Genomic DNA, 114,990 nt, shown 5'->3' with positions numbered 1-114,990 from the left:
CCTCGTCGGCGGAGCGCAGGTCGAGCAGGAGCCGGGCCCGGGAGGCGACGACGACCGGCGAGTTCGGGTAGACGTCCAGCTGCCCGACGGCGGTGTGCAGCGCGCCGGGGAACCGGTCGGCCAGCTCGCGGGCGTAGGCGACCAGCAGGGCCGCGCCGTAGAGGGCGTCGCGCCGGTCCGCCATCACGGTCGCGCCGGAGTGCGCCTGGTCGCCGTGCACGGTGATCTCGTACTTGCGGGCCGCCCAGCTCGCCGTGACCAGGCCGATCCGCGTACCGGCCTGCTCCAGCAGCCGGCCCTGCTCGATGTGGATCTCGGCGCAGAACGCGGCCTCTGGGCCGTCGTCCTCGCCGAGGAAGCCGGTCGGGGCGAGCGCCTCGGCGACGGAGACCCCGTCCCGGTCGCGGACGGCCAGCGCGGTCTCCAGCGGCATCTTCCCGGTGTAGACCGAGCTGCCCATCATCGACGGGACGAACCGGGAGCCCTCCTCGTTGAACCAGTTCACCACGGCGAGGTTGAACCGGGGCTCGGCGTCCTCGCGCCGCCACTCCTCGGCGATGCGGAACACCGCGTGCGCGCCGGCCAGCACCCCGTAGGCGCCGTCGTAGCGGCCCGCGGTGGGCTGGGAGTCCATGTGCGAGCCGACCACCACGTAGGGGGCGCCGGGAACCCGTTCCACCAGCCCGAACTGGTTGCCGATCCGGTCGTAGGCCACCCGCAGGCCGCGCGACTCCAGCAGGCCGGCGAACCAGCGCCGCTGCGCGATGTCGGGCCCGGTCGCGGCCTGCCGGTCGACGCCGCCGTCGGGCGTGGCCCCGAACGAGCTCATCGCGGCGAAGTCGGCGAGGAACGCGGCGTCCGCCTCGGCGCGCTGCGGGGTGTCCATGGGTGTCCTCCTCGGAAGGGTCGGCTGACGGGAGGCCGGGGCGCCGTTCCGGGACCGGCCGGCGCGGGCGCGGCGGCCCCTACCAGCCTCTCCGCAGCGGCGCCGGGACCGCAATCGGCATTCGCACACCGTTCGCGGACCCGCATGTGCACACGCACACCGGGGCCCCTGGCGGTCCGCGCCGCGCGTCGGCGAGACTGGGCCGGTGAGCGTCCCCCCGATCATCGCCGAAACCGCCTGGACCGGCGGTTTCTACCAGCTCTACGTGGAGCCCGAGGGCCCCGTCGGCGAGGGGCGGCTGCAGCGGCTGCTGACCGCTCTCTGGGCGTCCGCCCCGGTCGATGGGTGCTTCGCCGAGCCCTACGGGGCGGATCGCGCCCTGCGGGAGGCGCCGTGCACGGTGCGGGAGCTGCGGAAGGCCCGGCGGCTGGTCGGGACCGTCCTGCTGCCCGGAGGGCGGCGGGTCCCGTGCGGGTGCGCACTGGCCGGCGGGGAGGACGGCCCTCCCCTGCTCGACCTGTACTTCCCGCTGAGCGCGCTGCACCGGGCCGACCCGCGGGTCGGCGGGTTCCCGTTCGATTCGCGGAGCGGGGCCGAGTCGCTGGAGTGGCGCGCGCCGCTGGACGCCTGGCTGGCCGGGGTCGCGCGCGGGGCGCTCGGCGAGGCCGGTCCGGGGCTCGCGATGATCGGCTTCGAGCTGGAGGGCGCCCCCAGTGAGGAGCTGCGCGGCGGCGCCCCGCCCGCGGACCGGCCGGCCGCGTTCCTGGTCCCCGGGAGCGGCGGCCCGGAGTACGTCCCGGCCACCCGCTGACGGCCGCCCGCACCCGCCCCCACCTCGGCGGCTGGCGCCCGGCCCGCCGGGCGGCTACCGTCGCAGTGCACCGTTTCCACCGTCGATGGCCCGGGCGTGCCGACGAAGCGCCCCGCGATGATGATCTCGATGAACGGTTTCCGCACCGGGGAGGGCGCCTCCCCTTCGGCGTGAGCGCCCCGCGGCTGCGGCCGCGCAAGGAGCTCCGCCGGGAGCGCCGGCGGAAGGCGCACACCTGCTGGGACCATCTGTACGCGGCGCCGCTGTGGCCGATGCACGGGGCCAACCTGGGAACGCTGCTGCGCACCTGCGACGCGGTGGGCGCGTGCCTGGCGGTGCCCCGGTTCCGCTGGGTGCCCGACGCGCTGGACCGGGGGAACACCCTGCGCCGCCCGTCCTGCGTGCACTGGAGCGGCGACCAGGTCCGCTGGCTGGAGCGGATGCGCGAGCGGGGCGCGCGCATCGTCGCCGTCGAGCTGACCGACGAGTCGGTCCGGCTGGCCGACCTGCCGCCCGCGCGCACCCCCACGGTCGCCCTGCTCGGCCACGAGCAGAGCGGCATTCCGCCGGAGGCGCTGGAGCTGGCCGATGCGGCCGTGGAGATCCCCATGGTCGGCACCGGGCACAGCCTCAACGTCGCGGTGGCCGGCTCGCTGGTCCTGTACCGCCTCGCCGGGCTGCTCTGATCCGGGGCGCCCCGGCCCGGCACTCGCCCGAGCCGGTCCATCCGCCCCATATCGCCCGGCCCGGATCGCGGGATCCCCTGCGCCGCAGGCGTTCCGGCATGCCCACCGGCACCCGCGGCAGGCCCCGGAAGGCGGTGCGGATGTGACTCTTGGTGCTGGATCTAAACAGAGATCAGCGAGCGTTTAACTACTGAACGTTTCCGAGCTGTTCGTATCGGTTACTACAGCTGTGGGGAGGCCGACCCGCTCACAGGACCCATACCCGTAAGGGGAGAACCATGCGTACCGCAGCCAAGTTCGCCCTGCCCGCAGTAGTCGCGGCCGGTCTCATCGGCCTGGGCGGGGGCACCGCCTTCGCCGGCGGACACGGACACAGCCACGAAGACTTCACCGCTTGTGTGAAGGACCAGACCGCGCTCGGCCTGATCGCCGTCAACCTGGACGTGCTCACCTACTGCTCCGTCGAGATCGACGACTGATCTTCCGGCGCCTGATTCCGCGGACTGACCTGCCGGTGCCAGGCCGAGCCCTGGCACCGGCTCATCCCGGAGCCGCCGTCCGACCCCTCCTCGGGGCCGGGCGGCGGCCTTTTCCATTCCCGGGACGGCGCACCGCGCTCCGGCGGGCGCCGCCCGGCGGCGGCGTCGGGAACCGGGCCGCCCGGCGGGATCTCTGGAGATATCGCGGAGCCCCGGAACCGGCCGGCCCCGGGCGAACAGCGGGCGAACCGTTTCATTTCAATAACGGCGCCCCCTTTTCCGGACACCCGCCCCCGAAACAGCGGAGCCGCACGCCCGCCGCATACGCGAGCCCGCCGCACACCCCCGCCCTCCGCTCCCCGTCCGCGCAGGTCGGAACGGCCCCGATCGCCCGTGCACCTGCAAACGCCCCCGCCATGGCGGCCATGCATCCTCAAGTGCATCTGCACCGATCACATGCATTCGGCCCGCACGTCCTGTTCCGGTCGATCTCCCAGAGCGCGGTTTAGCCGTTTTTCTCTTAGAAAGCACAGCTCAGACCAGGCGGCAACACCGCGATTCCATTTCCGGACGCCATTAGAGCAGTTGGCGGAATGTCAAAATAGTCCTTCCTTCCCGAGCCGGTTGGGAGGCGGCGGCGTGCAGATCTCCGTGCTGGGTTCGCTCGACGTGACGGTGGACGGGACGGCCGTGGAGGTCTCCGGCAAGGAGATGCTCCTCCTCGTCTCCCTGGCCCTGAGCACGGGCCGGCCGGTCGCCCCCGAGGTGCTCGCGGACCGGCTGTGGGACGGCGCGGTGGGCGGGAGCTGGCGCCCGACCCTGCACACCTACGTCACCCGGCTGCGCCGCCGGCTCGCCGGAGCGGGGGTCCCCCGCTCCCGGATCCGGCAGGCCTCCGGCGGCTACGTCCTCGCCCTGGCCTCGGAGGACGTGGACTGGGCGCGGTTCCAGGAGCTGCGCACCCGGGGGTCCGCGACGCTGGGGCGCGGCGACCGGGACGCGGGGCTCCGGCTCCTGGAGGAGGCCCTCGCCCTGTGGCGGGGCGAGCCGCTCCCCGGGCTGACCGGGCGCTGGATCGAGTCCATCCGGCCGTCCATGCGCGGCGCGCACCAGACGGCCCTGGTCTCCTGGGCGCAGAACTCGCTCCGCGCCGGCCTCGCCGAGCAGGCCGTCGAGCGGCTGGGCGAGGCCTCGTCCGCCTACCCGCTCAACGAGTCCCTCGCCGAGCTGCTGATGCGCGCGCTGCATCAGGCGGGGCGGACCGCCGACGCCCTCGACCACTTCCACCTGGTGCGCGAGCGGCTGGCCGAGACCACCGGCTCCGACCCGCACCCGCGGCTGGTCCGCGCGCACCGGGAGATCCTGCGCAGCCGCCCGGACCCCGCCGGGGGAGGCTCCGCTCCGCCGCCGTCCGGCCCGCCGCCCGCGGAGTCCGGGCCCTCCCTCCGGAGCCCCGCCGCCGTGGCCACCAACCTCCCGCGCGACCTCGCCGACTTCTCCGACCGCACCGCGGAGACCGAGCGGATCCTGGGCGTGCTCACCTCCTCGGCGGTGCCCACCGCCGCCCGGGTCTGCGTGCTCAGCGGCATGCCGGGGGTGGGCAAGACCAGCCTCGCGGTGCACGCCGCGCACCGCCTCGCCGGGGAGTTCCCCGACGGCAGGCTGATGCTGGAGCTGCGCGGCCACCACGAGCACCGGGAGCCGCTGACCCCGTTCGGCGCCCTGGGCGAGCTGCTCCAGCTGGTCGGGGTCGGCCTGCCGGAGGACGAGGGCGCCTCGCTGAACCGGCGGGTGGCGGTGTGGCGGGACTACACCGCCCGCCGCCGGATGCTGATCGTCCTGGACGACGCCGCCGGCGCGGAGCAGGTGCTCCCGCTGCTGCCGGCCGGGGCCGGCTGCGCGGTGCTCGTCACCGGGAGGAACAGCCTGCCCGACATCGACGGTGCCCGGCACATCCGGCTGCAGGTGCCCGCGCCGGGCGACGCGGTCACCGTGTTCACCAGGATGGCCGCCCGGGAGCAGACGTCCGAGGGGGCCGAGACGGCCGCCCGGATCGTGGAGCTCTGCGGCCAGCTGCCGCTGGCGATGCGGCTCATCGCGACCCGCCTGGACACCCGCGCCGACCTGGTCGGGAGCCGCCTCATCGACCGGCTCCGCGCGGCCGGCGACCGGGTCGGCGAGTTCCGCGCGGGCAGCCGCCGCCTCTCCACCGTCTTCGACGTCTCGCTGCGCAGCCTCGGCGGCTCCGCGCAGACCGCCCTGCTCCGCCTGGGCCTGCACCCCTCGCCGGTGGTCGACCGCGACGTCGCCGCCGCGATGGTCGGCCTGGACCCGGCGGAGACCGAGGACGCGCTGGAGGAGCTGGAGGACGCGTCGCTGATCGACACCGACCCCGGCTCCGGCGGCCACCGGCTGCACAGCCTGGTGATGAACCACGCCCACCGCAGGGCCCGCACCGGCCTGCCGCTCGCCGAGCAGCACGCGGTCCGCTCCCGGATGCTCGACGCCTACCTGTCCGTCTGCACCGAGGCCGACCGGCTGCTCTACCCCGACCGGCTCCGCCTGGACCGCTTCGACCGCACGGCCGGGCCGACCGCCCCCTTCCTCCCGCCCCCGCCCCGGGACAAGGCGGCGGCGATGGAGTTGCTGAACCGCCGGCTGCCGGTCGTCCTCGACGTGGTCCACCACTCCGCCCGGACCGACCACGACCGGGAGGCGGCACTCCTCGCCGACACCGTCGCCGAGCACGTCTACGCGCACGGCCCGTGGGAGGCCGCCGTCCCGCTGCACAGCAGATCCCTGGGCATCTGGCGCGGCCGAGGCGACACCGAGGCGGAGGCGCACGCGACCTACCAGCTCTCCCGCGCCTACCTGCGCATGGGCGACCGCGCCAACGCGGAGAGGTGCGCCCGCGAGGCGCTGTCCCTCTGGCAGAACCACGGCGAGGCGACGGGCCTGGCCTGGACCCGGCACCAGCTCGGCCTCATCTCCTTCGTCGGCGGCGACTACCGCACCGCGGCCCGCCTGCACGAAGAGGCCCAGGAGGAGTTCGAGCGGGCGGGTCACAAGCCGGGCATCGCCCTCAGCCTGGACCGCCGGGGCGCCTGCCACTTCCGGGACAGCGACTTCCATGCCGCCATCTCGGCGCATAGTGACGCACTGCGGTTGCAGGAGCAGGAACAGATTTCAAGTACTGCGACCATCATCGATACAAAGATCCACCTAGCTGGAGCTTTTCAAGGGCTCGGTTATCACCGCGAAGCAACCAAGCTCTGCCAGGAAGCACTATGGGCCGCCCAGGAAATCGGCGACCAACGACGCGAAGGGGCAATAGCCACCAATCTGGGCGAAATATCATCCTACAAGGGAGAAACCGGGCGCGCTTTCTCCTTTTTCGGGGCAGCGCTGGACACACTACGCGAGCTGCACGACTTCTGGACCGAGGTCGTAACCTTGACAAACCTCGCCCATCTACACCTAAAGTGCGACGAACTGGATAAGGCTGAAGCCCATTTCAAAGAGAGCTCCCGCCTCTGCGCAACATACGGGACCCCGGGCACCAGCGTCGAGATCCTGATTGGGATGGGCGAAATCGAACTCATCCGCGGCCACCTGGAAAGTGCATACGAGCACTTCACGCGGGCACTCAACGAAGCTGTCCAGGCGGACCTGCGCAGAGAAAGAGGGCTGGCACTCACAGCCCTCGGACGCACTCTAGCCCAAAAGGGGATGAAGGAACGCGCCCAGTCTCGCTTTGAAGCGGCCGAGCGGATCCTATCTGAAATCTCGGCCCCAGAAGCAGTCTATGCGCAAATCTTGATCTACACCCTAGCAAGCCCCTCCGCCTAGGCGGATGCCCGCTACACATTACCCGCATCACGGGTAAACGTTCAGAGCATGGCAAGATCGACATCTCCCACTCATCTCTGGCATGCTTGCCCGTAGTGGATCAGGTTCCTCGCCATGCTCCATGGCGTACTCAGCCTGCCCAACGGGATGGGGCCCCGCACCCACCTTCGAGAGAGCACGAGGCCCCACCCCTGCCCACTATCCAAACTGTTGGTGCACCAAACCCATCAAATGTGCACCTACAGCCGTCGAAAGGATAATGAAATGCCAACCCTAACATGGCGCATCTTCGGCGCCCTGGTCGCTCTCGGCTGGGCCGGCATCTGGAGCGCCTCCCAGCTGACCGGGACCCCTCTGCTCTAACCCGATCACCAGGAAGAAGACGAAGATCTCCAAAAGAGGTCCCACTTCTACCCGAAATCCACATAATTCACAGACGCACAATCTGTCTCTCCAGTTGACATCTCTTTCGGCCACTCCGACACGAATCGGTCCGCGGCTGCGAGAGAGGATGGACCGGGTATGCCCACAAGGCAGAGCCCCGGTCCTGGGAGAACAAGGCGAGGTGAGTGTGCGTGCGCTGGCCAGAAGACCCTCGAAAGGCATCCAACTCTTCGTTTAACAAGGTCAGCGGGGGCCACCATGGCCCCCTCATCCAGGTCGGCACCGTGCACGGAGACGTGCAGAACATCCAGAACTCCGGAGCGATTCCGCAGATGGTGCGCCAGGTGCCGCCGGTCACCCCCCATTTCGTCAATCGCGGCCCCATCCTGGATTCGATGCGGGAGATCGTCGCCCAGGCCGGTGGCGGGCACACCGCCCTGATCTGCCTGTACGGAATGGGCGGAGTGGGGAAGAGCGGCCTGGCCTCGCGTTTCCTCCATGAGCTCCAGTCCGATCAAGACGGAGCCGGCCGGGACGGAAACCTCTTCTACGACCTGCGCGGTTTCTCCCCCGATACGACCGCCAAGCCGAACGATGTGCTGGAAGTGTTCCTCCGCTCCCTTGGCGTTCCTCCCGCCGCCATCCCGCCGGACCTGCCCGCACGGGCCTCCTGGTGGCGGTCGGCAAGCGCCGGAAAGAGCTTCGGAATCCTGCTGGACAACGCTGTCTCCGCAGCTCAGATCCGAAGTCTGTTACCCGGGGAGGGGGCGCACGTCGTGGTGGCGACCGCACGGGCCCGGCTGGCCGGTCTGACCCTCGACGGAGGGCGGCTGCTGCGGGTCGATCCGCTCGACGATACCGCCGCGACGAAGCTCCTACTGGACCTGGCCAGGGCCACTGACGCCGATGCCGAGCCAGACGAGGCGTCCGCCTCCCGGGTGGCCGCGCTGTGCGGCGGACTGCCGATCGCGGTGAACGCAGTGGGCGTGCACGCCGTCGAAGGGCTCACGCTCGCCGACGCCGAAACAGGCCTCACCCAGCACCGAACTCGGCTGTCCGCGTTGAGCAGCGATGAAACGGAGTCGGTCCAGGCCGCCTTCGACTTCTCTTACGACGCCCTGCCTCCGGAGACGGCCCGCGCCTACCGCAGGCTGGGGTGGCATGTCGGTCCGGTCATCACGCTCTCCGTGGTCCGCGGTCTCGTCGGCGGGGGCGGTGCCGAGTGCGCCCGGCTGCTCCGCTCCCTGGTCTCCGCGAGCATGCTCACCGATCTGGGCGGCGGCCGGTACCGCTTCCACGACCTGCTCGCCCTGCACGCGAAGGGCAAGGCGGCCCAGGACGAGCCCGAAAGGCGGGCCGACGCGCTGCGGGAGCTGGCCGAAACCTACGCCCGCGACTCGCTGGCGGCGGACGCCGTGATCCGCCCCTACGCCCAGGCCGACCTGGCGGCGGACGGGGTGGCCCCTCCTTCCGCCCGGTCCGAGCCGGCCCGGTTCGCCGACTCCGACCAGGCACTGAGCTGGCTGGAGGCGGAGCGGGAGAACATCATCGCCGTCGCGGAGTATGCGGCGGAGGCCGGCCTCACATCCTGCACGGTCGCCATCAGCGAAGGCTTCTGGCCGCTGTACCTGCACAAACGTGATGCTTCCGGATGGCTCCGGGTCGGGGATGCGGAACTCCGCATGGACACCGGCACGCGGCTGCGCGGCCGGTTGCTGAGCAAGCGGGGTCTCGCCCTGGGCTTCCTACGCCGTGTAGAGGAGGCGCAGGAGGCGTTCTCGCAGAGCCAGGCCCTCTGGGAGGAGGTCGGCGAACCCGGCAGGGTCGCCCAGGTTCTGCAGCGCAGGGGCCTGCTCGCACTCGGCAAGGAGCGCCCTGACCAGGCCCTCGGTCATCTCCGAAGCGCCTGCGAACTGCAGGAGGAGCTGGGGGTCCGACACGACCGGGGCATCACCCTGCTGGCCATGGGGCGTGCGCTCAACCGGACCGGAGGCGAGGCCGAGGCGGCACCGCTGCTCCGCCGCGCGCTCGGTCTGCTGGAGGGCGGAAAGGACGCCAACCACGCGTTGCGCGCCCGGATCGCCCTGGCCCGCGCAACGGTCGATGAGGACCGCGATCAGGCGCGTGGTGCTCTGGAGGAGGAATTGGAGAAGGCCTCGGAGCGCCGGTTCGAAACCGCCCGCGCCGAGGCCCTGGAGGCGCTCGGCGACCTCGCCGCCCGCGCCGGCGACGCCGAGCGGGCGGTGGGGCACTACTCCGCCACGGTGGAGGTGCTGCGCAAGCTGGGTGCCCGGGAGACCATCGCCGCCGTGCACGAGCGGATGTCCGCGCTGGGCTCCGTCCCCGATTCCGACTCCGGCTGACTCCCGCACGCCGGCGGCTCCCGGGAGCCGCCGGGGCTCCGTCTGTTCCGCACCGCCGGGGCGGTGGCTCGCCCGGGACGCTCCCCGGCCTCGGTGAGGCGGGGGAACGGCGCCTCCCCGGGTGCTCTTCCGCCTGCTCTTCCGTCCGGTGCACGGCCCCCGGCCGCCCGCCCGGGAAGGGGAGCACCCCGGGCGGGCGGCGTTCAAGGGCGGCGCCGCTCAGAGCAGCGCGGGCGGCGGTCCGGCGTTCTTCCACGGGGTGGGCAGGACGCCGGCACGGCGCAGGTGCTCGTCGAGTGCGGTGAAGGCGTCGTCGGCGGCCTGCTGGTTGCGGGCGCGGTCGGCGGTGGTGCGGCCGCGTTCGCAGAGCGCCTCGGAGAGGGCGTCGTAGAGGCCGTCGGCGTGGTCGGTGACCTCGTCGGGGCGGTGGACGCGCGGGTGGAGGACCCGGGAACCGCCCGGCGCGGGGGCCGGTCGGGAGAGCAGGGCGCGCGCGGTGGCCAGCACGGCGGCCAGCCGGGTCAGGTAGGCGCCGGCGTGCGGGCCGGTGAGCAGGACTTCGACGCCGGGCGCCAGGACCAGGGCGGCGCCGTCCGGGTCGGCGTCGACGCGGACCATGCCGGGCCGGGGGTCGCGAACCATCCGGTGCTGCACGGGCCGGGAGAGCGGGGCCGGGGCGTCCCGGGGGCCGGGGGCGGTCATGCGGCTGCCGCCTCTCGGATCATCCGGGCGAGGAGTCGCTGCTCGGATTCGCGGGCCATGGTGGCGGCCCGGGGGTCGACGGCGTAGGCGCGCACGCGCGGGCTGGGGGTGAACTCGGTGAGCGCGGCGTCGAGCAGGTCGGTGGAGGAGGCCGCCACCACGACGCCGTCCTCCACCAGTGAGGTGGCGACGTAGCAGGCGTCCTGGCCGTCCTTGTAGCTCAGGCTCCAGCGGTTCTTGTGGCGCAGGGTGAGGTCGCACAGGGCGGAGTAGTCCGGGATCTGCCACCGGGTGTAGGGCCGGATGGGCGAGGGCTCGGCCTCGCCCCGCACCGCAGGCGCGGGGGCCGGGTCGGGCTCGGGTTCCACCGGCTCCGGCACCGGGGCGGACCTGGGGGCCTGGGCCGATGCGGGTGCGGTGTCGCGGGTGGCGCGGTGGCGTCCGGACGGCCCCCAGGCCGGGAACCGGCAGACGGGCAGCCAGGCCAGGAAGGACAGGAGCAGTGAGAGTCGCATCAGCGATCTCCTAGGAGTAAGGGGCCGCTGGATGAGGGCGGCTGGATGAGTACGCGCCCACATCCTGCTTTTAAAAGTTTCGAATCGCAAGTCCCATGAGAAGATTTGCTGTCCCCAACTTCCAATCAAGGACTTGCGAAATGTCTGTTTCAGGGGCTTCGCCGGTAGGCTCAGCGGCGTCCATCCGGGAGGTCGAGATGAGCAGTCCCTCAGTCAGCCGCCGCCAGCTATCAGCGCAAATGCGAAGGAAGCGCCTCGATGCCGGCATGACGATCGAGCAGGCCGCCGACTCGCTCGAATGGTCGATGACAAAGGTGTCCAACATCGAGACCGGCCGCAGCAAGAAGCCGGCCGTCACCGACATCCGGCTGCTCTTGGACCTCTACCAAGTGCAGGATGAGCGAGAGCGGGAGTCGATCCTCGCCCTCACCCGCCAGTCCCGTGAGCGGGGATGGTGGAACCGCTACGACGACGTGCTCGGCGGCGCCTACGCCTCCCTTGAGGCAGGGGCCAAGAGCGTCCGACTCTTCGAGGCCCAATACATCCCCGGCCTGTTCCAGACAGCTGGGTACGCCGAAGCGATCGCCCAGGCGACGCTGATCCGCGACCCCAACGACATCCAGCGCACCGTTGAGGCTCGCATGCGCCGTCAGGAGATCCTGAAGCGGGAAGATCCGCCGGACGTGTGGGCCATAGTCCATGAGAGCGCGATCGAGATGCTGCGCGCGACGCCGGACTTGTTCTCCTCCCAGGTCGAGCGGCTCATCGACCTGGCGGAGTCGCCGAACAGTGTCACATTGCAGATCCTCCCCCTGTCCGCAGGGCTACACGCAGGCATGGGAGGTCCGTTTGTCATCCTGGATTATGAGGACGCAGCTCAGTCGCTCGTGTTCCTGGAAACCAACACGGATGGCCTCTACCTGGAGAAGCCGCCAGAGGTCGACCGCTACCGCAGATGCTTCGATCGGCTACTCGCCAAGGCGCTCGACCCTGACGACGTCCCCGGCTACCTGCGATCCCTATCCGCTTAGAAAGAACCGCCGACCATGTACTCATCCACAGACGACACGGGACTCCGCTTCCGCAAGTCGAGCTACAGCAACCCGTCCAACTGCGTGGAGGTGGCCGACATCCCCGGAGGGAACGCCGCCGTGCGCGACTCCATGAACCCTTGGGACGGCTACTTCGCCGTTCCGAGCGCCGAATGGGCCGCGTTGCTGGGCGCGGTCAAGACCGGCTCGGTCTGACCAGGGCAGACGGAAGGCCCCCGCCAATGGTGGGGGCCTTCTCGTACTCATCCGCAGAAATCGTACCCTCCGAGACCCCCCGTGCCCCAACTCCTGCCGCTTGGGCGCCCGAGAATGCGAGGGCCGCTCCTCCGGGAAGGTGCCGACCACGATCGGCTCTGAGCGCTGCGCGAACCCCCCGTAAACTCCTGCCATGCCCTCTGACGAAGTGTCGCCCCGCCGCCCCGACGCCGCGAAGATGAGAGCCGCCGACACCGACCGCGAAGCGGTCGCCGAGCGGCTGCGGGACGCCGCGGCCGAGGGCCGGCTCTCCATGGATGAACTGGAGGAGCGGCTGGACGCCGCCTTCTCCGCGAAGACCTTCGCCGACCTGGAGCCGATCGTCGAGGACCTCCCCGAGACGGTGTCCGCCCCGCCCCGGGCCGACGAGCCGCTCGTACTCAAGGCCGCCGGCAGCAACCTGCGGCAGACCGGCTACTGGGTCGCCCCGTCCGAGATCGTCGCCAGCACCGGCATGGGCAACATCAAGCTCGACTTCACCGAGGCCGAGTGCCCGCACAAGACCATGACCGTCAAGGTCTCGGCCGGCATGGGCAACATCGTCGTGGTGGTGCCGCGCGGCTGGGAGATCCAGACACAAGAGATGAGCGCCGGCATGGGCAACGTGGTCAACCGGGCCACCGACCCGCCCGGTCAGGACTCCCGTCTCCTCCGCTTCTCCGGCAACGTCACCATGGGCAACCTCAAGATCCGCTACCCGAGCCGGTTCGAGCTCGCCTGGAAGCGCCGCGCGGCCGCCAAGCGGCAGGCGTAGCACGCAGCGCGCCCCGGCGGTGCGGGCGGGCCGCACGTACTCACCAGGGGGCCGTATCCCTGTATGCCCGGTTCGCGGCGAGGAACGGGGTGGGACGGGGTGGGACGGGGCGCCCTGCGCACCTCCGCGGCAGGCCCGATGACATCTACCAGCGAGTAGTAAGCCCCGGGGACCCCACCACCCCCTCGCCGGTTACCCAGAGTGGCCAAGGCGAGCCCTCTCGGGAGAGCAAAAGCGAAATATCGCCCCCGCCCCTGCCCTTCCCGGCTTCCGGTCCCCACTCCCCGGCCTTCCGAACGCTCGAACCCCCGATCGTCGGCCTGATCAGGGCGATTCAGGCCCCTGGAGGGCCGATCCGGGCCGGGATGCGCGCCCAGGAATCACCGGGGTGCTCTCGCGGTGCGCAGGGCGCCCCACCCCGCCATCACCGTGGGTATTCATCCAGGCCAGGGAGGGGTGTGGTTTCAGTGGTGGCCGGCCCCGACGCCTGGGGCGACGCGGGCACGGCGACCTCGCCGTCCCCGGCCCGCCCCGCCCCTGCCTACTCCGTCGCCGCCGGTCTGAACCTTCACCGACCAGCCGGTCCCCCACTCCCGCCCTCGCCGCCCGCTTGAACCTGTACTCCGCGAGGCGCCGCACCCGGTCGGGGCGCCTCCGTCTCTCGCCCTTCCCCGGGTTCCTCGTTTTCCTCGGTGCAACGGCCGCTTGACGACAAGGCGCTCCGAATACCCCCGCAACGTCGAGATCATCGGGTTTTCGGGAGGAGGGGCGGCCGGGCCGCCCCTCCTCCGCCCTGCCTCCGTCACCTCCAGCGGCCGGTGGTGACGTCCACCGGATGCCGGTCGGTCAAGGCCCGCAGGTCGGCGGCGGTGAGGTGGCCGCGGGACGGGAAGGCCTCGCCGATCGCGTACGAGGCGTGCACGACGGCCTCGGTCAGCGCCCGGGCCGGGTTGCCCGCGGAGAGCCAGGCGTGCAGGAACGACGCGAACAGTACGTCCCCGGCGCCGACCGGGCTGACCACCGGGCGGGGCGGCTCGGTCGCCGCGTGCACCAGCGTCCCGTCGGCCAGCCCCATGCTCGCCCCCTGCTCACCCCGGCCGACCGCCGCGATCGCGCACCCCGGGTACTCGGCGAAGATCCGGCCGATCCACTCCTCCGGCGAGCAGGGCAGCCGCTCGTGCGAGCAGAACACCACGTCGGCGACGTCCAGCCAGTCCGCCCGCCGCGGGTCACCGGCGTCCGCGATCAGCTGGGCGTCCACCGCGACCGGGGCGCCCGACCGGCGGGCCGGTCCGAGCAGCGGCCGGGTGAAGGCCGCCGTGGTCAGCGCCACCAGGTCGGCCCCCTGCACCAGGTGCTCGAAGAGCGGGACAGGGTAGCCGGCCCGGTTGACCGGCTCGTGCCGGGAATAGCTGCGCCGGCGCCCGTCCGGGGCGGACATCGAGACCCCCAGCGACGAGCCGCCGCCGGTCAGGCAGCCGGTGCCGAGCAGCCCGGCCGCGCGCAGCTCGGCCCGGACCGCCTCCCCGGCCGCGTCGGAGCCGATCACGGTGCACAGCTCCACCCTGCCGCCCAGGGCGGCCAGGGCCAGGGCGACGTCGGCCCCGACGCCGCTCACCCCGGCCTCCATCCATTCGGGGAAACAGCCGCGCCCCTCCGGTACGGGGAACCCTTCGACCGGCAGAGCCACCGTGAGGCTGGCGACCCCGGCCACCACGATGCGCGGCGCCTCAGTCATCGTTTCCTCCCCGGGCGGCCTCTTCCGCGGCCGCGCGCAGCGGTGCGGTGCCAGTCTCGGGCAGACGGGATGCCCATGCCGGTTCGGGCAGTTCCAACCACGCGTACAGGAGCCGCCGCATGCGCTCGGCGAACCGTCCGGGCCGGGAGGTGATCCGGGACGCCGCCTCGTCCAGGTATCCGCCCGGACCGCCGGCGGGCGGCGTCTCCAGGAAGGGCAGCACCGGCCCCCGCTCGGGTATCCGCGGCGCCCGCGCCAGCAGGTGCGCCATCGGGGAGCCCGGGTCGACGTCGGCGCCGCCCGCCGCGCCGACCGCGAGCGGGCGGCCGGTCAGGGCCGCGTACAAAGTGGTGGAGCCGTGGTCGCCGATCACCGCGTCGGCCGCGGCAAGCGGCCCGGCGCAGTCGGTCCGCTGGCCCAGCACGATCAGGCCCGAGGCCCTCCAGTCCGCGGTCCAGGCCCGCAGCTGCCAGGCGCCGTGCCCGGCCCACACGTTGGGGTGCATGAGCAGCGCCGCCCGCCACCCGTCGTGCTCCCGGACCTCCTGGGCCAGCCGGGCGACCAGGTCCGGGCGGGCGCCGATCAGCGAGTGCCGCCCCCAGGTGGACAGCACCAGCGCCAGCCGCTCCCCGCCGGCCAGGCCCAGGGCGGAGCGGAACCGCCCGGGCGCGCGGAGCGCCCCGGCCAGCCGGTCGGCCACCGGGTCGCCGACCACCTCGGCGCGGGGCAGCGCCTCCGGGCAGGAGGCCGCGAGCCGCTCCCGCTCGCTCTCGTGCGCCAGTACCAGCGCCGAGGGGACCACCCGGCCGTCGTGCACCAGGCGCTGCCGGTCCAGCCCGAAGGTCTGCCGCGGGGCCGCCGCGGCGCCGGTCAGCGCGGGGGCCATGAACTTGCCGAACCCGGCGCCGTGCGGGAGCAGCACCAGCGGGGCGTGCACCCGCTCGATGCCCCAGTAGCTCGCGGCGAGCGCCAGGTCGAACCGGGTCTGCTCGGCCTGCTCCCAGGGGATCTCGACGCAGTCCAGGTCGGCCAGCCACTCGCGGACGCCCCGGGTGAACACCGACGGCGCCGCGGTGAACACCGCCTGGACCCGGGTGTCGGCCTGGATCAGCGCCACCGCGTCCATCAGCCGCTGGGCGCACGCCACCGAGTGCACCACCACCAGGACCGTCCTGCACCCGGGCCGGGTCACCCACCGCTGCGCGCTCATCCCCACCGGGGTGTGCAGCCAGCGCTCCATCGCCTGCCTCCTCGCCTCAGGGCCCGGCTCCTCGCCGCCGGGCCGACGGGACAGACGGTGCGGGCCGGGACCGGACGGACCGCCGGACGGCGGCCGGGACGGAACGGGCCGGTTCTCTGGACGGGCCCTGGACAGCGACCTGGACAGGGGACGAACGCGCAGGTCGGGGCCGGGGTCGGCGGAGGGCTTCGAGGCGCTCTGTCGTTCTCTCCGCCCCGTTCGCCGAGCGGGGCTGCGGCGGGTACGGCGTCGCCGCGGCGGCGGAGGTGCCGAAGAGGGCGGTGCGGGCGGTGCGGGCGGCGTGGCGCGGCCCGGACCCGCTCTGCCGGCCGGGGGACGGCGCCCGCCGGCCGACAGGGCGTTCCAGCGGGCGCCGGGCGCGGCCGGTTCCGGGACCGGTCGCGGACTCCGAGGCTCGGCCCTCCGGCCGGGTGCCGCCCCGCCGGGCCGGGGCTCCGGGGGCCGGGGCATCCGGAGCCCCGGACCGCCGCTACCCCTCGGCCATCTCCGCGCGGTGCTCGTCGCTGAGTTCGATGATCTGGACGTAGTTGCCGTCCGGGTCGATCGCGGTGCCGAACAGGCTGCCGTCCCGGTCCTCCAGCTCGGCGAGCCACTTCGCGCCGGTGGCGTCGATCCGGGCGGCGACGGCGCGGGCGTCGGGGACGTCGAAGTTGAGGATCACCCGGCCGGGCTCGGGGTTGGCGGGGGCGACGTCGTCGCGGGTGTCGATCAGCAGGTGGAACGGGCCGAACCGGAGCACCCGGTACTGGTCGACCCTGGTGTCCGACGACGGGTCCAGCACCTCGGCGTACCAGGCGTGCAGGCGCTCGGGGTCGGCGCTGGCGAGCAGCATGCCGTCCAGGGCCGGCTTGTCGGGGCGCGTCATCGTGTTCTCCTTCATCGTCGTGTCTTCTTCTCCGGTCCCGTGCGGGGCACGGGGGCCGGGGCCGGCCGGGTGCGGGGTTCACCGCCCGGCCGGGGCCTCCTCCGCGGCGGGAGCGGTGCCGCGGTCGTCTCCGCCGTCCGCTCGGACCGGCGCCTGCGGGCCCGGGCCGAGCAGCCGCCACACCAGCGCTCCGGTCACCGCCACGGCCACGGCGGCCAGGCCGGCCGACAGGTTCATTCCGGCGGTGAACGCTTCCCGAGCCGACCCGAGCAGCTCGGCCGCCTCCGCGGCGGGCAGCCCCTCCGCCGCGGCCGCCGCTCCGGCCAGGGTGTCCCGGGCCTCGTCCGCCGCCGGCCCCTCCGGGACGGCGACCCGGGTCCGGTACAGGGCGGTGACCAGGCTGCCGAGCAGCGCGGTGCCCGCGGCGATGCCGAACTCGCCGCTCGTCTCGGACAGGGACGCCGCCGCGCCCGCCCGCTCGGGCGGGGCCGATCCGGTGACGATCCCGGTGACCAGCGCCGCGCCCGGGACGAGGCCCGTCGCGGCGACCGCCATCCCGGCCACCACCTGGAGCGTCCCGTCGGCGGCGGGCACCTGGGAGAGCAGCAGGAACCCGGCCGCGGCGAGCAGCATGCCGCCGCCGATCACCGCGCCGCGGCCGATCCGGGCCGCGACCCGGGGGGCCAGCAGGGTCCCGGTGATCATCGCGACCGTCGGCGGGACCAGGCACAGCCCGGCCCGCAGCGGCGAGAGCCCGCCCACCAGCTGGAGGTACTGCGCGATGAGCAGGAACATCCCGCCCATCGCCACCGCCCCGACCAGGTTGGCCGCCAGCGCCGTGCTGAACGTGCGGTCGGCGAAGAGGCGCAGGTCGATCAGGGGGTCGTCGAGGCGGAGCTGGCGGCGGACGAAGAGCACGCCGAACAGGGCGCCGAGTGCCACCGCCGCTGCGGGGCCGGACACGGGCCCTCCCGCCGCGGCCTCCTTGATCCCGTACATGGCGGGCAGGATCGCCGCCAGCGACAGGGCGACGCTCACCGGGTCCGGCCGCCCTGCCCGCGGGGCGCGCTGTTCCGGCAGCAGCACCGGGCCGGCGGCCAGCAGCACCGCCATGACCGGCACTCCGAGCAGGAACACCGAGCCCCACCAGAACCAGTTCAGCAGCACCCCGCCCACCAGCGGGCCGAGTGCGGTGCCGCCCATGAAGCAGCTCATCCACACCGAGATCGCCCCGGCCCGCTGCCTCGGGTCGCTGAACATGCCGGTGATCAGCGCGAGCGTGGAGGGCATCAGGGTGGCGCCGGCCACGCCGAGCAGGGTGCGCGCCGCGATGAGCGCCTCCGCGCTGGAGGCGTAGGCGGCGAGCACCGAGGCGGCGCCGAACGCCGCCGATCCGGCGAGCAGCAGCCGGCGGCGGCCGATCCGGTCGCCGAGCGTGCCCATGGTGACGAGGAACCCGGCGATCATGAACCCGTAGACGTCGGTGATCCACAGCAGCTGGGTGCTGGTGGGGCGGAGGTCCGCGGCGAGCTCCGGCAGCGCCAGGTGCAGGACGCTCATGTCGAGCGAGAGCAGCAGGGTGGGCAGGGCGAGCACGGCCAGCCCCGCCCACTCCCGCCGCCCGGCCCTCGTCCGGGCCGCGGGCCCCGCTCCGGCTTCGGTCTCCATCGGCGCACCTCATCGTCGGCGAATGTATGTTCGAACCATTGGACCGGAGCAGAGGGCCGGACTCATCGCGGTTTCTTGTGGCGTGCGTCACACGACGGGACGCCCCGACCGCACCCGGGACGCGGAACGGCCCCGGAGCCGGGGGGCTCCGGGGCCGTTCTCGGGGGCGGTCAGCAGCAGCGGGCGCCGGGGTCGGTGTCGCCCTTGTCGGTGTGGCGGCGCCAGAACTCGCGCTCGCCCATCGGCTCCTCCCCCGGGTGCTCGCGCCGGTGGTGCTCCAGGTAGATCTCGTAGGCGCGCTCGCCGGCGATGCCGCGGGCGATCCACCAGGCCTCGCGGAGGCCGCGGCGGACCTTCGGGATCAGGTCGGACACCATGGGCTCGCTCCCTTCCGGTCTGCTCGTCGCGGGGCGGCCCCGCCTACTCCCCGTCCTTCCCTTCCGCGGCCCCCGCTCCGACGCCGGCCGCGCGCCGCTTGGCGGTCTCCCGCTCCTCCTTGGTGGGGATGAGCCCGGACGGCGCCCACAGCTCGGACGGCTCGTGCGGGTGCTCGGCGGTGGGCAGGACGCCCTCCGGCGCGCGCAGCGCCTTGATCCACACCCGCACCGAGTCCGTCAGCACGATGATGATGAGCACCGCGAACAGCACCGAGAGGACGCCGTTGACGGTCGTGTTGACCACGACCTTCTGCATCGCCTCGACGCCCTGGGTGGCGCCGAGGCTGGTCTCGCCCGCGGCCAGCGCCTCGGCGTACTGCGCCCGCTGGGCGAAGAAGCCGATGGACGGGTCGGAGGAGAACACCTTCTGGTAGCTGGCGGTCAGCGTCACGATGGCGTCCCAGGCCAGCGGGACCAGCGTCACCCAGGCGTACTTGGCCCGGCCGGACTTGATCAGCAGCGTGGTGCAGACCGCCAGGGCGACCGCGGCCAGCAGCTGGTTGGCGATGCCGAACAGCGGGAACAGCTGGTTGATGCCGCCCAGCGGGTCGTTCACCCCGGCCCACAGGAAGTAGCCCCAGGCGGCGACGATGAGCGCGCTGCACAGCCACAGGCCGGGCTTCCAGCTCACGTCGCGCATCGGCTTGTAGACGTTGCCCAGGGTGTCCTGGAGCATGAACCGGCCGACGCGGGTGCCGGCGTCCACCGTGGTCAGGATGAACAGCGCCTCGAACATGACGGCGAAGTGGTACCAGAAGGCCATCATCCCCGCGCCGCCGAAGACCGAGGAGAAGATCTGCGCGGCGCCCAGCGCGAAGGTCGGCGCGCCGCCGGTGCGGGCCAGGATCGACTCCTCCTCGATCAGCTCCGCGGTGGACTGCAGGGTCTGCGCGTCGACGGTGAAGCCGAGCTGGCTGACCGCGGCCGCGGCGCTCTGCACGGTGTCGCCGAGCGCGTTGGCCGGCATGTTCATCGCGAAGTACACGCCCGGATCGATGATGCAGGCGGTCACCAGCGCCATGATCGCCACGAACGACTCGGTGAGCATCGAGCCGTAGCCGATCATCCGGATCTGGTTCTCCTTCTCGATGAGCTTGGGCGTGGTGCCCGAGGAGATCAGCGAGTGGAATCCGGAGAGCGCGCCGCAGGCGATGGTGATGAACACGAACGGGAAGAGCGACCCGGCGAACACCGGGCCCTCGCCGTTGAAGGCGAAGTCGGTGAACTGCGGCAGCTGCAGGGTCGGCATCGCGATCAGGATGGAGACCGCCAGCAGCACCACCACGCCGACCTTCATGAAGGTGGACAGGTAGTCGCGCGGGGCGAGCAGCAGCCACACCGGCAGCACCGAGGCGATGAAGCCGTAGGCGATCAGGCCGAAGGTGAGCTCGTTGGCGGAGAAGTGGAACATCTCGCGCAGCACCGGGTGCTCGGCGACCCAGCCGCCGCCCGCGATCGCGGCCAGCAGCAGCACCACGCCGATCCCGGACGTCTCCATCACCCGGCCGGGGCGGAGGTAGCGCAGGTAGACGCCCATGAACAGGGCGATCGGGATGGTCATGATCAGCGAGAAGGCGCCCCACGGGGAGTCCGCCAGCGCGTTGACCACCACCATCGCCAGCACGGCGAGCAGGATGACCATGATCGCCAGCACCGCGACCAGTGCGGCCACGCCGCCCACCGGGCCGATCTCGTCCCGCGCCATCTGGCCGATGGAGCGGCCGTTGCGGCGCATGGAGAAGAAGAGCACCACCATGTCCTGCACGGCGCCGGCGAAGATCACGCCGAGGATGATCCAGATGGTGCCGGGGAGGAAGCCCATCTGCGCGGCCAGCACCGGGCCGACCAGCGGGCCCGCGCCGGCGATCGCGGCGAAGTGGTGGCCGTAGAGCACCCGGCGGTCGGTGGGGTGGAAGTCGGCCCCGTTGTTGAACCGCTCGGCCGGGGTGGCCCGGGTGTCGTCGGTCATCAGCACCTTGTACTGGATGAACCGCGCGTAGAACCGGTAGCCGATGGCGTAGGAGGCGAGTGCGGCGAAGATGAGCCAGGCGGCCGAGACCTCCTCGCCGCGGGAGATCGCGAGCATCGCCCAGGCGACCGCGCCGAGCAGGGCGACGGCGGTCCACACGGCGATGCTCGCCGGCGTCCATTTCGGTTTCGGCGGGCGCCCTTCCGCCTTGGCATCGGCCGGAGCAGCGGACATCTGGCCGGTCCTCCTTCTTCTCTTCCCTCACGGCGGGCCGGACGGGACCGGCCGCGATGCCGTGTGACCACCGCTCATCGTCGCACCGGGCCCGGGGCCCGGCCATGCCTGGAGAGCAGCGATTTCATCACGGCTTTACACGTACCGAAACCGGTACTTAACACGCAGAGGACACCATACGACGCCCGCTTTCCCGCGGGGAAGGCGATTCCCCTCGGGAGGGGCCCCGCCGGGGCCGGACCGCCGCACGCCGGACCGCGGCCGGGCGGCGGTGCGGACTTCAGTCCCGCTTCACGCCTCCGGGCCTTGCCAACGCGTAACCTGAAGGTTACGGTTTTCGGCATGGACGACGTCGCCGTCGCGATCGCGGACCCGGTGCGCAGAGAGATCCTGCTGATGCTGCGCGGAACCCGGCTGACAGCGGGGGAGATCGCCGGTCGGTTCACCATCAGCAGGCCGGCGGTCAGCCGCCACCTCCGCGTGCTGCGCGAGTGCGGCCTGGTCCACGACGCCTCCGAGGGGCGGCGCCGCTTCTACACCCTGGACCCGTCCCCGCTGGCCGAGCTGGCCCGCTGGCTCACCGCCCTCGCCGCCCCCGGGGCCGCCGCGCCCCCGGCCGCCCGGCCGCCGTCCCGGAAGGCGTCGCCCCCGTCCTGACCCGCGCCCTGCGCGCCCCGGCCGGGACCGTCCGGGCCGGAGCGGCCGGACCCGAGCGGACCGCCCGCCGGCTCGGCCGACGGAAGGGGACGCCCGCCCCGGCGCGCGCGACGTGCGGCGCGCCTCCGCGGTTCCTCCGCCGGGGCCGGGAAGTCTGGCCTGATCTGGACGGAAATCACCGGTCGGCGGCGGCACTCGCGGCGGCTCCGGACCGTTGCCCGTCGTAAGGGAACCTGGAAGAAGGGGTAGGCGGCGATGGAGCGGGCCGACGTCGTGATCGTGGGAGCCGGGCTGTCCGGGATGGCGGCCGCGCGGCGGCTGGAGGAGGCCGGGGCCGGCCCGGTCGTGCTGCTGGACGGGCGGGACGCGCCCGGCGGGCGGGCGCTGCTGCCCGACCCCGGGGTGGACGGCGTCTCCCCCGGCTCGCTCTACCTGTGCGAGCACGACGGCGCCCTGATCGCGGCCGCCCGGGAGTTCGGCGTCGAGGTGGAGCGGGTGGAGTGCGACACCGCCCTGGACGACCTGCGGATGGACGAGGACGGCGAGACCTCGGTCAGCGACGAGAACGTCCCGCTCGCCGCCTCCTGGTGGACCCGGGTCCGCGACGAGTGGATCCTGGGGCGGCTGGCCAAGCTCGCCGAGGACGTCGACTTCGCCGAGCCGTGGAACTCCGAGCACGCCGAGGAGCTGGACTCCCAGTCGGTGCGGTCCTGGCTGCGCACGCACGCCTTCGACTCCGAGTCGCTGACCTTCATCGAGGAGCAGCTGACCATGGAGGCCGGGGTGCCCGCCGACCGGATCAGCCTGCTGTGGCTACTGGCGCACATCGGCCCCGGGCCGATCGAGGAGATCGTGCCGTTCCGCCTGGACGGCATGGAGCTGGTGCGCGGGCTGGCCGCTCAGGTCGCCGACCGGGTCCGCACCGGCCGGCACGTGGCCCGGATCGAGCACGGCGGGGACGGCGCCGAGGTGTCCGGCCCGTGGGGCTCGATCTCCGCGCGCCGCGTCATCCTCGCGCTCTCCCCCGCCGACGCCGCCCGGATCGACATCGCGCCGCTGCCGCCGAGCCGGCGCCGGCTGCAGCGGCAGTGGCCGCAGGCCGAGGTCATCCGGACCGAGCTGGTCTACCAGCGGCCGTTCTGGACCAACTTCGGCCTCTCCGGGGAGGTCCACTTCGAGTCCGGGGTCCCCGCGTTCACCTTCGACGACAGCCCGGCCGACTCCGACCGGGGCCGGCTGATCGCGCACACCTACACCTTCGGCGAGGCCGACCCGCTCGGCGCGGACAAGCGCGTCACCGACGAGCCGGCCCGGCACCGCGCCATGCTGCTGGACAACCTGGAGCAGGCGCTGGGCCCGCTGGCCGGCGAGCCGATGGACGTGGTCGCCTACAACGCCGAGCCCGACCCCTACAGCCGCGCCTACCAGTCGCCCGCCCCTCCCGGCCTGCTGACCGAGTACGGGCCGCAGCTGCGCGCCCCGATCGGCCGGGTGCACTGGGCCGGCACCGAGACCGCGGACTTCCCGTACAACGGCACCCTCAACGGCGCTCTGACCAGCGGCCGGCGCGCCGCCGAGGAGGTACTGCGGGAGCTGTGAGCGGGTCACTCCGCGGCGCCCGGCTCTTCGCCGTCCGGGGCCGCCGGGGCGACCGGGCTCAGCCAGGCCCAGCCGGCGAACGCGGCGGCGAACACCAGCATGCCCAGGCCGGACCAGAGGTTGATATTGAGTCCGCCGGACTTCTCCAGGTCCTCGGCGGAGGGGGCGGCGCCGAGGACGGCCAGTACCGCGCCGTAGACCGTGAACAGCAGGGCGATGATCGTCCTGATATCGGTCAGCAGGCCCGCCGCGGTGCGGTTCCGGGCGGGGGTCGGGCTGCTCATCGGTGTTCCTCCCGGTTCAGCCGAAGACGATGTTCATCACGACGGTGATGGCCAGCACGATGCCGGCCAGCAGCCAGGGCCTGCGGTACCAGCCGGAGTCCTCGCCGGCGCTGGAGGCCTTGAGCGACTCCTTGGGGGTCAGCGAGTGGACCAGGCCGACCAGCTGCTCGTCCGGCTTGGGCCGGGTCACCAGGCTGACCGCCACGCTGACCGCGATGTCCACCACGAACGCCGCGCCCGCTCCGACGAAGCTGGCGCCCTGCCCGGACAGCGCGATGACGCCGGCCTCGGAGAGCAGGAACACCGCCACCGCCGATGCGGTGCCCAGCACCAGGCCGACCCAGCCCGCCGTCGGCGTCATCCGCTTCCAGAACATGCCGAGGATGAAGGTGGCGAACAGCGGCGCGTTGAAGAAGGAGAACAGCTGCTGCAAATAGTCCATCAGGTTGCTGTAGCCGGAGGCGATGAACGCGGTGCCGACCGCGCCGATGGTCGCGCCGGCCGTCACCCACGGGCCCATCTTCAGGTAGTAGCGGTCCGGGCGGCCCTTGGCCACGTAGGCCTGCCAGATGTCGTAGGTGAACACCGTGTTGAAGGCGCTCAGGTTGGCGGCCATGCCGGCCATGAACGAGGCGAGCAGGCCGGCCAGCGCGACGCCGAGGATGCCGTTGGGCAGCAGGTCGCGCATGAGCAGCAGCATCGCGTCGTTGTAGTCGACGCCGGGGTTCTCGCCGGCCTTCAGCGCGACCATCTCCGAGACCGAGACGCCCGCGATCATGCCGGGGACGACCACGATGAACGGGATGATCAGCTTGGGGAAGGCGCCGATGATCGGGGTGCGCTGGGCCGCCGACATGCTCTTGGACGCCATCGCCCGCTGCACCTCGACGAAGTTGGTGGTCCAGTAGCCGAAGGCGAGCACGAAGCCGAGGCCGAAGACGATGCCGAGCACGCTGAGGAAGGAGTCGCCGAAGCCGGTGAGCTCCTTGCCGGGCCAGGCGGACAGCTGCTCGGCGCCGCCCGGGCTCGCGGAGACCTTCTCCACCAGGCCGTCCCAGCCGCCGACCTTGTGCAGGCCGACGTAGGTCAGCGGGAGCAGCGCGGCGACGATGACGAAGAACTGCAGCACCTCGTTGTAGATCGCCGCGGACAGCCCGCCCAGTGCGGTGTAGGTCAGCACGATGGCCGCGGCGACCAGCAGCGACACCCACAGCGGCCAGCCCAGCAGCACGTTGACGATGCTGGCGAGCAGGAACAGGTTGACGCCGGCGATGAGGATCTGCGCGACGGCGAAGCTGATCCCGTTCACCAGGTGCGCGGGCCTGCCGAACCGGAGCAGCATGAACTCCGGGACGCTGCGCACCTTGGAGCCGTAGTAGAACGGCATCATCACCAGGGCGAGGAAGAGCATCGCCGGGACGGCGCCGATCCAGAAGTAGTGCATGGTCGGCATGCCGTACTTGGCGCCGTTGGCCGACATGCCGATGATCTCGATTGCGCCGAGGTTGGCCGCGACGAACGCGATGCCGGTGACCCAGGCGGGGAGCGACCGCCCGGACAGGAAGAAGTCCAGGCTGTCGGAGACCGAGCGGCGGGCCATGAAGCCCACGCCCAGTACGAACACGAAGTACAGCGCGAGCAGCGCATAGTCGACCCCGGCCGCGTCGAGCCGCAGCTGGTCCTGGGCCAGTACGTGCACGGTGGCCCGTCCTCTCTGGAAACCTCGTCCTGCTTCGGGGGGCGCGGAGCCGGACCCTCTCGGGCCGCCTCCGGAGTGCGATCATGCGGGCGCGGCGCGCTCGCCGGCACCGGCCGGTCCCGCGCACGGACCCGCACAAACATTCACATAATCTTCATAGAATCCACCGGGTGTCAACACACTCCCCCACATCCGAACAGCGACGAAGGGGCCCGATCGGCGCCGGAGACCCCGGCACCAACTGCGATCATCCGATCCGCCACCGGCGGCGGAGCCGGCGCGCCCCGCCTCGCCTTGACATCACCGGGCAAGCTGAGAAGCTAGAGACAACAAAATCAAACAGAATCGATCATCGACCGGTGCCGGCCGCCCTCCGGGGCCGGCGGTGCGACGGAACGGGAGGGGCCGATGCTGGCCGCACAGCGCCGCGAGCTGATCCTCGAGCAGGTCCGCCGGACGGGCGCCGTCCGCGTCACCGACCTGGTCGGGAGGCTGGGCGTCTCCGACATGACCGTCCGCCGCGACCTGGACGCCCTGGAGTCCCGGGGCGAGCTGCGCAAGGTGCACGGCGGGGCGGTCGCCCCGTCCGGGACCAGCACCGAGGAGCCCGGCTTCGAGGCCAAGTCCACCCTGCAGGTGGCGGAGAAGCACGCGATCGCCCGCGAGGTGGCCCGGCTGGTGGAGCCGGGCGGCGCCATCGGGCTGTCCGCCGGCACCACGCCGAGCATCGTCGCCGAGTACCTGCGCGACGTGCCCGGCCTGACCGTGGTCACCAACAGCCTGCGGGTCGCCGACGTGTTCCACCGCAGCACCCGCACCGACCAGACGGTGGCGCTGACCGGCGGCTTCCGCACCCCCTCCGACGCCCTGGTCGGGCCGATCGCGCTCCGCTCGGTGCAGGACCTCCACCTGGACCTGCTGGTGCTGGGGGTGCACGGGATGCACGAGCGGGCCGGGTTCACCACGCCCAACCTGATGGAGGCGGAGATGAACCGGGCGCTGGTGGGGGCCTCCCGCTCGCTGGTCGTCGCCGCCGACCACACCAAGTGGGGGACGGTCGGGATCAGCACCATGGCGCCGCTGGACCGGTGCGACGTGCTGGTCAGCGACGCCGGGCTGGACGGGGCCGCGCGCGAGGTGCTCGCCGAGCACGTCGGCGAGCTGGTGATCGCGGAGGCCGCCGGGGGCGGCGCCGGGGACGAGGAGCGGACGGGGAGATGAAGAGGACGTCGGCGCGCCTGGCGGACGGGCGCGAGATCATCTACTTCGACGAGGCGGAGGACCGGCCGGAGCCGCCCGCCGACCCGCGCGGGCTGCCGCCGCGCGAGGCGGCGCCGGAGGCCCGGTTCGACCCGCTGCTGCGCGAGTGGGTGGTGATGGCCGCGCACCGCCAGGGCCGCACCCACCTGCCGCCCAGCGACGACTGCCCGCTCTGCCCGTCCACCCCGGACCGGCCGACCGAGATCCCCGCCCCCGCCTACGACGTGGTCGCCTTCGAGAACCGCTTCCCCTCGCTGGCCTCCTGGGACGGCGCCGGCCTGGAGGCCGTCGGGGAGCTGGAGCCGTCCCGCCGCCCGGCCGCCGGCCGGTGCGAGGTGCTCTGCTTCTCCTCCGACCACCGTGCCTCCTTCACCGATCTGCCGCCGGAGCGGGTGCGCACCATCGTCGACGCCTGGGCCGACCGCACCGCCGCGCTGTCCGCGCTGCCCGGGGTGGAGCAGGTGTTCTGCTTCGAGAACCGGGGCGCGGAGATCGGCGTGACCCTGCACCACCCGCACGGCCAGATCTACGCCTACCCGTTCACCGCCCCGCGCACCGAGCGGATGCTGGCCTCCGCCCTGGAGTACCGCGAGCGCACCGGGGGCGACCTGCTCGCCGACAACCTGGCCGCGGAGCGCCGCGCCGGGCTGCGGGTGGTCTCCGAGAGCGCGCACTGGACCGCGTTCGTCCCGGCCGCCGCCCGCTGGCCGGTCGAGGTGCACCTGTACCCGCGGCGCCGGGCCGGTTCGCTGCCCGAGCTGACCGGCGCCGAGCGGGACGACTTCGCCCCGTTCTACCTGGATCTGCTGGGCCGGATGGACCGGCTGTTCGACGCGCCGCTGCCCTACGTCGCCGCCTGGCACCAGGCCCCGGTGCGCGCCGAGCCCGGCCTGGCCTACCTGCACCTGGAGGTGTTCTCGGTGCGCCGGGCGCCCGGGAAGCTCAAGTACCTGGCCGGATCCGAATCCGGCATGGGCGTGTTCGTCAGCGACGTGCTGCCCGAGACCACCGCCCGGCGACTGAGAGAGGCCGCACCGTGAAACTCCTGGTCACCGGCGGCGCCGGCTACATCGGCAGCGTGGTCGCCGCGCTGCTGACCGAGGCCGGGCACGCCGTCACCGTGCTCGACGACCTGTCCACCGGGCACCGGGACGCGGTGCCGGAGGGCGCGTCGTTCGCCGAGGCGAGCGTGTTCGACGCCGCCTCGGTGCTCGGCCCCTCCTATGACGCGGTGCTGCACTTCGCGGCGAAGTCGCTGGTCGGGGAGTCGGTGCAGGACCCGGCGCCGTACTGGCGGACCAACGTCGCCGGGACGCTGGCGCTGCTGGAGGCGATGCGCGGGCACGGCGTGCGGCGCCTGGTGTTCTCCTCCACCGCCGCGGTCTACGGCGAACCGGCGGCCGTCCCGATCCCCGAGGACGCCCCGACCCTGCCGACCAGCCCCTACGGCGCGAGCAAGCTCGCCGTCGACCACCTGCTGCGCGGCTGGGCGGAGGCCTACGGGCTGGGCGCGGTGAGCCTGCGCTACTTCAACGTCGCCGGGGCGCACGGCCGGTTCGGCGAGCGGCACGCCACCGAGACGCACCTGGTGCCCAACCTGCTGCGCGCGGCGGCGGGCGGCGGGGAGCCGGCCCGGCTGCACGGCACCGACTACCCGACCCGGGACGGCTCCGCGGTCCGCGACTACCTGCACGTCCTGGACCTGGCCGACGCGCACCTGCGGGCGCTGGAGGCGGTCCGGCCGGGGGTGCACCGGGTGTACAACCTGGGCACCGGCAGCGGGTCCACGGTCCGCGAGGTGCTCGGCGCGGTCCGCCGGGTCACCGGCCTCCCGGTCCCGGTCGAGGAGGGCCCGCGCCGCCCGGGCGACCCCGCGGCCCTCATCGCCGCCGGCGACCGGGCCCGCACCGAACTGGGCTGGAAGCCGCACCGCACCCTGGACGAGACCGTCTCCGACGCCTGGGCCTTCACCCGCCGCCCGGGGAGCCCGTCATGACCGCCCCGGCGGCCCGGGCCGAGGCGGCGTTCCGGGAGGCGTTCGGGCGCGACCCGGAGGGGGTCTGGGCCGCGCCCGGGCGGATCAACCTGATCGGTGAGCACACCGACTACAACGACGGGTTCGTGCTGCCGTTCGCGCTGCCGCACACGCTGACCGCGGCCGCCGCCCGGCGCGGCGACGGGCTGCTCCGGCTCCGCTCCCTGCAGTCCGGGGGCGGCGCCGTCGAGATCCCGGTCGCCGAGCTGGAGCCGGGGGCGGTGTCCGGCTGGGCGGCCTACCCGGCCGGCTCGGTCTGGGCGCTGCGCGAGGCCGGTCGCCCGGTCGGCGGGATGGACCTGCTGGTGGACAGCGCCATCCCGACCGGCGCGGGGCTCTCCTCCTCGGCGGCGCTGACCTGCGCGACGGTGCTGGCCGCCACCGCGCTGCACGGGCGGGCGCCCGACCGCTGGGAGGTCGCCCGGACCGCGCAGCGGGCGGAGAACGACTTCGTCGGTATGCCGTGCGGGCTGCTGGACCAGTCGGCGGTGCTGCTCTCCGCCGAGGGGCGCGCCCTCTTCCTGGACGTGCGGTCGCTGGAGACCGAGCAGGTCCCCTTCGCCCCGGAGGCGCACGGCCTGTCCGTGCTGACCGTCGACACCCGGGCGCCGCACCGGCTGGTCGGCGGGATGTACGCCGAGCGGCGCCGCGCCTGCGAGCACGCCGCCCGGGTGCTGGGCGTCCCGTTCCTGCGCGACGTCCCCGCCGAGGGGCTGGCCGATGCGCTGGCGGCGCTGGACGACCCGGTGGTGCGGCGCAGGGTCCGGCACGTGGTCACCGAGAACGCGCGGGTGCTGGAGGCGGTCGCCCTGCTCCGCGACGGGCGGATCCGGGAGATCGGCCCGCTGCTCACCGCCTCGCACGCCTCGCTCCGGGACGACTACGAGGTGAGCGTCCCCGAGGTGGACACCGCGGTGGAGGCGGCGCTGTCCGCCGGCGCGCTGGGCGCCCGGATCACCGGCGGCGGCTTCGGCGGCTGCGTCATCGCCCTGGTCGAGGCGGACCGCGCCGAGGCCTGCGCAGAGGAGGTCCGCGCCGCTTACGCGGCCGCGGGCTTCGCTCTCCCGGCCTTCTTCCGTGCCGCCCCCTCCCCCGGCGCGCGCCGCCTGCCCTCCTCCGGGGCCTGACCCCGCCCGCGGCGCCCCCGGGTCCGTCCCCCGGGGGCGCCTTTCCGTACCCCTCCGGGCCCGGCGGCCGGCGCGGCGGCCCCGCCGCCGGCGGACGCGGCCGCCCCCCGGCAGGGCGCGCCGCATGCGGCTACTCGGTCTTGACCGGGCCCGGGTGGGCGGCGAGGAGGAGGCCGGAGGCGCGGTGCAGGGCGGCGCGGTCCTGCTCCGGGATCTCGGCGAGGAGCCGGGCCTCGGCCTCGCGGACCGCCTGGGCGGCCTCGGCGAGCCTGGCGGTGCCGGCCTCGGTCGGGGCCACGATGTAGCGGCGGCGGTCGCGGGGGTTGCGGATGCGCTCGGCCAGGCCGAGGCGCTCCAGCTCGTCGACGACGCCGACCATGACGTTGGGGTCGAAGCCCAGGGTCTTCGCGAGGTCCTGCTGGGACGGGGCGTCCATGGAGGCCGCGCCGGCGAGCACGTGGAAGGTCCGCGGGGCCAGGCCGAGCGGCGCCAGGGTCCGCTGGGCCTCCGCGTAGACCAGGTCGCCGAGCTTGATCAGCCGGAACGCGGTCAGGTCGGCCAGCGGGCCGCGCACGCCGGTGCGCCCGCCCTTCTCTTCCGTGCTCTTCTCCGCCATGTGAACATCATAAGACTTCACAATAATATGCCTTCCATATGATCCCGAAGCTCTATAGTCTCAGTCTCCCAAAGTCGTAGAGCGATAGGGATTTTCCATGCCCTTCCGACCCGGACGCCCGCCGCACCCGCCGCACCGGACCGCCCTGTGGCGGCTGGGCGCCTTCGCCGCCCGGCGCAGGGCCGCCGTCGCCGCACTGTCCGCACTGTTCTTCCTCGTCGCCGTCGGCTACGGCGCGGGCGCACTGAACGCGCTCTCCCTCTCCCGCCTGGAAGGGCCGCCCGGAAGCGAGTCCGCCCAGGCCAGGGAGGTGCTGGCGGAGGAGTTCGGCACCGGCGCGCCCAGCGTCACGCTGCTGGTCACCGCGGACGACGGGGACGTCGACTCGCCCGCCAGCAGCGCCGCCGGCCGGGCGCTGACCGAGGAGCTGGCCGCCTTCCCCGGGGTCGCCGAGGCCCACTCCTACTGGGACTCCGCCTCCTCGCCCGCGCTCCGCGGCGAGGACGGCTCCCAGGCGCTGGTGCTCGGCTTCATCCCGGGCGACGCGGACCGCACCCGCGGCGTCCTGGCCGAGCTGCACGCGGAGTTCGACCGCGCCGAGGACGGGCTCACCGTGCGGGTCACCGGGCGCGAGGAGGTGTTCCGGCAGATCGGCGAGGAGTCGTCCCGGGACTTCGTCCGGGCCGAGGCTCTGGTCTTCCCCGGCGTCTTCGTCCTGCTCCTGCTGCTGCTCCGCCGCCCCTGGGCCGCGGCGCTGCCGATGGCCGCCGGCCTGGCCGCCATCGCCGGGACCCTGGCGGCACTGCGCGCCGCCGCCCTGGCCGCCGAGGTGTCCACGTTCGCCCTCAACCTGGTCCTGGTGCTCGGCATCGGCCTGGGGGTCGACTACGGGCTGATCATGGTCTCCCGGTTCCGCGAGGAGCGCCGCCGCGGCCGCCCGGTGCCCGAAGCCGTCGCCGCGACCACCGCCACCGCCGGGCGGACCGTGGTGTTCAGCGGCGTCACCGTGCTCGCCTCGCTGGCGGCGCTGCTCGTCTTCCCGATGCCGTTCATGCGCTCGTTCGCCTACGGCGGCGTCGCCGTGGTGCTCTTCGGCGTCCTCGCCGCCCTGGTCCTGCTGCCCGCGCTGCTCGCCCTGGCCGGCGACCGGGTGCTGCGCCGGGAGCCGGCCGGCCGCGCAGCCGATCGCGCCGCCGACCGCGGCGGCCGGTTCTGGCACGGGCTGGCGGTCCGGGTGATGCGCCGCCCGGTGCTGCTCGGCGGGACGGCGCTGGCCGTGCTGCTGGTGCTCGGCTCGCCGTTCCTGGACGCCCGGTTCGGCCCCTCCGACGAGCGGATCCTGCCGCCCGGCTCGGCGGTCCGCGCCGCCGAGGACGAGCTGCGCGCCGGGTTCGGCACCGAGGCCCCGGACGCGCTCCAGGTGGTCGCGACCGGCGCGGAGCCCGCCCCGGAGCAGGTCGCCGCCTACGCCGCCGACCTCTCCCGGGTCCCCGGCATCGCCCAGGTCGACTCGCCGGCCGGCCGGTACGAGGGCGGCGAGCGGACCGGCCCCGGCACCCCGGAGCGGTTCACCGGGGACGGCTCCGTCCGGTTCTCCGCGGTGCCGACCGAGGAGCGGATGGACGCCGGTTCGGAGAGCCTGGTCCGCGAGGTGCGCGCGGTCGACGCGCCGTTCGGCACCGCCGTCGGCGGCACCCCCGCCGAGTTCCTCGACTACCGGGACGCGGTGGTCGACGGCCTGCCGCTCGCCCTGGCCCTGGTCTTCGCGGCCACCGTCACCGTGCTGTTCCTGCTCTCCGGGAGCGTGCTGCTGCCGCTGAAGGCGACCGCGCTCAACCTGCTCAGCCTGTCGGTGATGTTCGGCGCGCTGGTCTGGGTCTTCCAGGAGGGGAACCTGTCCGGCGCGCTGGGGTTCACCCCGACCGGGTTTCTCGACACCAGCATCCCGGTCCTGATGTTCTGCATCGTCTACGGGCTGTCCATGGACTACGAGGTGTTCATCATGGCCCGGATGAAGGAGGAGTACGACCGGACCGGCGACAACGCCGCCGCCGTCGCGGCCGGGCTGGAGCGGACCGGGCCGCTGGTCACCGCTGCCGCCGCGATCCTCGCGCTCTCCTTCGCCGCCTACGCGACCTCCGGCGTGGTCTTCCTGAAGATGCTCGGGGTGGGCACGGCCCTGGTCGTCATCGCCGACGCCACCCTGGTCCGCGGCCTGCTGGTGCCGTCCCTGATGCGGCTGGCCGGCCGGGCCAACTGGTGGGCGCCGGGCCCGCTCCGCGCCCTGCACCGCCGCTTCGGCCTGCGCGAGGAGCCGGCGGACCCCGCCCCGCCTCCCGGCCCGGTCGGCGCGGCGGAGGAGCGCCCGCGGACCGGCGCCCGGCGGTGACCGGACTCGGGGCGGCCCCTTCGACCCGATTAACGGGACCAGAGTTCCTTTAAAGCCCGGACCGTGCTACCGTCTCCACCACTAAAGGAACTCTGATCCCGTTTAGTGGGGAGTCGTCATGGACCTGGGCCTCAAGGACAAGGTCGTCATCGTCACCGGAGCGTCCTCCGGGATCGGCGCGGCGGCCGCACGGCTGCTCGCCGAGGAAGGGGCCGCCGTGGTCGGCACCGCCCGGGACGCCTCCCGGGTCACCGCGGTCGGCGACGGCGGCCTGGCCGTCGCGGCGGACCTGCTCGACGAGGACGCCGCCGAGCGGATCGCCGCGGCGGCGCTCGACCGGTACGGGCGGATCGACGGCCTGGTGAACAACGCCGGGGCGATCGCCGCGCGCCCCGGGTTCGCCGCGATCGGCGACGCCGACTGGCGGCGCACCTTCGAGCTGAACCTGTTCGCCGCCGTGCGGACGGCCCGCGCCGCGCTGCCCGCACTGCGCGCGAGCGGCGGCGCGATGGTCCACGTGGCCAGCGAGGCCGCACGGCTCCCGGACCCGGCGATCGCCGACTACGCCGCCTCGAAGGCCGCGCTGCTCTCGGTCTCCAAGTCGCTGGCGGCCGAGTTCGGCCCGGACGGCGTCCGGTCCAACGCGGTCTCGCCCGGCCCCACCCGCACCGAGCTGTTCGACGCCCCCGGCGGCTTCGCCGACCAGCTGAGCGAGCGCTTCGGCCTCCCGCCGGAGGAGGCCGTGGACCGGTTCATCCGGGAGGAGCGCGCCCTGCCCACCGGCCGCCCCGGCGCCCCGGAGGAGGTGGCCGGCGTCATCGCCTACCTGCTCTCCCCACTGGCCCGCCAGGTCACCGGCGCCGAATGGGCCATCGACGGCGGCGCCCTCCGCCAACTCTGACCCGCCGGAACACGGCCTCCGGCCGGCACTTCCCGGACGGCGGACGCACCGCCTCCGGCCGGCGGCCCCGGGAGAGCCGGACTCCGGCCTCCCCGGCCCCGGCGGACATGTCGAAGCCGCACCCCGGCGGCCCGCCGGCAACGGGCCCCGGACCGGCCGCGCATCCGCGAAGGCGCGCCCCGCCCCCGCCCCTCCGACTCCCGCCACCTCCCCTGCGAACCGAAGGAACCGCGATGACCTCCTCCGCCCCGCCCGCACCGGCCTCCTCCCCCGCCGCCGACCGGGTCTGGACCCCCGGCTGGACCACCGCGCCGCAGCCCGCATCGGCCGGGTTCACCCCGAACTGGGCCGAGGAGGGGTTCGACGGCCACACCCTCCGCCAGGTGGTGCGGACCACCGCCGGCGGCGGCGCGGTGCGGATCCGGCTCTCCAACGCCTACGGCGACCGGCCGCTGGAGGTGCGCGGCGCCTCGGTCGCGCCCGCCGCCGGCGGCGCCGCGGTGCACGGCGACCGCGCCCGCCGGGCCTCCTTCTCCGGGTCCGGCGCGGTCCTGGTCCCGGTGGGCGGGGAGGCGGTCAGCGACCCGGTTCCGCTGCCGGTCGCCCCGTTCGACCGGGTCGCGGTCACGCTGCACCTCGGCCCGGAGACCGGCCCGGCCACCTTCCACGCCCAGGGCCACACCGCCTCGCACCGGGCCGCCGGAGACCGGCTCGGCGACACCGACGGTTCGGCCTTCACCGAGGCCACGCACTCCTGGTACTACCTGACCGGCCTGGACGTGCACGGCCCGGCGCCGGAGCGCCGTGCGGTGGCCGCGATCGGCGACTCGATCACCGACGGGTTCGGGTCCGTCCCCGGCACCGACACCCGCTACCCGGACGCGCTCGCCGAACTGCTGGCCTCCCGGGGCGAGCCGCGGGCGGTGCTCAACGCCGGGATCGGCGGCAACCGGCTGCTCACCGACTCCGCCTGGTACGGCGAGCGGTCCCCCGCCCGGCTCGAACGCGACGTGCTGCGCCGCCCCGGTGTCGGGGTGCTGGTGGTGCTCCAGGGCATCACCGACATCGGCTTCCCCGACTGGGCCGGCGAGCCGACCGCGGCCCCCGCCCCGCCGGTGGACGCCGGCGCGCTGATCGCGGCGCACCGCGCGGTCGCCGACCGGGCCCGCGCGGCGGGGCTGCGCACCGTCGGTGCGACCCTGCTGCCCTACGCCGGCTCCCAGTTCTGGTCGGAGCGCGGGGAGCGGACCCGGGCCGAGGTCAACGCGTGGATCCGCGGCTCCGGCGGCCACGACGCGGTCGCCGACACCGCCGCGGCCCTGGCCGACCCGGGCGACCCGCTGCGGCTCCGCCCGTCCTTCGACTCCGGCGACCGGCTGCACCCGAACCCGGACGGCTTCCGCACCCTCGCCGCGACCGTCGCCGACGCCCTCAAGGAGGCCGAGTCCGCTCCGCCGCGCCACCCCTGAGCCCGTTGCCGGGAAAAGGACGGTGAGCACCAGAGAACGCCCTGCCCCTGCCCTTCTCCCGACAGCGATCTGAGCCGGCGGCCCCCGCCCCGCGCAGGCGGGCCGGACGCGGTGGAGGTGCGGGGGAAGGCAGAACGCGGCGGCGCGGCGGCGCGCCCACCGGGATGATGCCGTGGACGGCGCCTTGTTCCGGCGGCCCGTCCCGCCTCGGGGGACGTACGCCGCGGGCGCATCCGGGCCCCCGGCCGGGCCGGGGCGGTCTTGGTTAACCTGGCCAGCGGCGCCGACGGTGGGACGGCGCGGCGGACGATCGAGAGGCGGAGAAATGAGCGAGAGCGGGCCCGGGACGGTGCGGCCCGGTGGGCGGACCGCGCGGGTGCGGGCCGCCGTGCTGCAGGCCGCCGGCGACGTCCTCGCCGAGCAGGGCTTCGACGGGCTGGACCTGGCCGAGGTGGCGCGGCGCGCCGAGGTCGGCCGGACCACCGTCTACCGGCGCTGGGGCAATCCGAGCGCGCTCGCCGCCGACCTGCTCTCCGACATGGCCGAGCAGTCGCTGCCGCGCACCGAGACCGGCGCCCTCGACGGCGACCTGCTGGCCAACGCCCGCCTGGTGCAGCGCACCCTCGCCGACCCCCGGCAGGGCCGGCTGTTCCGCGCGCTGATCGCGGCCGCCGAGTGCGACGGGCGGACCGCCGAGGCGCTGCACCGGTTCTACCGGGCCCGCATCGCGGAGTGGGCGCCCTGCGTCGGGCAGGCCGAGGAGCGGGGCGAGGTCCCGCCCGGCACCGACCACGGCGAGGTGGTCCGCGCCGTCTCCGCCCCGCTCTACTACCGGCTCCTGGCCAGCGGCGACCCGGTCGACGAGCCCGCCGCCGACCGCGCGGCCCGCGCCGCCGCCGCGGCCGCCAGAGCGGGCGCCTTCACCCGCTGACCGCTCCGCTCCCCGCGCCGCGCGGCCCGCGCCTCCCCCGGCCGGGCCCGGCCCGGCGGGCGCCCCCGCCCGCCCCATCGGGCCGCGGCACCGCCTTCCACCGCACCGGGCCGGTGCTCTCCGCGGCCCCGCCCCGGTCTCGCGGCCCGGCGGGCCGCACCGCTCCGAGGGGACCGGGGACGGGCCGAGAGGCCGGCACCGGCGGCGGGCCGGACGGTGCCGGGCGAGAACCTCCTGGGCACCGGCCGGCGGGGTCCGGTCCCTTCCGGGGCGGCGGGACGGTCGGCGGGGCCCGCCGGTCACCGCGCCGGGGCGTGCAGGACATCCGCGAGGTCGGCGACGGCCCGGCCGTTGAGCACGCTCGGGGAGAGGGCGACCGACTGCGGCAGCACCGCGATCCGGCCGTCCCGGACCGCGGTGCCGCGGGACAGCAGCGGGCTGGCGCGCACCGCCGCGACCAGCTCCTCCTCGGGCATCGGGGAGAAACCGGTGAGCACCACCAGGGCCTCCGGGTCGGCGGCGGCGACCTGCTCCGCGCTGATCCGGGCGAGGTCCCCGCCCGCCCCACCGGCGATGTTCTCCCCTCCGGCGCGGGCGATGATCCCGTTGGCCAGGCTCGTCCCGCCCATCGTGCCGATCGGCTGCCCGGGGCCGGGCGGCGCGGACAGCGCCAGCACCCGCACCGGCCTCCCTCCGGGGACCCGGCCGGCGTCCCGCTCGATCCGCTCGACCAGCTCCGCCCCCCGCTCCGGGACGCCGAACACCTCGGCGGCGTCCTCGATGAAGGCCTCCGCCTCGCGCAGATCGGACACCGGCCCGGGCGGGGAGCAGGAGACCAGCACGCCGATCCCGGCCCCGGACAGCTCGTGCACGGTCGGTGTCCCGTCGAAGGCGCCGAACTGGAACATGTGCACCCCCATCACCAGGTCCGGCTCGGCGGCGACGACCGCCTCCCGGTTGCCCCGCCCCTCGTCGATGACGGGGATCCGGTCCAGTTCGGCCCGCTCCCGGCCGTCGAAGGCGTCGAAGAAGTCCGGGGCCGCGGTGCCGACCACCCGGTCCCCCACCCCCAGGGCGTGCAGGATCGCGGCCGACCCGCCGTCCATGGTGACCACCCGGCGCGGCGGGGCGGCCGGCTCCGGGGGCTCCGGGCACGCCTCGGTCTCGGAGGCCGCGGTGGGCCCGCCGGCCGTGCCGCACGCGGCGGCCAGGAGCAGCGCCCCCGCCGCCGCGAGGGCGCGGACGGACCGGGCCGACCGGCCGCCGGGGCGGCGGCCGGCCCCGGGCGCGCCCCGGTCAGCCACGGCCGGGCTCGTACTGGATGCCGCGCCGCACCCGGTCGGCGGCGGCCGCCCCGTCCAGGCGGGCCACCAGGTGCAGCGCCATGTCGATGCCGGCCGAGACGCCGGCGGAGGTGACGACGGAGCCCTCGTCCACGAACCGGGCGTCGTGCACCACGTCGATGCCGGGGTCCGCCTCGGCGAGGCGGCCCAGGGAGCGCCAGTGCGTGGTGGCCCGGCGCCCGGTGAGCAGGCCGGCCGCGGCCAGCACCAGGGAGCCGGTGCACACGCTCGCCGTGATCGGGGTGGCCGCGGCGCGGGCGCGCAGCCAGTCCAGGTGCTCCCGGTCTCCGGCCAGGGCGCGGGTGCCCTGGCCGCCGGGGTGGATCAGCACGTCCAGCCCGGGGGCGTCGTCCCGGGAGTGGTCGGCGGAGACGGTCAGGCCCTTGGCGCACCGGACGGCCCGCCCGTCCGGGCTGATCGCGAGGGTGCGCGGGGCGCCGGCGGCGACGTGCGCGGCCCAGAAGGAGAGCACCTCCCAGGGGCCGACCGCGTCGAGCTCCTCGACGCCGTCGAAGAACAGGATGCCGATGACCGGGCCGCGGGCCGGTCCGGCGGTTCCGGAGTGGGTCATGACGGTCTCGCTTCCTCTCGGTGGGGGGCGCGCCGCGCGCCCGGGCGGGTGCGCAGCGGCCGGGTGAGCAGCCGGGGCCGGCCGTCGACCGGGTCCGGGACCACGTCGCCCTCCAGGGCGAACACCTCCCGCAGCCGCTCGGCGGTGAGCACCTCGGCGGGGGCGCCGTGTCCGGCGATGCCGCCCCGGTGCAGGACGGCGACGCCGTCGGCGCAGTAGGCCGCGAGGTCCAGGGAGTGCAGCGCCGCGACGGCGGTGATCCCCAGCCCGCGGACCAGGTCCAGCACCTCGAACTGGTGCCGGGGGTCCAGGTGGTTGGTGGGTTCGTCGAGCACCAGCAGCCGGGGGCGCTGGGCGAGGGCGCGGGCGAGCAGCACCCGCTGCCGCTCGCCGCCGGAGAGCGCGGCGATCCGCCGCCCGGCCAGGTGCGCGCAGCCGGTCGCCTCCAGGGCCTCGGCGACGGCCTCCCGGTCGGTGCGGCCGAGCCGGCCGAGCGGCCCCAGGTGCGGCGAGCGCCCCAGGGCGACGGCCTCCTCCGCGGTGAAGTCGAAGCCGCCGTGCTGGTCCTGCCCGAGCACGCCGACCCTGCGGGCGACCTCGCGGTGCGGGAGGCGCCACAGGTCGTCCTCGCCGAGCAGGAGCCGCCCGGCGGTGGGGCGCAGCACCCGGTAGACGGTCTTGAGCAGGGTGGACTTGCCGCTGCCGTTCGGCCCGACCAGCGCGGTCAGGGTGCCCGGGGCGAGGTCCAGGTCCACCCCCTCGACCGCGGGCACCGCGGTCCATCCGGCGGTGACGCCGCGTATCCGGAGCCTCATGGGGCGTCCCCTCCGACCAGGTTCGAGCGGCGGAGCGCGGCGACGAAGAACGGCACGCCGACCGCCGCGGTGAGGATGCCGATCGGCAGCTCTGCGGGGGCCAGCGCGGTGCGCGCCGCGGTGTCCGCCCACACCAGCAGGAGCGCGCCGAGGAGCGCGGCGACCGGGACCGCGCGCCGGTGCTCGGCGCCGACCAGGAGCCGGGCCAGGTGCGGGACGACCAGGCCGACGAAGCCGATGGTCCCGGAGACGGCGACGACGGTCCCGGTGAGCAGCGCGGCGGCGGTGAACGCGGCGGCCCGCGCCCGGCCGGGGTCGAGCCCCAGGGCGGAGGCGGCCTCGTCGCCGAGCACCAGCAGATTCAGCCGGCCGGCGGCCAGCACCGCGGCGGTGAGCGCGGTGACCGCGGCGGCGCAGGTCAGCGCGAGGTCCCAGCGGGCGCCGGCGAGGCTGCCGAGCAGCCAGAACAGCACCTGCTGCTGGGCGTCGGCCGACTCGGCGCGCAGCACCAGGAAGGAGGTGGTGCCGCCGAGGAGCTGGCCGACGGCGATGCCCGCCAGGATGAGCCGGGTCCGGGAGAGCGTGCCGGCGGTCCGGGAGACCGCGTGGACGCCGATCCCGGCGGCGAGCGCCCCGGCGAACGCGGCGGCGGGCAGCGTCACCGCGCCGAGCAGCGCCGACCCGGCGGTCGTGGTGACCGCGACCGCCCCCGCGGCGGCCCCGGAGGACAGCCCGAGGACGTGCGGGTCGGCGACCGGGTTGCGGACGACCGCCTGCACCACGACCCCGGCGACGGCGAGCCCGGCGCCGACGGACACCCCCTGGACCACGCGGGGGGCGCGCAGTTCCCAGACGATGTAGTCGGCGTACCCGGCGCCCGGGCCGGCCGGGCCCGCCCCGGAGAGCCGGTCGGCGAGGATCCGCAGTACGGTGCCGGGGCCGATGCCGACCGGTCCGACGCCCACCGCGACCACGGCGGACCCGGCCAGCAGCAGGGCCAGCCCGGCGAACAGCACCGGGAGCGGCACGGCCGGCCGGCGCCCGGTCCCGCCGGGGCCGTCCGGGGGCCGGGCGGGTGCTCCGGACGCGGGGGCTCCGGGGGCGGCCGCGGTCATCCCCGCCCCCGTCCCGGGACGCCCCCGGCCGTTCCCGTCCTCGTTCTCCGCCGCCTCATCCGGGTGCCTCCGTCCGTCTCCGGCCGACTCTGCATCGGCGTCACCGGGGAACGTCGGCCCCCGAGCGCCGGGAGTTCCCGGGATCCCCGCCTTCGTCCGTCTTTTCGGGGTCCGTGTCCGGATGGGCGGGCCGGGGCGCCCCGGCCCCTCCCCGCGGCCCTCGCGGACGGCGGTCGCCTTTCGCGGCCGCGCGACTACGGACCGGAGCCGGGGGGTATCCCCATCCCGGCGCGGCCGCCCCCCGGCAGCGCGAGACGGAGGTTCGCTGATGCTGAACGTGATCGGCGCGGGGTTCCCGCGCACCGGGACGACCTCGATGAAGGCGGCGCTGGAGCTGCTCGGCCTCGGCCCCTGCCACCACATGTTCGACGTGCTGGGCACCCCGGCCCTGGCCGAGCGGTGGGCCGAGGCGCACGCCTCCCCCGGCCCGGGGACGGACTGGGAGCACCTGCTGCAGGGCTGGCGCTCCGGGGTGGACTGGCCGGTCTCCTTCTTCTGGCGGGAGCTGGCCGAGGCCTACCCGGAGGCGAGGTTCGTGCTCACCGTCAGGGACCCGCACCGCTGGTACACCAGCATGCGGGAGACCATCTTCCGGATGGCCGAGGAGCACGGCGGGGCCCCCTTCCCGGAGTCGATGGCGCACATGCGGGCGTTCGCCCCGCTGATGGACCACATGTGGCACACCCACTTCGGCGGCGCCCCCGGCCGCACCCCCGACGAGGCGACCGCCGTGGCCGCGTTCGAGCGGCACAACGCCGAGGTCCGGGCCGCCCTCCCGGCCGACCGGCTGCTGGTGTACCGGACCGGCGAGGGCTGGGACCGGCTCTGCGCCTTCCTCGGCGCCGACGTCCCCGGCGAGCCCTTCCCGCACCTCAATGACACCGCGGCCATGCAGAGCACGCAGCAGGAGTTCGCGCGCGGGGAGATCCCCGAATTCCCCGGCGCCCGGACCGCCTGACCCGGATCCGATCTCCGGCGAAACCGGGGAGAACGGCGAGAAATTCGCCGTTCTCCCTTTTTTTTCGGCACCGAACAGGAGGCGCGCCGGCGGCCCCGTTCCGCGACCGCCCCGTTCACCCGCCGCCACCAGGGGGTATCGGAGGACCGGCACACCGGAAACGAACTCACCGCAATCCGGCCCCGGAGCGAATCTTTCGACCGACGAAACAACATCTAAACGGACGAAAGATCCCCTCCGACCCCGCCGCCCCGCTTCTCTTTTCCTTCCTTCGGATACGAATTCGACCGCACCGTGGGAGTCTTTTCCGCGGCGCCCCGAGCAGAGCGCGCGGCCGCCTCTCCCCTTCCCTGCACCCGAAGGACCCCCATGCTTCCTGCCATGTCCCGCGACCAGCGCGAGGCGTTCCTCTCCGAGGTGCGCGTCGGCGTCCTCGGCGTCGACGACCCCCGCGGAGACTCCGCACCGCTGCTGGCCCCCGTCTGGTACCTGTACGAGCCCGGCGGCGAGATCACCGTGCAGACCGGCCGCGACTCGGTCAAGGCCCGGCTGATCGGCGCCGCCCGCAGGTTCAGCCTGTGCGTCCAGGACGAGACCGCCCCCTACCGCTACGTCAGCGCGGAGGGCCCGGTCACCGCCTGGACCGACCCCGCCGACCCGGACGCCCGGGAGGCCATGGCCCTGCGCTACCTCGGCCCCGACGAGGCCGCCCGCTACCTGGAGGCCACCAAGGAGCAGCTCGACGGCGACGTCACGGTCCGGATGCGCCCGCAGCGCTGGCGGGCCGCCGACTTCGCCTCCTTCGCCGCGGAATTCGGCTGACCCGGGCCGGCACCGCGCAGAACCGCTCACGAGTGAATTGGGACCCCACGTGACGACGACCCCCTCCGCGGCGGCCGCCGCGCGCACCGCGGACCTGGCCGGGCCCGCCGCCGACTACCCCCGCGACGCCCTGCTGCACGACCTGTTCGACGTCCGCGCGCTGCTGCACCCCCGGGCCCCGGCGGTGCGGCACGGCGGGCGCGAACTGAGCTACGGCGAACTGGCCGACCGCTCCCGCGCGCTGGCCGCGCGGCTGCGCGGCGCGGGCGTGCGCACCGGCGACGCCGTCGGGGTGTGCGGCCGCCGCTCCCCGGAGGCCCTCGTCGCCTTCCTCGGCGTGCTCCGCTCCGGCGCCGCCTACGTGCCGCTCGACGACGACCACCCGCCGGCCCGGCTGAACGCGATGGCCGAGGACGCCGGGGTGCGCACCGCCGTGGTGCTGCCCGGCGGCTCCTGCCGGGTGCGCCGGCTGCGCGCCCGGCTCGATCTGGACGGCGCCGCCCCGGACGGCGCCGGGGCCGCCGCGCCGGCCGGCCCGCCCCCGGCGGCCACCGACGCCGCCTATGTCATGTTCACCTCCGGCTCCACCGGCCGGCCCAAACCGGTGGCGGTCCCGCACCGCGGCGTGGTCCGGCTGGCCGCCGCCGACCCCGACCTGCCCCGCCCCGGCCTCGGCGACCGGGTGCTGCACGGCTACGGCCTCTCCTCCGACGCCTCCACCATCGAGATCTGGTCCGCCCTGCTCGGCGGGGCCTGCCTGGTCGTCGCCGACCGCGAGGTGCTGGTGTCGCCGCCGGCCCTGGGCCGGCTGATCGCGGCCGAGAACGTCGCCGTCGCCTACCTCACCACCAGCGTCTTCCACCACACCGCCCGCGCCCTGCCTTCGGCGCTGCGCCCGCTGCGCTGGGCCTCCGCCGGCGGTGAGGCGATGGACCCGGCGCTGGCCCGCGCGGTGCTCCGGGCCTGCCCCGGCACCCGGGTCGCCAACCTGTACGGGCCCACCGAGAACACCGTGGTCTCCACCGCGCACCTGGTGGAGGAGGTGCCCGACGGCGCGCGCAGCGTGCCGATCGGCCGCCCGCTGGCCGGCTCCTCCTGCCGGGTGGTCCGCCCGGACGGCTCGGTGGCCGACGCGGGCGAGGAGGGCGAGCTGCTGGTCGGCGGGGACGGCCTGGCCGTCGGCTACCTGGGCGACCCGGCGGGCACCGCGGAGCGGTTCGTCCGCGGCCCCGGCGGCGAGCGCTGGTACCGCACCGGCGACCGGGCGGTGCTCCGCGCCGACGGCGCCCTGGAGTACCTGGGCCGGGTCGACCGCCAGCTCAAGGTGCGCGGCCAGCGCATCGAACCGGACGAGGTGGAGGCCCGGCTGCGCGAGCACCCGGCCGTCGGCGAGGCCGTCGTGGAGGCCGCGCCCGGCACCGGCGGGCTCACCGCCTACCTGACCGCCGCCCCCGGCGCCGGCCCGCTCGACCCGGCCGAGCTGCGCGCCTTCTGCGCCGAGTGGCTGCCCGGCCCGGCGGTGCCGCGCGCCTTCACCGAGCTGCCCGAGTTCCCGGTGTCCGCGGCCGGCAAGGTGGACCGGGGCCGGCTCGCCGCCGCGCCGTCCCGGCCGGAGGCCGGGACGCAGGGCGCGGACCGGGAGGGCGCGCCCGGTGTCCGCGGCGTGCAGGACGCCGTCGCCTCGGTGTGGGAGGGCGTGCTGGGCTCCCGCCCCGGCCCCGACGACGACTTCTTCCGCTCCGGCGGCGACTCGCTGCTCGCCTCGGAGGTGGTGATCCGGGTCCGCGCGATGTTCGGCATCGACGCCGGGCACGGCAGCCGGCTGATCCGCGCGCTGCTGGACCGGCCCACCCCGGCCGGGCTGGCCGCCGCCGTCGAGGGCGTCCGGGGGGCGCCCGCCGGCGGCGCCGAGCCCGGACCGGTGGACTTCGCCGCCGAGGCGGAGCTCGGCTTCACCCTGCCGCCCGCCGCCGGCCCGCCGCCGCGCCCGCACGCCCCCGAGGACGTGCTGCTCACCGGCGCCACCGGGTTCGTCGGCGCGTTCCTGCTGCACCGGCTGCTCACCCGCACCGGCGCCCGGGTGCACTGCCCGGTGCGGGCCCGCGACGCCGGGCACGCCCGCCGCCGGGTCCTGGCCAACCTGGACCGGTACGGGCTGGACGCCGGCGGGGCCGAGCAGCGCGCCGTCTGCTTCCCCGGCGACCTGGCCGCCCCCGGGCTGGGCCTGGAGGCCGGGCACGCCGCGTCCCTGTCCGACCGGCTCGACCTGGTGCTGCACTCCGGGGCGCAGGTCAACTTCATCTACCCCTACACCGCGCTGCGCGCCGCCAACGTGGACGGCACCCGGGAGGTGGTCCGGATCGCCGCGCCGCGCCGGGTCCCGGTGCACTTCCTGTCCACCGTCGCGGTGCTCTCCGGGTTCGGCGCCGCCGGGGTGCGCACCGTCGCCGAGGACCTCCCGCTGGCCCACGCCGACCGGCTGACCATGGGCTACGGGGAGAGCAAGTGGGTCGCCGAGGAGGTGCTGCGCGGCGCCGCCGCCCAGGGGCTGCCGGTCGCGGTGCACCGCCCCTACGAGATCACCGGCGCCCCGGACACCGGGGTGTGCAACACCGAGACCGCGATCTGCTCGCTGTTCAAGATGGTCGCGGAGACCGGGCTGGCCCCCGACATCGAGCTGCCGATGGACTTCGTCCCGGTGGACCACCTGGCCGACGCGGTGCTGCACATCGCCGCGTCCGGCACCCCCGGCCTGCGCACCTACCACCTGACCAACCCGCGCCCGGCGGGGCTGGGGGACGTGGTGGCGCGGATGCGGGCCGCCGGGTGCGCGATCCGGACGATCCCCTACGACCGGTGGGTGGCCGCGCTGGTCGAGCACGTCGCGGCCGACCCGACCAGCCCCACCGCGCCGTTCGTCTCGCTCTGCGTGGACCGGGGCCGCGGCTCCGACCGGTCGGTCAAGGAGATGTACCTGCGCGGCGTCTTCCCCGAGCTGCTCCGCGGCAACACCGACGCGGCGCTGGCCGGCAGCGGGCTGCACTGCCCGCCGGTGGACGACGCGCTGATCGACCGCTACCTGGAGTTCTTCTTCGCCTCCGGCTACATCCGGCGGCCCGGCGCACCGGTGGAGGCCCGATGAGCACCCGGACCCCCGCGGCACCGGCCGCGTCCGGGCCCGCGCTCGGCGACCCGTTCGGCGACGCCTACCGGGCGGTGCTCGCCGCGGACGGCCGGCCCGGTGCCGCGCACCTGGTCTACGAGCTCTCCGACGGCTACGTCTACGCCGAGGACGCGGCGTTCTACCTGTCCGGCCCCGAGGCCTGGTGGCCGGTGGACCGGGAGGCCTACCTGCGCTGCTCCGGCCGGGTGCTGGACGTCGGCTGCGGCGCCGGGCGGCAGGCGGTGCACCTGGCGGCGCGCGGCTGCGAGGTGGTCGGCGTGGACCCCTCGCCCGGCGCGGTCGAGGCCGCGCGCGCCCGCGGCGTCCGGGCCCGCCCCGGCGCCCTGCCGGACCTGCTGCTGGACGAGCCTCCGTTCGACTCCTTCCTGCTCTCCGGGGCCAACCTGGGCCTGCTCGGCGGTGCGGCGGGGACCCGGGCGGCGCTGCGCCGGCTCGCCGGGCTGGCCCGCCCCGGCGCCCGGATCCTCGGCACCACGATGATCACGCCCGGCGGCACCACCCGGATGCGGGTCCGGTTCGGCGCCGCCGCCTCCGAATGGTCCGACTTCCACTTCCTGCCGCCGGACGGCATCGCCGAGGCGGCCGCGGAGACCGGCTGGCGCCTGGCCGACGTGGTGCACGACCCCGGCACGCCGTGGCCGACCTACCTCGCCGAGCTGCACCTGGAGGGGGAGGCATGACCGCGCTCGACGGCGCCCCCGGCGCACCGCCCGTCCCCCCGCCCGAGCCGGGCTCCGCGGGGTCGCCGTGCGGGTACGCCGCGCTGCGCGCCGCGGGCGGGCCGACCCGCGCCGTGCTGCCGCAGGGCGAGACGGTCTGGCTGGTAACCCGGTACGAGCAGGTGCAGGCCGCGCTGGCCGACCCGCGGCTGGTCCGCCCGGTGATCTCCACCTGGCCGCCGGGGCGGGGCGAGGGCGCCGACCGCCGGGTGCTCACCCTGCTGGAGCTGAACGGCCCCGCCCACCGGCGGGTGCGCGGCGCGGTCTCCCCCGCGTTCGCCCCGCGCCGCCTGGAGCGGTTCGCCCCGCGGGTGCGCGCCCTGGCCGAGGAGGCCGCCGACCGGATGGCCGCCCGCGGCGGCTCCGCCGACCTGGTCGCCGACTTCACCGGCCCGTTCCCGGTCGCGGTGCTCTGCGCGCTGCTGGGCATCGCCCCGGGCGCGGAGGAGGGGTTCCGGCCCCTGGTGGAGACGGTGCTGCGGGCCACCCTGGTGCCGCTGGAGCAGATCCTCGGCGCCCTGTCCGAGCTGCAGGACTTCGCCGCCGCCCTGGTGGACCGGCAGCTCCGCGAGCCCGGCGGCGACGTCCTCGGCGAGCTGGCCGCCGGCTCCGCGGCCGAGGGCGGGCTGGACCGGGACGAGCTGGTCACCTTCACCGTCAGCATGCTGATGGCCGGGTACAAGACCAACGTCCAGCACTTCGCCGCGGCCCTGTTCTCCCTGCTGGGCGGGGACGGCGGGCCGGCCCGGCCGCTGTCCGCCGACCCGCCCGAGGCCCTGGTGGAGGAGCTGCTCCGGTACGTCCCGCTGATGAACGCGATCGTGCTGCTGGTCGCCGAGGACGACCTGGAGCTCGGCGGGGCGGAGATCCGGCGCGGCGACGCGGTGATGCCGGTACTGGCCTCCGCCAACCGGGACGGCGCGGTCTTCGACTCCCCCGACGAGCTGCACCCGGGCCGCGCCCCCAACCCGCACCTGGTGTTCGGCCGCGGCCCGCACTACTGCCTCGGCGCGCACCTGACCCGGATGCAGCTCCGCATCGGCCTGGGCGTGCTCGCCGACCGCTTCCCCGGGCTGCGCCTGGCGGTCCGCCCCGACGAAGTGGAGTGGGACGACACCTCCCCGCTCCGCGCACCGCTGCGGCTCCCCGTCCGCTGGTGACCGCCCGATCCGCCGAAGCGTGAGGAGAGCGCATTGAGCACGCCAGGCCCGCCGGAGGGGACGCCCGGCGGCGCGCTCCACCGGGCCCGGCCGCCGGGGCCCCGGTCCGCCGCCGCGGCGGGGCCGGCCGCGGCCGCCCGTGCCCTCCAGCGGGGGCAGGGGACGGGCCGGCCGGCGGCCCCGGGCCCCGCGCACCGCGGGGCCCGGGCGGTCGGCGCCGCCGCCGTCGCCGTCGCCTCCCCGGCCCCGCGGGGGCGCGGCCGCGCCGGCGCGCATCGGCCCGTCCCCGCCCTCCGGGCCGCCGGCCCCGCGCACAGCCCGTCCAGAACCGAGAAAGAAGGTGGGAGCCCCGTGACCGCCCCCGAGCAGACCCTGCCCCGGTACCCGTTCAGCACCGACGGGGACCGGCTCTCCCCCCGCCTGGACGAGATGCGCGCCCGCTGCCCGGTGGCCCGGGTGGCCACCAACGGCGGCGACGAGGCCTGGCTGGTCACCGGGCACCGGGAGGCCCGGACGGTGCTGCGCGACCCCCGGTTCGCCCGGTCCCAGGTGGCCGCGGAGCACAGCCCGGTCCAGGACTCGCCGATCTTCGCCCCCGAGCTCCTCGACGCCCTGGAGTACCTGCGCCGGGCCGGTCTGTACGAGGAGGTCCGCCGGGCGCTCGGCCCGGACCTGCCGGACCTGCCGGAGGAGTGGCTGGCCGGCGAGGCCCGCGCGGCCCTGGCCGAGCTGCCCGGCCCCGGCGGCGGGCGGGCCGACCTGCAGCCGGCCTTCGCCGCGCGGCTGGCCGGCCGGGCCATGTGCAGGCTGCTCGGGCTGCCCGCGGCGGACCTGCCCCGGCTGGCCGCCTGGGCCGACACCGACCTCACCATGGGGCTGCCGACCGAGGCCGTGCACGCCAACTGGCGCGGGCTCCGCGACCACCTGATGGCGCGGATGGCGCCGTTCGCCGACGGGGAGCGCCCGCCCGGGGCCGGGCTGCTGCCCCGGCTGGCGGCCGCCAACGCGGCCGGCCCCGCCGACCCGGAGGGGGCGACCGGCCCGAACGGCGCGGCCGGCGCCACCGCCCGGGCGCTCACCCGCGAGCAGCTGGCCAACGTGCTCGGGGTGGTGTTCGTCGCCGGCTACGAGGACCTGGCGAGCTTCCTCGGGGTCGCCGCGTTCCACCTGCTGGGCCGCCCGGACGCCCTGGACGAGCTGCGCACCTGCCCGGAGTCGGCGCACGGCCACGTGGAGGAGGCGCTCCGGTTCAGCGTGGTGCTGGGCAACGCACTGGCCCGGATCGCCACCGAGGAGACCGAGCTGGCCGGGGTGCGGCTGAGCCCCGGGGAGATGGTGCTGGTCTCCACCGACGCCGCCAACCACGACCCGTCGGCCTTCCCCGAGCCGCACCGCTACATCCCGGAGCGCCGCCCCAACCCGCACCTGCGGTTCGGGCACGGCCCGCACTACTGCCCCGGGGCGCACCTGACCCGGGTGGTCTCCCGGGTCGCCTTCACCGAGCTGGCGCGGGTCCCCGGACTGCGGCTCGCGGTCCCGCCCGAGCAGGTCGGGTGGGTCCCGGACCGGATGGCGATCATGCCCGCCGCCCTGCCGGTGCACCGCCGGGCCTGACCTCTCCCCCGTCCCCTTTCGAGAAAGGCAGCGACCATGAACCGACCCGCCGTCATCCTGCTCAGCGGCGGCCTGGACTCCGCGACCGTGCTCGCCATGGCCGCGGAGCAGGGCTTCGCCCCCTACGCGCTGAGCTTCCGCTACGGCCAGCGGCACGCCGCGGAGCTGCGGGCCGCCCGCCGCACCGCCGAGCTCGCCGGCGTCGCCCGGCACGTGGTCGCCGACATCGACCTGCGCGTCTTCGGCGGCTCCGCGCTCACCGACGACATCGAGGTGCCCAAGGACTCCACCGACGAGGAGATCGCCTCCGGCATCCCGGTGACCTACGTGCCCGCCCGCAACACGATCTTCCTCTCCTTCGCGCTGGCCTACGCCGAGACCATCGGCGCGACCGACGTGTTCACCGGCGTCAACGCGGTCGACTACAGCGGCTACCCGGACTGCCGGCCGGAGTACCTGGCCGCCTACGAGGCGATGGCCAACCTCGCCACCAAGGCCGGTGTGGAGGGCGACCGGCGGCTGCGGCTGCACGCCCCGCTGATCGACCTCTCCAAGGGCGAGATCATCCGGGAGGGGCTGCGGCTGGGCGTCGACTACGCCGCCACGTCGAGCTGCTACGACCCGGACGAGGACGGCCGCGCCTGCGCCCGCTGCGACACCTGCCGGCTCCGCCTCAAGGGCTTCGCCGAGGCCGGCGTCCCCGACCCCGCGCCCTACCGGAGCACCCCGCGATGACCTACTTCATCAAAGAGATCTTCTACACCCTGCAGGGCGAGGGGGCGCACGCCGGCCGCCCCGCGGTGTTCTGCCGGTTCTCCCGGTGCAACCTGTGGACCGGGCTGGAGCGCGACCGGCACCGCGCGGTCTGCAAGTTCTGCGACACCGACTTCGTCGGCACCGACGGGGTGAACGGCGGCCGGTTCCGCACCGCCGGCGAGCTGGCCGACGCGGTCGAGAAGCAGTGGCTGCCGACCACCGCGGCGCACCGGTTCGTGGTGTGCACCGGCGGCGAGCCGCTGATCCAGCTGGACGCCGCCGCGGTGGACGCGCTGCACGACCGCGGCTTCGAGATCGCCGTGGAGAGCAACGGCACCCGGGTGCCGCCGCCCGGGCTGGACTGGCTCTGCATCAGCCCGAAGATCGGCTCGGAGCTGGTGGTGGAGCGCGGCGACGAGCTCAAGCTGGTCTACCCGCAGGAGGGCGGCGACCCGGCGCTCTTCGAGCACCTCGACTTCGGCTCGTTCCGGCTGCAGCCGATGGACGGCCCGGAGGTGGAGGAGAACACCCGCGCCGCCGTCGCCTACTGCCTGGACCACCCGCGCTGGAACCTGTCCCTGCAGACCCACAAGCAACTGGGGATCGCCTGATGAGCACCGCACCGGCCACGCCGGCCGCCCTGGACGCGCCGCTCCGGCACGGGGTGACCGTCCGGCACAACTTCGAGACCGCGCACCGCCTGCCGCACCTGGCGGGAAAGTGCGAGAACCTGCACGGCCACTCCTGGTGGGCCGAGGTGTCGGTGGCCGCACCGGAGCTGAGCGCCGGCACCGTGGTGGAGTTCGGCGCGTTCAAGTCCGGGCTGCGCGCCTGGATCGACGCCAACCTGGACCACGGCGCGATGCTCGGCGCCGACGACCCGCTGGCCAAGGCCCTGCCCGACCTGGGCAGCAGGGTCTACCGGTTCGGCGCCGCCGACCCGGCGCCCGCGGAGCGGTACGCCGCCGGCCTGCCCTACCCGACGGTGGAGGCGGTCGCCGAGCTCCTCGGCCGGGTCGCCGCCGACCTGCTCGGCTCCCTGGACACCGCCCCGGGCGCCCGGCTGCGCTCGGTGCACGTCCAGGAGACGCACGTCAACCGCGCCGAGTGGACCGGATGACCCGCCGCCCCGGCCGCCGCCGCGCAGCCCTCCGCCCGACCGCGGCCCGCCCGGCGGCCGCCCCGCACGCACGAGGAGCACACCCGTGACGACCGTGTCCACCCCGCCCGCCCGCGACACCGCGCGCACCGCCCCGAACGGCCCCCGCCCGGCCCGCGAAGCATCCCCGGACGGCGCCGCCGAGGACGCCCCCGCCCGGGAAGAGGCCGAGGCGGCGGGCGGAGCCCCCGCCCCGGACGACGCCCGACCGGCGGACGCACCGCAGGACGGCACGCTGCAGGACAGTGCACCGCAGAACGGCACGCCTCAGAACGGCACACTGCAAGACGGCGCACCTCACGACGGCACGCTGCAGGGCGACGCACCACAGAACGGCACGCCTCAGCACGGCATGTCTCAGGACGGCGTACTGCGGGACGGCGCGCCGCCGCGGGCCGCCGTCGAGCACGCCCGCGCCATGCTGGCCGAGCTCGGCCTGGCCTGCGACACCGAGTCCACCCGGCGGACCCCGGAGCGGTTCGTCGCCGCCCTCGCCGACATGACCCGCGGCCTGCGCCTGGACCCCGACCGCCACCTCGGCGTCCGGTTCCCGCCCGAGTCGGCGTCCCAGGGCGTGATCGCCGCCGTCGACGTCCCGTTCGTCGCGCTCTGCGAGCACCACCTGCTGCCGTTCCCGGGCCGGGCCACCGTCGCCTACCTGCCGGCGCCCGGCGCGCCCATCGTCGGCCTGTCCAAACTCGCCCGCCTGCTCCGCGAGTACGCGGCCCGCCCCCAGGTCCAGGAGCGGCTGGGCGAGCAGACCGTCGCCGCTTTGGACCGCATCCTCTCCCCGGCCGGCGCCGCCTGCCTGATCCGCTCCGAGCACGCCTGCATGACCCTCCGCGGCGCCGAGGCGCACGGCGCCGCCATGGTCACCACCCACCTCACCGGCGTCTTCGACACCGACCCGGTGCTCCGCGCCGAGATCCACCGCTTGGCCCCGTCCGCCCTCCGCTGACCGGCCCAGCCCCCGGGCGGGGAGACGCACCGACCGAACGGGTGCCGCCCCGGAACCGCCCCCAGCCGGGAGCGGTGCCGAGGAGCGGCGGCCCGACCGGCCTCCCGGGCACCCCGGCTCCGGACATCGGCCAGGCCGGCCCCGGCGGACACGGCCCGGCACAGGCAGGCGCGATCCGGCATGGGCCGACGGAGCGCCGCCGGGAGGCGGCGCAGGGTGATCGGATCGCGCCCATTGTGCACCCCGGCCACCACGGACGCGCCCCTCGTCCGCAGGCGGGCCGCGGTACGGCGCCGCCCGGAGGGCCGTCCGTCCACAGGGGCGGAAAACCGGATGCCCGGCCGGGGCGGCCGTTGCTAGCGTGCGCGGCATGGAGCAGCGGCCTGAGGACTTCGACGACCACCGGCTGACCGGCGCCCTGCGGGAGTGGGGCATCGACGCCGCGGAGACCGGCTACCTCCCGGTCGGTTTCGGCGACCACCACTGGTCGGTGACCGGCGCCGACGGGCGGCGGTACTTCACCACCCTGTCCGACCTGGCGTACAAGGAGTACTGCGGCCCGACCCCGGACGCCGCCTTCGCCGGGCTGCGCGACGCCATGGACACCGCGGTCGAGCTGGGCGAGCGCGGGCTGGGCTTCGTCGTCGCCCCGCTGCGCACCGGGGACGGGCGGAGCACGGTCCGGGTCGGCGGGCGCTACGCGCTGGCGGTCTTCCCGCACACGCCGGGCGCCGCCGGGCGGTTCGACGGCGAGCGCTCCACCGAGGAGCAGGAGCGGGTGCTGGACCTCCTCGCCGAACTGCACCGGCAGCCGCCGCCGGCGCGGACCCCGCGCACCTCCCTGCAGCCGCACGGGCGCGACCGGCTGGCGGCGGCGCTGGAGGAGACCGGCACGCCGTGGCGGGGCGGGCCGTTCGCCGAGCCCGCACGGGAGCTGATCGCGGCCTGCGCCGACGCGCTGCGCGACCGGCTGGCCGACTTCGACCGGCTCGCCGCCGAGGTGGAGCGGCGCGGCGCGGCGCAGGTGGTGACGCACGGCGAGCCGCACCCCGGGAACCTGATGGACGACGGGTCGGCACTGCGCCTGGTGGACTGGGACACCGCGGGCCTGGCCGTCCCCGAGCGCGACCTGTCCGGGTTCGGCACCGACCCGGCCCTGTTCGCCCGGTACACCGAGCGGACCGGCCACGCCCCCGACCCGGCCGCGCTCGCCCTCTACCCGCTCCGCTGGAACCTCGGCGAGGTCGCCGAGTACCTCGGCTGGTTCCGCGCCCCGCACACCCGCACCCGCGACACCGAGCAGGGCTGGCGGGGCCTGACCGAGACCGTGCACCACCTCGCCACCACCCCCGTCCCCCTCCCCTGACCCCGGCCTCGGGGCCCGCGAAGCGGGCCCGGCCATGCCCGCTTCCCCCACCGCGCGGCCCTGGGCGCGTCCGCGGCGGACGGGCCGCCCCGGTCCGCTCCCCCGTCCGCAGGGGCGGCGCGGGGTCAGTGCGGTCGTGATCGGAAGTCGGCCCAGAGGTCCACGGCCTGTTCCAGATCGAGGGCGGCCACGTCCTCAGGGAGCATGCCGACGGTATGGATCAGGCGTTCGGCCAACCAGTCCGGGACGGGTTCTCTCGTGGGAGGCGATTCATGCGCCGCCCTCTCCGCCGGTCTGCCGAGGTGCTCGATGACGGCCGCGAGTTTCCGGGCGGCGGGGGTGTTCTCCGATGCCGCCCGGACTCTCCGGGAGGCCTCGGCGTAGACCTGGGCGTCCGCTCGCGCCCCGACCGCCCGGACCTCGCAGATCTCCACGTGTTTCTCGTCGGTGACGCGGTACACGACACGCCAGGTGTCGCGTCCTACGACCAGTTTGCGGAACCCCGTGGGTTCGCCGCCCAGGGGGTATCCGGCTTCTGGGTCCTCCTCCAGAAGAAGGACCTTCTTGAGGACCTTGGGAACGGCGTCCGGGCCGAGTCGCCGCAGATCGGCGACGGGGCGGTTCAGACGCCCCGTGCTCACCTGCGCCTGGTGGCATCCGGATGCCCCCCGTCCCCCTGCCCGCACGGGATGCGGGGTCGGGCTCCGGCCGGGGGCGGGCCGAACAGGGCGTCGAGGTGGGCGTCGAGGACCGCGGCGGCCTCCTCCGGGGCGGTCTGGCCGGTCAGGGCGTGCAGGGCGAGGCCTTCGACCAGGGCCGCCAGGCCGGCCGCGGCGGCCGGTTCGGGGATTCCCGGCGGGGCGGTCCCCTCGGCCCGGGCGGCGCGGAGCCGGTCGGCGATGAACGCGCGGAGCCGGTCGCCGCCCCGGTGCAGGGGCCCGGCCGCGTCCGGGCGGACCGTGGCGTAGGCGTGGAAGGCGAGCGCGACCCGCCCCTCGGCCAGCCGCGGCCCGTCCAGCGGGAGCAGCTGCCGGAGCAGGGCGCCGACGGCGTCCCGGGGCGGCGCGTCCGGCGCGGGGGCGCCCTCCGCCGCCATCCTGGCCTCGATGTTCTCCGCGACGGCGCCCATCGCGAAGGCCATCATCTCGTCCTTGGACCGGAAGTAGTGCTGCACCATGCCCGCGGAGACCCCGGCCTCCGCGGCGACGTGGCGCAGGCTCACCGCCTCCAGGCCGCGATCGGCGGCCAGGCGGGTCAGGGCGTCGGCGATCTGGGCGCGGCGGGCGCGGTGGTCGACTCTCTTCGGCACCGCCCCAGTTTTTCACAATGCAGTCGCATTGACACCCGCGGAGGGGCATCGTTACATTGCAGTCGTATTGGAAAACGCGGCCGACGCGCCCCGGCGGACGGGCCGCCGACCACCGGAGGCGACCATGCCGGACACCTCTGTCCTGCCCTTCGACCGCCCGCGCCCGATCGACCCGCCGCCGGCCTACGCCGAGCTGCGCCGGACCGCCCCCGTCACCCGGGTGCTCACCCCGGAGGGTGCCCCCGCCTGGCTGGTGACCTCCTACGACGCCGCCGTGCGGGTGCTCACCGACGCCCGCTTCGGGGTCACCCCGCCCACCGGGCGCGACCCCGGGAACGAGACCCTGTTCCAGGACGGCGAGCCGCACGCCCGGCTGCGGCGGCTGGTCGCCAAGGCGTTCACCCCGCGCCGCATCGCCGCGCTGCGGCCCGGCGTGGAGGCGGCCGCCGCCGAGCGGGTCGCCGCGATGGCCGCCGCCGGCCCGCCCGCCGACCTGATGGCCGACCTGGCCGCGCCGCTCTCCCTCGCCGTCATCGGCGACCTGCTGGGCGTGCCCGCGGCCGCCCGGGACCGGCTGCGCGGGGCCGCCGAACCCGCCCTCACCGAGGGCACCCCGCAGGCCTGGGGCGCGTTCATCGGCTACGCCGGCGAGCTGATCGCCGCCAAGCGCGCCGAACTCGGCGACGACCCGCTCAGCGCGCTGATCGCGGTGCACGACGCCGACGACGGCCGGCTCACCGACGGCGAGCTGTCCGCCATGGCCATGACGCTGGCCGGATCCGGCTACCTCAGCACCGCCAACACGATCTGCACCGGGGCGATCCTGCTGCTCGACTCCGGCCGGCTGGCCGAGTACGCGGCCGCCCCGGAGCGCGCCGCCGCCGTCACCGAGGAGCTGCTGCGCCGGCTCGCCGGCACCACCGGCGAGGTGATGCCGCGCTGGGCCGCCGCGGACGCCGAGGTCGGCGGCGTGCGCATCGCCGCCGGCGACATGGTGCTGGTCCGCCTGGAGGCCGCGCACCACGACCCGGACCGGTTCGGCGACCCCGCCCGGCTCGACCCGGACCGCGCCCCCGCCGACCACATCGCGTTCGGCCGCGGCCCGCACCACTGCCTCGGCGCCGCCCTGGCCCGCACCGAGGTCACCGCCGCGCTGCGCGCCCTCGCCGCCGGCCTGCCCGGCCTCCGCCTCGCCGTCCCGGTCACCGGGATCCCGTGGGTCAGCGGCTTCATCGACTCCGGCCCGTCCCGGGTCCCGGTCGCCTGGTGACCGCCGCCCCGGGCCTCCCCGGCCGGGCGGGGCGGCCGTCCGCGCGCCGCCCGGCCCCCGCCGTCCCCACCGGACGGCGGCCCCGGCGGCCGGCCCCGTACGCGGTGCCGGCCGGAGGCAGACTGGAGGGGAGTCCGGGGCGCGGGGGCGTCCGGGGACGGATGCGGCCGCGGCCTGCGATTCGGTAGAGGTCGGCAAAAGGCGGGTAAAGCGCAGAGATGACCGAACGCAAGCATGGACGCACCCCCCGGCGTGCGGCGGCGGCCGCCGCGCTCGCCGTGTCCGCCGTCGTCCTCCCCCTTCCGACGTCCCCGCTGACCGGGACCGCCGAGGCCGCCGCGGCGCCGGCGGTGTTCTCCCCGGCCTCCGCCTCCGACCAGCTCCGCCACGGCGACTCCGGCGCCGAGGTGAAGGAGGTCCAGGAGCGGCTGATCGAGCTCGGCTACTGGATCGACTCCGCCGACGGCCACTTCGGCACCGTCACCGTCCAGGCGGTGCACGCGCTGCAGAAGGCCGCCGGGATCGACCGGGACGGCATCGTCGGCCCGGACACCCGCGAGGCGCTCGACGAGGGCGTCCGCCCCTCGGCGCAGAGCTCCTCCGGCGAGGTGGTCGAGATCGACCTGGAGCGGCAGCTGCTCCTGGTGGTCTCCGACGGCGAGGTCGAGCAGGCCTTCAGCACCTCCACCGGCTCCGGCGAGACCTACGAGCAGGACGGCGCGGAGCACGTCGCCACCACGCCCACCGGCGAGTACACCGTCTTCCGCGAGGTCGACGCCTGGGACCCGGGCCCGCTCGGCGCGCTGTACAAGCCCAAGTACTTCAACGGGGGCATCGCCGTGCACGGCTACACCTCCGTCCCCACCTACCCCGCCTCGCACGGCTGCGCCCGGGTGAGCCTGCCCGCGATGGACTGGCTCTGGGACAGCGGCCGCCTCGACGTCCACGACACCGTGCTGGTGTACTGACCGCCCCGCCCCGGGCGCCGCTCACCGGCGTCCGGGGCCCGAACCCGGGCTTCACCGGGGGTCTTCGACCGGCCGCGCCGGTCCGGTTCGGTGCCGCAGCGCCCGGGCGGACTCCGCCCCGCCGGCCCGACCCCTCTCCTCCGGCCCGCTGCCGCCGGCCGGGGTCGGCGGGCGCCCGCCGCCGGTCCTCAGCCGAACGCCCCGGAGGCCCGGTCCGGGAGGAACGCCTCCGGACCGCTACCGGCCGCCGTTCCCGCCGCCGCTCCAGGCCGACCAGAGTTCGGCGTAGCGGCCGCCGCGGGCCACCAGCTCGTCGTGGGTGCCCTGCTCGGCGACGCGGCCGGACTCCAGCACGACGATCCGGTCGGCGGTGACCGCCTGGGCGAGGCGGTGCGCGACGACCAGGGCGGTGCGCCCCTCGACCGCCGCCTGGGCGGCACGCTCCAGGTCGCGGGCGCCGGCGCTGCCCGCCTCCGCGCTGGCCTCGTCCAGGATCGCCACCGCCGGATCGGCCAGGACCAGCCGGGCCAGGGCGAGCTGCTGCCCCTGGTAGGCGGTGAGCCGGGCGCCGCCCTCGCCGACCACGGTGTCCAGGCCCTCGGGGAGCGCCTCCGCCCAGCCGCGCGCGCCGACCGTCTCCAGGGCGGCGGCCACCCGGTCCGGGCCGGCCTCCGGGTCGGCCAGCCGGACGTTGTCGGCCAGCGTCCCGGCGAACACGTGCGCCTCCTGGCTGACCAGGGCCTTGTGCCGGCGCAGCGCACCGGGGTCGATCCGGTCCAGGGGCACCCCGCCGAGCAGCACCGTGCCCTCGGCCGGGTCGATGGCTCCGGCGACCGCCGAGGCCAGGGTGGTCTTCCCGGCGCCGCTCGCGCCGACCAGCGCCACCTGCTCGCCGGGGGCGACGGCCAGCGTGACGCCGTCCAGCACCGCCGGTCCGCCGTCGTAGCGGTGGCCCACCCCGCGCAGCTCGATCCCGCCGTCGGCCGGCCGCTCCGCGTCGGCGGGCGCGGCGGCCTCCGGCAGCAGGGTCACCCCGGCCATCCGGGCCAGGCTCGCCCCCGCCGACTGGATGTCGTTGAAGGTCGTCATCAGCGCGCCGAGCGGCCCGAAGAGCCGGTGGAAGATGAGCGCGGCGGCGGTGGCCGCGCCGACCGTGACGGCCTCCGCGCCGACCAGCCAGAAGCCCGCCGCGACGATCGCCGACAGCCCGACGCACTCGGCGGCGTTCATCCCGCCCGCGAACAGGGTGAACTTGCGGAAGACGCGGAGCACCGCGCCCCGGGCGGCGTCCGACTTCTCGTCGATCAGCGCGGCGCGCTCGCCGTGCATCCGGTAGGCGTGCACCGTCTCCGCGCCGTGCAGGGTGCCGACCAGGGCCTGGGCCCGCTCGCCCAGCAGTTCGCGCTCCTCGGCGTAGAGCGGCGCCGAGCGCGGCAGGTACCAGCGGAGCGCGATCACGTAGACCGGCAGCGCGCACGCGCCCGCCAGGCCCAGCCGCCAGTCCAGCGCGCCCATGCCGCCGAGCGCCAGCACCACGGTGATCAGCGAGGAGAGCACCATCGGAGCCTTCTCCCGGACCGTGTCACCGACCACCGCCACGTCGTCGGAGACCCGGGAGAGCAGGTCGCCGCCGCTGAGCCGGGACAGCACCGGCGCGGGCAGGCGCAGCGCGCGCTCCACCACGTCCTCGCGGAGCCGGGCCAGGGCGGTCTCGCCGACCCGGGCGACCAGCACCACCTCGACCGTCTTCAGCAGCCCGGCCGCCACCGCGGAGACCGCGATGGCGGCGGCGAGCACGCCGACCCGCTCCGCGCCCCGCCCCTGCACGACCGCGTCGACCAGCATGCCGAGGATCCACGGCGCCGCCAGCGCGCACAGGTTGGCCGCGACGCTCACCGCCAGCGCGGCCGCGCCCGCCCCGCGCGCCCGCCCGAAGGCGGCCCGCGCCACGGCCCAGGTCTGCCGGGCGGACGCCACGGGCAGCATCCGGTGTGCGCTCTCCCCGGTCATCCCCGCACCCCTTGCACGTCGTCGGTCCCCTGTCTGGTCCGCTGCTCCGGCGCGTCCGGCGCGCACCGGGCGGTCACCGCAGCACCGCCCGGGCGTAGCCGGCGTCCGATGCGGACAGCTCCGCGTGCGTGCCCTCGGCGGCGACCCTGCCGTCCGCGACGACCAGCACCCGGTCGGCGCGGGCGAGCAGCGCCGGGCTGGAGGTCAGCACGGCGGTGGAGCGGTCCGAGCCGGGGCCGTGCCGCAGCGCGCGCAGCCCTTCGGCGATGTTCTCCTCGGTGACCGCGTCCACCGCGGTGGTGGGGTCGTGCAGGACCAGCACCGGCGGGTCGGCGGCCAGGGCGCGGGCCAGGCCGACGCGCTGGCGCTGGCCGCCGGAGAGGGTGGTTCCGCGGTCGGTGACCGGCGCGTCCAGCCCGCCGGGGACGGTCCGGACCACCTCGTCGGCGGCGCTGGCGCGCAGCGCCGGACCGATGTCGCCGTCTCCGCCGCCCACTCCGGCCAGCACGTTCGAGCGGAGCGTCCCCTCGAACAGGTCGACGTCGTGCGGCTCGGCGAGCAGCCCCGGGCGGATCGCCGCCCGGCCCTCCCGCTCGGCCGCGGGCACCCGCCCGGAGAGCAGCGCGAAGAGCGCCTGGGCGTCGGCGGGCTCCAGGCAGACGACGCCGAGCAGCTCGCCGGGGCCCAGCACCAGGTCGAGGCCGTCCAGGGTGGCGTGGCGGACGCCCTTGAGCTCCACCCGCGCCTCGGGGTCGGCGGGGGCCTCCGCCGGTTCCGCGCCGACTTCGGCCGCGCCCAGCCGGAACGGCGCGTCCACCACACCGGCCAGCCGGTCCGCCGAGGCGCGGGAGACCGCGAAGCCCATCGCGTACATGCCGAGCTCGCGCACGGGCTCGGTGAGGAACTGCGCCAGGCCGACGATGGTGACCAGCTCTCCGACGCTGATCCGGCCCTGGATCGCGGCGGTGCCGGCGAACCCGGCGACCCCGGCGAGCAGCAGGCCCCCGCCCATGGTGGTCGCCCCGAGGTACAGGCCGCTGGGCAGCGCGGCGCGCAGCGCGCTGCGCAGGGCGGTCTCGCTGGACTCCCGGTAGCGCCGCGCCGCGTTCTCCTCGGCACCGATGCCGCGCAGCGCGGGCAGGCCGCGGACCAGGTCGGTGGCGAGCCCCGCGGTGCGGGCCACCGCCGCCTGCTGGGCGGTGGCGCGCCGGGTGAGCAGCGGGCCGGCCAGCTGCACCGCGGCGACCAGAACCGGGACCGCGACCAGCACGCCCGCGCCGAGCGCGGTGTCGATGCGGAGCAGGGAGACCGCGGCGACGGCCAGCCCGACGACGGTGGCGAACGCGGCCGGGATGAAGTGCAGCATCCGGGCGGTCCGGTCGGCGTCGGAGGTGGTGACGCTGAGGAGTTCGCCGGAGCGCAGCCCGGTGTCGGCGCGGCGCGGGTCGATCGCCCGGGCGGACGCCTCCACCCGGAGCAGGTGCGACTCCTGCTGGACCGCGGCGACCAGGGAGCGCGCCCCGTACCGCCAGGAGAGCGTGAGCACGGTGAACAGCGCGGCCAGCCCGGCGAGGGAGAGCGCCAGCGCGGTGCCGTCGCCGGTCGCGACGGCCCGGTCGATGATGGTGCCGATGGCCACCGGCACCAGCGCCTCGGCGGCCTGGTGCAGTGAGGTGCCGGTGATGCCTGCGGCCAACCGGCCGCGGTTGCGCACCAGCGCACGCCGCATGATCCGGCGGCCGCCGGCGGACTGCCTTTCGGACATTGCTCTCCAGAACGGGGCAGAGGAACTCAGGTAAGGCTATCCTGACGAGCCTTCTCCCCTGAGCCCGGCCTCCCCGGCCTCCGGGAACGATCCTGTCCTCTCCGCCGCCCCGGCACCAATGGTTTTCCGCCGCCCCGGTGATCGGGGCCCTGGCGGAGCGCTCCGCCAGGGCCCCGATCACCGGGGAGGAGGGCGGGCCCCGCACGGCAGCGGCCTAGCATCGCCCCATGCCCGAGACCTTTCCCCGCTCCGCCTTCGACCAGATCGTGGTCAACGCCGCCGACCCGCCCGGGCTGGCCCGGTTCTGGGGCGCCCTGCTCGGCGCCGAGCCGGTGGACCGCGCCGACGGGTGGGCCTACCTGCCCGCCGCGCACGGGCGGCCGCGGATCTCCTTCCAGCCCGATCCGGACCCGGCGTCCGGCCCGGTCCGGCTGCACCTGGACGTGCGGACGGCCGACCTCCCCGCCGCGGCGGCGGCCGCGGCCGGCCTGGGCGCCTCGCCCGAAGGCCCCCCGGTCACCGACGAGCAGGGGTCGTTCCAGGTGATGCGGGACCCGGAGGGCAACGTGTTCTGCCTGACCGCCCCGGGCGGCCGGGCCCGGTAGCCGGTGACCGGGCCCCGTCGGAGCGCTCCGGTGGGGCCGCGGTGCCGAGATCACCGGGGATGCGGGCCGGGGGCAGGGGCCCGTGGACATGGGGAGGGCGGGGCTGCGCCGACCGCTGAGTCCGGCGCCGCCCCGCCCCCTTCAGTCCACTGTCCGCGAGAAGGGGAAGGCGCGTCAGTCGTGGACGACGGCGCCGGAGTCCTCGCAGGCCGCGCCGGCGTTGCCGAGGATGCCGATGGCGTTGCCGCAGACGTTGATCGGCACGTTGGCGTCGACGACCAGCTGGTTGCCGCCGAGGATCGAGCCGTTGCCGGAGGTCTCGATCTCGTCACCGCCGTGGTGGTGGCCGTAGCCGCCCGCGTAGGCGGTGCCCGCGCCGAGCATGAGGACCCCGGCGGAGGCCACGGTGACGGCACCGGCGGCGATCATCTTCTTCAGCATGTGATTCCGTCCTCTTGATCCAGAGGCGCCCGCGCCGATGCGGGCACCCCGATTACAGCCGATGGTGTCCGAGCGGACACGGAGCGTGCCCGCCACCCCCCATATCTAGCCACAGGAACACCATTCCTGCTCGCATTTCCCGGAAAATTAGTTTCCTCGCGTGTTATTCACGTTCTCTACCGCCCGGGTACGGGGGACTACCATCATGGCGCCGCGAAGCGCCGCAGTCCTGCCACGACATACGGTCAGACCGAAAATAGGGTGTCGATCGGCGGCCCGCACCGCGGCGACCGGCCCCGACCGCCGCCCCACGACGCCCCGCGGAGGCCCCATGCCGCCGGACACCCACATCGGCCCGCACCTCCTCTCCCGGCTGCTGGGCGACTGGTCCGCGGGCCCGGGCCGGACCGGGGCCCGGCTCGCCGGCGCGATCTCCCGGCTGGTCCGCACCGGCCTGCTCCCCCAGGGCTCCCGGCTGCCCTCCGAGCGCGCCCTCGCCGAAGTGCTCGGCCTGGCCCGCAGCACCGTCACCGACGCCTACGACCTGCTCCGCTCCTCCGGCGCGATCGCCAGCCGCACCGGCGCCGGCACCTACGTCACCCGCTCGCCGCGGACCGCCGGCGCCCGCGGCGACGGCCGGCTGCACTCCTTCGCCGACGCCCCGCGGGCGCCCGGGTCGCACCGGATCGACCTGCGCTCCGCCGCGCTGCCCGCCGCCCCGCAGGTCCGCGAGGAGCTGCTCCGCCCGGACCCGGTCGGCCTCGACGCCCTGCTCGGCGGGCACGGCCTGCTCCCCGAGGGCCTGCCGGCGCTGCGCGAGGCCGTCGCCCGCTACCACACCCGCCTCGGCCTGCCCACCGGCCCGGAGCAGGTGCTGGTGACCTCCGGGGCCCAGCAGGCGATGCGGCTCCTCTTCGCCGACCTCCTCGACCCCGGCGGCTGCGCCCTGGTGGAAGAGCCGACCTACCGGGGCGCCATCGAGGCGCTGCGCGCGGCGGGCGCCCGCGTCGCCACCGTGCCCAGCGGCCCGGAGGGCGCCGCGCCGGCCGAGGTCCATGCCGCCGTCGCCGCCGAGCGCCCGGCGCTGGTGCTGCTCCAGACCACCGTGCACAACCCCACCGGCTCGGTCCTGCCCGAACCGCGCCGGCGCGCCCTGGCCGACCTCGGCGGGGCCCGGCTCATCGACCACTCCGCCCCGCGCGACACCCTGATCGACGGACCGCAGCCGACCCCGGTGGCGGCGTTCGCCCCCGGCGCGATCACCGTCGGCAGCGCGGCGAAGGGCTTCTGGGGCGGGCTGCGGGTCGGCTGGATCCGTGCCGACCCGGGCACCGTGCGCCGGCTCGCCGAGGCCAAGGGCGCCGAGGACCTCGGCTCCTCGCTCCCCGCCCAGCTGGCCGCGGCCCGTCTGCTGGACCGGGCGGAGGAGGCGCGCGCGCACCGGGCCGAGGCGCTGGGCCGCGCCCGCGGCCTGATCCTGGAGGCGCTGGCCGACCGGCTGCCGGACTGGCGCCCGCAGGTCCCGGCGGGCGGCGCGTCGCTCTGGGTCGCCCTGCCCCCGGACCGGCCGGCCCCCGCGTTCGCCGAGCACGCCCGCGCGCACGGCGTCGACCTGCTGCCCGGTCCGGTCTTCAGTGCCCGGGACGGGCTGACAGACCGGCTGCGGCTGGCCTATTCCGCACCCGCCGCCGAGCTGCTCGAGGCGGTGGACCGGCTGGCCTCGGCCTGGCGCTCCTTCCGCTGACCTCGGCGGGCGCAGGCCACTCGGTGCGAATCGGCCGTTGCCTTGCGGGGTGCAGCGGGAAGACCCTCGTGTGCACCGCCCCGAGACCCCCGGGACCGAGCCCTGGGGGCGGGGCACGGACCGGACCCGCGCGGCGCGGCCGCGCGGCAGGACGCGAGGAGGCGGGCCTTCCATGTCGAGCACCGACGGCAGCGGACCCGGCGAGCTGCCCACCCAGCTCTTCGACTGGGGCCGGATCAAGTGGCGGGTGTCGCTGCGGAACCGGCCGGACAGCGCGGTGAGCGTCGGCGACGTCGCCGTCTTCCCCGGCAAGGGGCACGCCCGGCACCTGCACCCCGGCTCCGACGAGGTGATCTACGTGCTGTCCGGCACCGGCGAGCAGACCGTGGACGACGGTCCGGCGTTCCCGATCGCCGCCGGCGACGTGGTGCACATCCCGCGCGGCACCCCGCACTCCACGCACAACACCGGCTGGACCACGCTGCAGCTGGTGGTGGTCTACGGCCCGGCCGGCGCCGAGGAGGAGCTGCGCGGCGCCCCCGACTTCCGCGAGGTGCCGGCCGGCACCGGGCACCCGGTGGAGAACGGATGACCGCCCCCGCACGGGCCGCCGCGGAACGGGCCGCCGCACAGCCCGCCGTCGCGGTGCTGGGCACCTTCGACACCAAGGCCGCCGAGTGCTGCTTCGTCGCCGACCGGCTGGCCGCCGACGGGATCCGCCCGGTCCTGGTGGACTGCGGCGTCTTCGGCCCGGCCGCCGACGTCCCGCGCGGCCCGGACATCGCGCACACCGAGGTGGCCCGGGCCGCCGGGCACGACGCCGCGGAGCTCGCCGCCGCGGGCGACCGGGGCGCCGCGGTCGCCGCGATGGCCGAGGGCGCCCGCGCGGTCCTGCTCCGGCTGCACGGCGAGGGCCGGCTGGCCGGCGCGGTCGCCGCGGGCGGCACCGGGGGCACCTCGATCGCCGCGTACGCGATGCGCGCGCTCCCGCTGGGCCTGCCCAAGGTGGTCGTGTCCACCGCGGCCTCCGGCGACACCGCCCCCTACGTGGGCGAGAGCGACCTGGTGCTGATGCCCAGCGTGGTGGACGTGTCCGGGATCAACTCGGTCTCCGCGCGGATCCTGTCCAACGCGGCCGACGCGGTGGCCGGCATGGTGCGCGGCGCCCCGGTCGGCCACCGGCCGCCCGGTCCGACGGTCGCGGCGAGCATGTTCGGGGTGACCACGCCCGCCGTCACGCACGCCCGGCACCTGCTGGAGGAGCAGGGCCGCGAGGTGCTGGTCTTCCACATGACCGGGGCCGGCGGGCGGACCCTGGAGGCCCTGGCCGACCGGGGCGAGCTCAGCGGGATCCTGGACCTCACCACCACCGAGCTCGCCGACGAGCTGGCCGGCGGGGTGATGTCGGCGGGCCCGGGCCGTCTGACCGGGGGCGGCCCGGACACCCCGCGGGTGGTCTCGGTCGGCGCCCTGGACATGGTGAACTTCGGTGCCCGGGACACCGTGCCGGAGCGCTACGCCGACCGGCTGCTGTACGTGCACAACCCGGCGGTCACCCTGATGCGGACCACCCCGGAGGAGTGCGCGGAGCTCGGCGCCCGGCTGGCGGCCCGGGTGGCCGCGCTGCCGGCGCCGACCGCCGTGCTGCTGCCGCTGCGCGGCGTCTCGGCCGTCTCCACCGAGGGCGGGCCGTTCCACGACCCGGCCGCCGACGCCGCGCTGTTCGGCGCGGTCCGGGACGGGCTGGCCGGCACCGCGGTGCGCCTGGTCGAGCTGGACACCCACATCAACGACCCGGTGTTCGCCGAGACCGCGGTGGAGCTGCTGGACGGGCTGCTGAGCTGAGGCCCGGGGCCGGCCCGGCCCCGGGCAGGACCTGAACGACCACGACGACGAGGGGGAGAGGCATGGGCAGGGTTCCCAGAGAGGCGATCCTGGAGCGGATCCGGGAGAAGCGGGAGCGGCGGGCGCCGATCATCGGCGGCGGGGCGGGCATCGGCCTGTCCGCCAAGTCCCAGGAGGCCGGCGGGGTCGACCTGCTGGTGGTGTACAACTCCGGCCGGTACCGGATGGCCGGCCGCGGCTCGCTGGCCGGGCTGCTCGCCTACGGCAACGCCAACGAGATCGTGGTGGACATGGCGCGCGAGGTGCTCACCGCGGTGGCCGACACCCCGGTGCTGGCCGGGGTGAACGGCACCGACCCCTTCTGCGACCTCGACGTGTTCCTGCCGCGGCTGGCCGAACTGGGCTACTCGGGGGTGCAGAACTTCCCCACGGTCGGGCTGATCGACGGGGTGTTCCGGGCCAACCTGGAGGAGACCGGGATGGGCTTCGCGCACGAGGTGGAGCTGATCCGCCGCGCCCGTGCACTGGACCTGTTCACCTCGCCCTACGTCTTCTCCGAGGAGGACGCCGCGGCGATGGCCGAGGCCGGCGCCGACGTGGTCGTCTGCCACCTGGGGCTGACCACCGGCGGCCGGATCGGCGCGGAGACCGCGCTCAGCCTGCCCGAGTGCGCGGAGCGGATCGACGCCTGGTCCCGCGCGGCGCTGGCGGTCCGTCCCGACGTCACCGTGCTCTGCCACGGCGGCCCGATCGCCGAGCCGGACGACGCCCGGTACATCCTGCGCACCTGCGAGAACGTGCACGGCTTCTACGGGGCCTCGTCGATGGAGCGGCTCCCGGTGGAGGAGGCGCTGACCGCCCGGACCCGGGAGTTCACCGAGATCGGGTTCTGATCCGCGGGGTACGCCGAGGGGCGGCCGGACGGTGTTCCGGTCCGCCCCTTATTCCCCTTCTCCCCGATTGAGCGCTTCCATGCCGTTCGCGAAGTACCACCGATGAAACCGATGAAAAAATCCGCCGAAGAACCGGGAATTCACCCGAAAACCGGATCGGTGCGGCATTCTCGGAACCGAGCCCCTGTTCTGTCGGGCCTCCCGCGTACGATGGACGTTCCTTGAGCGAGAAGGGTCCCGCTGATGGGCGAACAGCGTTTGGACGAGACACTCGAACAGCACCGCGGCGAGCTGACCGGGCACTGCTACCGGATGCTCGGCTCGGCCTTCGAGGCCGACGACGCGGTCCAGGAGACCCTGGTCCGGGCGTGGAAGGCGCACGACCGGTTCGAGGGGCGCTCGGCGCTGCGCTCCTGGCTGTACCGCATCGCCACCAACGTCTGCCTGGACATGCTCCAGGGCCGGCAGCGCCGCGCCCGCCCGGTCGACCTCGCCCCGGCCGGCACCTGCGCCGGGCCGCTCGGCGCCCCGCTGCCCGAGTCGGCCTGGGTCCAGCCGATCCCGGACGAGCGGGTGCTCTCCCCCGAGGCCGACCCCGCCGAGGCGGTGGTCTCCCGGGAGTCGATCCGGCTCGCCTTCATCGCCGCCCTGCAGTTCCTGCCGCCCCGCCAGCGCGCGGTGCTGATCCTGCGCGAGGTGCTGCGCTGGAAGGCCGCCGAGGTCGCCGAGCTGCTGGACACCTCGGTCCCCTCGGTCAACAGCGCGCTGCAGCGGGCCCGCGCCACCCTCGCCGAGCACGGCGCCGAGGCCGCCGGCACGTCCGGCCGCCGCCCGGACATGGACGACGAGCACAGGGAGCTGCTCGCCAAGTACGTCGACATCTTCGAGCGGTACGACATCGCCGCCCTGGTCACGCTGCTCCGCGACGACGCCGCGATGACCATGCCCCCGTTCGAGCTCTGGCTGCGCGGCCACGAGGACATCGCCGGCTGGATGCTCGGCACCGGCGAGAAGTGCCGCGGTTCGGTGCTGGTGCCCACCGCGGCCAACGGCGCCCCGGCCTTCGGCCACTACCACCCGGCCGACGACGGCGGCCACGACCCGTGGGCGCTGCAGATCCTGGACATCGAGGACGGCGCCATCACCGGGCTGCACTTCTACCTGGACACGCCGGAGCTGTTCCCGCTGTTCGGCCTGCCGCCCCGGCTGGAGCCCGGGTCCCGGTCCTGACCCCCTCCGCCCGATCGGGCACCGCCCGCACCGCGCCCCGGACCGCCGACCGGTCCGGGGCGCGGTGCCGCGGGCCGCGCGCCTCCGGCGCCGGAGGCGCGCGGCCACGCTCGGTGAAACCCGGGCCGGGATTGAACCGCGGAGCCCCCGCCCCCGTCACAGCCCTGGAGGGAGGGTCCCTCCCGCCCGTGCCGGCGGTCCGGGCGGCCGTCCATGGAGGGGTACATGGGCCTGTTCGACGCCATCCGCGGCGAGCTCATCGACATCATCGAGTGGCTGGACGACAGCCGGGACACCATGGTGTGGCGGTTCCCCCGGCACGACAACGAGATCAAGATGGGCGCCAAGCTCGTCGTCCGGGAGTCGCAGAACGCGGTCTTCATCAACGAGGGGCGGCTGGCCGACGTCTTCCCTCCGGGCACCTACACCCTGCAGACGCAGAACATGCCGGTCCTGTCCACCCTCAAGGGCTGGAAGTACGGCTTCGACTCGCCGTTCAAGGCCGAGGTGTACTTCGTCAGCACCCGGCGGTTCACCGACATGAAGTGGGGTACCAAGAACCCCGTCATGCTGCGCGACCCGGAGTTCGGCCCGGTCCGGCTGCGCGCGTTCGGCGGGTTCTCCGCGCGGATCACCGACCCCGGCCGGTTCGTCGCCGAGCTGTCCGGCACCGACCCGGCGTTCCGCACCGGGGAGATCGAGGGCCACCTGCGGCAGATGATCACCGGCCGGCTCGGCCCGGCGCTGGCCAAGACCTCGGCCCGCACCCCGGTGCTGGACCTGGCGGCCGGCCAGGAGGAGATCGCGGACAAGGTCGCCGCCGCGCTCAGCGTCGACCTCGCCGACATCGGCGTGGAGATCCCCCGGTTCATCATCGAGAACGTCTCCTTCCCCGAGGAGGTCGAGCAGGCGCTGGACAAGCGGACCCAGATGGGGATCCTCGGCGACATGGGGGAGTACTCCCGGTTCCAGGCGGCCAACGCGATGGAGAGCGCCGCGCAGAACCCCGGCGGCGCCGCGGCCGACGGGATGGCGATGGGCATGGGCATCGCCGCCGCCCAGCAGATGGCGCAGAGCGCCGGCCCGGCCCCGCAGGCGCAGCCGGCCCCGCAGGCGCAGCCGGCACCGCAGGCCCCGGCGCAGCCGGCCGCCGTCCCCCCGCCCCTCCCGCAGCAGGCGCAGTGGTTCATCGCGGTCGGCGGGCAGCAGCAGGGCCCGTTCCCCGCCGACCGGCTGCCCGCCCAGGTCTCCTCCGGCGCGCTCACCCCGCAGAGCCTGGTCTGGAAGGAGGGCATGGCGCAGTGGACCCCGGCCGCCCAGGTGCCCGAGCTGGGCGCGCTGTTCGGCGGCGCCACCCCGCCCCCGCTCCCGCCGCAGTAGCCCCGGACTCCCCCATCCCCTGAAGGACCGCCGATGAACCACCCTTCCCCACCGCCGGCGCCCGCCTCAGTCCCGTGCGGCAGCTGCGGCGCCGACCTGCACTTCAAGCCCGGCACCGCGGCGCTGCAGTGCCCCTACTGCGGCCATCAGCAGAAGATCGGCGCCCCCGAGCGGCGCGTCCGCGAGCACTCCTTCGCCAAGCTGGCCCAGGTCAAACGGGAGCGGACCCGCTTCGTCGAGCAGGAGCTGGTCTGCCAGGGCTGCGGCGCGCACGTGCAGGGCGAGGGGATCTCCTTCGCCTGCCAGTTCTGCGCCTCGCCGCTGGTCGCCGACTCCTCGGTGGACCCGCAGGTGCCGCCCGAGGCCGTGCTGCCGTTCCAGGTGGACACCGGCGCGGCCCGGGACGGCCTGCGCACCTGGGCGCGGACCCGCTGGTTCGCGCCGAACGGCCTGAAGAGGATCGCCGACGCGGAGAGCATGCGCAGCACCTACCTGCCGCACTGGACCTACGACGCGCGGACCGAGTCGGACTACCGGGGCAAGCGCGGCGAGTACTACTACGTCACCGAGACCTACACCGTCACCGAGGACGGCAAGACGGAGACGCGGACCCGGAAGGTGCGCAAGACCCGGTGGCACCCGGCCCGCGGGACGGTCTCCCGCAGGTTCGACGACGTGCTGGTGCACGCCACCACGAAGGTCCCCGAGGACCACCTGGCGCGGTTGGAGCCGTGGCCGCTGAAGAAGGCGGTCGCCTTCGACCCGCGGTACCTCGCCGGCCACCAGGCCCTCCGCTACGACGTGGAGCCGGAGGCCGGGCTGGACACGGCCAAGGAGAAGATGGCCGAGGTGATCCGGCGCGACGTGCGCAAGGACATCGGCGGCGACACCCAGCGGATCGACCGCGTGGACACCGCCTACGCGAAGGTGACCTACAAGCACATGCTGCTTCCGGTGTGGGTCGGCTCCTACATGTTCAACGGCCGGTCCTGGCAGGTGCTGGTGAACGGCTGCACCGGCGAGGTGCAGGGCGAGCGCCCCTACAGCCCGTGGAAGATCGCGGCTGCGGTGCTCGCCGCGCTCGTCGCGGCGGCCGTCGCGGTCGGGCTGTACCTCTTCTTCCAGGACGGCCCCTCGGAGACCGCCGGCCGCGCGGCCGGGCCGGAGGGCGCGGTCTCGGTCCAGGCCGCGGCGGAGGCGGCCGGGCAGGGCCCCGCCGCAGCGGGCGCGGACTGATCCGCGGGCCGGGGCCGCGCGGCCCCGGCCCCTCCGCCCTTTCCCTCCGTTCCGCCCGGTCAGCAAGGGCTGTCCGGAAAGGAGGGGTCGATCCATCCGCGGCGCGTCTTGGCAAAGGGCTACTACCGGGTAGTAACATGATGTTGTTACCCACCAGTAGTCGATCGCTTGTGCACGCACAGCGGCCACGACAGACAGCGGAGCGCGCGAATGACGCACTACAAGAGCAACCTCCGTGACCTCGAGTTCAACCTCTTTGAGGTCTTCAAGCGCCAGGACGTGCTGGGCACCGGCCCGTTCGCGGAGCTCGACGAGGACACGGCCCGCACCATCCTCGACGAGGTCAACCGGCTCGCCACCGGGGTCGTGGCCGAGTCCTTCGAGGACGCGGACCGCAACCCGCCGGTGTTCGACCCGCAGACCAGCACCGTCGCCATCCCCGAGAGCCTGAAGAAGTCGTACCGGGCCTACATGGACGCCGGCTGGTACAACCTGGACCTCCCGCAGGAGCTCGGCGGCCTCGGCGCCCCCCGCTCCCTGGTCTGGGCCGCGGCCGAGCTGATCCTCGGTGCCAACCCCTCCATCCACATGTACTCCGCGGGCCCGGGCTTCGCCAACGTCCTCTACCAGGAGGGCACGGAGAAGCAGAAGGAGTTCGCCAAGCTCGCCATCGAGCGCGGCTGGGGCGCCACCATGGTCCTCACCGAGCCCGACGCCGGGTCCGACGTCGGCGCCGGCCGCACCAAGGCGATCGACCAGGGCGACGGCACCTGGCACATCGACGGGGTGAAGCGCTTCATCACCTCCGCCGAGCAGGACATGACGGAGAACATCTTCCACCTGGTCCTGGCGCGCCCCGAGGGCGCCAAGCCCGGCACCAAGGGCCTCTCCCTCTTCCTGGTCCCCAAGTACCTGGTGAACGAGGACGGCTCGCTCGGCGAGCGCAACGGCGCCTACGTCACCAACGTCGAGCACAAGATGGGGCTGAAGGCCTCCACCACCTGCGAGCTGACCTTCGGCGCCAAGCACCCGGCGATCGGCTACCTGGTCGGCGACAAGCACGACGGCATCCGGCAGATGTTCCTCATCATCGAGTACGCCCGGATGATGGTCGGCACCAAGGCGATCGCCACGCTGTCCACCGGCTACCTGAACGCCCTGGACTACGCCAAGGAGCGCAAGCAGGGCGCCGACCTCACCCGGATGGCGGACAAGAGCGCCCCGCGGGTGACCATCACCCACCACCCCGACGTCCGGCGCAGCCTGATGACCCAGAAGGCCTACGCCGAGGCGCTGCGCGCGCTGGTCATCTACACCGCCACCCAGCAGGACGCGGTGCAGATCGCCGAGCACGCCGGCGAGGCGCACGACGACGTCATCGCCCTCAACGACCTGCTGCTGCCCATCGTCAAGGGCGTCGGCTCGGAGCGCTCCTACGCGCTGCTCGCCGAGTCGCTGCAGACCCTCGGCGGCTCCGGGTACCTGCAGGAGTACCCGATCGAGCAGTACATCCGGGACGCCAAGATCGACACCCTCTACGAGGGCACCACCGCGATCCAGGCGCAGGACTTCTTCTTCCGCAAGATCGTGAAGAACAACGGGCAGGCCCTGGGCGCCCTGCTCGGCGAGATCAAGGCGTTCGCCGGCGGCGACGCGGGCAACGGGCGCCTCAAGGAGGAGCGCGGCCTGCTCACCGACGCCGTGGCCGACGTGGAGAAGATCGTCGAGGTCATGGTCGGCGACGCGATGAAGGCCATGGAGGAGCCGCGCGCGCTGTACAAGGTCGGGCTGAACAGCACCCGGCTGCTGATGGCCGTCGGCGACGTGGTGCTGGGCTGGCTGCTGCTGCGCCAGGCCGAGGCGGCCCTGGAGCGGATCGACGGCGCGGACGCCGCCGACACCGACTTCTACACCGGCAAGATCGCCGCCGCGCGGTTCTTCGCCACCCAGGTGCTGCCCAAGCTCTCCGCCGAGCGCGCCATCGCCGAGGCCACCGGCCTGGACCTGATGGACGTTCCGGAGTCGGCCTTCTGATCCCGGTTCCGGGGCTCACCGCACCCGCCCCGGAACCGCTCACCACCGGGTGACCCGCGGGGCGGGGCGGTCCGCCGCCCCGCCCCGCGGCCCTTTCCGGTCCGGGCCCGCCGGCGCGGCCCGACCGGCCCGGAGCGCCGAGAGCACGGGAAGGACCACTGGATACAGGGAGGGGCGGGCCCGGCGGGCCCGCCCCTCTGCGGTGTGCTCGGCGCTCCGGCCGTCAGCGGTCCTGCCGCGGGTACCGCCAGAGCAGCGCCACCAGCAGCGCCGCCGCGCCCAGCGTGGTCGCGGTGACCGGAATGAAGGCCGCCTGGAAGCCCGCGCCGGACTCCAGGATCACCCCGGCCAGCACGGTGGCCAGCACCGTGGTGGTGAAGCCGCTCATGTTCACCAGGCCGGAGGCCACCCCGGTGCGCTCCGGCGGCATGCCGTCCCGGGCGAAGTCGAAGGAGAGCGCCGGGGCCATCACCGCCGCGGCCGCGCTCACCGCGATCACCGTGATCACCAGCGGCACCGGCGGCTCCCCCGGCCAGGCCGTCAGCGCCAGCCAGCAGAGCCCGAGCAGCGGCGCCAGCCCCATCCCGATCGGGCGGCGCAGCCCCGGCCGGGGCCCCACCACGGCGCCCAGCACCGGGGAGATCCACAGCACCGCCACGCCCAGGGTGGTCAGCAGCGCGCCGGCCTGCGCCGGGCTCAGCCCCACCCCCTCCACCAGGAACGGGTAGCCCCACAGCACGCCCAGCATCGTGTAGGGCGCCATGAGCGCGGCGTGCTGCGCCATGCCCACCTGCGGCCCGCGGGCCCGCAGCGCCTCCTTGAGGCTCTCCGCCACCGACACGGAGGCGTGCGGCGGCGGCGCCGGCTCCCCCTTCGGCCGGTCCCGCACCACCAGCGCGACCAGCAGCATCATCACCGCGGTCACCCCGCCGGTGAGCAGGAACGCGCCGGTCCAGCCCAGGCCGTGCAGGGCGAAGGAGAGCGGCGCGACGCTGGCCACCTGGCCGAGGCCGCCCACCACCCCGGTCAGCGCGCTGACCAGCGCGTAGCGGCGGCGCGGGAACCACAGCGCGCCGAGCCGGATGACGTTGAGGAAGGTGACGGCGTCGCCGAGGCCGATCAGCACCCGGCCGGCGACCGCCGCGGCGATGCCGGGCGCGAAGGCGAACAGCACCACGCCCGCCGCCATCGAGGCCAGGCCGAGCAGGAGCGAGCGGCGCGGCCCCACCCGGTCGGCCATCAACCCGGCCGGCACCTGCAGCGCCACGTAGACGAGCAGCTGCAGCATCGGCAGCAGGGAGAGCGCCGCGGGGCCGACCTGGAAGCGCTCCTGGGCCTCCAGGGCCGCCACTCCCATCCCGTTGCGGTGGAACATGGCGAGGAAGTAGACGCCGACGCCGACGGACCAGACCAGCCAGGCGCGCGCCCCGCCGGAAGGATCCGTCACCCGATCACCCGATGTCCGCACCCGCGCGGCCTCCGCCGCTCCCGCCGCGCTCACCGGCGCACCCCCAGCAGCTCCGCGGCGGTGTCCAGGTGGGCGGTGACGGCGGTGCGCGCCGCCTCCGCGTCGCCGGCCCGGACCGCCTCCAGGATCACCGCGTGCTCCTCCACGTTGCGCTCCATCCGCCGCACGGTCCGCGTCCCCTCCTCCATCATCCGCAGCTGCCGGTCGCGCAGCGAGTCGTACAGGCCGATCAGGATCCGGTTGCCGCTCGCCGCCACGATCTCCCGGTGGAAGCAGCGGTCGGCGGCCATGAAGGCGGGCCGGTCCGGCCCGGCGGCCAGGGCGGCGCGCATCTCCTCCAGCCGCCCGGTCAGCCGGGCCGCCAGCTCGGCGCGGTCCGGCCCGCCCGCGCGCGCCGCGCGCTCGGCGGTGTGGGTCTCGATGAGCCTGCGGGTCTCCACCACGTCGGCGATCTCCTCGGGGGAGACCGGGACGACCAGCGCCCCCCGCTTGGGGTAGAGCCGGACCAGGCCCTCGGACTCCAGGCGGAGCAGGGCCTCGCGCACGGGCGTGCGGGAGACGCCGACCGCGGAGGCGATGTCGCCCTCGCTGACCAGCTCACCGCCGGCGTAGCGGCGGTCGAGGATCGCGTTCTTGGTGTGGCGGTAGGCGCGTTCGGTCGCGCTGCCGGTGACGGTATCCATGTTGTATCTATGCTGGCATGCGTCGGGACCGGGAAAGAACGCCCCGGAGTCCGGCAAAAGTCACACAGAACGCCCGCGATCCGCCATTACCCCTCTTTCCTCCCTTGCCAGCATGGCGACCGCGCCCCCGCCCGGAGGGCGCGCTAGGAGGGTGAGGGAACATGCAGCCGCCCCGCACGCCGCCGCGCCCGCAGCACACCGCGCGGCGGCAGCACCGCAGGCATCTCTGGCCCCGGCTGTTCGGCACCGGCCTGGCGCTGTGGCTGGCCACCGTCGCGGTCACGCTGGCCACCGCCAACCCCACCCTGCTGCCCACCGTCATCCTGCTGGGCAGCTTCCTGGTGCCGGTCACCTTCGTCTGCTGGGCCTACGAGCGCACCCGGACCGCCCCGGGCAGCGCGATCGGCCCGGAGCCGCTCTTCTTCGGCTTCATCGTCGGCGGGGTGCTCGGCGTCCTGGGCGCCTCGCTGCTGGAGAGCTACCTGCTCCGCCAGGCCGCCTTCGTCTACCTCGGGGTCGGGCTGATCGAGGAGGCGGTGAAGGCGGGCGCGCTGATGCTCACCGCCCGCGGCCTGGCCTCCGTCTCCCCGCGCGACGGCATGGTGCTCGGCGCGACCGTGGGGTTCGGCTTCGCCGCCTTCGAGAGCGCCGGCTACGCGCTCAACGCCCTGATCACCGAGAACGGGCTGGACCTGCTGGCCCTGGTGCAGACCGAGATCCTGCGCGGCCTGCTGGCCCCGGTCGGGCACGGCCTGTGGACGGCGATCCTGGGCGGGGTGCTGTTCGCGGCCTCCTCCCCCGGGCACTGGCGGATCACGCTGCGCGTGCTCCTCGCCTTCCTGGGGGTCTCGCTGCTGCACGCACTGTGGGACTCGGTGCACTCGATCGCGGCCGTGCTGGCCTTCCTGTTCACCGGCACCTACTGGCAGGCCCAGCTGCTGGAGCAGGGCCGGATCCCGCCGTTCACCCCGGTGCAGGCGGCGCTGGTACCGGTTCTCGACTTCGCCGGGATGGCGCTGGTCTCCGTGGTCGGGGTGGGCTGGCTGGCCGCCCTGCTCCGGGGCTGGAACCGGTCGAACGGGCAGCGGAGCTGACACGGGGAGAAGGTCAAGCGAAACCCAACCGAACCCCAAGAGACGCCCATCACAGCACCATCCGTGACGATGCACCCGCAAACCGCCACGGAGCAGGCGGAACCGGCGCCCGGGCACGCACTCCGCGACCCCCGCCGCGAACGCCCCCTTCGGGGGTCCAATGCCCCTCATGGGCGCACTCCGGATTCGCCCACCCGTTCGACTAACCCACTTTGACCTGCGTATACATTCCAAACCTCGACTCTTCCCGAGATTCGAGAATGTGACATGGGCCACTTTTGAAGCCCTCGACCCCTAGGGGTCAGATGCTGCTACTATCCGGATCGCAAAGAATAACCGCGAGGTAACGAAGGCGTTGTCCCTCGCTGAGCTTTGTGGAGATCACGGGTCAGGCACCCGCCCCGACGGAGGCCGGGCACGTGGTCCGGCCGCGGACACGTGGCCGCATCTGAATGAGCGGCACCCCACCGCGGCAACCGACACATCGGGAGACGTCGTTGAGTCACTGGCGGTTGAACAACCCGAGGGCGAACCGGGTGAAGACGGCCCTGGCCAACCGGGTCAAGCACAGACCACGGCACGCCTTCTGCGCCGAGCGCGCGATCGTGGCGCTCTGGGAGGAGCTCGTCTCCTCCGCGGTCCGGCCGATGTACCGCGCCGGCACCAGCGAGATGGCGGTCATCTCGGTGATGCGGGGGATCAACGTCTGGTGCCGCGACGGGAAGTACATCTGGAGCGACTACCTCGGCGACACCGTCACCCACCCCGCCAGTGACCCGGCCGGCGCCGCCGCCCTGCTGTACCCCTCTTCGCCGGTCTCCACGCACCGCCGCACCTTCGAGCGCGGCCGGCACCACTCCCGGGACCTCAGCGCCGCCTGAGAGCCCCGCAGCGACTTCCGGAGCGCCGCCTCTCCCCCGAGGGAGGCGGCGCTCCGCTTTTCGCCGTCTCCACCCGTTCAGACCCCGCGGAGCCCCGTCCGGTTCCATCCTGGCCGGATCCTGCCACCGGCCGCCGCCCCCGGCGCGCCTCCTTGCCCCCGCCCGACTCCCGGGCAGCCGCGCCCGGCCCGATTCGGGCGCGGCCTCCTCCGTTATACGGACCGGAACCGGACACGGCGCTGAACGGAACCCGCCGATTACGTAACGCCACAGGTAACACGCGGTTTACGCGTTTTTCTGGCCGGATCCTGCCACCTAGACGCCTTGACAGGAAAAGCGGCCGCAGGGTGCACAACTTGCACACCTTGGCTCGATACCGCCGGACAGGGTCACCGAACGTGAAGACCCTGTCGCATTCCCCGGATTTCTGGCTAAAGTCCCCGCGTCGTGACGAAACGCGTCACACGGCCCGTCACCCCCAACGGGTTCCGGGCCCTGCTCCCCATGAGGAGGGTGCACGTGAAGAAGACCTTCGCGAAGCGGACGACCATCGGTGTCGCCACCGCAGGGCTGCTCGCCATTCCCGCCGCGCTCCTGGGCGGCGCGGGCGCCGCCTCCGCCGACGACCTCGCCCCGCTGCGCACCAGCGACGCCGCCGTCTCCGGCGAGTGGATCGTGGTGCTCGAGGACGGCATGCGGACCAGCTCGGTGGAGAGCACCGACGTCGGCATCTCCGCCAAGGACGTCGAGCACACCTACACCGAGGTCCTGGAGGGCTACTCGGCGACCCTGACCGCCGAGGAGGTCAAGGAGGTCCGCGCCAACCCCGAGGTCGCCTACGTCGAGCAGGTCGGCAAGGTCGAGGCCAGCGCCGTGCCGTGGGGCCTGGACCGGATCGACCAGGAGGACCTGCCTCTGGACGACTCCTACACCACCCAGGCGACCGGCGCCGGCGTCTCCGCCTACATCATCGACACCGGCATCGACGCGAGCCACCCGGACTTCGGCGGGCGGGCCTCGTCGGCCTTCGACGCCACCGGCGGCGACGGCTTCGACGGCAACGGCCACGGCACCCACGTCGCGGGCACCATCGGCAGCGACTCCTACGGCGTCGCCCCCGAGGCCGACCTGTACGGGGTGAAGGTCCTCGACGACAGCGGCAGCGGCACCTACGCCGACGTCATCGCGGGCATCGACTGGGTCGCCCAGAACGCCCCCGACGGCTCGGTCGCCAACCTCTCCCTGGGCGGCCCGGCCTCCCAGGCGGTGGACGACGCGGTCAACGCGCTCTCCGACTCCGGCGTGTTCGTGGCGGTCGCCGCCGGCAATGAGAGCCAGGACGCCAACAACGTCTCCCCGGCCCGCGCCGAGCGCGTCACCACGGTCGCGGCCTCCGACTCCTCGGACGCCTCGGCCTACTTCACCAACTACGGCACGGCCGTGGACATCTACGCCCCGGGCGTCGCCATCGAGTCCACCGTCCCGGGCGGCGGCACCGACTCCCTCAGCGGCACCTCGATGGCCAGCCCGCACGTGGCCGGCGCCGCCGCACTGTACAAGGACGCCAACGGCCAGGCCGACCAGGCGACCATCCAGACCTGGATGACCGACAACGCCTCCAAGGACAAGCTCTCCGGCGTCCCCGCCAACACCCCCAACCTCCTCCTGAACGTCTCCGGCCTGTAGGCACCCCGCTCGCCGGCAGTCCCTGAAACCCCCGACACGGCCCCGGCCCCGGACCCCCTCCGGGCCGGGGCCGCACCCGTTCCGCCCCCGGGCCCGGGCCGCCCGGTGCACACTTCTCCCATGGACGACACCGCGGACATCGAAGAGTTCCGAGCCGCCCCCGTCCGAGCGGTCGACGCCGCCGAGCGGCAGGACCGCGTCACCGTGGTGACCCGCGCCGGAAGACCGGTGGCGGCCGTCGTGCCCGTGTTCATGCTGGAAAAGCTCGAAGAGTGGGAGGACCTCCGGCTCGCCGAGGCCGCCGAGCAGGCCCTGGCGGAGAGCACCGGGCGCACCTTCTCCCTCGCCGAGGTCACCGGGGAGGGGATTCCCGAGGCCCCGGAGCGCTGACGCCGCGCCGCCTCCCCCGGGGAAGCGTCCACCCCGCGCAAAGGCGGAGCGGCAGGGAGCCTCGTCGGCTCCCTCACTCCCTTGAGGAAGAGGAACCGCCGGAGGAGGCGTCGCCGGAGGCGGCCTCCTCCTTCTCCGACGCCTGCTCCTCTTCCTTCTTCTTCTCTTCCTCTTCCTTCTCCGCGGCCTCCTGCTCCGCCCGCTCCTTCTCGGCCTCCGCCTGGGCCTGGGCTCGGGCGCCGGCCCGGTTCGTGCAGGCCGGGGCGGACGGCGCGGACAGCCCGTCGACCGCGACGACGGTGAAGCAGTACTCTGCGGTCTCGCTCCCGGTCGGGACCTGCGCCTCCTCCACGCCGGGGCCGGTGCGGGCGAGCGTCGTCTGCGGCTGCCCGGACACCCCGCCCACGACGAAGTAGCGGGCGGTGCCGCCGGAGGCGTCCTCCCACTTCACCTGCACCACGGTCAGGCCGTCCTCCAGCCAGACCTTCCCGGGGGCCTGCGGAGCGGTGGCCTTCCCCTCGGAGCCGGACGCCTCGCCGGCGCCCTTCCCCCCGTCCTCGGCGGCGTCCTTCTCCTTCTCCTCGGCCGCGGGCTCCTCGGCGGCGGCCGTCCGCACCTCGGCCGGGTGGAGGGCCCCGCCCACCCCGAGCAGCGCGGAGACCACCAGGACGGAGGCGGCCGCGGCGGCGATGTGCAGGTGGCGGCGCCAGCGCGGCGGCCGGGCCGGGCCTTCCAGGTCGCTGTAGTCGGGCCCGTCGTCCAAGGGCTCGGCGGGTCCGCTCCCGGCGGAGCCGGGCAGCGGCGGCGAGTCCGGTCCGCCGCTCCACCCCTCCAGCAGGGCCCACGCCTCGGTCCGGATCTCCGGCAGCACCACCGGGGCGGGCGCCGCCCGCCCCTCCTCGCCCTCGCTGGGCAGCGGGGTGGGCTTGGCCTGCGGCCGCCGGCCGACCCGGCGCACCGGCGCCCCGACCTCCTCCACCGGAGCGGCCGCCGCTTTCGGCGGAGCCGGCGCAGGGGACGGCACGGCGGGCGCACGCTCGGCGCCCCCCGCCGGCCCTTCCCGCTCGGGACCCGGCGGAGCCTGCGGTGACGGCGCGGCCGACGGGCGTCCGCCCGGCGCCCCCCACAGCGGCTGCGGCCCGGCCCCGGCGCCCGGCCCCGGCCGGCCCTGAGAAACCGGCGGGACCTGCGGACCCGACGGCACCGCCGGCGCCCGCCCTGGTGACGCGGCCGGCCCTTCCGCGACCGGCCGGGCCTCCGGCGGTCCGGCCGGCGGGCGCTGCGCCGCCGGAGTCTGCGCCGGGCGGGCCGCCCGGGGCCCGGTCGGCCCCTCCACCGGCGCCGTCGGCGTCCTTCCCGGAGGCGCGGTCGGTCCGATCGGCCCTTCCTGGACCGCCCGGGGGCCGGTCGGACCCTCCGCCTCTGCGGCCGGCGGCCGCGAAGGCCGCTGCGGGGCCGCCCCCGCTGCGGGAACCGTCGGTGCTTCGGGGGCCGCGGGCGCCTGCGAGGACACCGGTGCCGCCGGGGGCCGCGGAGCCGGCCGCGGCCCCGTCCCGCCCGGGCCCGGCGGGGGCGCGGGCTGCGGCTCGGCCGGCGCCGCAGGGCGCACCGGGGCGGCCGGGGCCGGCGGGTGCGCGCCCGCCGACGGGGTGTCGGCGAGGTAGGCGGCGCCCGCCGCGCTCCAGGCCCGCTCCAGTTCGGCCTCGAACGCGGCGGGGGTCGCCGGGCGCTCCTCCGGGTCCTTGGCCATGGCCGCCGCGAGCAGCTCGCCCACCTCGGCGGGGGCCAGGTCGGCGGGGAGCGGCGGGGCGGGTTCGCGCAGCGCCCGGCGGGCCGAGGCCTGGGCGTCGGCCCGGTCGCCGCTGCCGTCGGAGAAGGGTGCGCGCCCGGCGACGAGGGTCCACAGGGTGGAGGCGAGCGCGTAGACGTCGGAGGCGGGGACGGGGGTGCGGGCGCGGAGGATCTCCGGCGGGGCGTGGAAGGCCAGCTCGCTGCTGGTCCGCAGCCGGGGCGGCGGGGAGCCGGCCGCGGCGGCCGAGCCGAGGTCGGTGAGGACCGCCGAGGTGCCGGCGCGCAGCACGTTGCCGGGCACCACGTCGTTGTGGAGCAGCCCGCGGGCGTGCGCGGCGGCGAGCGCACCGGCGACGGCGCGCCCGGCGCGCACCGCCTCGGCCAGGCCGACCGGCCCGCTGCGGGCGATGACGTCGGCGTAGGAGCCGTCCGGCTGGAACGGCATCACCAGCGCGGGCTCGCCGGCCGCGGTCCGGGCGATGTCCAGCAGCGGCACCAGCCCGCGGGCCCCGGCCAGGTCGCGCAGGCGCTGGATCTCGTCGTAGGCGCCGGGGGCGTGCATGACCTTGACCGCGACCGGGGCCCCGGTCCGCTCGTTGACGGCCTTGAAGACCTGGGAGTTCCGGCCGCGGTAGGCGAGGACGGGCGAGTGGAAACCGGGGACCCAGTCGGTGGAAGAAGGGTCTCCACCGGACATCTGCGTGCTCACTTCTCCGATCGGGGGGCGGTCACGGCGCCCCCTGCTGCCCCGGGCCGCCGAAGAGCGGGCCGGTCTGCCCGCCGCCGTTCCGCTGCTCGTTGATGACCTGCTGCTTTTCGAACGCCGCGTGCACCGTAATGCCGCCGCAGATGAGGGCGACCAGGATGGCGCCGCCGACGAGGGCGGGCCACACCGCCTGCCGGCGCCGCCAGTACCGGCTCGACCCGTAGAGGAGGGCGGCGCGCAGCTGCCGCCGGCGCAGCGCGTCGGCCTGCAGCACGTACTGCTCGGCGTTGGGGGTGAAGTGGAAGGCCTCCGGCATGTGCTCCCCGGCGTCCGCGGGCGCGGGCCCTCCGGGGGCCGGCCCCGGGCGGGGGGCGGGGGGCGGAGGCGTCGTCGCAGGCTGGGTCATGGCGCGGAGCGGGGGTTTAGAACAGGTTGTTCAGGTAGTTGGTCAGCCGCGAGTAGCTGTTCGCGGCGCCGTCGGTGGCGTCGATGACCCTGGCGAAGGCGTCGTTCACCGAGGCGAACTGGGTGTCGAACTCCTCGGCCTTGGCCTTGAACTGCTCGTTCCCCGAGCCCTCCCACTTGTTCACCGTGGTCTCGGACTGGGTCTTGATCTCCTCCATGATCGCCTGGAACCGGCTCAGGTGCCCCTGCTGGTCCTCGGCGAGGCCCTGCAGGCCCGCCACGTTGCCGTAGACCTCGTAGCTCACGACTCTTCCTCTCCTTCAGGCGTGCTCGGCTCGGCGTGCGTCCGGCGTCAGCCGTTGATCGGCCGGGACAGCCCCCCGGCCTCCCGCCCGGCGGAGGCGAACTCGTCCCCGGAGTCGCTGTCGACCGCGGTGAACTCCCGCTGGCCCTCGTTGAGCTTGATCCCGTTGTTCCGGCACCAGGTCATCAGCTCGTCGAACCGCGTGGTCAGCTCGTTGCGCGCCGCGCGGAACTCCGCCAGCGCGTTGCCCTGCAGGGAGTCCCCGTCCCGCTCCATGTCCTGGATCAGGTTGTTGAGCCGCTGGTAGAGCCCCTCAGAAGAGATCCCGAGGTCTTCCCCGCCCTTCCCGAGGGCATCGGCCTCGGTCAAACCGGCATAGTTCGACACAGGACACTCCTTCTCACTCAGGGGATCACCCACGTCACGCACGGGCTCACCGAGAGCGTATCGTCCCTCACCGACGATCACACACCCCAAGCTGTCCGATTCCGGACATGCCCCGCCTCACCTCCCCTTACAGTCGAAACCCTCTCCCTCCGCCGCTGTCGGAGCGGCGGCCGTCGTTGGAAGGCGCGACCGACCATGCAGACACTGGCGCCGGTTCTCGGCATCGTGGCGGGGACCCTCGCCCTGTCCGGGCTCGCCCACTACATCAAGCGGGCGGCCGCCTCCGGAGCCCTGGACCGGAACTCCGCGATCGGCCTGCGCACGCAGGTCACGAAGTCGTCGGACACCGCCTGGCGGGAGGGGCACAGGGCCGCGGGGCCGTGGCTGCTCGCCTGCGCCTGGACGGGCTACTTCAGCTCGGCGGCGGCGATCCCGTTCGCATTGGCGATGGGCTCCGAGGAGGGTTCCGCCCCTGCGGCGATGGCAGTTCCGGCCACGGGGTTCACCGCCGTCGTCGCCGTGCTCGCGGCCGCGACGGTCGTCGCCCACCGACGCGGCAGGGACGCCGTTCAGAGCCGGCAGGCCGAGAAATAGGACGCGGCATGGACCCGGCGGACGGCCCCGGCCGCACTCAGTCCGAGGTCAGCCGCGCCACCAGGTCGAACAGCCCCATCGACCAGGCCAGCACCCCGCAGAGTGCGATCACCACCACGATCTCCACGCCGTTCAGGGTGCGGCGGAGCGAGGCGCGGGGGACGTCGGCGAGGCGGACCCAGCTGAGGACGGCCAGTACCGCGCCGGCGGCGAGGGTGAGGGCGGGGAGCCAGGGGCCGAGGGCGGGCAGCAGGGTGAAGGCGCCCAGGGCGCTCACACCCAGGCCGAAGGTGCCGCCCAGGCGGAGCGGGAGGGTGTGCCGGATCCGGTCGAAGAGCCGGGCCCGGAACACCGTCAGCAGCGAGACCAGGGCGGCCAGCAGCACGTCCTGCGTCCGGCCGCCGAGCAGGACCAGCAGCGGGGCGGCGGCCGCGGCGGCCAGGGCACAGCCCAGGACCAGGCCGTGCAGCAGGCGGTCGCTGCTGGTCAGGGTCTCCTCGAAGCGCTCGGTGGCCACCTGGCCGGAGTGCCGGACCTCGTAGTCCAGGGCGGACAGCCCGCCCATGGAGAGCGCCATCCGGGGCAGCGCGCCCACCATCAGCACCAGCAGCACGGCCGCGGCGCGGGCGCCCTGGGCCGGGTCGGTGAACATGCCGGTTCCGGCCAGTGCGCCGCCGGCGACCGCGAGCACCGCCAGCGCGGCCAGGTAGGCCAGGCCGGTCTCGTTCAGCGCCCAGCCCACGGCCGCGATGAGCAGCGCCCCGACGCAGCCGAACACCCCCAGCACCAGCGGGTCCGCCCCGGAGAGGAGCAGGGCGGCCAGCACCGACGCCGAGGCGCCCCAGGTGCAGGCGGCGCCGAGCAGCACCGCGGAGACCGCGCCCATCCCGCGGCGGGAGGCGAACACCCCCAGGGCCAGGCAGAGCAGCGCGCCCGCCACCGCCACCGCGATGTTCAGCGGCGAAGAGTCCAGGTACTCCATGGCGGCCAGCATCGGCAGCGGGCCGATTCCGGCCACCAGGGTGCCGAAGGCGAACGTGGTCGAGGAGGTCCAGATGCCGCCGGACTCGTCGACCCGGTCCTCCACCGCTCCGCGCACGTCGTCGACGTGGGCGGGCCGCTCGGGCGCGGTCAGCCGGCGCAGGGCGAGCACGTCGCCGTCGAGCACGCCCGCCGCCTCCAGGGTGGACTCCGGCGGGACCGGGGCGCCCGCGGCGTCGACCAGGGTCCACCCGGCCGGGCGGGTGCCGTCGGCCTCCGGCGAGCAGACGCCGATGACCTGCGGCAGCAGGCTGGCCACCGGCACGGTTCCGGGGAGCGCCAGGTCGGCCCAGCGCTGCGGACCGGCGACCTTGACCCGACAGTATCCACTCACGTCCGTCTGGTCCTCTACAGGATGGAGATGGGGATGGGCAAGTGCGCGCGGTGGTCGCTCGAACGCCGTCCGTGCGCAGCGAATTAGGTGAAAGCACCCGATCGCGGGATCATTACCGTAGCAACCCCGCTCCTCTCCGTTCCCATCCGCACGAAAGACCTCGCCGTGGCGACCACTCTCATCCACAGGCCGGCGCGCCACTCGGTCCCCGACCCGGGGGCCGACCCGCTGGTCATCGCCCCTCCCCCACAGCTGCCGGACAACCCGCCGGCCAACAGCTCGATCGCGATGATCATCATGCCGGTGATCAGCGGATCCGGTTCGCTGCTGATGGCGATCACGATGGGGAACCGCCCGCTGTACGCGGCCGCCGCGGTGCTGGTGATGGTCGCCAGCGTGGTCATCGGCATCGTCATGTTCACCGCGCAGCACAACGGGCCGCGCAAGCGGATCCGGGAGCAGCGCGAGCGCTACCTGGACTACCTGGACCAGCTCCGCGAGACGGTGCGCGAGGTCGCCGCCACCCAGCGGGCCGGCGCCGCGTTCCGGCACCCCGCCCCGGAGCTGCTCACCGAGACGGTGCGGCTGCCCGCCCGGCGCTGGGAGCGCCGCGCGAGCGACCCCGACTTCCTGCGGGTGCGGATCGGCACCGGGACCCGGCCGCTGGCGCGGCGGCTCAGCCTGAAGGTCGACACCTCCAACCCGCTCATCGTCTACGACCCGGTCTGCCGCGGCCTCGGCGACCAGCTGGTCGAGCTGTACGCCGAGGTCCCGGAGATGCCGCTGGAGCTGCCGCTGGAGGAGCTGGGCACCGTCTCGATCGTGGGCGACCGGGCGGCCGGCCGGGACGTCGCCCGCGCCCTGGCCGCGCAGATCGCCGCGTTCTCCGCGCCGGAGGACGTGCGCATCGGGGCGGTCCGGCACCAGCGGCTGCTCGCCGAGTGGGACTGGCTGAAGTGGCTGCCGCACAACGCCGCCGAGGACCTGGAGCACGTCGGGCCCGGCCGGGCGTTCACCACCCGCCTGGTCGCGGGCAACACCATGGAGATGGCGGAGCTGCTCGCCGCCGAGATCGAGCAGCGCACCGTGGACATGCAGCGCCGCCGCGGGCAGCGGCCCGGCCCCGGCACCCGCCGGCTGGTGCTCATCGTGGACGGGGAGTTCCAGTCCACGCTCTCCGGGCTGGCCGCCGAGCCGCCGGTCTCCTCCCTGGCCGACCTCGGCATCCACCTGATCGTGCTGCTCGGCGACCGCCGGGAGGAGCCCGAGCACGTCGACCTGCGGCTCACCGTGGACGCCGACGGCGCCCTGGCCGAGGACACCGGGGAGGCGACCCGGCCGGCCGACGCCGACCCGCCGCTGTCCGGCACCGCGGACCGGGCCGGCGCCGCGCTGCTGACCACCATCGGCCACCTGCTGTCGCCGCTCCGGCTGGCCGCCACCGACAGCGGCGACGCGCTGCACGGCACCGTGGGCCTGCCGGAGATCCTGGGCGTGCCGGACGTCGCCCGGCTCGACCCGCGCCGCACCTGGCGGCCGCGGAGCACCGGCGACTTCCTGCGGGTGCCGATCGGCATCGGCCCCTCCGGCGGGCTGATCCTGCTGGACCTCAAGGAGTCGGCGTTCGGCGGGATGGGCCCGCACGGGCTGGTGGTCGGCGCCACCGGCTCCGGCAAGTCGGAGATGCTGCGCACCCTGGTGGCGTCGCTGGTGATCAGCCACCCGCCGGAGCGGCTGGCGCTGCTGCTGGTGGACTTCAAGGGCGGCGCGACGTTCGCCGACACCGACCGGCTGCCGCACAGCGCCGGGCTGATCACCAACCTCGCCGACGACGACGGCCTGGTGATGCGGTTCCGCGAGGCGATGTACGGCGAGCTGACCCGCCGCCAGCAGCTGCTCAAGGACGCCGGGAACCTGCCCAACCTGCACGCCTACGAGCAGGAGCGGGCGGGCGGCCGCACCGACCTGGAGCCGCTGCCGCACCTGCTGGTCATCATCGACGAGTTCTCCGAGCTGCTCACCGCGCACCCCGACTTCGCGGAGCTGTTCGTGGCGATCGGCCGGATCGGCCGGTCGATCGGGGTGCACCTGCTGCTGGCCACCCAGCGGCTGGAGTCCGGCAAGATCAAGGGCCTGGAGTCGCACCTGTCCTACCGGATCGGGCTGCGCACCTTCTCCGAGGCGGAGAGCCGGGAGGCGATCGGCGTCGGCGACGCCTACCACCTGCCGCCCGAGCCCGGGTCTGGCTACCTGAAGGTGGACACCTCGGTCTTCGAGCGGTTCAAGGCCGCGATGGTCTCCCAGCCGTACGCGCCGCCGGCCGAGACCGACCGGTCCGACGACCCGGTGCTGCCGCTGATCTCCTACAACGGCCTCGGCCTGCTGCTGGACGGCCCGCTGGGCGCCGCCGCCCCGGCCGAGCCGGCGCAGAGCGAGGAGAAGGCCCGCAGCACGCTGCAGGTGGCGGTGGACCGGATCGTCGAGGCGGACGCGCCGCCGGTGCGCGCGGTCTGGCTGCCGCCGCTGCCGCCGGCGCTCACCCTGGACCGGGTGCTGGAGCTGGCCGGGGAGGACGTCTCGGGCGACCCGGCGGAACCGGACCCGGTCGAGGTGAAGGCGGTCGTCGGCGTCACCGACATCCCCCGCGAGCAGCGGCAGGTCCCCACCGAGCTGGACTTCTCCGGCGCCGAGGGGAACATGGTCGTGCTCGGCGGGCCCCAGACCGGCAAGTCGACCCTGCTGCGCACCCTGATCGCCTCGCTGGCCTGGCGGTACCCGCCGGGGCGGGTGGCGGTCTACGGCATCGACTTCGGCGGCGGGCAGCTGGCCGCGTTCGAGCGGCTGCCGCACGTCGCGGGCATCGCGGGCCGATCCGACCCGGAGCGGGTCCGCCGGGTCCTCACCGACGTGCGCAACCAGCTGGACCGGCGGGAGCGCGTCTTCCAGCAGCTCGGCCTGGACTCCCCGGCGGCGCTGCGCCGGGCCCGCGCCGAGGGCAGGGCGCCCTCCGGGGTGGCCGGCGACGTGTTCCTGCTGATCGACGGCTGGTCGTCGGTGCGGGAGACCTTCGACGACGCGGACGAGGCGCTGCTGGACATCGCCTCGCGCGGCCCCTCGCTGGGCGTGCACACCCTGCTGACCGGCGCGGCGAGCTCGCAGGTGCGCAGCCGGCTGCAGGCGCTGTTCGGCGGGCGGCTGGAGTTCCGGCTCACCGACGCCTTCGACTCCGGCATCGACCGCAAGCTCTCCGAGGAGCTGCCGAAGGAGACCCCGGGGCGGGCGCTGCTGCCGGAGGAGAACACCGCGCACATCGCGCTGCCCCGGCTGGACGGCACCGCCGGCGACACCGACCTCTCCGACGGCGTGCGGGACCTGGTGGACCGGCTGCGCGAGCGGTGGAAGCAGGGCGAGGTGCAGCAGGTGCGCACCCTGCCCGCCCGCGTCGACCTGGACGGCCTGCTCTCCTCCACCAAGCCCGCCCGCCGCCGGAAGAAGCTGGTCATGGGCGTCGCCGAGAGCGACCTCGGCCCCGCTTCGATGGAGTTCGACGAGGACCCGCACCTGGTGGTCTACGGCGACCCGCAGACCGGCAAGTCGACGCTGCTGCGGGCGCTGCTCCGCCAGGTCGCGGCGCGGCCCGCCGCGGAGGTCGGCATCGTCCTGGTCGACTACCGCCGCGCCCACCTGGGCCTGGTCGACGAGGAGCACCTGCTGGCGTACTGCACGTCGGCCGACCACACCAAGGCGGTCGCCGCGGACCTGGCCCGCTCGCTGAAGGAGCGGCTGCCCGGGCCCGATGTCACCCCGCGCCAGCTGCGCGAGCGCAGCTGGTGGAAGGGGCTGGAGATCTTCGTGGTGGTGGACGACATGGACATCGTCGCCGGCCGGACCAGCCCGCTGTCGCCGCTGGCCGAGCTGCTGCCGCAGGGCCGCGACATCGGGTTCCACCTGATCGCCGCCCGCCGCACCGGCGGCGCCTCCCGGGCGGTCTTCGAACCGGTGCTGCAGGGGCTGGGCGACATGTCCACCCCGGGGGTGCTGTTCTCCGGCGACCGCTCGGAGGGGCGGCTGGCCAACGGCATCGCCTCCCGCCGGCTGCCGCAGGGCCGAGCGCTGCTGGCCAAGCGCGGCCGCCCGCCGGAGCAGATCCAGGTCGCCTGGAGCGAGCCCGCCGAGTAGCCCGGCCCCCGAGAACGGAAAGGCGTTCCGATGCGCTTCGCCCGCACCGCGGCCGCGATCGCGGCCGCGGCCCTCCTCTCCGCCTCCGCCTGCTCGACCGGCACGGAGGCCGACGGCGCCAGTGGCGGAAGCGGCTCCGCCGAGGGCCCGCCGACCGGGCTGGCCCTGCTCTACCGCGGCCACGGCGGCGGCGACCCGGAGCAGGACCAGGCCCTGGTCTTCCTCGACCCCGGTTCCGGGAAGGAGAAGGCCTCCTTCCGCCTCCCGGAGGGCGCGGTCGACCCGATGGCGCCGGCGCTGCCCGCGCACTCCTGGTTCTCCGAGGACTGGAACCACTTCGTCTACGCGCCCCCGGAATCGCCCACCGTCCAGGTCGCCCAGCTGACCAAGGACCAGAAGGGCGACTACGTCTACGAGCAGGCGGGCGCCCTGGAGGCCCCGCCCGCGGAGGTCTGGACCGACCCGCGCATCCACGACGACCGAATCTGGTTCGCGGCCCGCGCCGCCGAGGGCCAGGCCGGCTCCTTCCAGGTGCTCTCCGTCCCCCTGGACGACCCCACCGCCTCCCCCACCCAGGAGGGCACGGTCCCCTTCGACCAGAACGGCGTCCCCTCGGAGTGGGCCGTCGACCCCGACGGCGCCCTCCACATCCGCGACCAGGCCCCGATCACCCAGGCCACCGGTCCGGCCGGCGAGGCGCTCACCGTCCGGATGAGCGGCGACAACCTGATGAACGCCTCCCTTACGGCCGCCGGCACCGAATGGCAGCACCTGCCGGGCGCACCGGTCTGGGGCGAGAGGACGGCCCTGCTGGCGCCGGTGGGCGGGGCCGCGGCACCGTCTCCCGCGCAGGGGGTTCAGCCCGTTCCGCAGCAGCAGGGGCAGCCGGCCCAGCAGGGCGCTCAGACGCCGGGGGGCACCGGCCCGGCCGGCCGCCTGATCACCCTGGACGAGACCGGAACGGCCTTCACCGAGGTCCCGCTCCTAGAGGGAGAGGGAGCGGTGGTGCAGTACCTGCTTTCGGCCGACCGGGATGCGGTGCTCCTGCAGACGGAGAAGGCCTGGTACCGGCTCCCTCTCGGAGAGGGCGGGGAGCCGAAGGGGGAGGCGGAGGAGCTGTTCGAGGTGCCCCGGGACGCTTCGATGGACGGATTCCCACTCGCCGTCCAATACACCACCAAAGACTAAAACGATCAACCTAGAGCAGAGTCCAATAAAATGCAAACCCAAAAAGAAGGGTGAAATGAAAAATAAAATTATCCTCTACTTGGCATCGGCAATCGGCATTGCATTTGTCATTTATTTGCTTTTTGCCCCTCCTATTGGAATGCACATACAAGTAGGAGAAAAATCCTATACTCTCGATTGCGATTCACCGATGCTGGCAGGTCCCCCCTACAAGGAAACAGGCCCTTGGGACTACAGCAATGGAATCTACAATGACACTGAAGCCCTGCATAATGCATGCGACACGCGCAGGATCCAACAACTATCTATTGCTCTTCTTGTTGCAATTCCAACGACGATCACATTCTCTCTCGCCCTGCTCAGAAGATCTCACGCTTCATAGCATCGAAGCAATACGCCAGCAAGCAAGCGCTATTCATTAGAACCAACGCCACTACGAGGACAGACTCTATCCCACCGTCCAATGAATTGGAGACAAGATGTCAGGAGAAGCAGGAGTTCGAGATTCTTCTTCCGCTAATTCAAAAAGTCAGGGCGCAGAAAGTGCCGCAAGCAAGCTCAAAGGACTTGCTCAAGACTTTGAATCCGCTATGGACTCGGCTGCAAGTGCGGTCGGAGAATCCCCGGGAGTAACCGGATACAAAAAATACAAAAAAGATGCAGCTGATTCCATGGTGGATGTCGAAGAGTACATGACGCAAGCAGCGATCAACGCCCAGTCGGCCTCCAATGAGATCAGCAAAACTGATGATGGATCATCGGATGACTACGCTAGCTCAACTCCTCCTCTGTCCCGAGGGATAAACTTCGCCTGATTCTCATTTTGTTTGATTGGAGACGGTCTTTTATGTCAGATCTTAAATACAGAAAGCCTGACGCCGAGCCTTCCGCAGTCAAAGCAGAAGCAGACAATTTGTGGGATGTTTTCGACCAGCTTTTGGGAGGATCGGGAGACAGCAAAGAAAAGCTTTCTTCTGCTGCAATTGAATTCACAGATCTTCTGGCCGAACAAATAATTCAGGTCAGTGCGGACGGAGAAGCCGCCTGGAGGAAGGCAGCTCTTGCTTCAAGTTACGCAGCGGACGTCACTATGGAATGGGCTACCGATCTCGAATGGTACGAGACCAGAATATCTATTCTCAAAATAGAGCTGGCGGCTAAAAAGGCAGCCCTGCTTGGCTTGTCAGCATTTTTTTCGGGAGTTGGGGCCGACGAAGAAGACTTGGAACGATACAAAAAGGTTGTCAATGAAGCAAATTCAGAAGCACACAAGCTATGGAAAGAACTGGAAGGTCGGGCAGACGACTGCTCGGCAATGATGTCAGAGGGACCGACAGATGCAAACGTAAAAAAATTGATGAAAAGTGGCCGCCTCGGTTGGATCCCGAATAACATAGCCGGCTCAGAGATGCCTACGCCAGTAACTCCTTCTGAAGGCGAAGAGATGGGAGAGAAGCTCCAGCGGCATCTTGACGGCAGTGAGGAGTTAAGCGAAGAAGAATATGCAGAAATTATTGCGACCCTGAATGCGGTCAACGAACGAGCTGTACATGCAAAAAGAAATGGACAGAAACTCGAAGACAGAGAAATAAGTTTCCTGGATCGATTCTACGAAGGACTTGAAGATCTAGAGTCACCGAATGCCTACGGGGATGGATACCCACGCGGCGTCCTGGGCATTCCCGATCACCTGGATAAATCTGATCTTTCAGAAAACGAAAAAGAAGAGCTATCTCGCGAACTTGGAGGCGGGCTTCTCGTTCTCTCTAATACCGAGTATGGAGGGGGATACGACCGGCTTCCAGAAAGTGTGCAGAGGGTTGCCGAAGGATCATCCGGATACGACGTAACGGCCTCTCGCGAGGAGAGACAACAAGGACTCGACGATAGCAGTGTCCAGTCCTCTGCTTGGTACCAGGAGGCAAGTGGCCTGGCCTCGCTGTTCGAAAAGGCTCCTATAGGCGTTTCTGGGGGAACTGGGTTCTCTGCAGCTCTCACTACCACTGTCGGCACAGAGTTGGATGAAGACTCGGAACGGAAAATTTCAGTTCTTGGATCACCAAATGCAAAGGGAACATTTCAAGAAATTATACAGAAAAGCACTTTGAATGAAGAGGCAAATTATCTAGTTTTGAGTGGCGAATATGAAACTAGCCGTTTGGAAGTCGACAGAGAAAAGACGCTAACCGGGCTTTACACTTATGACTGGGAAGATGACGGTGAGAGCGTCAGCGGATTGACCAGCTGGATTCCTGACGCCGCGAACAGCGATGATCCTCTTGAACGTGAGAAAGCAGGAACTGCAGCAGTTGGGCTGATCGAAGGAACTTCTCGCGATGATGAAGTGTTTCAGGACCTGACTGACACAGGAATCGATCTTACAGAAGAAAAGAAATCGAGAGATGCCTCTTTCACTGAAGTTAATCCGCTGATCGCAAGAGACTTCGAAGAGATATTCGAAACCTACCTTCCTGATTTCGGCCTGGAGATCGATGACGGCAAAACGTTTGCTTATGAAGAAGACCAACTCAGAGTTGACTCCCGTGCCCGAGTGCGGTTCCTGCAGTACATTGCAGGAGATGACGAAGCTGCTCGCGATGCGATCATTGCAACTGAAAAATACCAGCTTGAATCCATGAGCGAGTTTATGTCCACAGGAGACCCCGAAGTCGCCGCCAATAGCGGACGCGTTAAAGGGCTTCTAGGGGCCGGGATAACCAATGAAACACTTGAAAGAGTCAGTGGAGACGACGCCGCCATCGAGCGTGAGCAGAAGTTGTGGAAAGCCGGAATCGATGGCTTCATCGGGGAAATAACAGGAAAAATGCCAGGAACCGCCATCCCCGGGGAAAACGCAAAGCAATACGTGCAGGCAGAGTTCGATAAATATCGAGAAGAGTTGATGAATTCAATCCCGTTGAGGACAGATCAGTTGGAAGGCGAGCTCCAGGAAAGCAGGCGGGTGAACTCGGAGCGCGTCGATGCGTACTTCATCGCTTCTCTTGTTTCCGATGGAGTAATCGACGAATCTAGGCTGGAAGATGCAGACGGCAACCCTCGCCCCCCAGAGCAGGTCTTGGAATCTGTCGACGTGACAAGGCCAGGTCTTTACGAGGGCTTCGACTACGAAAGCGACAATGCGGAAAGGAACGGGGACGACCTGTTTTGGATTGATAAGGATGACAGAACAGACAAAAATGAGCGCTACTACAATCGCGATGCTGGGCAATATGCCAACATCTACGCCGACTGGAATTTCTACGGATATGAGCATTACATTGACAAATACAGAGCAAGCGACGACAACGAGTATGAGAAATTCGCCAAAGGACAGGATGTGGAAGGAATTCCCAGGCAGGTTCGGGATAGCGATCTCAATAAAAACGAAGAGGACAGTGGCGACTGACCCGTAAGACCGAACTGCTAAATACCCTTCCAGAAAATGGTTCACCAGTCCATCGGAGCTCGTTTAAACCTCCTCAGAGCGCCACATCGATCGCGTGCAATCGTTATATCCCTTTACAACAAATCTGGAAGAAGTAGGAGGTTCTTCTTGGCTTCCCCAGCACTGCAGGTCGGCCCTCAGCAGATACCGGGCTGGAAACAGATCCGTTCACCGACCGCCCTTCACCCCTGTGAGTCTCCCCGCACCGGGACGGCCGGTTGTGCAGAGACCAGCGATGCCGAGCGGTTCTGACGGAAGGCGCCGACGTATGGCGGTCCTCCTCCAGATCGCGCGGTGCGGAACGGTATTGCTGTGGGCCGGTTGGCCGGCCTTCGTCATCGGGTTCTTCGCGGGTCCGTCGGCCTCACGCGGTGTCATGGAGCGCCTCGGGTTCCCGCTGCTCTCCCTGTTCGCCTTGGTCACCCTGCTGCTGGTGGCCGCGGTGATCACACAGGCCGCCCTGGGGCCCGGTCCCAGGGGGCAGGGGGAGCCCGCCGCCAGGCGCTTCGTGGCGGTCTGCGCCGTGCTGCTCGCCGGCGGCAGCGGGTTCTTTCTGTGGCGTCTCTTCCCGGCCGACGCGTTCTGGTTCACCAGAGACGACGGCTTCCACGTCGACCTGGTCTGGCCGTGGATCGGCCTGCTGATGCTCACTCTCGGCGCGGTGTGCACCGCGGCTGCCGGGACTCCGCGCCGGTATCGCTTCCTGGCGCCTCCGCGGCCGCGGTCGTGGCTCGTGCTGCCGGCTCCGCTCCTGGTGCTCGCGCTGGTCGTCTCGGCGACGGCGATCGCGCCGGTGAGCCACTCCGCCACCGACCCCGGACCGGCCCCGGAACCCGTCGGAGAGCTCTCCGGAGCAATCTGGAGGTGGACGATCCCCGACGGAAGGCGGGTGGTCCACGTCCACGACGGGCCGCGTGGGCCGATCGCCTCCTTCGATGACGGGGTGGTCGCCTTGGACGGAGCGACGGGTGAGGAGCTGTGGAGCTACGGCCGTCCCGGCAGCACGTTGGCGGTGAGGCTCTCGCCGGGCGGGGACACCCTGGCCGTCCACGTGAGTTCTTCGTGGGCGCTGGGTGAGCGGGAGCGGCTGGTCCTGCTGGACACCGAGACCGGGGAGGCCATCGGCACGCGTTCCGATCCCCCGTTCTCCGGGGACGACTGGGCCGTCGACGGACGGACCCTCCTGTTCACCGCCCCGGACGGCGCCGAGGAGAACCGGAAGCTGAGCGCCGTCGACGCCGTCACCGGCGAGGAGCAGTGGTCGTTTCCCTTCCCCGACAACTGCCAATTCCTTGGTGACGTCGCATCGTTGCGCGACGCCCCGTCCCAGGGCACTTCCACATCCTCCCTGGAGGCCGTGCGCGCGATCCGGGCCCTGGACGGGCTGATCGCCCTGAGCCTGGACTGCACCGTCCGCGACCCCGACCCCGTCGACGGCCCTGCCGGAGACTACCCCGGTGCCGGCAACGCGGCCCAGGAGCGGTTCATCGTCGTGGACGCCCAGACCGGTGAAGAGCTCTGGCAGACGGCCTATACCCGCTCGGCCGGGGACTGGCGGGACCCGCGTCCCGAGCCGCTGCGGATCACCGGTGACGGCACCGCTCTGATCGCCAAGGTGTACGAGACCGAGGAACAGGAGGAAGGCCTGCGCGTCCTCGATCTGCGCACCGGTGACCCGATCGCCTCCCCGGAGGGGGAACGCGCCATCGACATCGAATTGGCCAGGGCCACCACGGGAACCGCCGCCTACCTGCCCGGTGAAGAGGACGGTGGGGAGGGAGAACCCGTTCGGGCCTTCTATGAACGCCTCCCCTTCGACTCCGGTGAAGAGCCGGAGACCGCCCGCTTCCCGATCCCCGGCTCCGAAGAACAGGGGTGGGACGGGTGCGTCTCAGCGTTCCGCCTCGACGAGCAGGGCGCCACGATGGCCGTGTTCTCCAGTCCGCACTGTGCCTCGCTCGGCTCACTCGCCTTCGTCCCATGGGGCGCCGACACCGCCGAGCGGACGGTCCCCATCGATGAAGAGATGGACCTGCCGGAGGAGGACGAATCCGGGATGTCAGAGGGGGGACGGGTGCTCTACGACACCTCCACCGCGCTCGTCGTCCATACCGGCACCGAACTGATCGGAGTCCGCTGATGAACCGACCGTTCCCGCTCGGCACGGGTGCCGCCGGCGTGCGCCGCAGCCGGTTCTCCCTCTCCATTGGCGTCCTCTGCGCCGTTCTGCTCTCCGCCTGCGCAGCGCCGGAGGAAGAAGAGCCCGAGATCAAGCTGCCCTCTGAGCCGACCGTGATCAGTCCGGACCGGGTGGTCACCTGCGCGGAGGCCGGCGACTGCGGGGAGGCCGGGTCGGTGCGCTGGTCGATGCCGCTGGACGGCGACTACTACACGGAGCGCCTGGACAGCGGTCTTTCCATACTGCTGCCGGAGAGGGAATGGATGGGCTGGACCCATCCCGCCCAGGCCGCACTCGTCCACCGGGGTGTGATCCACTACTACGAGCAGGACCGGTTCACCGCGGTGGACGCCGAGAACGGCGAGGCGCTGTGGAGCGTGACCGTCGATCCCGAGCGCCCCAAGGTCGTACGGAAGGTCCACGCCCTGGGGGACGGGCTGCTCGTCGGGACCGTGGACGAGCGGACCGGAGACGAGTCGCTCTACCGGGTCTCTCCGGACGGCGGCGGCACCTGGGAGCGCATCGGCGCCGACGAGGGGGACCTCAGGGTGGACGAGGCCGGCGAGCACCGCGCCCTGCTGGCCGACCGCGAAGGCCGATACCTCCTCTTCGACTCCGAGAGCGGCGGGATCGCCTGGTCGCGCAAGCCGCCGGTCGACATCGGCGTCGCCCTCCTCACCCCGGAGGGGGTCTACCTGCGGAGCAGCTCCGCCCAGGACGAGGACGCCCCGTCCCGGCTGCTCCGCCTCGACCTGGAGGACGGGCGGACCGCCGCCGACACCGAGCTGCCGGAGGGCCCCGGGACCTCCTCGCTGCAGGCCGTGCTGGACGGGGCCGCGGTGTTCAAGGCCTCGGCGGGCGGGAAGGACACGCTCTGGGCCGCCGACGCCGAGACCGGCGACGTGCTCTGGGAGCGCCCGGAGGAGGCCTCCTTCGTGGCCGCCGACCCTGGGGGCTCCCTGCTCTATGTGCAGGAGGGCGAAGAGTACCGGGCGGTCGACGCGGGCAGCGGAGAGGTCGTCGAGGAGGACGTCTCCGGGGAGACGTCCCTGCTGATCGACGGGTTCGGCGCCCGGCATGCGGAGCCCCGCCGGGGGGACTCCGAGTCCGATCTGCTCGGCTCCGTGCCGCGCGCCTACGGCCCCGGGGTGGAGGAGTTCGGCGTCGACGCGGGAACGGTCGTCTGGGAGCTGGCCTCCTACGCCGCCGAGGACGGCTCCGCCGTCGGGGTGTACCACGGGTGCGCCCCCGGCGGGCTGGAGCCGCCCCGGCAGGATGCCGCGGCCGGCGGTTGGCGGTGCACGTCGCCGCGGCTGTTCGCGGTCGACTACGGGGTCTGAGCCGCGCCGCAGAGCGGCTCGGCGCAGCGCAGGTAGTGCGTCTCCGCGGAGAAGCGCGAGAAGATGTCGGGCCGGTCCTCCTCGCCTTCGGACCAGACGATGTGCGGCCGGTCCTCGCCGTCCACCGCGAGCGCGCTCACCCCGGGTTCCTCGGAGGTCGCGGCCAGCGGAGTCCGCACCGTCTCGGTGCAGCCGCCGTCCAGGCAGGAGAGCAGCACCAGCCGCTCCTCCGCCAGATCGAAGGTGGCCAGCTGCGGGTTGCCCTCCGAGTCCAGTGCCAGCCCCGGCAGCGGCCGCTTCCACCCCGGCCCGGTGACGGCGCGGTCGGTGAACTCGGTGCAGGCGGCGTCGTGGCAGTCGGTCACGTGCACCGCGCCGTCCCGGACGGCCCGGTAGGCCAGCACCGGGGTGCCGTCCGGGCGGTACTCGATCCGCGCGCCGAAGCGGGACCGCATCCCGACCTCGTGCTCTTTCCGGAAATGCTCCCCGAAGATCTCGCTCACCTCCGGCTCCGCGCATTCGGCGTCGGCGCAGGAGACGACGTTCAGGGCTCCGTAGGAGGCGTCGAAGGCCGCGACGGCGAACCCTCCCTCCGCGGAGACGGCGATGTCCAGGAACGTGCCGCCGGCGAGGAACCCGCCCGCCGTGACGTCGCCGGGCGGATCGATGGCGCGCGGGTCGGCGCAGGCCGGTTCGTCGCATACGTGCAGGCGCAGCCCGCCCTCGTCCTCCCCGATCTCCTCATCGCGGCCCCGCGGTTCGTAGGGGCGCACGTGGGAGGCGACGACCAGGCCCTCCCCGAAGGGCGCCACCGCGGACGCGGTCTCGTAGTGGTCGCCGCCGTACTGGCGGATCCGCACGGCCTCGTCCGGGTCGCACTTCTCGGTGGCGGCGCAGGTCCGCAGGTACAGCCCCGAGTCGGGATGGGGACCGTACCTGTCGGTGTCCTCCCAGTCGTGCATGAACTCCCACCAGTCCGTGTACAGCCTGCCGCCGCCGGCGACCGCCGTGCCGCCGCCTTGCGTCCTGCCCTCCCGCTCGGCGACGGTCTCGCACTCGGGGTCGCAGAGCTCCGCGGTCTCCCCTCTCTGCGTCGTGGCGATGAGCGCCCCCTCCCCTCGCGGGGAGATGTCGATGACGTAGTCATCGCCGTAGGGCGATGCGAGGGGGCCGCCCTCCAGGACCGGGGCGCCGAGCGGGTTCGCCCACGACACGGCCGGCCCGACCAGTACCGGGAGGAGGAGCAGCGCGGCCAGGGCGGGCGCCGGCAGCACCGCCCAGGACCGGCCACCGGTGTGCGGCGGAGGCAGGTGCGCGGCCATCCGGCCCAGGTCCGGGCCGGAGGCGTATCCGGTGTAGGCCCCGCGGTCCCGGTACACCGCGGGGGCGCAGAGCAGCAGCACCGCCGGGGCCATGGCCAGGGCGGAGGCGAGCAGCCCGACCGCCTCGGCCCCCGGGTGCCCGTCGCCCCAGCCGAGCCGGGACCCGAGCAGCCGCTCCGCCCCGGTGTCGACCAGGACCGGCAGGCCGCAGGCCGCGATCACGAACAGCAGGTGGACGCGGCGGCGCTCCCGCTCCAACCGGTGGGCGGCCGCCAGCCCCTGCCACGGCCCGCGCCCTTCCGCGAGGGACACCGGGAGCATCACCATGAGCGGAGCCAGCGCGAACAGGCCGGGCAGCACGGTGAATGCGAGGGCGAGCCAGAGCGGCCACCCGATGGCCGTCAGGCCGGTGGCGCCCGCCGCCACAGCGGAGAGCAGTGCGATCAGCAGCAGGAGCCAGGTGAGGACGGTGAAGTAGCGGCGCAGTGCGAGCCGCCAGGCGTCGCGGACCGCGATCGTCCGGCCGAGCAGGGCGGCGGTGCCGATCAGCACCGGGGCGCCGATGACGAGGGGGGCCAGTGCCAGCCCGAGCGCGGCGAGCACCGCGGCGGAGGCGAGGAACAGGGCACCGGGTTCGGAGAGGGGCTCCAGGACACCGTTGTAGTAGACCGCGTCCGCGCTCTTCCATACCTCCAGGGAGTGGCCGAGCAGGAGCAGCGGCACGGCCGGCAGCCAGGCGGCGACCAGCATCGGCCACAGCGTCCTCGGGACCGTTCGGGCGATCTTCGCCCAGAGTTCCTTCACGCTGCCGGCGGTCTCCAGGCCGCCCGGTGGCTGCTTTTCCGGTTCCGATCCGTCCGCTTCAGTCGCTTTCGCCGCATCAGTGGGGGTTCTGTCCGGCTCGCTCATTCATGCCCTTCCGATTCCGGTTTGCGAGCCGAAGACTACTGGGGGTGTCCGATGCGCGGCCGCGCGCCCGGTCCCCCGTGGGCCGGGCGCGCGGTTCTCCCCTCCCCGCCGGTGGTCAGTCGGTGCGGACGCAGTCGATGTAGGGGCGGACGTAATCGGGGGTCGGGAAGGAGGCCAGCGCCCGGGCCAGGGCCTCCAGGGTGGTGGCGGCCAGCGCGATGCTCGGGTCGATGCGGTTGCCGGCCTGGTAGGGCTTGTCGGACTCTTCCCGGTAGGACAGCAGCCAGGTCGCGCGGTGCTCGGTGTGCAGCGCGACGAAGGCGTTGTAGTCGGGGGCCACGCCGGGGACGCAGCGCGAGGGCGGGACCTCGGGTGCGGCGGGCGGGGCGTCGGGCAGGCGGCGGAGGCCGCGCGCGTGCCGGGGCGGGGGCCCGGGGTTGGGCAGCACGCCCAGGACCGGGACCACGAGCAGGATGAACACGGACAGCAGGTTCCACAGGGTGGGGAAGCGCTCCCCATCGCGATGGTGGATACCATGACACATGTCGTCACCTCGGTGTGAGAGTCGGGTGATGGCCACGCCCTCGGACGGCCGACACCGTCGCGGGGGTCTTGCTATGCCAGAAGGCTTCCACCTGCAATGACGTTCTTCCACGCCAGGGCGAATATTGAGAAATATTGAGAAGCCCATGGAGAATTTCTCGGAATTCTGAGAAGGTGTGGAGAAATCCAGAAAACCCTACCGAGGCATTCCCCCTTGGAGGACAATCGCCTCATGGGAGCTCATGACACGGAGGTATGCAGGCGATTCGGGGCCCACCTCCGCCAACTTCGCGAATCGAAAAGGATGACGCAGCGCGCCGTCGGGCGCGCGATCGGCGTCAACCACAACCACGTCTCCAACCTTGAGCGGGGTGAACGGCGCCCCACGCCCGCCCTGCTCATGGCCCTCGATGCCCTGCTGACCGGGGATGAGCGCCTCGAACGCCTCTGGGAGTCACTGAACGAGGCGAACCAGCCTGCGTGGCTCAGTGCGATCCGGGACGTCCAGCGCGATGCGCTCTCCATCCTCCAGTTCCAGGCTCAGGCCATTCCCGGGCTGCTTCAGACCGAGCGCTACGCCCGCTCTCTCATCGCTGCAATCTCTTTTTGGGAATCCCCCGCCTGGGTGGACGACCGCGTCGAGGAGCGGATGGAACGCGCCCGCTGGTTCGCCGTGGCGGAGCGGCCTTTCCTCGTCACGGTCCTGCCGGAAAGCGTCATCGAGAACCCCATCGGCTCACCGGAGATCATGCGGGAGCAGCTCGACCATCTGGTCGGTCTCGCCGACGCCGGCCGGATCAGCCTCCAGGTCGTCACCGGGCACGAGCACCCCGGCCTCCTCGGGCCCTTCATGATCATCGCGCCGTCGGTCGGCCCGGAAGTGGTCTACGCCGAGAGCGCCGTCGAAGGCCGCGTGATCGACGACTCGCCCGAGGTCGCAAGGTTTAAGCTTCGCTTTGGGCGCCTCCAGGCCGTCGCCCTGAGCCCCGAGCAGACCCTGACCCTGATCAAAGAGAAAGCGGAAGGCTTCGATGGCTGACTTCGCATGGCACAAGAGCAGCTACAGCCAGGGCGGCCACCAGGAGTGCGTCGAGGTCGCCGAGGGGCGGACCACCGCCCTCCGAGACACCCGCAACCGCCACCTCGGCCACCTCGAATTCCCCGCGGGCGAGTGGGAGGCGTTCATCGCGGCGGTGAAGGGCTAGCCGCACCCCTCGAACTGGGGAACCGAAGTGACCAGGTCCAGGCCGGTCTCGCCGAACCACTCGTCCAGGAGCTTCTCGGCGGTGCCGTCCTGGTACATCTTCGTGACCGCGCGGTTGACCTCCTCGCAGCCGCCGACGTCCTCCTTCGCGATGCCGATGCCGTACTTCTCGTTCGTGAACGGGGCGTTGACCAGGCGGAAGGCGGAGGGGTCGGAGGCGAGGAAGCCGGCCAGGATCAGGTCGTCGGTGGAGACCGCGTCGACCGAGCCGTCGGCGAGGCGGGTGACGCAGTCGCCGTAGGCGGGCTCCTCCTCCAGTTCGGCGGCGATGCCCTTCTCCTCGATGATCCGGTTGGCGGAGTTGGAGCCCTCGCCCTGGCAGAGCGTCATGCCCTCCAGGTCGCGGACGTCCTCCACGTCCTCCTCGTCCGCGCCGACCAGGATGTCCTGGTGCGCCACGTAGTAGGGGCCGGCGAAGTTCACCACGCTCTTGCGCTGCTCGGTGATGGAGTAGGTGGCGACCACCATGTCCACGTCGCCCGCGGTGATCACGTCCTCCCGCTGGGCCGAGGTGACCCCGGTGAACTCCACGTCCTCCTCGGCGATGCCCAGGTGGCCGGCGATGTAGAGGGCGACGTCCACGTCGAAGCCCTCGAACCTGCCCTCGGCGGCCTCCAGGCCCAGCCCCGGCTGGTCCGCCTTGACCCCCACCACCAGGGAGTCCTTGCCGGTCAGGGAGGAGGTTCCGGCGAACACGGCCGAGCAGCCGGCCAGCGGCGCCAGGCAGAGCAGCGCCGCGGCGGCGGCCGCGCGGGCGGGGAGGGATGTGCGGGCGGGAAGGGACGAACGGGCAGGGAGGGACCGGCGGCGGTGCGGTGTCGGGTCGGTCATCGGTACTCCGCCAATCGGGGGTAGGCGCCCGCGACCGCCAGGGCGGCCACCGCGAGCACGGCGGCGGGCAGGATCCAGCCCCATCCGCGCAGCCCGCGGTCGCCCGCCGCGACGGCCTCCTCGTAGGCGTCGGCGTGCATCCGGGTCAGGTCGGCCAGGGCCGACTCGTAGGCGGCGTAGGCCTCCTCCGCCTCGCCCATCCGGAACTCCACGGCCTCGGAGCGCGAGCCGTCCCGGGCGATCTCCCGCAGCTCCGCGTCGGCCTGCTGGAAGGCGAGGTAGGCGTCGAGCACGTCGGCGGCGCGCTCCCGGCCGCCCTCCTGGGAGGGCTCGGCGGCCTCCAGCCCGAGCAGGCCGAGCAGCTCGGCGTCGGGGTAGGCGCCGACCGACTCCTCCAGCTGCGCGGTGTAGGCGGCCAGGTCCTCCCCCTCCACGAAGACCACCGAGCGGGCACCGTCCAGGTAGACCTGCGCGTAGGTGTCGGCCCGCCCGCCGTCGAGCAGGAACCGGCTCTGGTCGCCGTGCATGCCGGTGCTGATCGCGTGCGCCCTGGACAGCGCCAGCACCGAGTCCAGGCCGTCCTCCTTGGCCGCGCGCATCCGCTCGGCCTGGAGCAGCAGGGTGCCGGCGGCGGCCCCGGTGAGCAGCAGCGCGCCGGCGGCGGCCACCGCCACCGCCGGGTTGACCCGGCGGCGGAACCGGGTGGCCAGGTTGCGGTGGTGCCAGCCGAGGGCGGCGACGGCGGCCAGCCCGGCGGCGGCGGTCCAGCCGGCGCCGGCCAGCACCGCGGCGCGCTTCTCCTCGTAGGTGACGCGGACGGTGGCGCCGCTGTCCAGGGTCAGGTTGTAGGCCTTGGGGAGCAGCTCCAGCCGCATCAGGTCGGTGGCGTCCCGGTACAGGCCGACGGCCTCGTCCGAGGGCTCGCCGTCCTCGGACCCGGCGGCCCGGGCCTCGGTGACCAGCCGCTCGTAGGCGCCGAGCCCGTCGATGACCTCGCGGACGTTGCGCTCCTCGGCGCCGCTGCCCTCGGCGAGCTGGGCGGCCTGCACCAGGGCGGCGCCGGCCTCGCCGCGCCGGCGGTCGTAGATCCGCTCCGCCTCCTCGGCCCGGTCGCCGTCGCCGACCAGCAGGACGTTGGCGGTCTGGGCGTCCATGTCGCTGAGCGCCAGGTACAGGTCGCTGGAGGCGGCGACCTTGGCCCCGGCGCCGCTCCCGATCACCTGGAAGCCCTCCCTGGCCTGGGACATCGCCGCCGTCGCCGCGGCGAACAGCAGGCCGGCGGCGACCAGGGCGGCCAGCGCGGAGAGCCGGATCCGGCCCGGGGTGCCGCTGCCCAGCCAGTGCCGCAGCACGGCCCGGGCCCGGCGCGCCCCGGTGCGGGGGGCGGGCGGTTCGGGGGCCCGCGGAACCGGGTCCGCAGGCGGTGCGTGCGTCTGCGCCATCCGGGTCACCCCTTCTGCAGTGTGATCACGGTCCACGCGCCGACGTAGACCCGGTCGCCGTCGTGCACCTGGTACTCGCGGTGCGGTTCGATCGGGTTGTCGGTGCCGTTGATGGTGGTGCCGTTGACCGCGCCGAGGTCGACGATGACCCAGGCGCCGCCGGGCCGGGCGAGCAGCACCGCGTGCCGGTGCGAGACGGCGACGTCCTCCGGCGGGCCGGCCAGGTCGATCTCCGGGACGATGCCGCGCCGCCTGCTGCGCCGGCCGATGTGCACCTCCGGCCGGTTCAGCGGGACGCGGCGGCGCGGGGGCTGGGCGGGGAAGGCGAGCCGGCTCGGGTCGAGCATCCCGCGGTCCGCCATGGCCTGGTAGAACGCCGGGTCGGCGGTGATCACGGCGCGCCACAGGCCGGGAACGGAGGGGCGGCTCTCGCCGGGGCCGCTCGGCCCGGACTGGCCGGTCCGGCCGGCCGCCGAGGCCCGGCGCGGCGGTTCGGAGGGCGGCCGCGGCGCGTCCGGGCGGACCGCGGGCAGCCGCCCGTCCGGCTGGGTGGCGTCGTCCAGGGAGAAGTCGTGGCCGCACGCCTCGCAGAACCGCCCGGCGCGCGGCGTGGAGCAGTTCGGGCACGGCGGCCCCTCCTCCGGCCCGGCGCGGCGCGCGGCCGGCCGCGGCGCCATGCGGATACCGCAGACGTCGCAGAAGTCCGGCGCCGCGGACTGGTGCCCTGCCGGGCATCTGGGCATGGAAGGCCCTCCCTCTTCCTACTCCCCCTTCGCGGACTCCCCCGCCCCCCGGGTGCGCACCGTCCGGGTGGAGTAGGTGTCCAGGGTCATCTCGTCCGCCTTCTCCACCTCCTTCTTGAGCCGGACCGTTCCGGTGGCCGGGTCGACCACGTCGACGACCCGGCCGAGCATCTCGGCGGTGGCCCGGTTCCCCGAGGCGTGCGCCAGTGCGACGGCGCGGCCCAGCCGGACGGTGGCCGACTCGTCGTCGCCCTCCCGGCGCGCCCTGAGCCCCTCCTGGATGGCGCGGGAGAGCTCCACCTGGCCGGTGTAGTGCGCGACCCGGGCGTTGATCTCGGTCGCCTTGGCCTCGTCCTCGGTCCATTCGGCGAGGACGTTGCCGGAGGCGAGCACCGCGCCGCCGGCGGAGGGGGCGACCAGCTTGACCCAGCCGGCCCGCATCTGCTGCCCCGGGGCGCCCGCGGGCACCTCGATGCACAGGTGGTACTCGCGGCTCTCCTCGCCCCAGGAGCCCAGCGGGTAGTCGGCGGTCTGCGGCCCGCCGGCGGCGGCGCGGCCGGTGAGGTCCTCCACCCCGGGGGCGACCTGCTTGACGAAGCGGACCCGGGCCGCCTTGGGCGCCCAGAGCCGGAGCGCGACGTCGGCGACGCTCTTGCCCATGGCCCGCTCGGTCAGCGCGCGGAAGTCCTCGGCCATCCGGTCCGGGTCGCGGATGAACCCGACGTCGCCGAGGAGTGCGGAGGCGATCCGGCGCAGCTCGTCGACGTTCCAGTCGGTGCCCACGCCGCGGCAGTCGCAGACGAACCGGCCGGAGCAGCGGGCCAGGATCCGCTCGAACCCCTCGGTCTGCTCGTTGTTCTGGCCGTCGGTGAGGAGCACGGCGTGTTTGAGCGCGCCCGCGCCGAACGGGGCGAAGAGCTCGTCGGCGAGGGTGAGCCAGGTGCCCATCCGGGTGCCGCCGGAGGCGTCCAGGGAGCCGACGGCCTCCTTGGCGGCGGCGCGGGTGCGCGCGTCGGCGGGGACCAGGCGGGGTTCGGCCGGGTAGACGAGGCGGGCGACGCCGGTGCCGCAGACGATGCCGAAGTGCACCCCGTCGCGGAGGGCGTCCACGGCGGCGCGGGCCGCCCGTTTGGCGGCGACGATCTTCTCGCCGTACATGGAGCCGGAGCCGTCGATGATGACGACCTCGGCGGCGGGCGGCGGCCCGCCGCCGGCAGGGCCCGCGCCGGGGGGCGGGGATCCGGAGCCCGCGGCGACGGTGACGATGGCGTGCACCTCGGTGCCGCCGACGGGAAGGTAGGGGTTCTGGTCCACGTCCACCCGGAAGCCGGGCGGGCCGCCGGACGCTGTGTTCACGGCACCTCCTCGGGGACGCTGATCACGACCACGGTGATGTTGTCCCGGCCGCCGGCGTCCAGGGCGAACCGCACCCCGGCGCGGGCCGCCCCGGCCGGGTCGCCGTGCGCGCCGGTCAGGACCGCGGCCAGCTCGTCGGGTTCGGGCGCGTAGTTCCACAGCCCGTCGGAGCAGATCACGATGGCCCCGGGGCCGCGCGGTTCGACCGTGACGACGTGCCCGTCCACCTCGCCGGAGTCGGCGCCGAGCCAGGCGGTGATGGCGTGCGCGTAGAGCGACTCCTCGGCCTCCTGGGCGGTGAGCACGCCCGCCTCCACCATGGCGGTGCTCCACGAGTCGTCCCGGGTGAGCCGGCGGGCGGGCCCGGGGGCGCCCGGGCCGGGCAGCCAGTAGGCGCGGCTGTCGCCGATCCAGCCGATGGTGACCGGGCCGCCGCCCTCGGGCATCGACGCCGACACGTAGGTGCAGGCGGGTGCGCCGTCCGGGCCGGCGAGCGCGGCGACGGCGGCGGCCGCGCGGGTCAGCCCGGCCGCGGCGGCCTCCCGGTGGTCCGCGCCGCCGCGCAGCGCCTCGGCGACGGCGGCCGCGCCGGTCTCCGCGGCGACCAGGGACGCGTCGTCGGGCCGCGGCGAGGAGGACACCCCGTCGCAGACCACCCCGATCATCGCGGGCGAGCGCGAGCCCGGGGTGAGCATCGCCATCGCGTCCTCGTTCCGCTCGTGGCGCAGGCCGCGGTCGGTGACGCCGGCGATGGGCCCCAGCGCCGTCTCGATCCGGTCCCGCTCGGCGGGCTCGTGCTCCGGCTCCGGTTCGGGCTCGGGCGGGTCCTCGCCGAGCCGGTTGCCGCAGTTCTCGCAGTACTCGTCTTCGCTGCCGATCACGTCGTCACAGGCCGGGCAGGTCAGCAGCACCTCCGCTCCCGTCCCGGTCTCCTCCCCGTTCATAGTCTGACGCCTTTCCACGGGCGGGGGAGGCCCGGTGTCGTTCGCTCACCACGGAAGGGGGGCGGGGTCATATCCAGGTCCTCGGGCGGCGGGCGTTAGCGCGGTCGACCAGCCTCCGGCGCTCGGCGGGGTCGGTGGCGGTGCGGGCCAGGGCGCGGTAGGTGCGTTCCAGGTTGCGGCGGAGGCCCTCTTCGTCCAGGTCGTCGCCGAGCAGCCGGACCGGGCGGGCCGGGGCGCCGCCGGCCAGGACCCAGTCCAGGGCGGTCTCCAGGACCCGGGTGCGGAGCCGGTCGCCGACCGCGCCCTGCAGGCCGAGGCGCTCCAGCCGGCGGCCGGCCTCGGTCAGGTCGGCCTCGCCGAGCGCCCCCTGCCCGTCCGCGGCGACCTGGGCGGTGACCGCCGCGGTCTGCGCGGCGGTGTACAGACTGGACAGCTCGGGCACGGTGTCCAGGACCTGGGCGGCCCCGACCCGGTCGCCCTGGGCGAGCCGGATCCGGGCCAGCCGGAACGCGGCGCCGACGTAGGAGCGGTCGGTGGTCCAGACGGTGTCCAGCAGCCGGGCCGCGGCGTCCGGCTCCCCGGTGCGCTCCAGGCAGGCGGCGAGGCCGAGCTTGGGGGCGGCCTCCCCGGGCAGGTGCGAGTAGAGCTCGTCGAAGCGGTCCCGGGCGTGCGCCCAGTCGCCGAGCCGGACCGAGGTGAGCGCGTCGTACCAGTGGGTGCGCCAGTCCCCGGGCATGCGCGCCTCGAACTCGGCGAGCGGCCCGGCGGCCTCCTCCGCGCGGCCGGACAGGATCAGCGCCCGGGCCAGCATCAGCCGGGTCTCCGGGGTGGGCGAGGGGGCGGCCTCCAGGGTGGCGACCAGCTCCTCGGGGCGGCCCGCGGCCAGCCCGCCGAGCAGGCCCGCCGCCGGGTCGGCCGGGTCGACCAGCGGGACCGGGAGGGTGGCGGCCAGGCCGGCCGGGGTGTCCGGTCCGAGCAGCGCGTCCGGGGCGCCGCCGGCGCGGACCTCGGGGGCGGCGCCGGACAGGAACCGCTCCGGCCCGAACAGGGTGGACGGCGCCGGGTGCGCCTGCCCGGAGTCGAGCGAGAGGACCTCCCGGAGCACCCCGGTGAGCTGGTCGGACATGTCGCCGGCGCTGTGGAACCGGCTGTCGGGCTCGGGATGGGTGGTGCGCAGCAGGAAGCGGTGGTAGGACTCGTAGACCTCGAAGACCGGGGCCTGCGCCGGGTCGGGCAGGGTGTGCGGGTGCTCCCGGGTGAAGCTGAACCGGGTGCTGAGCACCGCCATGGTCCGGCCCACCGTGTACAGGTCGGAGGAGACGGTGGGGCCCAGTTCGCGCAGCTCCGCCTCGGGGACCCGGTAGCCGGGGGTGGTGTAGACGGGGGTGATCGCGTCCTCGATGCGCCGCACCCCGCCCAGGTCGATGAGCTTGATCTGCTCCTCGCTCTGGATCACGTTGTCCGGTTTGAAGTCGCAGTAGAGCAGGCCCTTGGCGTGCAGGTGGTCCAGGGCCCGCAGCACCTCCAGCGCGTACGCGATGACCTGCGCGACCGGCAGGCTCGCGGTCTCCGACTCGCGTTCGCGCTGCTCCACGATGAGGTCGCGGAGCGACTTGCCGCCGACGTACTCCATCACGATGTGGCCGACCGGCACCCCGGTGCGCGGGTCCGGGTGCTGCACGAAGTTGATGATCTTGACGATGTTGGGGTGCTCCACCTCGGCGAGGAAGGAGCGCTCCGCCGCCGCGGTCTTGTGCGCTTCGGCGTCGCCGCTGTTCAGCAGGCCTTTGAGCACCACCCAGCGGTCGCTGACGTTGTGGTCGCGGGCCAGGTGGATCCAGCCGAGCCCGCCGTGCGCCAGGGCGCCCAGCACCTCGTACTGGCCGGCCACCAGGTCGCCCTTGCGGAGCTTGGGGGTGAAGGAGAACTCGGTGCCGCAGGACCGGCAGAACCCCTCGGTGCGGCCGGGGCGGTCGCCGCGGGACCGGCCGACCTTCTCCCCGCAGTTGCCGCAGAACCGGTTCTTCTCCGCGACGGCCGGGTCGGCCATCACCGCCGTGGCCGGGTCCCGGTAGGGCACCGGCGGCACCTGCACCAGGCCCAGTCCGAGCATGCCGCGCCGGCTCGACCCGGTGCGGCGGCTCACCCGGCCGGAGGGGGTGCTGCGGGTGGCCAGCCGCCCGGAGGGGCCGCTCACCGGGGAGGGGCGCGACCCGGCCCGGGTGGCGGGGCGGCGGGCGGACGGGGAGGGGCGCGAGGGGTGGCCCGGCCCCTGCGCCGGGCGGGGCACCCGCGGCGCCGGTGCGGCGGTGGGCGCCGACCCGGGGGCCGGTCCGGACGGCGGTCCGGATGCCGGCTCGGGCACGGGCCCGGACCCCGGCCCGGACGCCGGCTCGGGCGCGGGTCCGGGCGGCGCCTGAGGTGCGGGAGGTGATGGAGACGCGGGAGGTGACGGAGGCGCGGGGGGCGCCGCCGGGGCGGCCGCGGCCGGCGCCCGGGACGGGGCCAGGCCGCACACCGTGCAGAAGCCGTCCTCGACGGTCCCGCCGCACGCCCGGTCGGTGCAGGTGGTCATCGGGGCGTCCCTCCTCTCCCTCGGGTCCCCCGGGCTGCGGGCGCCGCGGGGCGCTCCGACGCTGCGGCGACGGCGCGCCGGTAGTCGGCGAGCGCCGCCTCGGCCGCCGCCAGGTCGCAGGGGGCGGACCAGAGCAGGCCGTGCGCGGTGCGCAGCAGCCGCGCCGCCCCGGGGTCCTCGGCGAGGCCCAGCCGGACCGCCTTCGTCCGGTAGGCGTCCAGCCGGCCGCGGAGCTCGGCGCGCCGGGCGAGCAGCTCGGCGTCGGCCCGCTCGCAGCGGCGCGCCGCGTCGGCGACGGCGCGCCGGTAGTCGGCGAGCGCCGCCTCGGCCGCCGCCAGGTCGCAGGGGGCGGACCAGAGCAGGCCGTGCGCGGTGCGCAGCAGCCGCGCCGCCCCGGGGTCCTCGGCGAGGCCCAGCCGGACCGCCTTCGTCCGGTAGGCGTCCAGCCGGCCGCGGAGCTCGGCGCGCCGGGCGAGCAGCTCGGCGTCGGCCCGCTCGCAGCGGCGCGCCGCGTCGGCGACGGCGCGGGCGTCCCGCTGCACCGCGTCGGCGGCGGCCGCCAGCTCGGTCCAGCGCCGGTCGCGGTGGAGCCGGTCCAGGTCGGCGAGGCGGCCGTGCAGCGCGGCGGTGTCCGGCGGGGCGGCCGGGGCGGGGCCGGCGATCCGCGCGCCGGTGCGGTCCCGGCTCCGGCGGGCGGCCTCGGCGGCGGCGTCCGCCTCGGCGACCTCGACGGCGAGCCCGGCACGGCGGGCGGGGAAGCCGGTGCGGGCGCGCTCCGCGGCGCGCACCGCCTCCAGCAGCCGGGCCGCATCGGCGTCGAGCCGGTCTAGGCGGGCGGTGCCGGCGCCGACGCCGAGCGGGTCGGTGCGGACCGCGGCGGCGGCCTCGGCGATCCCGGCGGCGAGCGCGTCCCGGCCCGGGGCGGGGCCGGTCCGGCCGGCCGCGGCGTCGGCTTCGGCGAGCGCGGCCTCCAGCCGCTCCACCCGGGGCAGCAGTTCGGCCCAGGCCGCGTCGATCGCGGCGACGGCGGCGGCACCGGTGTCGTAGGCGGCGCTCATCCGCCGCACCGCGGCATCGAAGGTGTACCGCTCCGGTTCCGCACCGAGCAGGCCGGCCTCCCCGGCGGCCGCCTCGGGCCGGACCAGTTCCACGGAGTCGCCGCCGAGCAGCGCGGCGAGTGCGGCGGGGTCGCCCCGGGCCGCCTCGGCCCGGGAGGCGGCGTGCCCGTAGGCGTCGAAGAGGCGCCACAGCAGGGCGAGCTCGGCGCGGCCCCGCTCCCAGCGCTCCCGGGTGGCGCCGGTCAGCTCGGCGCCCTGGAGCAGCCGGTGGGCGACGCCGCGGTCGAGTTCGACGAGGACGGCGGCGACGCGGTCGCGCACGTGGAGCACCCCGTCCAGCGTGCGCGTGTCCACCACCGCCTCTGCCACCCCCTTGCCGGGAGTCCTCGCCCTGGTCGCCCGAGACGCCCGATGCCCATGAGTCTCAGTCAGCCGAACGCCCTGGACAAGGGGCCCTGCGGCGTTCGGCCGCCTGTGGCCAGTCCCGAACCGGAGCCCTGCGGCGAGCGTCCCCAGGTCGATGATCTTGACGCTGCTGCCGTCTCAAGGCGCCCGCCGCCAAGTGGCCGCCGCAACGAGGAACAACGAGGAACTCGGGGGAAGGGAGAGGAACAAAAGGTGCCCCGCCCAGGCCCGGCGCCCCACGGAGTGAAGGTTCAAGCGGGCGGCGAAGGCGGGGAGGGGCACCGGCCGGTCGGTCCGGCGCGGCGCCCCGCAGAGCGAAGGTCAAGACGGGCGGCGACGGCGAGGGCAGGACCGGGGCGGAGGCAGTCGCCCGAGTGTCGGGCCCCACGGGGCGAGGGTTAAAGCGAGCAGCGACGGCGGCGGTGGGCACCGGCCGGTCGGTCCGGCGCGGCGCCCCGCGAAGCGAAGGTTCAGGCGGGCAGCGAGGGCGGCGGTGGGGACCGGCTGGTCGGTCGGGCGCGGCGTCTCGCAGAGTGCAGGTTCAAGCAGGCGGCGACGGCGGCGGTGGGGCGGGGTGCAGGCGGTCGCCCGGGCGCGGCACCCCACGGGGCCGGGGTTCAAACGGGCGGCGAGGGCGGGAGGGGCCGGGCGCCGCGTTCACCGGCCCGGCCCGCACCCACCAGGGCGGCCTTATCCCTGTATGCCTGGTTTGCGGCGAGGATCGGGCGAGGGTGGGGTGCCCTGCGCACCGCGAGAGCACTCCGATTACATCTACCAGCGAGTAGTAAGCCCCGAAACCCCCCACCACCCCCTCGCCGGTTACTCAGAGTGGCCAAGGCGGGCCCTCTCGGCAGGGCAAAAGCGACATCTCGCCCCCGCCTCTGCCCTCCCCGGGTTCCGGCCCCCTGCTTTGCGGCCTTGCGGGCGGCTCGAACCCCCGATCACCGGCCCGATCAGGGCGATCCGGGCCTCTCGGGGCCCGATCCGGCCCAGGGTGCGCGCCCAGGAATCACCGGGGTGCTCTCGCGGTGCGCAGGGCGGCCCACCCCGCCATCACCCTGCGTATTTACCCAGGTCAGAGAGGTGTGGCGGTTTCAGAGACGGCCGGCCCCGGCGCCCGGGCGACGCGGGAACGGCGCCCCGCCCCCCAGACCCGCCCCGGCCGGCCCACCCCGCTCTGCCGCGCCCGACCGACCAGCCGGTCCCCTCCCGCCGTCGCCGCCCGCTTGAACCTTCACCCCGTGGGGCCCGACACCCGGGCGACCACCGTTGCCTCGCCCCTGCCGCTGCCGTCGCCGCTGCTTGAACCTTCGCTCCGCGACGTGCCGCGCCGGACCGACCGGCCGGTCCCCGTCGCTGCCTTCGCCGCCGGCTTGAACCCCGACCCCGTGGGGCGCCGCGCCCGGGCGACCATCTGCACCCCGTCCCCACCTCTGCCGTCGCCGCCTGTCTGAACCCTCACCCCGTAGGGCGCCGCGCCCGACCGACCAGCCGGTCCCCACCGCCGCCTTCGCCGCCCGCCTGAACCTGCACCCCGTGGGGCCCGCGCCCGGGCGACCGCCTCCGCCCCGCCCCTGCCGCTGCCGTCGCCGCCCGCTTGGACCCCCGCCCCGTGGGGCGCCGCGCCTGTGGGAAGGGGCGGTCAGGAGAGCCAGCCGGGGCGGACCACGCCGGACTCGTAGGCGATCACCACCAGTTGGGCGCGGTCCCGGGCGCCGAGCTTGGTGAGTACCCGGCTGACGTGGGTCTTGGCGGTGGCGGGGCTGACCACCAGGCGCCGGGCGAGCTCCTCGTTGCTCAGCCCGGCGGCGACCGCGGAGAGCACCTCGCGCTCCCGCTCGGTGAGGCTGTTCAGCCTGGGGGCGGGCGGCGGCTCCTTGATCCGGCCGGCGAACTCGGAGATGAGCCGGCGGGTGACCGAGGGCGCCAGCAGCGCGTCGCCGCGGGCGACCACCCGCACCCCGTGGATCAGCTCCATCGGCTCGGTGTCCTTGACCAGGAACCCGGCGGCGCCGGACTTCAGCCCGCCGTAGACGTACTCGTCCAGGTCGAAGGTGGTGAGGATGACGACCCGGACCCCGGACAGCCGGTCGTCGGCGGCGATCCGGCGGGTGGCCTCCAGCCCGTCGACGCCGGGCATCCGGATGTCCATCAGCACCACGTCGGGCCGCTCCCGGGCGGCCAGGGCGACCGCCTCCGCGCCGTCGGCGGCCTCGCCGACCACCTCGATGTCGTCCTCGCCCTCCAGCATCGACCGGAACCCGGCGCGGACGAGGGTCTGGTCGTCGGCGATCACCACGCGGATCATTCTCGGCCTCCCGGGTAGGGCCGGGCCGCGGCCCGGCGAGCGCCCCCATACTGCACCACCGGGCGGCGGCGTGCAGGCGTGCGGACGGGTCAGTCGCCGGTCGTGTCCGCACCCCCGGTGGGCAGCTCGGCGCGGACCAGGAAGCCGCCTCCGGGGCGCGGGCCCGCGGTGATCCTGCCGCCGAGCGCGGCCGCCCGCTCGCGCATCCCGCGCAGCCCGTTGCCCTCGGCGGGCGGCTCCGCGCCGCCGCTGCCGTCGTCGGCGACCTCCACCGCCAGTTCGCCGGGCGCGTACCCGACGGCCACCCTCACCGAGGAGGCCCCGGCGTGCCGGCGGACGTTGGCCAGCGCCTCCTGCACGATCCGGTAGGCGGCCAGGCCCACCTGGGCGGAGGGCGGCCGGCCGGGTTCGCCGTGCACGGTGAGGCGCGCGTCCAGGCCGGCCTTGCGGGCCGCCTCGACCAGCTCCCCGATCCGGTCGGCGGTGGGGGCGGGGTCGACCGGCGCGCCGCCCCCGCCGTCCTCGTCGACCTGGCGCAGCACCCCGAGGGTGGCGCGCACCTCGCGCAGCGTCTCCTTGCTGGTCTCCTTGATCGCGTCCAGCGCGGCGTAGGCCTGCTCCGGGTCGCGCCGGTGCCCGGCGGCCGCGGCCTGCACGTTGATCAGCGAGATGTTGTGCGCGATGACGTCGTGCAGCTCCCGGGCGATGCGCATCCGCTCCTCGGTGGCGCGGCGCCGGGCCTCCTCCTCGCGGGTCCGCTCGGCCTCCGCGGCGCGCTCCTCCACCTCCCGCAGGTAGGCATTGCGGCTGCGGGCGATCTCGCCGAGGGCGAGCACCACCGCCATCCACGCGGCGATGGCCAGCGCCCGCCACAGCTGGAAGTCGAAGAGCTCGCCGACGGCGAACATCGCGAGGGAGATCAGCAGGGTGGCGTCGGCCGCCGCCCGCCTGCGCGCCGAGGCGAGCAGGACCACCGCCGCGACCAGCAGGAACCACGGCAGCCAGCTGTCGGTGGCACCGAAGATGTAGTAGAGCGGGAGGGCGGGGCCGACGACCGCGGCGGTGGCGAAGGGGAACCGGTCCAGTACCGCGATCGACGCCGAGCCGACCAGCAGCAACGCGATGATGTGCGGCTGGACGGAGGCGCCCCGGGCCGCGGTGAACACCGCCTCGCCGAGCACCAGCGCCACCGCGAGCAGCACCGCGCAGGCGATGTTGAGCCGCCGCCCGGTCAGCCGGTACGACCACGGCCTCTCCCTCTCGGGCCGGCCCTCCGCCATGGCGCCTCCCTCTCCCGGTCCGCGCGGTCCAGGGAGAACGCTATGCGGGCGGCGGGGCGGGCGTCGTCGGCCCGCGGTCGACACCCCCGCTACACCGCGAGCGGTACGCCCCCCGGTGGTCTTGACGTCGCGGACCTGTCAGAGCACGCTGACGGGCTCGCGACGTCAAGACCGCCGGGGGGCGGGCGGGGGTTGCGGGGTCAGGCGGCGGGGCCCGGGGTGCCGCGGAGTTTGCGCAGCCGCAGGCTGAGGAAGATCAGCACGATGCCGAAGAAGACCGCGTAGACGCCGATGATGAGCGCGATGGCCACCGCGCCGCCCAGCGGCCAGAACCACAGCAGCAGGCCGAAGCAGACCGAGAGCACGCCGCTGAGGATGTACAGCCACTCGCCGGTGATCTCCTTGCGCAGCCGGATGGCCGCGATGATCTCGACGATGCCGGTGATCACCGCCCAGGCGCCGATGAGGACGGTGAGCACGACGACGGTGGCCACCGGCCAGAGCAGCGCGGCGATGCCGAGCAGGATGCCGACCACCGCCTCCACCACCAGCGGGATGCGGCTCCCGGGGTCGGCCTGGACCGCGTGGACGCCGGCGAGCACCCCGTCGACCAGTGCGTAGGCGCCGAACAGCAGGGCCAGCACGATGGCGGTCATCTCCGGCCAGAAGAGCGCGAGCAGCCCGAAGAGCAGGGCGGCGACGCCGCGCACGGTCAGGACCCACCAGTTCCGGCTCAAGAAGTCGAGCATGGTCGAGAGGTGCCCGCTGCCTTCCGGGGCGATCACCAACGGAAGGGAAATTCTCACTCAAAGTGACTTCGGAACCGCGAAGAGTGCGGTGGGCGGCGTCCTCTGCCGCCCACCGCACCCGGTGGCCGCCGGCCCGCCGCCCGTCGCGGGGCGGCGCGGACTCACCCCTGGCCGGGGTAGGCGCGCTCGGTCGGGCCGGTGTAGAGCTGGCGCGGGCGGGCGATCCGGGTCGCCGGGTCCTTGCGCTGCTCCCGCCAGTGCGCGATCCAGCCGGGGAGCCGGCCGAGCGCGAACAGCACGGTGAACATGTTGGTCGGGAAGCCCATCGCCCGGTAGATGACGCCGCTGTAGAAGTCGACGTTGGGGTAGAGCTTGCGGTCGGTGAAGTAGGAGTCGTCGAGGGCCTTGCCCTCCAGCTCCAGGGCGAGCGCGAAGAGCTCGTCCGGCTCTTCCTGGCGGGCCAGGATGTCGGCGGCCAGGCCCTTGATCTCGCGGCTGCGCGGGTCGAAGTTCTTGTAGACCCGGTGGCCGAAGCCCATCAGGCGGGTCTTGGACTCCTTGTCCTTGACCTTGGCGAGGAAGGAGTCGATGTCGCCGCCGAGGTCGCGGATCTCCTCCAGCATCTCCAGGACGGCCTGGTTGGCGCCGCCGTGCAGCGGGCCGAACAGGGCGTTGATGCCGGCCGAGACGCTGCCGTAGATGTCGGCGTCGGAGGAGCCGACGACGCGCACGGTGGCGGTGGAGCAGTTCAGCTCGTGGTCGGCGTGGAGCAGCAGGAGCAGGTCGAGCGCCTTGGCGTAGAGCGCGTCCAGCTCGCTGTCGCCGCTGCCGTCGCCGAACAGCATGTGCAGCAGGTTGCCGACGTAGTCCAGGGACGGGTCCGGAGCGATCGGCTCGGCCCCGATGGAGCGGCGGTAGATGTGCGCGGCGATCGTCGGCAGCTTGGCCAACAGCCGGATCGTGGCGCTCTCGACCTGGTCGTCGTCCTTGGGGTCGACGCTGTCGGCGTAGTAGGCGGCCAGCGTGTTGACCGCGGCGGCGAGGAGCGTCATCGGGTGCCCGTTGCGCGGCAGCGCGTCGAGCAGGGCGCTCATCTCGGCGGGGATCTCGGCGTTGGCGCTGAGCTGCTCGCCGAACTCCTTGAGGTCACCCGGGGAGGGAAGCTCGCCGCGGATGACGAGGTAGGCCACCTCCAGGAACGAGCTGTGCTTGGCCAGATCCTGGATCGGGTAGCCGCGATAGCGGAGGATCCCGGCGGCGCCGTCGATGTAGGTGATCTCCGACCGGCAGGAGGCGGTGTTGCCGAAACCGGGGTCGAGAGTGGTCATCGAGGCGCCCGACAGCAGGTTCTTGACGTCGATGGCCTGGTCGCCCTCGGAACCGGTCAGCAGCGGGAAGGTCTGTTCCCCGCCGTCGTACCGCAGCTCGACCGTGCGCCCTTTGCCGTCTTCACTCATGCCCGAGCCAACCTTTCAAGCCTTCCAGGCGGGGTGCGGGGGCGTGCGGAGGGGTGCCCCCCGCCACGCTTTCGGTACTGACTTTGTTCCCTTTTATTAAACTCCAGTGAAGTAAAATCATACAATTCTCACGCATTCACGAACAGGTGACGTGAGACACACCGGAAGCAGTACCCGGATTCATCGTACTGTAAATAAATGAAAGTTTTTACGCACGCAGGATGAGCCGGTCGTCACGCGACGGCAACGCCGTGCCCGGTCAGAGGTCGCCGGCCTCGGCTCGGCGCCCCTGTGAAACTTCCCACCGAAGGAGTCCTTCCCAGCTCGGCGGGGAGAATCGTGATGATTCCGTATGTCATTCGTCGCCGTTCACTCATGCGCACATCTGTGCACAGAGTGCGCAGAGCGCCTCATTCCCCCGGGTCGACGCCGCCGGCCAGCAGCGGTTCCATCACCATGTCGGGGTGCTCGCGCTCGATCACCCGCAGCCGCCACTTGTTGTGC

At 74.0% G+C, this 114,990-nt stretch carries 95 protein-coding genes (1 of these 95 only partly in view); 54 read left to right on the top strand and 41 right to left on the bottom strand.

Annotated features, from left to right (window positions below):
- Positions 1-886, bottom strand: partial view of a M20 family metallo-hydrolase gene (locus D459_RS0118490; RefSeq protein ID WP_017594493.1) — the 5' portion only. Its footprint begins 389 nt before the window's first position; 886 of the gene's 1,275 nt are visible here — the first part of the coding sequence; the start codon lies at positions 884-886; its stop codon lies off the left edge, out of view.
- Positions 887-1,091: 205 nt separating this feature from the next.
- Between D459_RS0118490 and D459_RS33765 the strand changes: the two genes are divergently transcribed.
- The 5 genes from D459_RS33765 (at position 1,092) to D459_RS0118460 (ending at position 9,458) form a co-directional block, all read left to right on the top strand.
- Positions 1,092-1,697: a hypothetical protein gene (locus D459_RS33765; protein WP_017594492.1), complete on the top strand. Its 606-nt coding sequence runs from the start codon at positions 1,092-1,094 to the stop codon at positions 1,695-1,697.
- Positions 1,698-1,867: 170 nt separating this feature from the next.
- A complete protein-coding gene (locus tag D459_RS0118480; protein ID WP_017594491.1) occupies positions 1,868-2,383 on the top strand; it encodes a TrmH family RNA methyltransferase in 516 nt (171 codons plus the stop codon).
- Between the two features lie 278 nt (positions 2,384-2,661).
- Positions 2,662-2,862, top strand: coding sequence for a hypothetical protein (locus D459_RS34505; RefSeq protein WP_081620613.1), 201 nt, complete (start codon positions 2,662-2,664; stop codon positions 2,860-2,862).
- A gap of 639 nt (positions 2,863-3,501) precedes the next feature.
- Positions 3,502-6,711, top strand: coding sequence for an AfsR/SARP family transcriptional regulator (locus tag D459_RS0118470; RefSeq protein ID WP_017594490.1), 3,210 nt, complete (start codon positions 3,502-3,504; stop codon positions 6,709-6,711).
- Positions 6,712-7,391: 680 nt separating this feature from the next.
- The gene (locus tag D459_RS0118460; RefSeq protein WP_017594488.1) at positions 7,392-9,458 is read left to right on the top strand and encodes a tetratricopeptide repeat protein; all 2,067 of its coding nucleotides are present in this window, start codon (positions 7,392-7,394) and stop codon (positions 9,456-9,458) included.
- Between the two features lie 219 nt (positions 9,459-9,677).
- Here the strand turns inward: D459_RS0118460 and D459_RS36985 are convergent, their stop codons facing one another.
- On the bottom strand, positions 9,678-10,160 hold the full coding sequence (locus D459_RS36985) for a hypothetical protein (protein WP_017594487.1): 483 nt from the start codon (positions 10,158-10,160) through the stop codon (positions 9,678-9,680).
- Positions 10,157-10,675: a hypothetical protein gene (locus D459_RS33760; protein WP_017594486.1), complete on the bottom strand. Its 519-nt coding sequence runs from the start codon at positions 10,673-10,675 to the stop codon at positions 10,157-10,159. Before D459_RS33760 ends, D459_RS36985 begins: the two co-directional genes overlap by 4 nt.
- A gap of 140 nt (positions 10,676-10,815) precedes the next feature.
- Here D459_RS33760 and D459_RS0118440 point away from each other — a divergent pair, with 140 nt between their 5' ends.
- The 3 genes from D459_RS0118440 (at position 10,816) to D459_RS0118430 (ending at position 12,736) form a co-directional block, all read left to right on the top strand.
- Positions 10,816-11,706 (top strand): helix-turn-helix domain-containing protein, encoded by an 891-nt coding sequence (locus D459_RS0118440; protein WP_338044431.1) that lies wholly within the window; start codon positions 10,816-10,818, stop codon positions 11,704-11,706.
- A 15-nt stretch (positions 11,707-11,721) separates the two neighbouring features.
- Positions 11,722-11,922, top strand: a complete 201-nt coding sequence (locus D459_RS0118435; RefSeq protein WP_017594484.1) for a DUF397 domain-containing protein — start codon at positions 11,722-11,724, stop codon at positions 11,920-11,922.
- Between the two features lie 193 nt (positions 11,923-12,115).
- A complete protein-coding gene (locus tag D459_RS0118430) occupies positions 12,116-12,736 on the top strand; it encodes a DUF1707 domain-containing protein (protein ID WP_206540785.1) in 621 nt (206 codons plus the stop codon).
- Positions 12,737-13,538: 802 nt separating this feature from the next.
- On the opposite strand, the gene D459_RS0118425 is transcribed toward D459_RS0118430, so the two are convergent.
- The 6 genes from D459_RS0118425 to D459_RS0118400 form a co-directional block, all read right to left on the bottom strand.
- Positions 13,539-14,474 carry a carbohydrate kinase family protein gene (locus tag D459_RS0118425; protein WP_017594482.1) on the bottom strand — a complete coding sequence of 312 codons (936 nt, stop codon included), beginning with the start codon at positions 14,472-14,474 and terminating at the stop codon, positions 13,539-13,541.
- The gene (locus tag D459_RS36180; RefSeq protein WP_017594481.1) at positions 14,467-15,714 is read right to left on the bottom strand and encodes a glycosyltransferase family protein; all 1,248 of its coding nucleotides are present in this window, start codon (positions 15,712-15,714) and stop codon (positions 14,467-14,469) included. The genes D459_RS0118425 and D459_RS36180 overlap by 8 nt, the downstream gene beginning before the upstream one ends.
- Before the next feature lie 490 nt (positions 15,715-16,204).
- The gene (locus tag D459_RS0118415; RefSeq protein ID WP_017594480.1) at positions 16,205-16,615 is read right to left on the bottom strand and encodes a VOC family protein; all 411 of its coding nucleotides are present in this window, start codon (positions 16,613-16,615) and stop codon (positions 16,205-16,207) included.
- Between the two features lie 63 nt (positions 16,616-16,678).
- Positions 16,679-18,268, bottom strand: a complete 1,590-nt coding sequence (locus D459_RS0118410; RefSeq protein ID WP_017594479.1) for an MFS transporter — start codon at positions 18,266-18,268, stop codon at positions 16,679-16,681.
- Positions 18,269-18,438: 170 nt separating this feature from the next.
- Complete coding sequence (locus D459_RS0118405) at positions 18,439-18,645, bottom strand: YbdD/YjiX family protein (protein WP_017594478.1); 207 nt, start codon at positions 18,643-18,645, stop codon at positions 18,439-18,441.
- Between the two features lie 43 nt (positions 18,646-18,688).
- A complete protein-coding gene (locus tag D459_RS0118400) occupies positions 18,689-20,908 on the bottom strand; it encodes a carbon starvation CstA family protein (RefSeq protein WP_051065473.1) in 2,220 nt (739 codons plus the stop codon).
- Positions 20,909-21,250: 342 nt separating this feature from the next.
- Here D459_RS0118400 and D459_RS32065 point away from each other — a divergent pair, with 342 nt between their 5' ends.
- Together D459_RS32065 and D459_RS0118390 are read left to right on the top strand one after the other, a co-directional pair.
- On the top strand, positions 21,251-21,565 hold the full coding sequence (locus tag D459_RS32065) for a metalloregulator ArsR/SmtB family transcription factor (RefSeq protein ID WP_017594476.1): 315 nt from the start codon (positions 21,251-21,253) through the stop codon (positions 21,563-21,565).
- A 255-nt stretch (positions 21,566-21,820) separates the two neighbouring features.
- Positions 21,821-23,164: a flavin monoamine oxidase family protein gene (locus D459_RS0118390; RefSeq protein ID WP_017594475.1), complete on the top strand. Its 1,344-nt coding sequence runs from the start codon at positions 21,821-21,823 to the stop codon at positions 23,162-23,164.
- A gap of 5 nt (positions 23,165-23,169) precedes the next feature.
- On the opposite strand, the gene D459_RS0118385 is transcribed toward D459_RS0118390, so the two are convergent.
- Both D459_RS0118385 and D459_RS0118380 read right to left on the bottom strand, forming a co-directional pair.
- Positions 23,170-23,448 carry a hypothetical protein gene (locus D459_RS0118385; protein WP_017594474.1) on the bottom strand — a complete coding sequence of 93 codons (279 nt, stop codon included), beginning with the start codon at positions 23,446-23,448 and terminating at the stop codon, positions 23,170-23,172.
- Positions 23,449-23,464: 16 nt separating this feature from the next.
- The gene (locus D459_RS0118380) at positions 23,465-25,147 is read right to left on the bottom strand and encodes a sodium:solute symporter family protein (protein ID WP_017594473.1); all 1,683 of its coding nucleotides are present in this window, start codon (positions 25,145-25,147) and stop codon (positions 23,465-23,467) included.
- A gap of 408 nt (positions 25,148-25,555) precedes the next feature.
- Here D459_RS0118380 and D459_RS0118375 point away from each other — a divergent pair, with 408 nt between their 5' ends.
- The 4 genes from D459_RS0118375 to galK are packed head-to-tail and all read left to right on the top strand — an operon-like array spanning position 25,556 to position 29,569.
- Entirely contained in the window at positions 25,556-26,368 is an 813-nt protein-coding gene (locus D459_RS0118375) for a DeoR/GlpR family DNA-binding transcription regulator (protein ID WP_017594472.1), read from the top strand.
- The gene (gene galT, locus D459_RS0118370; RefSeq protein WP_017594471.1) at positions 26,365-27,447 is read left to right on the top strand and encodes a galactose-1-phosphate uridylyltransferase; all 1,083 of its coding nucleotides are present in this window, start codon (positions 26,365-26,367) and stop codon (positions 27,445-27,447) included. The genes D459_RS0118375 and galT overlap by 4 nt, the downstream gene beginning before the upstream one ends.
- Positions 27,444-28,403 (top strand): UDP-glucose 4-epimerase GalE, encoded by a 960-nt coding sequence (gene galE / locus D459_RS0118365; RefSeq protein ID WP_017594470.1) that lies wholly within the window; start codon positions 27,444-27,446, stop codon positions 28,401-28,403. The genes galT and galE overlap by 4 nt, the downstream gene beginning before the upstream one ends.
- The gene (gene galK / locus D459_RS0118360; protein WP_017594469.1) at positions 28,400-29,569 is read left to right on the top strand and encodes a galactokinase; all 1,170 of its coding nucleotides are present in this window, start codon (positions 28,400-28,402) and stop codon (positions 29,567-29,569) included. Before galE ends, galK begins: the two co-directional genes overlap by 4 nt.
- A gap of 130 nt (positions 29,570-29,699) precedes the next feature.
- Here galK and D459_RS0118355 read toward each other — a convergent pair whose 3' ends face one another.
- Complete coding sequence (locus D459_RS0118355) at positions 29,700-30,185, bottom strand: MarR family winged helix-turn-helix transcriptional regulator (protein ID WP_017594468.1); 486 nt, start codon at positions 30,183-30,185, stop codon at positions 29,700-29,702.
- Between the two features lie 97 nt (positions 30,186-30,282).
- Here D459_RS0118355 and D459_RS0118350 point away from each other — a divergent pair, with 97 nt between their 5' ends.
- From D459_RS0118350 to D459_RS0118335, 4 genes are all read left to right on the top strand, one after another.
- Positions 30,283-32,574 (top strand): MMPL family transporter, encoded by a 2,292-nt coding sequence (locus tag D459_RS0118350; protein ID WP_017594467.1) that lies wholly within the window; start codon positions 30,283-30,285, stop codon positions 32,572-32,574.
- 118 nt (positions 32,575-32,692) lie between these two features.
- A complete protein-coding gene (locus D459_RS0118345) occupies positions 32,693-33,475 on the top strand; it encodes an SDR family NAD(P)-dependent oxidoreductase (protein ID WP_017594466.1) in 783 nt (260 codons plus the stop codon).
- Positions 33,476-33,708: 233 nt separating this feature from the next.
- On the top strand, positions 33,709-34,944 hold the full coding sequence (locus D459_RS0118340; protein WP_017594465.1) for a GDSL-type esterase/lipase family protein: 1,236 nt from the start codon (positions 33,709-33,711) through the stop codon (positions 34,942-34,944).
- Positions 34,945-35,269: 325 nt separating this feature from the next.
- On the top strand, positions 35,270-35,875 hold the full coding sequence (locus tag D459_RS0118335) for a TetR/AcrR family transcriptional regulator (protein WP_017594464.1): 606 nt from the start codon (positions 35,270-35,272) through the stop codon (positions 35,873-35,875).
- A gap of 299 nt (positions 35,876-36,174) precedes the next feature.
- Here D459_RS0118335 and D459_RS0118330 read toward each other — a convergent pair whose 3' ends face one another.
- From D459_RS0118330 to D459_RS0118315, 4 genes are read right to left on the bottom strand one after another with little or no spacing between them, the layout of a single operon-like run.
- Positions 36,175-37,179, bottom strand: a complete 1,005-nt coding sequence (locus D459_RS0118330) for an ABC transporter substrate-binding protein (RefSeq protein WP_017594463.1) — start codon at positions 37,177-37,179, stop codon at positions 36,175-36,177.
- Positions 37,172-37,789 (bottom strand): DJ-1/PfpI family protein, encoded by a 618-nt coding sequence (locus D459_RS0118325; protein WP_017594462.1) that lies wholly within the window; start codon positions 37,787-37,789, stop codon positions 37,172-37,174. Before D459_RS0118325 ends, D459_RS0118330 begins: the two co-directional genes overlap by 8 nt.
- Positions 37,786-38,604, bottom strand: a complete 819-nt coding sequence (locus D459_RS0118320; RefSeq protein WP_017594461.1) for an ABC transporter ATP-binding protein — start codon at positions 38,602-38,604, stop codon at positions 37,786-37,788. The genes D459_RS0118325 and D459_RS0118320 overlap by 4 nt, the downstream gene beginning before the upstream one ends.
- Positions 38,601-39,719: a FecCD family ABC transporter permease gene (locus tag D459_RS0118315; RefSeq protein ID WP_017594460.1), complete on the bottom strand. Its 1,119-nt coding sequence runs from the start codon at positions 39,717-39,719 to the stop codon at positions 38,601-38,603. Before D459_RS0118315 ends, D459_RS0118320 begins: the two co-directional genes overlap by 4 nt.
- Positions 39,720-40,047: 328 nt before the next feature.
- Between D459_RS0118315 and D459_RS0118310 the strand changes: the two genes are divergently transcribed.
- The 11 genes from D459_RS0118310 (at position 40,048) to D459_RS0118260 (ending at position 52,475) form a co-directional block, all read left to right on the top strand.
- A complete protein-coding gene (locus D459_RS0118310; protein ID WP_017594459.1) occupies positions 40,048-40,737 on the top strand; it encodes a sulfotransferase family protein in 690 nt (229 codons plus the stop codon).
- 381 nt (positions 40,738-41,118) lie between these two features.
- Positions 41,119-41,559 carry a pyridoxamine 5'-phosphate oxidase family protein gene (locus D459_RS0118305; RefSeq protein ID WP_017594458.1) on the top strand — a complete coding sequence of 147 codons (441 nt, stop codon included), beginning with the start codon at positions 41,119-41,121 and terminating at the stop codon, positions 41,557-41,559.
- A 49-nt stretch (positions 41,560-41,608) separates the two neighbouring features.
- Positions 41,609-44,701 carry an amino acid adenylation domain-containing protein gene (locus D459_RS0118300; protein ID WP_017594457.1) on the top strand — a complete coding sequence of 1,031 codons (3,093 nt, stop codon included), beginning with the start codon at positions 41,609-41,611 and terminating at the stop codon, positions 44,699-44,701.
- The gene (locus D459_RS36395; protein ID WP_017594456.1) at positions 44,698-45,423 is read left to right on the top strand and encodes a class I SAM-dependent methyltransferase; all 726 of its coding nucleotides are present in this window, start codon (positions 44,698-44,700) and stop codon (positions 45,421-45,423) included. Before D459_RS0118300 ends, D459_RS36395 begins: the two co-directional genes overlap by 4 nt.
- Complete coding sequence (locus D459_RS37375) at positions 45,420-46,622, top strand: cytochrome P450 (protein ID WP_017594455.1); 1,203 nt, start codon at positions 45,420-45,422, stop codon at positions 46,620-46,622. The genes D459_RS36395 and D459_RS37375 overlap by 4 nt, the downstream gene beginning before the upstream one ends.
- A gap of 351 nt (positions 46,623-46,973) precedes the next feature.
- Positions 46,974-48,236, top strand: coding sequence for a cytochrome P450 (locus D459_RS0118285; protein WP_017594454.1), 1,263 nt, complete (start codon positions 46,974-46,976; stop codon positions 48,234-48,236).
- A 36-nt stretch (positions 48,237-48,272) separates the two neighbouring features.
- Positions 48,273-48,971, top strand: coding sequence for a 7-cyano-7-deazaguanine synthase QueC (gene queC / locus D459_RS0118280; protein ID WP_017594453.1), 699 nt, complete (start codon positions 48,273-48,275; stop codon positions 48,969-48,971).
- A complete protein-coding gene (gene queE, locus D459_RS0118275; protein WP_017594452.1) occupies positions 48,968-49,603 on the top strand; it encodes a 7-carboxy-7-deazaguanine synthase in 636 nt (211 codons plus the stop codon). The genes queC and queE overlap by 4 nt, the downstream gene beginning before the upstream one ends.
- On the top strand, positions 49,603-50,112 hold the full coding sequence (locus tag D459_RS0118270) for a 6-pyruvoyl trahydropterin synthase family protein (RefSeq protein WP_017594451.1): 510 nt from the start codon (positions 49,603-49,605) through the stop codon (positions 50,110-50,112). Before queE ends, D459_RS0118270 begins: the two co-directional genes overlap by 1 nt.
- A gap of 85 nt (positions 50,113-50,197) precedes the next feature.
- On the top strand, positions 50,198-51,109 hold the full coding sequence (gene folE / locus D459_RS0118265; RefSeq protein WP_017594450.1) for a GTP cyclohydrolase I: 912 nt from the start codon (positions 50,198-50,200) through the stop codon (positions 51,107-51,109).
- 370 nt (positions 51,110-51,479) lie between these two features.
- A complete protein-coding gene (locus tag D459_RS0118260; protein WP_193790264.1) occupies positions 51,480-52,475 on the top strand; it encodes a phosphotransferase in 996 nt (331 codons plus the stop codon).
- Positions 52,476-52,600: 125 nt separating this feature from the next.
- On the opposite strand, the gene D459_RS0118255 is transcribed toward D459_RS0118260, so the two are convergent.
- Positions 52,601-53,116: a type II toxin-antitoxin system RelE family toxin gene (locus D459_RS0118255; RefSeq protein ID WP_017594448.1), complete on the bottom strand. Its 516-nt coding sequence runs from the start codon at positions 53,114-53,116 to the stop codon at positions 52,601-52,603.
- Positions 53,113-53,784 carry a TetR/AcrR family transcriptional regulator gene (locus D459_RS0118250; RefSeq protein WP_017594447.1) on the bottom strand — a complete coding sequence of 224 codons (672 nt, stop codon included), beginning with the start codon at positions 53,782-53,784 and terminating at the stop codon, positions 53,113-53,115. The genes D459_RS0118255 and D459_RS0118250 overlap by 4 nt, the downstream gene beginning before the upstream one ends.
- A 124-nt stretch (positions 53,785-53,908) precedes the next feature.
- Between D459_RS0118250 and D459_RS0118245 the strand changes: the two genes are divergently transcribed.
- Positions 53,909-55,054: a cytochrome P450 gene (locus D459_RS0118245; RefSeq protein ID WP_017594446.1), complete on the top strand. Its 1,146-nt coding sequence runs from the start codon at positions 53,909-53,911 to the stop codon at positions 55,052-55,054.
- Positions 55,055-55,272: 218 nt separating this feature from the next.
- Complete coding sequence (locus D459_RS0118240; protein ID WP_017594445.1) at positions 55,273-56,022, top strand: L,D-transpeptidase family protein; 750 nt, start codon at positions 55,273-55,275, stop codon at positions 56,020-56,022.
- 237 nt (positions 56,023-56,259) lie between these two features.
- Here D459_RS0118240 and D459_RS0118235 read toward each other — a convergent pair whose 3' ends face one another.
- Both D459_RS0118235 and D459_RS0118230 read right to left on the bottom strand, forming a co-directional pair.
- Positions 56,260-58,032, bottom strand: coding sequence for an ABC transporter ATP-binding protein (locus D459_RS0118235; RefSeq protein ID WP_026120516.1), 1,773 nt, complete (start codon positions 58,030-58,032; stop codon positions 56,260-56,262).
- Positions 58,033-58,105: 73 nt separating this feature from the next.
- Entirely contained in the window at positions 58,106-59,797 is a 1,692-nt protein-coding gene (locus tag D459_RS0118230; RefSeq protein WP_017594443.1) for an ABC transporter ATP-binding protein, read from the bottom strand.
- A 227-nt stretch (positions 59,798-60,024) separates the two neighbouring features.
- On the opposite strand from D459_RS0118230, the gene D459_RS0118225 reads away from it, so the two are divergent.
- Entirely contained in the window at positions 60,025-60,402 is a 378-nt protein-coding gene (locus D459_RS0118225) for a VOC family protein (RefSeq protein ID WP_017594442.1), read from the top strand.
- Between the two features lie 174 nt (positions 60,403-60,576).
- Here D459_RS0118225 and D459_RS0118220 read toward each other — a convergent pair whose 3' ends face one another.
- Positions 60,577-60,843, bottom strand: a complete 267-nt coding sequence (locus D459_RS0118220) for a chaplin family protein (protein ID WP_017594441.1) — start codon at positions 60,841-60,843, stop codon at positions 60,577-60,579.
- Positions 60,844-61,174: 331 nt separating this feature from the next.
- Here D459_RS0118220 and D459_RS0118215 point away from each other — a divergent pair, with 331 nt between their 5' ends.
- The 8 genes from D459_RS0118215 to D459_RS0118180 all read left to right on the top strand — a co-directional run bounded on the left by D459_RS0118215 (position 61,175) and on the right by D459_RS0118180 (position 71,205).
- Positions 61,175-62,587 carry an aminotransferase-like domain-containing protein gene (locus D459_RS0118215; protein WP_017594440.1) on the top strand — a complete coding sequence of 471 codons (1,413 nt, stop codon included), beginning with the start codon at positions 61,175-61,177 and terminating at the stop codon, positions 62,585-62,587.
- A gap of 172 nt (positions 62,588-62,759) precedes the next feature.
- Positions 62,760-63,179, top strand: coding sequence for a cupin domain-containing protein (locus D459_RS0118210; RefSeq protein WP_017594439.1), 420 nt, complete (start codon positions 62,760-62,762; stop codon positions 63,177-63,179).
- Positions 63,176-64,432: a Tm-1-like ATP-binding domain-containing protein gene (locus D459_RS0118205; protein WP_017594438.1), complete on the top strand. Its 1,257-nt coding sequence runs from the start codon at positions 63,176-63,178 to the stop codon at positions 64,430-64,432. The genes D459_RS0118210 and D459_RS0118205 overlap by 4 nt, the downstream gene beginning before the upstream one ends.
- 62 nt (positions 64,433-64,494) lie before the next feature.
- Complete coding sequence (locus D459_RS0118200; protein WP_017594437.1) at positions 64,495-65,325, top strand: phosphoenolpyruvate hydrolase family protein; 831 nt, start codon at positions 64,495-64,497, stop codon at positions 65,323-65,325.
- Positions 65,326-65,568: 243 nt separating this feature from the next.
- The gene (locus D459_RS0118195; RefSeq protein WP_026120514.1) at positions 65,569-66,555 is read left to right on the top strand and encodes a sigma-70 family RNA polymerase sigma factor; all 987 of its coding nucleotides are present in this window, start codon (positions 65,569-65,571) and stop codon (positions 66,553-66,555) included.
- A 225-nt stretch (positions 66,556-66,780) separates the two neighbouring features.
- On the top strand, positions 66,781-67,935 hold the full coding sequence (locus D459_RS0118190; RefSeq protein ID WP_017594435.1) for an SPFH domain-containing protein: 1,155 nt from the start codon (positions 66,781-66,783) through the stop codon (positions 67,933-67,935).
- 33 nt (positions 67,936-67,968) lie between these two features.
- Positions 67,969-69,171, top strand: coding sequence for a hypothetical protein (locus D459_RS0118185; RefSeq protein ID WP_017594434.1), 1,203 nt, complete (start codon positions 67,969-67,971; stop codon positions 69,169-69,171).
- Positions 69,172-69,381: 210 nt separating this feature from the next.
- Positions 69,382-71,205 carry an acyl-CoA dehydrogenase gene (locus tag D459_RS0118180; RefSeq protein WP_017594433.1) on the top strand — a complete coding sequence of 608 codons (1,824 nt, stop codon included), beginning with the start codon at positions 69,382-69,384 and terminating at the stop codon, positions 71,203-71,205.
- Between the two features lie 223 nt (positions 71,206-71,428).
- On the opposite strand, the gene D459_RS0118175 is transcribed toward D459_RS0118180, so the two are convergent.
- Entirely contained in the window at positions 71,429-72,652 is a 1,224-nt protein-coding gene (locus D459_RS0118175) for an MFS transporter (RefSeq protein ID WP_017594432.1), read from the bottom strand.
- A gap of 50 nt (positions 72,653-72,702) precedes the next feature.
- Complete coding sequence (locus D459_RS0118170; RefSeq protein WP_017594431.1) at positions 72,703-73,356, bottom strand: GntR family transcriptional regulator; 654 nt, start codon at positions 73,354-73,356, stop codon at positions 72,703-72,705.
- Between the two features lie 161 nt (positions 73,357-73,517).
- Between D459_RS0118170 and D459_RS0118165 the strand changes: the two genes are divergently transcribed.
- The 4 genes from D459_RS0118165 (at position 73,518) to D459_RS33755 (ending at position 77,407) form a co-directional block, all read left to right on the top strand.
- The gene (locus D459_RS0118165) at positions 73,518-74,450 is read left to right on the top strand and encodes a PrsW family intramembrane metalloprotease (protein WP_017594430.1); all 933 of its coding nucleotides are present in this window, start codon (positions 73,518-73,520) and stop codon (positions 74,448-74,450) included.
- Between the two features lie 497 nt (positions 74,451-74,947).
- Positions 74,948-75,331, top strand: coding sequence for a hypothetical protein (locus D459_RS0118160; protein WP_193790263.1), 384 nt, complete (start codon positions 74,948-74,950; stop codon positions 75,329-75,331).
- A 519-nt stretch (positions 75,332-75,850) separates the two neighbouring features.
- Positions 75,851-77,017 (top strand): S8 family peptidase, encoded by a 1,167-nt coding sequence (locus D459_RS0118155; RefSeq protein ID WP_017594428.1) that lies wholly within the window; start codon positions 75,851-75,853, stop codon positions 77,015-77,017.
- A gap of 120 nt (positions 77,018-77,137) precedes the next feature.
- Positions 77,138-77,407 (top strand): type II toxin-antitoxin system prevent-host-death family antitoxin, encoded by a 270-nt coding sequence (locus D459_RS33755; protein WP_017594427.1) that lies wholly within the window; start codon positions 77,138-77,140, stop codon positions 77,405-77,407.
- A gap of 73 nt (positions 77,408-77,480) precedes the next feature.
- Here D459_RS33755 and D459_RS32050 read toward each other — a convergent pair whose 3' ends face one another.
- From D459_RS32050 to D459_RS0118130, 4 genes are read right to left on the bottom strand one after another with little or no spacing between them, the layout of a single operon-like run.
- On the bottom strand, positions 77,481-79,895 hold the full coding sequence (locus D459_RS32050) for a protein kinase domain-containing protein (RefSeq protein WP_051065472.1): 2,415 nt from the start codon (positions 79,893-79,895) through the stop codon (positions 77,481-77,483).
- Positions 79,896-79,926: 31 nt separating this feature from the next.
- Positions 79,927-80,310, bottom strand: coding sequence for a hypothetical protein (locus D459_RS0118140; RefSeq protein ID WP_026120511.1), 384 nt, complete (start codon positions 80,308-80,310; stop codon positions 79,927-79,929).
- Between the two features lie 16 nt (positions 80,311-80,326).
- Positions 80,327-80,614: a WXG100 family type VII secretion target gene (locus tag D459_RS0118135; protein WP_017594425.1), complete on the bottom strand. Its 288-nt coding sequence runs from the start codon at positions 80,612-80,614 to the stop codon at positions 80,327-80,329.
- A 47-nt stretch (positions 80,615-80,661) separates the two neighbouring features.
- Positions 80,662-81,000 carry a hypothetical protein gene (locus D459_RS0118130; RefSeq protein WP_026120510.1) on the bottom strand — a complete coding sequence of 113 codons (339 nt, stop codon included), beginning with the start codon at positions 80,998-81,000 and terminating at the stop codon, positions 80,662-80,664.
- A 195-nt stretch (positions 81,001-81,195) separates the two neighbouring features.
- Here D459_RS0118130 and D459_RS33750 point away from each other — a divergent pair, with 195 nt between their 5' ends.
- A complete protein-coding gene (locus D459_RS33750) occupies positions 81,196-81,594 on the top strand; it encodes an SdpI family protein (protein WP_017594423.1) in 399 nt (132 codons plus the stop codon).
- A 37-nt stretch (positions 81,595-81,631) separates the two neighbouring features.
- On the opposite strand, the gene eccD is transcribed toward D459_RS33750, so the two are convergent.
- The gene (eccD, locus tag D459_RS0118120; RefSeq protein WP_017594422.1) at positions 81,632-82,969 is read right to left on the bottom strand and encodes a type VII secretion integral membrane protein EccD; all 1,338 of its coding nucleotides are present in this window, start codon (positions 82,967-82,969) and stop codon (positions 81,632-81,634) included.
- A gap of 288 nt (positions 82,970-83,257) precedes the next feature.
- Between eccD and eccCa the strand changes: the two genes are divergently transcribed.
- The 7 genes from eccCa (at position 83,258) to D459_RS0118095 (ending at position 95,300) form a co-directional block, all read left to right on the top strand.
- A complete protein-coding gene (gene eccCa, locus D459_RS0118115) occupies positions 83,258-87,148 on the top strand; it encodes a type VII secretion protein EccCa (protein ID WP_026120509.1) in 3,891 nt (1,296 codons plus the stop codon).
- Between the two features lie 30 nt (positions 87,149-87,178).
- Positions 87,179-88,336 (top strand): hypothetical protein, encoded by a 1,158-nt coding sequence (locus D459_RS0118110; protein WP_017594420.1) that lies wholly within the window; start codon positions 87,179-87,181, stop codon positions 88,334-88,336.
- Between the two features lie 55 nt (positions 88,337-88,391).
- Entirely contained in the window at positions 88,392-88,718 is a 327-nt protein-coding gene (locus D459_RS35530; protein WP_152523035.1) for a hypothetical protein, read from the top strand.
- 97 nt (positions 88,719-88,815) lie between these two features.
- Entirely contained in the window at positions 88,816-89,151 is a 336-nt protein-coding gene (locus tag D459_RS35525; RefSeq protein ID WP_152523034.1) for a hypothetical protein, read from the top strand.
- A 32-nt stretch (positions 89,152-89,183) separates the two neighbouring features.
- On the top strand, positions 89,184-91,742 hold the full coding sequence (locus D459_RS35520; RefSeq protein WP_152523033.1) for a TPR repeat region-containing protein: 2,559 nt from the start codon (positions 89,184-89,186) through the stop codon (positions 91,740-91,742).
- Between the two features lie 415 nt (positions 91,743-92,157).
- Positions 92,158-93,921 (top strand): outer membrane protein assembly factor BamB family protein, encoded by a 1,764-nt coding sequence (locus tag D459_RS0118100; protein ID WP_152523032.1) that lies wholly within the window; start codon positions 92,158-92,160, stop codon positions 93,919-93,921.
- A complete protein-coding gene (locus D459_RS0118095) occupies positions 93,921-95,300 on the top strand; it encodes an outer membrane protein assembly factor BamB family protein (protein ID WP_017594417.1) in 1,380 nt (459 codons plus the stop codon). The genes D459_RS0118100 and D459_RS0118095 overlap by 1 nt, the downstream gene beginning before the upstream one ends.
- Here D459_RS0118095 and D459_RS32035 read toward each other — a convergent pair.
- Together D459_RS32035 and D459_RS0118085 are read right to left on the bottom strand one after the other, a co-directional pair.
- Positions 95,288-97,426 (bottom strand): hypothetical protein, encoded by a 2,139-nt coding sequence (locus D459_RS32035; RefSeq protein ID WP_152523031.1) that lies wholly within the window; start codon positions 97,424-97,426, stop codon positions 95,288-95,290. The genes D459_RS0118095 and D459_RS32035 overlap by 13 nt on opposite strands.
- A 220-nt stretch (positions 97,427-97,646) precedes the next feature.
- Positions 97,647-98,075, bottom strand: a complete 429-nt coding sequence (locus D459_RS0118085) for a hypothetical protein (protein ID WP_152523030.1) — start codon at positions 98,073-98,075, stop codon at positions 97,647-97,649.
- Between the two features lie 231 nt (positions 98,076-98,306).
- On the opposite strand from D459_RS0118085, the gene D459_RS0118080 reads away from it, so the two are divergent.
- Positions 98,307-99,113: a helix-turn-helix domain-containing protein gene (locus D459_RS0118080; RefSeq protein WP_026120507.1), complete on the top strand. Its 807-nt coding sequence runs from the start codon at positions 98,307-98,309 to the stop codon at positions 99,111-99,113.
- Positions 99,106-99,279, top strand: a complete 174-nt coding sequence (locus D459_RS34500) for a DUF397 domain-containing protein (protein ID WP_017594413.1) — start codon at positions 99,106-99,108, stop codon at positions 99,277-99,279. Before D459_RS0118080 ends, D459_RS34500 begins: the two co-directional genes overlap by 8 nt.
- Here D459_RS34500 and D459_RS0118070 read toward each other — a convergent pair.
- The 11 genes from D459_RS0118070 to D459_RS0118015 form a co-directional block, all read right to left on the bottom strand.
- The gene (locus D459_RS0118070) at positions 99,276-100,169 is read right to left on the bottom strand and encodes a glutamate ABC transporter substrate-binding protein (protein WP_017594412.1); all 894 of its coding nucleotides are present in this window, start codon (positions 100,167-100,169) and stop codon (positions 99,276-99,278) included. The two genes, D459_RS34500 and D459_RS0118070, sit on opposite strands and share 4 nt — an antisense overlap.
- On the bottom strand, positions 100,166-101,611 hold the full coding sequence (locus tag D459_RS0118065) for a hypothetical protein (RefSeq protein WP_017594411.1): 1,446 nt from the start codon (positions 101,609-101,611) through the stop codon (positions 100,166-100,168). The genes D459_RS0118070 and D459_RS0118065 overlap by 4 nt, the downstream gene beginning before the upstream one ends.
- Before the next feature lie 5 nt (positions 101,612-101,616).
- A complete protein-coding gene (locus D459_RS0118060; RefSeq protein ID WP_026120506.1) occupies positions 101,617-102,354 on the bottom strand; it encodes an FHA domain-containing protein in 738 nt (245 codons plus the stop codon).
- A gap of 18 nt (positions 102,355-102,372) precedes the next feature.
- Positions 102,373-103,710 carry a vWA domain-containing protein gene (locus D459_RS0118055; protein ID WP_017594409.1) on the bottom strand — a complete coding sequence of 446 codons (1,338 nt, stop codon included), beginning with the start codon at positions 103,708-103,710 and terminating at the stop codon, positions 102,373-102,375.
- Positions 103,707-104,654, bottom strand: a complete 948-nt coding sequence (locus D459_RS0118050) for a PP2C family protein-serine/threonine phosphatase (RefSeq protein WP_017594408.1) — start codon at positions 104,652-104,654, stop codon at positions 103,707-103,709. Before D459_RS0118050 ends, D459_RS0118055 begins: the two co-directional genes overlap by 4 nt.
- A 67-nt stretch (positions 104,655-104,721) precedes the next feature.
- Positions 104,722-107,229: a serine/threonine-protein kinase gene (locus tag D459_RS0118045; protein ID WP_040710399.1), complete on the bottom strand. Its 2,508-nt coding sequence runs from the start codon at positions 107,227-107,229 to the stop codon at positions 104,722-104,724.
- Positions 107,226-108,641: a hypothetical protein gene (locus D459_RS32030; RefSeq protein ID WP_152523029.1), complete on the bottom strand. Its 1,416-nt coding sequence runs from the start codon at positions 108,639-108,641 to the stop codon at positions 107,226-107,228. The genes D459_RS0118045 and D459_RS32030 overlap by 4 nt, the downstream gene beginning before the upstream one ends.
- Positions 108,642-110,334: 1,693 nt before the next feature.
- Complete coding sequence (locus D459_RS0118030) at positions 110,335-111,000, bottom strand: response regulator (protein WP_017594405.1); 666 nt, start codon at positions 110,998-111,000, stop codon at positions 110,335-110,337.
- Positions 111,001-111,089: 89 nt separating this feature from the next.
- Positions 111,090-112,280 carry a sensor histidine kinase gene (locus tag D459_RS0118025; RefSeq protein ID WP_017594404.1) on the bottom strand — a complete coding sequence of 397 codons (1,191 nt, stop codon included), beginning with the start codon at positions 112,278-112,280 and terminating at the stop codon, positions 111,090-111,092.
- A 200-nt stretch (positions 112,281-112,480) separates the two neighbouring features.
- A complete protein-coding gene (locus tag D459_RS0118020) occupies positions 112,481-113,065 on the bottom strand; it encodes an HdeD family acid-resistance protein (protein WP_241485073.1) in 585 nt (194 codons plus the stop codon).
- Positions 113,066-113,190: 125 nt separating this feature from the next.
- A complete protein-coding gene (locus D459_RS0118015; RefSeq protein ID WP_017594402.1) occupies positions 113,191-114,486 on the bottom strand; it encodes a citrate synthase in 1,296 nt (431 codons plus the stop codon).
- Positions 114,487-114,990: the final 504 nt, after the last annotated feature.

The organism is Nocardiopsis potens DSM 45234 (genome assembly GCF_000341105.1).
GTDB lineage: Bacteria > Actinomycetota > Actinomycetes > Streptosporangiales > Streptosporangiaceae > Nocardiopsis_A > Nocardiopsis_A potens.
Note: the sequence above shows the minus strand (reverse complement) of the source record. Positions and strands in the feature narration are given on the sequence as shown.

What these genes read in the sequence shown, in the direction of transcription:
- D459_RS0118260 (WP_193790264.1), top strand. Translation starts at nt 51,480, where the DNA reads ATGGAGCAGCGGCCTGAGGACTTCGACGACCACCGGCTGACCGGCGCC.
- D459_RS0118220 (WP_017594441.1), bottom strand. Translation starts at nt 60,843, where the DNA reads ATGCTGAAGAAGATGATCGCCGCCGGTGCCGTCACCGTGGCCTCCGCC.
- D459_RS0118245 (WP_017594446.1), top strand. Translation starts at nt 53,909, where the DNA reads ATGCCGGACACCTCTGTCCTGCCCTTCGACCGCCCGCGCCCGATCGAC.
- D459_RS0118025 (WP_017594404.1), bottom strand. Translation starts at nt 112,280, where the DNA reads ATGGCGGAGGGCCGGCCCGAGAGGGAGAGGCCGTGGTCGTACCGGCTG.
- D459_RS34505 (WP_081620613.1), top strand. Translation starts at nt 2,662, where the DNA reads ATGCGTACCGCAGCCAAGTTCGCCCTGCCCGCAGTAGTCGCGGCCGGT.
- D459_RS0118425 (WP_017594482.1), bottom strand. Translation starts at nt 14,474, where the DNA reads ATGACTGAGGCGCCGCGCATCGTGGTGGCCGGGGTCGCCAGCCTCACG.
- D459_RS0118050 (WP_017594408.1), bottom strand. Translation starts at nt 104,654, where the DNA reads ATGAACGGGGAGGAGACCGGGACGGGAGCGGAGGTGCTGCTGACCTGC.
- D459_RS0118310 (WP_017594459.1), top strand. Translation starts at nt 40,048, where the DNA reads ATGCTGAACGTGATCGGCGCGGGGTTCCCGCGCACCGGGACGACCTCG.
- D459_RS0118355 (WP_017594468.1), bottom strand. Translation starts at nt 30,185, where the DNA reads ATGGCGGAGAAGAGCACGGAAGAGAAGGGCGGGCGCACCGGCGTGCGC.
- D459_RS0118225 (WP_017594442.1), top strand. Translation starts at nt 60,025, where the DNA reads ATGCCCGAGACCTTTCCCCGCTCCGCCTTCGACCAGATCGTGGTCAAC.
- D459_RS35520 (WP_152523033.1), top strand. Translation starts at nt 89,184, where the DNA reads ATGTCAGATCTTAAATACAGAAAGCCTGACGCCGAGCCTTCCGCAGTC.
- D459_RS32065 (WP_017594476.1), top strand. Translation starts at nt 21,251, where the DNA reads ATGGACGACGTCGCCGTCGCGATCGCGGACCCGGTGCGCAGAGAGATC.
- D459_RS0118270 (WP_017594451.1), top strand. Translation starts at nt 49,603, where the DNA reads ATGAGCACCGCACCGGCCACGCCGGCCGCCCTGGACGCGCCGCTCCGG.
- D459_RS0118235 (WP_026120516.1), bottom strand. Translation starts at nt 58,032, where the DNA reads ATGACCGGGGAGAGCGCACACCGGATGCTGCCCGTGGCGTCCGCCCGG.
- D459_RS33760 (WP_017594486.1), bottom strand. Translation starts at nt 10,675, where the DNA reads ATGCGACTCTCACTGCTCCTGTCCTTCCTGGCCTGGCTGCCCGTCTGC.
- D459_RS0118305 (WP_017594458.1), top strand. Translation starts at nt 41,119, where the DNA reads ATGTCCCGCGACCAGCGCGAGGCGTTCCTCTCCGAGGTGCGCGTCGGC.
- D459_RS0118170 (WP_017594431.1), bottom strand. Translation starts at nt 73,356, where the DNA reads ATGGATACCGTCACCGGCAGCGCGACCGAACGCGCCTACCGCCACACC.
- D459_RS0118215 (WP_017594440.1), top strand. Translation starts at nt 61,175, where the DNA reads ATGCCGCCGGACACCCACATCGGCCCGCACCTCCTCTCCCGGCTGCTG.
- D459_RS0118390 (WP_017594475.1), top strand. Translation starts at nt 21,821, where the DNA reads ATGGAGCGGGCCGACGTCGTGATCGTGGGAGCCGGGCTGTCCGGGATG.
- D459_RS0118065 (WP_017594411.1), bottom strand. Translation starts at nt 101,611, where the DNA reads ATGGCGCAGACGCACGCACCGCCTGCGGACCCGGTTCCGCGGGCCCCC.
- D459_RS0118340 (WP_017594465.1), top strand. Translation starts at nt 33,709, where the DNA reads ATGACCTCCTCCGCCCCGCCCGCACCGGCCTCCTCCCCCGCCGCCGAC.
- D459_RS0118060 (WP_026120506.1), bottom strand. Translation starts at nt 102,354, where the DNA reads ATGCCCAGATGCCCGGCAGGGCACCAGTCCGCGGCGCCGGACTTCTGC.
- D459_RS0118045 (WP_040710399.1), bottom strand. Translation starts at nt 107,229, where the DNA reads ATGACCACCTGCACCGACCGGGCGTGCGGCGGGACCGTCGAGGACGGC.
- D459_RS0118415 (WP_017594480.1), bottom strand. Translation starts at nt 16,615, where the DNA reads ATGAAGGAGAACACGATGACGCGCCCCGACAAGCCGGCCCTGGACGGC.
- D459_RS37375 (WP_017594455.1), top strand. Translation starts at nt 45,420, where the DNA reads ATGACCGCGCTCGACGGCGCCCCCGGCGCACCGCCCGTCCCCCCGCCC.
- D459_RS0118200 (WP_017594437.1), top strand. Translation starts at nt 64,495, where the DNA reads ATGGGCAGGGTTCCCAGAGAGGCGATCCTGGAGCGGATCCGGGAGAAG.
- D459_RS0118205 (WP_017594438.1), top strand. Translation starts at nt 63,176, where the DNA reads ATGACCGCCCCCGCACGGGCCGCCGCGGAACGGGCCGCCGCACAGCCC.
- D459_RS0118095 (WP_017594417.1), top strand. Translation starts at nt 93,921, where the DNA reads ATGAACCGACCGTTCCCGCTCGGCACGGGTGCCGCCGGCGTGCGCCGC.
- D459_RS0118030 (WP_017594405.1), bottom strand. Translation starts at nt 111,000, where the DNA reads ATGATCCGCGTGGTGATCGCCGACGACCAGACCCTCGTCCGCGCCGGG.
- D459_RS0118345 (WP_017594466.1), top strand. Translation starts at nt 32,693, where the DNA reads ATGGACCTGGGCCTCAAGGACAAGGTCGTCATCGTCACCGGAGCGTCC.
- queE (WP_017594452.1), top strand. Translation starts at nt 48,968, where the DNA reads ATGACCTACTTCATCAAAGAGATCTTCTACACCCTGCAGGGCGAGGGG.
- D459_RS0118185 (WP_017594434.1), top strand. Translation starts at nt 67,969, where the DNA reads ATGAACCACCCTTCCCCACCGCCGGCGCCCGCCTCAGTCCCGTGCGGC.
- D459_RS0118400 (WP_051065473.1), bottom strand. Translation starts at nt 20,908, where the DNA reads ATGTCCGCTGCTCCGGCCGATGCCAAGGCGGAAGGGCGCCCGCCGAAA.
- D459_RS35530 (WP_152523035.1), top strand. Translation starts at nt 88,392, where the DNA reads ATGAAAAATAAAATTATCCTCTACTTGGCATCGGCAATCGGCATTGCA.
- D459_RS0118410 (WP_017594479.1), bottom strand. Translation starts at nt 18,268, where the DNA reads ATGGAGACCGAAGCCGGAGCGGGGCCCGCGGCCCGGACGAGGGCCGGG.
- galK (WP_017594469.1), top strand. Translation starts at nt 28,400, where the DNA reads ATGACCGCCCCGGCGGCCCGGGCCGAGGCGGCGTTCCGGGAGGCGTTC.
- D459_RS0118435 (WP_017594484.1), top strand. Translation starts at nt 11,722, where the DNA reads ATGTACTCATCCACAGACGACACGGGACTCCGCTTCCGCAAGTCGAGC.
- D459_RS0118180 (WP_017594433.1), top strand. Translation starts at nt 69,382, where the DNA reads ATGACGCACTACAAGAGCAACCTCCGTGACCTCGAGTTCAACCTCTTT.
- D459_RS33750 (WP_017594423.1), top strand. Translation starts at nt 81,196, where the DNA reads ATGCAGACACTGGCGCCGGTTCTCGGCATCGTGGCGGGGACCCTCGCC.
- galT (WP_017594471.1), top strand. Translation starts at nt 26,365, where the DNA reads ATGAAGAGGACGTCGGCGCGCCTGGCGGACGGGCGCGAGATCATCTAC.
- D459_RS34500 (WP_017594413.1), top strand. Translation starts at nt 99,106, where the DNA reads ATGGCTGACTTCGCATGGCACAAGAGCAGCTACAGCCAGGGCGGCCAC.
- D459_RS0118015 (WP_017594402.1), bottom strand. Translation starts at nt 114,486, where the DNA reads ATGAGTGAAGACGGCAAAGGGCGCACGGTCGAGCTGCGGTACGACGGC.
- D459_RS0118110 (WP_017594420.1), top strand. Translation starts at nt 87,179, where the DNA reads ATGCGCTTCGCCCGCACCGCGGCCGCGATCGCGGCCGCGGCCCTCCTC.
- D459_RS0118335 (WP_017594464.1), top strand. Translation starts at nt 35,270, where the DNA reads ATGAGCGAGAGCGGGCCCGGGACGGTGCGGCCCGGTGGGCGGACCGCG.
- D459_RS0118315 (WP_017594460.1), bottom strand. Translation starts at nt 39,719, where the DNA reads ATGACCGCGGCCGCCCCCGGAGCCCCCGCGTCCGGAGCACCCGCCCGG.
- D459_RS35525 (WP_152523034.1), top strand. Translation starts at nt 88,816, where the DNA reads ATGTCAGGAGAAGCAGGAGTTCGAGATTCTTCTTCCGCTAATTCAAAA.
- D459_RS0118195 (WP_026120514.1), top strand. Translation starts at nt 65,569, where the DNA reads ATGGGCGAACAGCGTTTGGACGAGACACTCGAACAGCACCGCGGCGAG.
- D459_RS0118440 (WP_338044431.1), top strand. Translation starts at nt 10,816, where the DNA reads ATGTCTGTTTCAGGGGCTTCGCCGGTAGGCTCAGCGGCGTCCATCCGG.
- D459_RS0118080 (WP_026120507.1), top strand. Translation starts at nt 98,307, where the DNA reads ATGGGAGCTCATGACACGGAGGTATGCAGGCGATTCGGGGCCCACCTC.
- D459_RS0118190 (WP_017594435.1), top strand. Translation starts at nt 66,781, where the DNA reads ATGGGCCTGTTCGACGCCATCCGCGGCGAGCTCATCGACATCATCGAG.
- eccCa (WP_026120509.1), top strand. Translation starts at nt 83,258, where the DNA reads ATGATCATCATGCCGGTGATCAGCGGATCCGGTTCGCTGCTGATGGCG.
- D459_RS36985 (WP_017594487.1), bottom strand. Translation starts at nt 10,160, where the DNA reads ATGACCGCCCCCGGCCCCCGGGACGCCCCGGCCCCGCTCTCCCGGCCC.
- D459_RS36180 (WP_017594481.1), bottom strand. Translation starts at nt 15,714, where the DNA reads ATGGAGCGCTGGCTGCACACCCCGGTGGGGATGAGCGCGCAGCGGTGG.
- D459_RS0118375 (WP_017594472.1), top strand. Translation starts at nt 25,556, where the DNA reads ATGCTGGCCGCACAGCGCCGCGAGCTGATCCTCGAGCAGGTCCGCCGG.
- D459_RS0118070 (WP_017594412.1), bottom strand. Translation starts at nt 100,169, where the DNA reads ATGACCGACCCGACACCGCACCGCCGCCGGTCCCTCCCTGCCCGTTCG.
- D459_RS0118100 (WP_152523032.1), top strand. Translation starts at nt 92,158, where the DNA reads ATGGAGCGCCTCGGGTTCCCGCTGCTCTCCCTGTTCGCCTTGGTCACC.
- D459_RS0118320 (WP_017594461.1), bottom strand. Translation starts at nt 38,604, where the DNA reads ATGAGGCTCCGGATACGCGGCGTCACCGCCGGATGGACCGCGGTGCCC.
- D459_RS0118325 (WP_017594462.1), bottom strand. Translation starts at nt 37,789, where the DNA reads ATGACCCACTCCGGAACCGCCGGACCGGCCCGCGGCCCGGTCATCGGC.
- D459_RS0118350 (WP_017594467.1), top strand. Translation starts at nt 30,283, where the DNA reads ATGCCCTTCCGACCCGGACGCCCGCCGCACCCGCCGCACCGGACCGCC.
- D459_RS0118430 (WP_206540785.1), top strand. Translation starts at nt 12,116, where the DNA reads ATGCCCTCTGACGAAGTGTCGCCCCGCCGCCCCGACGCCGCGAAGATG.
- D459_RS0118210 (WP_017594439.1), top strand. Translation starts at nt 62,760, where the DNA reads ATGTCGAGCACCGACGGCAGCGGACCCGGCGAGCTGCCCACCCAGCTC.
- D459_RS33755 (WP_017594427.1), top strand. Translation starts at nt 77,138, where the DNA reads ATGGACGACACCGCGGACATCGAAGAGTTCCGAGCCGCCCCCGTCCGA.
- D459_RS0118385 (WP_017594474.1), bottom strand. Translation starts at nt 23,448, where the DNA reads ATGAGCAGCCCGACCCCCGCCCGGAACCGCACCGCGGCGGGCCTGCTG.
- D459_RS0118140 (WP_026120511.1), bottom strand. Translation starts at nt 80,310, where the DNA reads ATGACCCAGCCTGCGACGACGCCTCCGCCCCCCGCCCCCCGCCCGGGG.
- D459_RS0118230 (WP_017594443.1), bottom strand. Translation starts at nt 59,797, where the DNA reads ATGTCCGAAAGGCAGTCCGCCGGCGGCCGCCGGATCATGCGGCGTGCG.
- D459_RS0118085 (WP_152523030.1), bottom strand. Translation starts at nt 98,075, where the DNA reads ATGTGTCATGGTATCCACCATCGCGATGGGGAGCGCTTCCCCACCCTG.
- D459_RS0118240 (WP_017594445.1), top strand. Translation starts at nt 55,273, where the DNA reads ATGACCGAACGCAAGCATGGACGCACCCCCCGGCGTGCGGCGGCGGCC.
- queC (WP_017594453.1), top strand. Translation starts at nt 48,273, where the DNA reads ATGAACCGACCCGCCGTCATCCTGCTCAGCGGCGGCCTGGACTCCGCG.
- D459_RS0118165 (WP_017594430.1), top strand. Translation starts at nt 73,518, where the DNA reads ATGCAGCCGCCCCGCACGCCGCCGCGCCCGCAGCACACCGCGCGGCGG.
- D459_RS36395 (WP_017594456.1), top strand. Translation starts at nt 44,698, where the DNA reads ATGAGCACCCGGACCCCCGCGGCACCGGCCGCGTCCGGGCCCGCGCTC.
- D459_RS32050 (WP_051065472.1), bottom strand. Translation starts at nt 79,895, where the DNA reads ATGTCCGGTGGAGACCCTTCTTCCACCGACTGGGTCCCCGGTTTCCAC.
- D459_RS0118405 (WP_017594478.1), bottom strand. Translation starts at nt 18,645, where the DNA reads ATGGTGTCCGACCTGATCCCGAAGGTCCGCCGCGGCCTCCGCGAGGCC.